Source organism: Pseudomonas sp. 6D_7.1_Bac1 (genome assembly GCF_025465945.1).
Classification (GTDB): domain Bacteria; phylum Pseudomonadota; class Gammaproteobacteria; order Pseudomonadales; family Pseudomonadaceae; genus Aquipseudomonas.
Genome location: NZ_JANLNW010000020.1, coordinates 55,393 through 170,735 on the forward strand (window position 1 = coordinate 55,393; position 115,343 = coordinate 170,735).

The window sequence follows — 115,343 nt, forward strand, 5'->3', positions numbered from 1 at the left end:
TCGGCTCTTCGGTGAACGGGTCGAGGACGGCAGTGGTGTCGTCCGGCATCAGGATCATGTCGGAGGCTTCGATGCCTTTCCAGCCAGCAATGGAGGAGCCGTCGAACATTTTGCCTTCTTCGAAGAAGGCGTCATCCAGCGCATCGCGAGCCGGCATGGTCACGTGGTGCTGAGTGCCTTTGGTGTCCGTGAAGCGCAGATCAATCCACTTGACGTCATGATCTTTGATGAGTTGAACCGACTTCGACATAGTGTCCTCCGGGTGGCTTCGGGCGGGTAGTGGAGTGCCCTTAGAATGTGGGTGATGCCGGCGCGAATACTCTGCCAAGGCAACCTGCCTCACAAGGGAGCAAATTGCATGCCAGTGCCCCGACTTGGGTTTTCTGCCCCAATATCACGCTTATAAAGGTGTAAACCGCTTTAAAGCGGAAAATCCCGCCCCTTAATGTAGCGCTCAATTCCACAAATGACCTGTTTTGGTGCATCGAAAACCTTCTGCACATTAACTGGTTAAACCTTGAACAATTTCCGCTATAATCCGCGCCCCCCTTTTTCGGCTGGCCCTGCGCGCGCTGTTTTCATGAAACTAATCGTAAAAGTCTTCCCCGAGATCACCATCAAGAGCCGCCCGGTACGGATGCGTTTCATCCGTCAATTGGCCAAAAACATCCGTGCCGTGCTCCGCGATCTGGACCCGGCCGTGGTGGTGAACGGCGTGTGGGACAACCTCGAGCTGGAAACGCACGTCACTGACCCCAAAGCCTTGAAGGACATGACCGAGCGCCTGAGCTGCATGCCGGGTATCGCGCATTTCCTGCAGGTCGACGAGTACCTGTTGGGCGACTTCGACGACATCGTCGTCAAGTGCAAGCAGCACTTCGGTGATTCGCTGGCCGGGAAGATTTTTTCGGTGCGCTGCAAGCGTGCCGGCAAGCACGAATTCAGCTCGATGGACGTAGAGAAATACGTCGGCAGCCAGCTGCGTCGTCAGTGCGGCGCCGCCGGTATTTCGCTCAAAAACCCGGAAATCGAAGTTCGCATCGAAATTCGCGACCAACGGTTGTTTGTGATCCACAGCCAGCACAACAGCATCGGCGGCTACCCCTTGGGCGCGCTGGAACAGACCCTGGTGCTGATGTCCGGCGGTTTCGATTCCACCGTCGCGGCTTACCAGATCATGCGCCGCGGGCTGATGGCCCACTTCTGCTTCTTCAATCTCGGCGGGCGTGCCCACGAATTGGGCGTGATGGAAGTTGCGCATTTCATCTGGAAGAAGTACGGCAGCTCCCAACGCGTGTTATTTGTCAGTGTGCCGTTCGAGGAAGTGCTGGGAGAAATTCTCGGCAAAGTCGATAACAGTCATATGGGCGTAGTATTGAAGCGTATGATGTTGCGCGCTGCGTCCCGGATCGCTGATCGGCTGGACATCGAGGCGCTGGTCACCGGCGAAGCGATTTCCCAGGTTTCCAGCCAGACACTGCCGAACCTGTCCGTGATCGACTGCGTGACCGACAAGCTGGTATTGCGCCCACTGATCGCCAGTCACAAGCAGGACATCATCGACCTGGCCAACGAAATCGGCACCGCCGATTTCGCCAAGCACATGCCGGAATACTGCGGGGTCATTTCGGTGAACCCCAAGACCCACGCCAAGCGTCCGCGCGTGGAGCATGAAGAGAAAGAATTCGATATGGCGGTGCTCGAGCGTGCGCTCGAGAACGCCAAACTGGTGCCGATCGATCGCGTGATCGACGAATTGGGCCAGGACTTGCAGATTGAAGAAGTCAGCGAAGCGCTGGCCGGTCAGATCGTCATCGACATCCGCCACCCGGATGCCGCTGAGGACGACCCGCTGACACTGGCTGGCATCGAGGTACAAACGATGCCGTTTTATGCTCTGAACGCTCGTTTCAAGGAACTGGACCCTACTCGCCAGTACCTGTTGTATTGCGACAAAGGCGTGATGAGTCGCCTGCATGCCCACCATTTGCTCAGTGAGGGGCATGCCAATGTGCGCGTTTATCGACCGAGCTAAGTGCCCGGGGCTGTTTGCCTGTGGCTTGCGTCACCGGCCCCCCGACGCCGCCGTCAAGCTGTAACGGCAAAGCCTGACTCTACTGTAAATCGCTGCCAAGACTTGTCAGCACACCGAATCCTCTGATCGAGATACACAAGTGATCGAAAATCTACGCAACATCGCCATCATTGCTCACGTTGACCATGGTAAGACCACCCTGGTAGACAAACTCTTGCGTCAATCCGGCACCCTGGAGCGCAACGAGCTCAACGACGAGCGCGTGATGGACTCCAACGACCAGGAGAAAGAGCGCGGTATTACCATTCTGGCGAAAAACACCGCCATCAACTGGAACGGCTACCACATCAACATCGTGGACACCCCGGGCCACGCCGACTTCGGCGGCGAAGTTGAACGCGTAATGTCGATGGTTGACTCCGTTCTGCTGCTGGTTGACGCTCAAGACGGCCCTATGCCGCAAACCCGTTTCGTGACCAAGAAGGCTTTCGAAGCCGGCCTGCGTCCAATCGTGGTCATCAACAAGGTTGACCGTCCAGGCGCGCGTCCGGACTGGGTTCTGGACCAGATCTTCGACCTGTTCGACAACCTGGGTGCTACCGAAGAACAGCTGGACTTCAAAGTCGTCTACGCCTCGGCCCTGAACGGCATTGCCGGTCTGGACCACACCGAAATGGCTGACGACATGACCCCGCTGTACCAGTCGATCGTCGACAACGTACCTGCGCCGAAAGTCGACCGTGACGGTCCGTTCCAGATGCAAATCTCCGCTCTGGACTACAACAGCTTCCTGGGTGTTATCGGTGTTGGCCGTATCGCTCGTGGTCGCATCAAGCCGAACACTCCGGTTGTGGCTATCGACGCTGACGGCAAGAAGCGTAACGGTCGTATCCTGAAGCTGATGGGTCACCACGGTCTGCACCGCATCGACGTTGAAGAAGCAGCTGCCGGCGACATCGTCTGCATCAGCGGCTTCGACCAGCTGTTCATCTCCGACACTCTGTGCGACCCACTGAACGTCGAAGCGATGAAGCCGCTGACCGTTGACGAACCAACCGTTTCCATGACCTTCCAGGTAAACGACTCGCCTTTCTGCGGTAAAGAAGGCAAGTTCGTGACCAGCCGTAACATCAAGGAACGTCTGGACAAAGAGCTGCTGTACAACGTTGCACTGCGCGTTGAAGAAGGCGACTCGGCTGACAAGTTCAAGGTTTCCGGCCGTGGTGAGCTGCACCTCTCGGTACTGATCGAAACCATGCGTCGCGAAGGCTTCGAAATGGGCGTTGGTCGTCCGGAAGTGATCATCCGTATGGTTGACGGCGTCAAGCACGAACCGTACGAAAACGTGACCATCGACCTGCCGGAAGAATCCCAGGGCTCGATCATGGAACAGATCGGTATCCGTAAAGGCGACCTGACCAACATGGTTCCGGATGGCAAGGGCCGTGTGCGCCTTGAGTACAACATCCCGGCTCGTGGCCTGATCGGTTTCCGTAACGAGTTCCTGACCCTGACCTCCGGTGCAGGCATCCTGACCTCGATCTTCGACCGTTACGACGTGATGAAGTCCGGCGACATGTCCGGCCGTCAGAACGGCGTGCTGGTTTCGGTTGCTACCGGTAAGGCTCTGACTTACTCGCTGGAAACCCTGCAAGCTCGCGGCAAACTGTTCCTGGGTCACGGTGAAGACGTGTACGAAGGTCAAATCGTCGGCATCAACAGCCGCGACAACGACCTGGGCGTCAACCCAACCAAAGGCAAGAAGCTCGACAACATGCGTGCTTCGGGTAAAGACGAAACCATCGCACTGGTTCCGCCTATCCGCTTCACCCTGGAGCAAGCTCTGGAGTTCGTACAAGAAGACGAACTGTGTGAAGTCACTCCTAAGTCCATCCGTCTTCGTAAGAAGATCCTGGGCGAAAGCGAGCGTACCCGCGCTGCCAAGAAAAGCGGCAACTGAGTTTCGACTTAGTTAGCGCTTAAAAAAACGCCCCCGACCGCAAGGTCGGGGGCGTTTTTGTTTGTCTGGGGTTTGTGCGGTGTTTGTTCTGGCCCCATCGCGAGCAGGCTCGCTCCCACAGTGATTTGTGGTGTTTGCAAAATCTGCGTTCAGCCCTGAACCTTGTGGGAGCGAGCCTGCTCGCGATGAGGCCCTGTCAGACAGCGAGATTCTTGATCAGAACTTGTCCAGCGTTCGCGGATTGGTCTCGCGCACGACTTCTTTAGGTTTGTACGCGCAATACCCCGGCCGCGGGCCGATCTTGGGGTGGTTGCGGCAAGTATCCGGGCGCTTTTCATAAATAGTGCACAAACGGCTCTTACGATCCAGATACAGGCAATCGTTGTTGCTCATGCGCTGGAGTGTGAAGATTTCCGACTTCTGGTTGTAGCGCTCGACGATCCCTTCCTTTTGCAGGCGCTTGGCGATGTTCTTTGGTGGTTCGCCGAGTTCGAATTCGTCGACGATGCCGATGCGGATCAGATCCTTGATCTTCACCTCGACCGGCAGCGTGCAGCAGCTGGACACGCATGAGCCGCACATCGGGGCAGAGTACTTGGCCCAGGTATCGAGGCGGTCGATCTCCGCGGCGGCGATCAGGTTCGGCTTCATCATGTGGAATTACCAGCGTGCATCAGGGCGCGCGATCATACCGGGACTGGTGATTTTTTGAACGACCATTTGCCGGTTTTTTATTGCAACGCTGCATTTTTTGAGCGATAGGCATGGCATCTGCATCTTTTCCAGGTGTATCGGCAAGGACAGAGGCTTGATTCAGGCGATTGCAAAAAACGCCGAACCCCGGCCTTTGCCTCGTGTCAGACCGACTAGGCTCAGTCAATTCCATGCTCGCTCGAGGTCCTATCGATGACTCAAGAACCACTTGTTCGCGAAGCTGAGGTGGCCGCATTTCGCGACGCCGTACTGACCAAGCTCACCTACGCCGTGGGCAAGGACCCGGATCACGCCTTTGACCATGACTGGTTTGAAGCCATAGCCCTGGCGGCACGTGATCACATGGTCGAGCACTGGATGGACCACACGCGGCAGATCTACCGCAAAGGCCAGAAGCGCGTTTACTACCTCTCGCTGGAATTTCTCATCGGCCGCCTGCTCTACGACAGTCTGAGCAATCTCGGCCTGCTCGACGTGGCCCGCGAAGCGCTGACCGAGTTGGGTGTAGACCTCGAACGCATTCGCTTGCTGGAACCAGACGCCGCACTCGGCAACGGTGGCCTTGGTCGCCTGGCGGCGTGCTTCATGGAAAGCATGTCGACCCTCGGCATCGCCGGTCACGGCTACGGCATTCGTTATGAGCACGGCTTGTTTCGCCAGGCGATTGTCGATGGCTGGCAGCAGGAGCAGACCGAGCACTGGCTGGATTTCGGCAACCCCTGGGAGTTCGAGCGCCCGGAAGTGATCTACCCGATCGGCTTCGGCGGTAGCGTCGAAACCGTGACCGATGACAGCGGCAAGAGCAAACAGGTCTGGTCGCCTTCGGAGACCGTTCGGGCGGTGGCCTATGACACGCCGGTGGTCGGCTGGCGCGGTGCTAGCGTTAACACCTTGCGCCTGTGGCGTGCGCGGGCCATGGAAGATTTGCACCTGGAGCGCTTCAACGCCGGTGACCACCTGGGCGCGGTGGCCGAAGTGGCCCGTGCGGAAAGCATCTCCCGCGTGCTCTACCCGGCCGACATCACCGAGGCCGGCCAGGAGTTGCGGCTACGCCAAGAGTATTTCTTCGTTGCTGCGTCCTTGCAGGATTTGCTGCGCCGCCACCGCAACATGCACACCTCGGTACTGACCCTGGGCGATCACGCAGCGATCCAGCTCAACGACACTCACCCCTCGATCGCCGTGGCCGAGTTGATGCGTCAACTGGTCGATGTGTACGACGTGGCGTGGGACGCGGCCTGGCAGATCACGGTCGATACGCTTTCCTACACCAATCACACGCTGTTGCCGGAAGCGCTGGAAACCTGGCCGGTGGGGCTGATGGAGCGGATGCTGCCGCGACACATGCAGATCATTTACCTGATCAACGCTCAGCACATCGATTCGCTGCGGGCCAAGGGTATTCACGACTTCGACGTACTGCGCGCGGTGTCGCTGATCGAAGAAGACAACGGTCGTCGGGTGCGCATGGGTAACCTGGCGTTTCTGGGTTCCCACAGCGTCAACGGCGTGTCTGGCTTGCACACTCAACTGATGCGCAGCACGGTGTTTTCCGAGCTGCACAAGTTGTACCCAGAGCGGATCAACAACAAGACCAACGGCATCACCTTCCGCCGTTGGCTCTATCAGGCCAACCCGGAACTGACCTCGTTGATGGTCGATGCGCTGGGCCCGGACGTGTTGGATAACCCGGAGCAACGGCTGATCGGCCTGGAGCCGTTTGCCGAGAAAGCGGCGTTCCGCAATAAGTTCGCCGAGCAACGCCTGCACAGTAAAAAGGCCTTGGCCTATCTGATTCATGAGCGGCTGGGGATAGCGGTCAACCCGGCGGCGATGTTCGACGTGCAGGTCAAGCGGATTCACGAGTACAAACGCCAGTTGCTCAACCTGATGCACACCGTGGCGCTGTATCAGGCGATCCGTGCCGAGCCGGAAATCGATTGGGTGCCGCGGGTGAAGATCTTCGCCGGCAAGGCGGCGGCCAGTTATCACCAGGCCAAGCTGATCATCAAACTGACCAACGACATCGCCCGCACGGTTAACAACGACCCGACCGTGCGCGGTTTGTTGAAAGTGGTGTTCTTGCCCAACTACAACGTCAGCCTGGCGGAGAGCATCATTCCGGCGGCCGACCTGTCGGAGCAGATCTCCACCGCCGGTTTCGAAGCGTCGGGCACCAGCAACATGAAATTCGGTCTCAACGGCGCGCTGACCATTGGCACGCTGGACGGTGCCAACGTGGAAATGTGTGAGCGCATTGGTGCCGAGCATATGTTCATCTTCGGTCTGAGCGCCCAACAGGTTGAGGCGCGCAAGCAGAATCATGAGTTCTACGCCGCGCCGGATATCGCCGCCTCTCGTCGACTGGGTGATGTGCTACAAGCGATTCGCGGCGGGGTGTTCTCACCGGATGAGCCGTCGCGTTATACCGGGATGATCGATTCGTTGATCGAATATGACCGGTTCCTGGTCTGCGCCGACTTCGATTCCTACTGGTATGCCCAGGCACGGGTTGAAGAGCATTGGCACGACTCGAAGGAATGGTGGCGCTCGGCGGTACTCAACAGTGCGCGGATGGGCTGGTTCTCGTCCGACCGGACCATTCGCGAGTACGCCACGGATATCTGGAAAGCGCTGGAGTAACTTTTAGCAATAATTGCGAGCAAGGCCCAACGGTTGTTGGGCCGGATCGATATACTAAGCAGCAGTTTTGCCGGATGTTTCAGTGTCAGCCAGAGTTTCTGACCTCTCCGGACTCGCCCGGCAATGGGCCGCTTAGGGATATTGACCATGCAATGGATTTTCATGCTGATTGGGCTGGTGCTGGGCTGGGTGCTCGATGAGTCTTTGAGTGAGGCGTTGATTGGCGCACTGATGGGGCTTGGTGCAGGCCAGGCGTTTGTGCTGAGGCGCCTGAATTCGCAAGCGACCGAGCAGCGTAGTCAGCTGGAGCGGGCGCAGGTTGCCCTCGGTGTGGTCGAGCAGCGGCTGGCGTTGCTGGAAACCCATGGCATCAATGCCGCGCCGGTTGCTGAGCCGGCGACTGCCAGTGAGCCAACACCTGCTGCTGAAATCATCGTTGACCAAGCGCCTGAGCCTGGCCCGGCACCGTTGCCTGCCGCGCAGGAACTGGTCTGGGAATTGCCGCCCGAATTCGAGCCGGTGCAGGCAAACATTGCGCCTGAGCCTGCCGATCTCTGGACTTCGCAACCCAGCGAACCGCAACAACCTGCCGCACCCCGTGGCCCGAATCTGATCGAACGCGGCATCGCCGCCGCGCGCAATTGGCTGTTCGGCGGCAACACCGTGCTGCGGGTTGGCGTGGTGCTGTTGTTCTTCGGTCTGGCGTTCCTGCTGCGTTACGCCACCGAAGGCATGGTGGTGCCGATTGAAGTGCGTTACGCCGGGGTCGCTGCGGCGGCGCTGGCCTTGCTGGGGCTGGGGTGGTGGCTGCGGCTGCGTAACACCAACTACGCGCTGATCCTTCAGGGCACCGGCATCGCCGTGCTGTACCTGACGGTGTTCGCCGCCATGCGCTTGCACCCGTTGCTCGATCCGACGGCGGCGTTGGGCCTGCTGGTGGTGGTGACGATCTTCTCGGCGATTCTGGCGATCACCCAGGACTCGCTGGCCCTGGCCTGCGCTGCGGCGTTGGGCGGGTTTGCCGCGCCGATCCTGACGTCCACTGGCGCCGGCAACCATGTCGCGCTGTTCAGCTATTTCGCCTTGCTCAATGCCGGTATTCTCGCCATTGCCTGGTTCAAGGCCTGGCGTCTGCTGAACCTGATCGGCTTTGCCGGCACCTTCGGTATCGGTTTCGCCTGGGGCCTGCGTTCTTACACGCCGGAACTGCTGTGGAGCACCGAGCCGTTTCTGATTGTGTTTTTCCTGATGTACCTGGCGATTGGCTTGTTGTTCGCTCGTCGCAAATTGCTCGAAATGAGCGATGCGCCAGAGGATGACAGCCGTGAGGCGTTGTTGCGCTGGTCGGCCCGCAAGGGGGACTACGTCGACGGCACCATGCTGTTCGGTCCGCCGCTGCTGGGCTTCGGTTTGCAGTTCGCGCTGATCCATCATCTGGAGTTTGCCGCTGCGTTCAGCGCGTTGGCGTTGGGCATCGTTTACATGGGTCTGGCGCGTTTTCTCAGCGGCGGTCGGGCCTTGCTGCTGGCGGAGACCTGCCTGGCGCTGGGGGTGATTTTCGCCAGCCTGGCGATTCCGTTGGGCCTGGATGCGCGCTGGACGGCGGCTGCCTGGGCGGTGGAGGGCGCTGGAATCTTCTGGCTCGGCCTGCGTCAGCATCGGCCGTTGGCGCGGGCATTTGCCCTGTTGTTGCAACTGGGCTCGGCGCTGGCGTTTCTCAGCAAATTGAGCCTGGGCGACAGCAGCCTGCTGGATGGCGCACTGCTTGGTGCGTTGATGCTCGGCGTGGCATTGCTGTTCAGTTTCTATCACTTGCGCAACGCTTCCCCTGAGCAAACCTCGGTCTGGGAACGCAAGGGCTTGCCGGTGTTGGCCTGTGCCGGACTGACATTCCTTTATCTGCTGGCGCCGCTGTTTTTCTTCACCCACGGCACCGCAATCAGCTGGGCGCTGGCCGGTTTGGCGACGTTGTTTGTCGGTTTGCGTCTGCAATCGCGGACCTTCCTGTTCACCGCGTTTGCCGTGCAACTGCTCGGCGGCGTGTTGTTCCTGCTGCGGCTGCAAGGCGCCAGCGGTGAGGAAGCGGCGGTGTTCAGCGCTGGCTGGAACGGTTTGCTCACCGCTTCGTTGATTGGCCTGGCGCTGATCGGCGGGATGCTGTTTGCCGCCCGCGACGACATGGTGCGCAGTGACGCGCGATTGCTGCGTGGGCTGTCGGTGGTGTTGCTGGCCGGTTTGGTGCTGATCAACCTGGCGGTGTTGTTCGTGTTGCCATGGCAAACGGCGAGCGCGGTGTGGGCGGCCAGCGGTCTGTTGATCATCTGGCTGAGCCTGTACTTGCAGCAGCGGGTGAGTTTTGTCTTTGGCTTGTTGTTGCAGGTGATCGGCGGCGCGGCGTTTTTGATCGCCGGACCCGAACTGCTCGGGCCGCTCGGCAGCGAAGGCCTGCGGCCACTGGGCCACAGCGGTTTCTGGACACCCATGGTGCTCGGGCTGGCAGCGATGGTTGGTGCCTGGCGCTTGCAGCTTGGCAATCACGCGAGCGCGTTTGATGCCTTGAGTTTGCGCCGCTTGTCCGAGTTGCTGTTGATGTGGGGCGCGGCCTGGTGGGCACTGGCGTTGATCAGCGAAGTGCTGCGTTTTGCGCCGCTGAACCTGCAAGCCACGCTGTTGCTGGGCATTGCGGCGCTGAGTGTCGCGTTGTGGACGTGGCTGGCCTTGCGGCTGAAATGGCCGACGATGGGCGTACTCTGCACCTTGTTGATGCCGGCAGCGGCGTTGGTGTTGGTCGCGGCCTGGCATTCGCGTTATCACCCAGCGGCCAATCTCGGTTGGCTGGCGTGGGCGGCGGTGTTCGTGGTGCATTTCATTTCGCTGCGACGTTTGGCTCCGATGCTTCCCGCGCAGGTATTGAGCGCCGCTCATGTGCTGGGTTGCTGGCTGTTGATCGGCGTGTTGGCGCTGGAGCTGCGTTACGGTTTGCTGGTGTTGTCCGAGCAGTACAACGCCTGGCGCTGGCTGGGTTGGGCGATTCTGCCGAGCCTGTACCTGGTGTTGATGGCTGCGCCGCGGGCCTGGCCATGGCCGATGTCGGCCCATGCCCGCGAATACCGGGTGTACGCCGCATTGCCGCTGGCGCTGCTGATGCTCGGCTGGTTCTGGTTGGCGAACATCGTCAGCGACGGCACCGCCGAACCGCTGCCTTACTTGCCGCTGCTTAACCCACTGGAAATCGGCCTGCTGTTTGCCTTGTTCGGCGTGTATGTCTGGTCGCGCAGTGCGGTCAGTCAATTAGCGATTCGCGCCGATTATGCCGAGCGTGCCACGCACGTGGTGGCCGGGGTTTCGCTGTTCGCTTTCTTCACCGCGCTGGTGATGCGCAGCGCTCACCATTGGGGCGGCGTGCCGTTTGAGCTGGATGCCATGCTGGAGTCGATGCTGGTGCAGGCCGGTCTGTCGATCGTCTGGACCCTGATCGCCCTGAGCCTGATGATCGGCGGGCATTTGCGCCATCGTCGGGAGGTCTGGCTGGTGGGGGCGGGGCTGATCGCGCTGGTGGTCGCCAAACTGATCTTTGTTGAATTGAGCAACCGCGGCGGGCTGGCGCGGATCGTGTCGTTTATCGGCGTGGGCGTGTTGCTGCTGGTGGTGGGCTATTTCGCGCCGTTGCCGCCCAAGCGCGCTGAAGCACCGGCTGAGCCTGAAAAGCCGACCAATGAATCTGAAGGAGTGTCATCTTGAATCTGAAGTTGTCGCTGGGCGCTGTTGGACTTTGTGCGGCACTGTCGGCCCATGCTCAGGAAACCCCGGCGGATTTCACCACGCAAGTGCCTCTGAGCCTGAGCGGCGAGGGGCCTTGGTATCGCCTCGAATTGCCGCTGGCGGTGCAATTGAATGCACGCCAGACCGATCTCAGCGACGTGCGAGTGTTCAACGCTGCCGGCGAGGCGCAGGCCTATTCGCTGGCGCGGGAGCAGGCGCAGAGTCGTGAAAATCGTGTGGTGAATGACGTTAAGTGGTTCCCGCTTTATGACTCGGCCGACTCCAGCGCAGCGGTGCCAAGCGTGCGAGTGCAGTCGAACGCCAACGGCACGCTGGTGCAAGTCCAGCCTTCAAGCCAGCTCGAAGCCGGCGAAGAAGTGCTGCGTGGCTGGTTGCTGGACGCCAGCGCGATCAAGGCGCCGTTGCAACAGTTGGTCCTTGACTGGACCAGCGAACGCGATGGCTTCCAGCGTTTCAGTATCGAGGCCAGTGACGACTTGCAGCATTGGCAACCCTGGGGTGATGGGCAGGTGGCGCGGCTGTCGTTCGCCGACGAACGGGTCGAGCAGCATGAAGTGAATTTGCCGGGGCAAAGTGCGCGTTATCTGCGCTTGCTGTGGAAAACCCCAGAGGCAGCGCCCATGCTGACCTCGGCGCAACTGCAAAGCGCCAGTTCCAGCTACCTGCCGCAACCGTTGGTCTGGTCCGAACCGTTGGCCGGCAGCAGCACGAAGGCCGGTGAATACACCTGGCAGTTGCCGATGGGTTTGAGTGTCGAGCGCTTGCAGGTCGAGTTGAGTCAGGCCAACAGCCTGGCGCCGGTCACCCTGTCGGGGCGTCGCGAAAGCAGCCTGCCGTGGCAAAACTTGAGCAGCGGCTTGCTCTATCGGTTGACGCAGAATGGCCAGGACGTGGTGCAGAACCAATTGCAGGTGCCTGGCCAGGTGGTGCAACAGTTGAAACTGACCGTCGATGAGCGCGGCGGTGGCTTGGGCGCACAAGCTCCAGCCGTGCGTTTTGCCGTACGCTCGACGCAGGTGGTGTTCCTCGCTCGCGGGGCGGGACCGTACACGCTGGCGCTGGGTAGCGCGACGGTGAAAGCGGCGAGTTTGCCCCTGTCGACGCTGATTCCCGATTACAGCCCCAAGCGGTTGGCGACCTTGGGGCAGGCCAAGGTCGATGGCGGGGCGGTGGTGACTTCGTCGCTTACGGCGGTGACACCGATTGCGACCGGCACGAATTGGAAGAAGATCGGCCTGTGGGCGGTGCTCTTGCTCGGTGTGGCAGGTTTGGCGGGAATGGCGTTCAGCCTGCTGCGCAAGCCGCCTGCTGAAAATTGAGCGTGGGTGCTTTGCACCCAATCGCGAGCAGGCTCGCTCCCACAAGGACACCGCTAACCTGTGGGAGCGAGCCTGCTCGCGAAGGCGGCCTGATTGCCGCCAAAAATCTTCAATCGGCCACTATTCTTCAAGCCACAACTATCTCGATTCGAACTACGCTCAACCCCGCGCATGAACTCTATCGAGTGAATCTCGTCTGATAGGAGGAATTGCGCCTCGACTCGCGTTAAACTGCGCGGGTTTTTAGTCCCCATTCCTCCGGAGCCTTCCATGTCCCGCGTTACCCTGAGTCGCTATTTGATTGAGCAGACCCGTAGCAACAACACGCCTGCCGATCTGCGCTTTCTGATCGAAGTCGTGGCGCGTGCTTGCAAGGAAATCAGCCACGCTGTCTCCAAAGGCGCCCTGGGTGGTGTTCTGGGCAGCATGGGCACTGAAAACGTGCAAGGCGAAGTCCAGAAGAAGCTCGACGTGATCTCCAACGAGATCCTGCTCGAAGCCAACGAATGGGGCGGTCACCTGGCCGGCATGGCGTCCGAAGAAATGGACAATGCCTACCAGATCCCGGGCAAATACCCGAAAGGCGCCTACCTGCTGGTATTCGACCCACTGGACGGTTCGTCGAACATCGATATCAACGCGCCGGTCGGTACTATCTTCTCAGTGCTGCGTTGCCCGAACGAATACCTGAGCCAGAACGAACCCTTGAACGAAAAGGCTTTCCTGCAGCCAGGCACCGAACAGGTAGCCGCCGGTTATGCCATCTACGGCCCGCAAACCATGTTGGTGCTGACCCTGGGTGATGGCGTGAAAGGCTTTACCCTGGACCGTGAAATGGGCAGCTTCGTGCTGACTCATGAAGACATCAAGATCCCGTCCTCCACTCAGGAATTCGCGATCAACATGTCCAACCAGCGTCACTGGGAAGCACCGGTACAACGCTACGTCGGCGAACTGCTGGCTGGTGAAGAAGGCCCGCTGAAAAAGAACTACAACATGCGCTGGGTCGCCGCGATGGTGGCCGACGTGCACCGCATCCTGACCCGTGGCGGCGTGTTCATGTACCCACGTGACAGCCGCGAGCCTTCCAAGCCGGGCAAGTTGCGTCTGATGTACGAAGCCAACCCGATGTCGTTCCTGGTTGAACAGGCCGGCGGCGCTTCCACCGACGGTCACCAGCGTATTCTCGACATCAAGCCGGAAGGCCTGCACCAGCGTGTAGCGGTGTTCCTGGGCTCGAAAGAAGAAGTTGAACGCGCCACGGCTTACCACAAGGAATAAACCATGACCGCGCCCTGGCAGCCGTTGCTTGATTGGTGGTTCGGTTCAGCCGACAAACCTGATGAAGTGGCGGCGCAAATGGGCAAGTTGTGGTTCGGTAAGCGTGACAGCCAGGACCTCGAAGCGCGTACGCGTTTCGGGGATCTGGTGGAACAGGCACTGGCCGGCGGATTGACCGAGTGGACGCAACGTCCCGAAGGTTGGCTGGCCCTGGTGTTGTTGCTCGACCAGTTACCGCGAATGATCTTTCGCGAAAGTCCAAAATCCTTTGCAGGCGACTTGAGGGCCCAGGCTCTGGTCGCGCAAGGCATTGCTGCGGATTTCGATCGGCAATTGCTGCCTATTCAGCGTGTGTTCATCTACCTGGTGTTCGAGCACTGCGAGCATCTGGCGGTGCAGAACGAAGCCATCTCGCGGTTTACAGAGCTGATGAATCAGCAACCCGAGGCTGATCGCGCGGTGTTTGCCGATAACCTCGATTACGCCGAACGGCATCAGAAAATCATCGCCCGGTTTGGGCGGTTTCCCCATCGCAATGCGGTGTTGGGAAGGGAGTCTACGGCTGAGGAACTGGAGTTTCTTGCAGGACCTGGATCACGGTTCTAGCTATTCGTTGTTGCTGATGCCGCCATCGTCGGAACGCCGCCCGGAGCCGGCTCGCTCCCACAGTGGATCTCTAGCGCGACAAAGATTCATGTGGGAGCGAGCCTGCTCGCGATGGGGCCTTCAAGGGCGCGTCAGATTCTGAAACTACCCACCAACTGCTTCAACCGCGCCGCTTGCTGCTCAAGATCGGCGCACGCGCGCAAGGTCGATTGCAGGTTCTCCACGCCTTCCTGGTTCAGGGTGTTGATTTCGGTGATGTCGACGTTGATCGACTCGACCACGGCGGTTTGCTCTTCGGTAGCGGTGGCCACCGATTGGTTCATGCCGTCGATTTCGCCGATGCGCTGGGTCACGCTGCCCAGGCGCTCGCCGGCCTGGTTGGCGATGCCGACGCTGCTTTCGCTCTGACGCTGGCTGTCGGTCATGATGGCGACGGCCTCACGGGCGCCGACTTGCAGCTCTTCAATCATCTTCTGCACTTGCTGCGCTGAATCCTGGGTGCGATGAGCGAGGTTGCGCACTTCGTCGGCAACCACCGCAAAACCGCGTCCGGCCTCACCCGCGCGAGCGGCTTCGATGGCGGCGTTGAGGGCTAGCAGGTTGGTCTGTTGCGAGATGCTGGTGATCACTTCGAGGATCTGCCCGATGTTCACCGTGTTGCTGTTCAGCGTTTCGATGTTGCCGCACGAGTCGCTGATTTTTACCGACAGTTGCTGCATCGCCGCGATGGTTTTATCCACGACTTGCTGGCCGTCTTCGGCCAGGCTGCGGGCGTCGCTGGAGTGCTGTGAGGCGAGGGCGGCGTTCTGGGCGATTTCCTGGGCGGCGGCGCCGAGCTGGTTGATTGCCGCGGCCACGCTGCTGGTACGCGAGGCTTGCTGGTCGGAATTGAACATCGACGAGTTGGAGGCGCTGACTACACGCAGGGCGACTTCGTTGACCTGGCCGGTGGCCGATGCCACTTCGCGGATCGAGGTGTGAATACGTTCGACGAAACGGTTGAACGAGGTGCCCAGTGCTCCGAATTCGTCCTGGCCGTGAATGGTCAGGCGTTTGGTCAGGTCGCCTTCACCTTCGGCGATGTCATGCATGGCGCGGCCCATGGTCAGCAGCGGTTGCATCAAGACCCGGATCAGCATGCCGAGCAGTGTGATGATGATCACCACGGCAATCACCATGGCGATGATCGCCGAGGTGCGGAACTCGCTGAGCATCGAGAACGCGGTGTCCTGATCGAGCACCAGTGCCACGTACCAGTCAGCCGACGGCACGCCGTTGACGTGAGTGAAGGAGATGAACTGGCTCTTGCCGTCCACTTCGACTTCCTTCATGCCGGGGCTGACCTTCGGCGCACCAGCGGGATAGGCCTCGGCGAGGCTTTTGAGCACCAGTTTGCTGTCTGGGTGAATCAGGATCTTGCCGTCGCTACTGACGATGAACGCGTGGCCGTGGCCGCCGAAATTCAGCGAGTTGATGATGGCGCTGACGCTGCTCAGGTCGATGTCTGCACCGGCCACACCAATCATTTGGTTCTGATGCTGTACCGGCGTTGCAACGGTGATCACCAGCTTGCCTGAAGAGGCGGCGATGTAGGGTTCGGTGACGATGGTCTGCTGCGCGCTGTTGGCGGCTTTGTACCAGCCACGGGCGCGTGGGTCGTAGTCTGCTGCGCGATTGCCGGCCGGTACCGAGAACATCACGCCGTCGGCACCGCCGAAGTAGCTCAACTGAAAGTTGCTGGTGTAGGCCGGCAGGCCGACGGCGCGTTTCAGGTTGTCCAGCGCAGGGCCGTCGACGGCCACTTGCTGGGCCAGCGATTGCAGCAACTGGATGCGACTTTCCAGCCAGGTCTGGATATTACTGGTGGTCAGGCTGCCGAGTTCCTGCATCGAGGATTCGGTGCTGCTGCGCAGGGTTTGGCGCTGGCGGTAGTCGTTGAACAGAATGAAACAGGCGAATGCTACTGCGACCACGAGGGCAGCGGCGAGCAGGATCTTGTGGCTGAATTTCATGTTTCTGGTCATTAGAGGCGCTACCGCGGAAGGGCTGATCAACGAGGAGCGTCAAATTGCCACAGGGGCAGGCTTGGCGCTGCTTCTATGTCGACAGGCCAGCGCCAAAGATTAGGCGGGTTTCACGAAAACCGACGAAATACCGGTCAATGTGAAAAAGTGCCTGATTTTGGGGCGAAATGCCGATTTCGCCCTTCAAGAAATACCCGGTGCCGGGGGGAACCAGAAGGAGGTTTTCTCTTCTAAGCTTCTGGTTGGCAGCCATGCCTTCCCCCTCTTTCCAGGAGTTACACCATGTCGCTGCGATCTATCGCCTTGCTGTCGTTTTGCGTGCTGTTGGTCGCGTGCAGCAAGATCAACCAGGAAAACTACTCGAAATTGTCGACGGGCATGCCCAAGGCCGAGGTCGAAACCTTGCTGGGTAAACCTGCCGATTGTTCTGGCGCGTTGGGCATGTCCAGCTGCACCTGGGGCGACAAGAACAGCTTTATCAGCGTGCAGTACGCCGGTGACAAAGTGCTGATGTTTTCCGGGCAAGGCCTGAAGTAAACCGGGGCCAAACGCCCACGGGAGAAAAATAATGATGCGGTTTGTAATAGTTCTTCTGGCCGGCCTGGTATTGGCCGGCTGCGCCACTTCTGGCGATGATTCACTGGCGCCGAAAACGGTCCATAGCGTCAACCTCAAGCGTTACCAGGGTAAATGGTACGAGTTGGCGCGCATGCCCATGTACTTCCAGCGTAACTGTGCGCAATCCGAAGCTCATTACACCCTGAAGAACGACGGTGACATGGAAGTGTTGAACCGCTGCCTGACGCCCGAGTGGAAATGGGAAGAAGCCAAGGGCACGGCGACGCCGCAGATTCCCGGCAAGGCTGACAAACTGTGGGTGAGCTTCGATAACTGGTTTACCCGGCTGTTGCCAGGCGTGACCAAGAGCAATTATTGGGTGCTGTATGTCAGTGATGATTACCAGACCGCGATTGTCGGCAGCCCCAATCGGCGTTACCTCTGGTTGCTGTCACGCAAGCCGGAAGTCAACGCGGATACCCGCGAGGAACTGCTGAGCAGGGCGCGTCAGCAGGGTTACGACACCACACGCCTGATCTGGCGGGTGTCGGACTCAAAAATGGCCCAGACCTCGAAATAAGCACGAGCGAATACCAAATGTGGGAGCGAGCCTGCTCGCGATGGGGTCATCAGTTTCAACAATGATGTTGGCTGATGGGCCGTCATCGCGAGCAGGCTCGCTCCCACATTGGTTTTTTGGTGTTAGCCGAGCAAGTCGCGCAGGACCTGGGTGAAGGCCCGGTTACTTTCTTCTTCGCCCGCGTGATGCCCGTCGCGCACCACCCACTTGCCGTTCACCAGTACGTCGCGCACCTGGCGGTCGCCACCGGCAAACAGCCAACGGTTCAGAATCCCGTCGCCACTGGCGGTTGCCAGGTAAGGGTCGTTGCCGTCGAGCACCAGCCAGTCGGCGCGTTTGCCGACTTCCAGCGCGCCAATCGGCTGGCCCAGCGCTTGTGCGCCACCGTCGAGCGCGGCGTCGTATAGCGTGCGACCGACCATCGGTTGATCGGCACCATACAAGCGATTGCGCCGCTGGTCGCGCAGGCGCTGGCCGTATTCCAGCCAGCGTAATTCTTCCACCACGCTCAGCGACACATGGCTGTCGGAGCCAATGCCCATGCGCCCGCCTTGAGCGAGGAAGTCCACGGCCGGGAAAATCCCGTCGCCCAGATTGGCCTCGGTAGTCAGGCACAAGCCGGCGATGGCGCGACTCTTGGCCATCAAGCTGACTTCTTCCGGGTTGGCGTGGGTCGCGTGGACCAGGCACCAGCGCTGATCGACGTCGGTATTTTCGTACAGCCATTGCAATGGACGGCGACCGCTCCAGCTCAGGCAGTCGTCGACTTCCTTTTGCTGTTCGGCGATGTGGATGTGTACCGGGCATTGCTTGTCGCTGGCCGCCAGCACTTCGCTGATTTGCTGCGGCGTGACTGCACGCAACGAGTGGAAGCACAGGCCCAGTTGTTGCGCCGGTTGCTGCGCCAGTATTGGCTGCAAGCGTGCTTGTAGTTTCAGGTAGTTTTCAGTGCTGTTGATGAAGCGTCGCTGGCCTTCATTAGGCGCCAGACCACCGAAACCGGAGTGGCTGTAGAGCACGGGCAGCAAGGTCAGGCCGATGCCAGAGGCGCTGGCCGCCTGGCTGATCTGCAACGACAACTCGGCCGGGTCCGCATAAGGGTGGCCGTTGTGGTCGTGGTGCACGTAATGAAATTCGGCGACCGAGGTGTAACCGGCCTTGAGCATTTCGATGTACAACTGACGGGCGATGATCCCGAGTTGTTCCGGGCTGATTTTTCCGACGAGGCGATACATCAGATCGCGCCAGGTCCAGAAACTGTCGTTCGGATTACCCGCCACTTCGGCCAATCCAGCCATCGCCCGCTGGAATGCGTGGGAGTGCAGATTCGGCATGCCCGGCAGCAGCGGACCGCTCAACCGTTCGGCGCCTTCGGCGCTCGCATCGGCCTGGATGTGGGTCAGCAGGCCATCGGCACTGACCTCGAGACGTACATTGTTGGCCCATCCACTAGGCAGTAGCGCGCGTTCGGCAAAGAAGGCGGACATGGTTCAGCACCCCATCGTGTGTTATTTGTATATACATATACAGACGTTTGCCTGCTCGGTAAACTCCGGCAAGCTAGTCACCTTCATTAACGAACAAGGATTTCCTGTGCCGACTCCGCCTGTAGAATCGAAGCTGAGTGCCAATCTGGGCGACAGTCCGGCGCCCTTGTACGCTCGCGTCAAACAGATGATCACCCAGCAAATCGACAGTGGAAACTGGCCGCCGCACTACCGTGTGCCGTCGGAAAGCGAGCTGGTCAGCCAGCTGGGTTTCAGCCGCATGACCATCAATCGCGCCCTGCGCGAGATGACGACTGACGGCCTGTTGGTGCGCATGCAGGGCGTCGGTACCTTCGTCGCCGAACCCAAGAGCCAGTCCGCGTTGTTCGAAGTGCATAACATTGCCGACGAAATCGCCTCTCGCGGCCATCGTCACACGTGCAAGGTCATCACTCTGGAAGAAGAGGCCGCCGGTTCCGAACGCGCCTTGGCGCTGGACATGCGTGAAGGCCAGAAGGTCTTCCACTCACTGATCGTGCATTTCGAGAACGATATTCCGGTGCAAATCGAAGACCGTTTCGTCAACGCCCTGGTGGCGCCGGACTACCTCAAGCAAGACTTCACCCTGCAAACGCCTTACGCCTATCTGAATCAGGTTGCTCCATTGACCGAAGGCGAGCACGTGGTCGAAGCGATTCTTGCCGAGCCTTCCGAATGCAAATTGCTGCAGATCGAAAAAGGCGAGCCGTGCCTGCTGATTCGCCGTCGGACCTGGTCCGGGCGTCAGCCAGTGACGGCCGCTCGTTTGATCCACCCCGGTTCCCGTCATCGTCTGGAAGGGCGGTTTCATAAATAATAAAGAGGCATAAATGAGTCAGTTGAAGGTCTTGCGCGCGGCTGATTATCCGCGCATGCCGTGGAAAAACGGCGGTGGCAGCACCGAAGAAATCACCCGCGATGCGGGGACGGGTCTGGATGGATTTGGCTGGCGCCTGTCGATTGCCGATATCGGTGAATCGGGCGGCTTCTCCACCTTTGCCGGTTATGAGCGGGTCATCACCGTGCTGCAGGGCGACGGCATGACCTTGACGGTCGACGGTCAGAACACACGGCCATTGTTACCGCTGGACCCGTTTGCGTTCAGCGGCGAGAGTCAGGTTTCCTGCACGCTGCTTGGCGGTGCGATTCGCGACTTCAACCTGATTTATGCACCGAATCGTTATCAGGCGCGGTTGCAGTGGGTAGCGGGTGAGCAACGGTTCTTCAGCTCGGCCGGCACCCTGCTGGTGTTCAGCGTGGCCGACGCACTCGACGTGCAGATCGATGGCAGCGGGGTCCATGTTCTGGGGCGTCATGATTGCCTGCAACTGAACGGTAACACCGGGCTGCTGGATGTTTCCGTCAGTGGCCAGTGCTGCGTGATTGAACTGACTGCACATAGTTAATTGTGGCGAGGGAGCTTGCTCCCGTCGGCCGGTCCGCGTTCGGGCGCAGCAGTCGTAAATCCGGCAAACACGTTTTATCTGTCACACCACTTGCTCTGGCTTTGGGTCTGCTTCGCAGACCAGCGGGAGCAAGCTCCCTCGCCACAAAAAACATCTCTCGCCGTTTCCCTGTGCACACTAATTTGTTACCGAACGCCCCAGCGTGGCGCAAAACCGCGCTCAGGTAACAATTGTCACTCTTCGAAAAATCCCGCCTCCAAAAAAAACGCTCCCCGCCAAACCCTTGCCCCAAGGGCTTTTCAGCCAGATTCAGCACTTTATTGCATGCCCATCCAGCAAGTTGGCCGCTTGATTGCATATGCTTGTATGTACAAGTAAAGACGTATGCGTATGAGTCACGAAGACTCGACCATCGTCCACTGATTCGCCGGTGTGCACCGTTTGCACATTGGCTTGCTCGCCCACAGCCTGGGCTGGTTTGGATTGATTGCTGAGGAGTTTTTTTCGTGACTGACAATACCCAGAAACCGACCCCCGTCACTTTTACTAAGTACCGTGACGTTGAAATCCGTGCTGCCCGCGGCAACAAGCTGACCGCCAAGAGCTGGCTGACCGAAGCGCCGCTGCGCATGTTGATGAACAACCTCGACCCGGAAGTGGCCGAGAACCCTAAAGAACTGGTGGTTTACGGTGGTATCGGTCGCGCGGCGCGTAACTGGGAATGCTACGACAAGATCGTCGAGAGCCTGACCAACCTGAATGACGACGAAACCCTGCTGGTGCAATCCGGCAAGCCGGTCGGCGTGTTCAAGACTCACAGCAACGCGCCACGCGTGCTGATCGCCAACTCCAACCTGGTGCCACACTGGGCGAGCTGGGAACACTTCAACGAACTGGACGCCAAGGGCCTGGCCATGTACGGCCAGATGACTGCCGGCAGCTGGATCTACATCGGCAGCCAGGGCATCGTCCAAGGCACCTACGAAACCTTCGTCGAAGCCGGTCGCCAACACTACAACGACAACCTCACCGGTCGCTGGGTCCTGACTGCCGGTCTGGGTGGCATGGGCGGCGCACAACCACTGGCCGCTACCCTGGCCGGTGCCTGCTCGCTGAACATCGAATGCCAGCAGGTCAGCATCGATTTCCGTTTGAACAGCCGTTATGTCGACGAGCAAGCCAAAGACCTCGACGACGCGCTGGCCCGCATTGCCAAATACACCAAGGAAGGCAAGGCGATTTCCATCGCTCTGCTGGGCAACGCGGCTGAAATTCTGCCGGAACTGGTCAAGCGCGGCGTGCGCCCGGATATGGTCACCGACCAGACCAGCGCCCACGATCCGCTCAACGGTTACCTGCCGGCCGGCTGGACCTGGGAAGAGTACCGCGCCCGCGCCAAGACCGAGCCAGCTGCCGTGGTCAAAGCCGCCAAGCAATCGATGGCCGTGCACGTTAAAGCGATGCTCGATTTCCAGAAAATGGGCATTCCGACCTTCGACTACGGCAACAACATCCGTCAGATGGCGCAAGAAGAAGGCGTCGAGAACGCATTCGACTTCCCAGGCTTCGTACCGGCCTACATCCGTCCACTGTTCTGCCGTGGTATTGGCCCGTTCCGTTGGGCTGCGCTGTCGGGCGATCCGCAAGACATCTACAAAACCGACGCCAAGGTCAAAGAACTGATCCCGGACGACGCCCACCTGCACAACTGGCTGGACATGGCGCGCGAGCGCATCAGCTTCCAGGGTCTGCCGGCACGTATCTGCTGGGTTGGCCTGGGTCTGCGCGCCAAGCTCGGTCTGGCGTTCAACGAAATGGTCCGCAGCGGCGAGCTGTCGGCACCGATCGTGATCGGCCGCGACCATCTGGACTCCGGTTCGGTGTCGAGCCCTAACCGCGAAACCGAATCCATGCAGGACGGTTCCGATGCCGTATCCGACTGGCCACTGCTCAACGCCCTGCTCAACACCGCGAGCGGCGCGACCTGGGTTTCCCTGCACCACGGCGGCGGCGTCGGCATGGGCTTCTCCCAGCACTCGGGCATGGTCATTGTCTGCGACGGTACTGACGAAGCGGCCGAGCGTATCGCTCGCGTTCTGCACAACGACCCGGCCACTGGCGTTATGCGTCACGCCGATGCCGGTTACCAGATCGCTATCGACTGTGCCAACGAGCAGGGCCTGAACCTGCCGATGATCACCGGTAAATAACGCAGTACTTGTAGGCGCAGGAGCTTTTGGTGGGAGCGAGCCTGCTCGCGATGAGGCCAGCACATTCAACATCTTTGTTGACTGACAAATCGCTATCGCGAGCAGGCTCGCTCCCACAAAAGCCAACACCAGGTATACCCAGAACAATCCACAGAGGTTGAACCATGGCTAATGATGATCGTGCACGCAGTAAACCGTTGATCGAGAAACGTTCGATCGACTACATCCCGGAAGCGGAAAGACACGGTCGTCTATTGAGTCAGTTCACCCTGTGGTTGGGTGCCAACCTGCAAATCACCGCGATTGTGACGGGTGCATTGGCGGTGGTACTGGGCGGGGATGTGTTCTGGTCGTTGATCGGTTTGCTGATCGGACAATTGCTCGGCGGTGGCGTCATGGCGCTGCACGCAGCCCAAGGCCCGCAACTCGGCTTGCCGCAAATGATCTCCAGCCGCGTGCAGTTTGGCGTGTATGGGGCAGTGATTCCGCTGGTGCTGGTGTGCCTGATGTACATCGGCTTCTCGGCCAGCGGTTCGTTGCTGGCGGGGCAGGCGGTCGCGCAGTTGTTGCACGTTGAAGACTGGGTCGGCATCGCGCTGTTCGCAGGCAGCATCATGGTCTTCACCATGTTCGGCTATCGGGTGATCCACGGCATCGGTCGTGTCGCCAGTGTGTTGGGCGTGGTGGCGTTCATCTACCTGTTCTACAAGCTGCTGGCCGGTAACGACATCAGTGCGCTGCTGGGCAACAAGCACTTCTCCCTGGCGAGTTTCCTGTTGGCGGTGTCGCTGTCGGCGTCCTGGCAGATCGCGTTTGGCCCTTATGTGGCGGACTACTCGCGTTACCTGCCGCGTAGCACCTCTGCGTCGAAAACCTTCTGGGCCGTTGGCCTGGGTTCGGTGATCGGTGCGCAGGCGTCGATGGTCTTCGGTGTGTTCGCCGCAGCCCTGGCCGGTTCGCAGTTCGCTCACCACGAGGTGTCGTTCATTGTCAGCCTGGGCGGTACCGGGATTGTCGCGGCGCTGCTGTACTTCGCCGTGGCCTTCGGCAAAGTCACCGTGACCACGTTGAACGCCTACGGCAGCTTCATGTCGATCGCAACGATCATCAGTGGCTTCCGTGGCAGCCGCCACATTGGAAGCGGCGTACGCCTGTTGTACATCTTCATCATGGTGTCGATCGCTGCGGCTCTGGCATTGCTCGGCAAGGATTCGTTCCTCAAGGAATTCTCCGCGTTCATCCTGTTCCTGCTGGCGTTTTTCACGCCGTGGAGCGCGATCAACCTGGTGGACTTCTACTGCATCACCAAAGAGCGCTATGACATTCCGGCACTGTCCAACCCTGAGGGTCGCTACGGTCGCTGGAACATCATGGGCATCAGCATTTACGTGTTCGGCGTGTTGATTCAAATGCCGTTCATTTCCACCCACTTCTACACCGGCCCTCTGGTCGCGAGCCTCGGTGATACCGACATCTCGTGGATCATCGGTCTAGTGGTACCGGCGGCGATGTACTACTTCGCGGCCAAGAAGTGGCATAGCGCAGTACCCGAGCGCCTGATACTGCCGGTCGAGCAGGGCGACGCTTCAGCAGCGAAAACAAGTGGGGCGGATGGCGTTGCAGCGATCTGATTGGACGAAACTGGCGAAGATCTTCATGAAGGAACATCCTGAGATCTGGCAGACGTGGGTCACGACCGACGCTGCCAGGAAAATCAACGCGGAACTGTAGGTCGAATACCTCCCGGCTAACCGAGAGGCTGGCCGGGACGTTCGCTACACCCACTTGATTGAGAGTCTCTTATGTTTCCCGAAAGCTTCACCTTTTCCATCGCCGACTGGGTCAACACTTGGGTTGATGCGCTGGTCGTCAACTACGGAGATGTGTTCCGCCACATCTCCGACACCTTGCTCTGGGCCATCGTCAACCTTGAAGGCCTGCTGCGCGCGGCGCCGTGGTGGTTGATGCTGGCGATCGTTGCCGGCATTGCCTGGCACGCCACCCGCAAGCGGGTGACGACGGCGGTGATTGTGGGGCTGCTGTTCCTGGTGGGCGCTGTCGGCCTCTGGGACAAGCTTATGCAAACGTTGGCACTGATGCTGGTGGCGACGATTATTTCGGTGCTGATCGGCATTCCGCTGGGCATTCTGTCGGCGCGCAGCAATCGCCTGCGTTCGGTGCTGATGCCGCTGCTCGACATCATGCAAACCATGCCCAGCTTCGTGTACCTGATCCCGGTGCTGATGCTGTTCGGCCTGGGCAAGGTCCCGGCGATTTTCGCCACCGTGATCTACGCCGTACCGCCGCTGATTCGCCTGACCGATCTGGGCATTCGCCAGGTCGATCGCGAAGTGATGGAAGCCATCAACGCCTTCGGTGCCAACCGCTGGCAGCAACTGTTCGGCGTGCAACTGCCGCTGGCCCTGCCGAGCATCATGGCGGGGATCAACCAGACCACCATGATGGCCCTGTCGATGGTGGTAATCGCCTCGATGATCGGTGCCCGTGGCCTGGGTGAAGACGTGCTGGTGGGTATCCAGACCCTCAACGTCGGACGTGGTCTTGAAGCCGGTCTGGCGATCGTGATTCTGGCAGTGGTCATCGACCGCATTACCCAGGCCTACGGTCGTCCACGGCATGAGGTGAGCCAATGACCGCGGCCAAGATCGAAGTCAAAAATGTCTTCAAGATTTTCGGTGACCGTTCGGCCGACGCGCTGAACATGATCCGAGAGAACAAGAGCAAGGATCAGGTGCTGGCCGAGACCGGCTGCGTGATCGGCGTGAATGATCTGTCGTTGAGCATCGCTACCGGCGAAATCTTCGTGATCATGGGCTTGTCGGGTTCCGGTAAGTCGACACTGGTGCGTCACTTAAACCGCCTGATCGACCCGACCAGCGGCGCGATCCTGGTGGACGGCGTGGACATCCTGCAATACGACATGGAAGCCCTGCGCGAATTTCGTCGGCACAAGATCAGCATGGTGTTCCAGAGCTTCGGCCTGCTGCCCCACAAGAGTGTGCTGGACAACGTCGCCTACGGTTTGAAAGTGCGTGGTGAAAGCAAGCAGGTGTGTGTCGAGCGCGCGCAGCACTGGATCAACACCGTGGGCCTCAAAGGCTACGAAAACAAATACCCGCATCAGCTCTCGGGCGGCATGCGTCAGCGTGTGGGTCTGGCCCGTGCCCTGGCGGCGGACACCGACATCATCCTGATGGACGAAGCCTTCAGTGCCCTCGATCCGTTGATCCGCGCCGAGATGCAGGACCAGTTGCTCGAACTGCAACAGACTCTGCACAAGACCATCGTGTTCATCACCCATGATCTCGATGAAGCGGTGCGCATCGGCAACCGCATTGCGATCCTCAAGGATGGGCGATTGATCCAGGTCGGTACGCCGAAAGAGATCCTTCACTCGCCGGCCGATGAATACGTCGACCGGTTTGTCCAGCGTCGCGCGGCGACGGTTTAAGGGAGCTGCCATGCCCAGGCTGAATTGATTTTGAAAGACCCGATACTGCTGCAAACCGCGTTACCAAAGCTGTACTGATTTCTACAAAAACCAGCGTGCCAAGGCGCCACCCCCCCTCAAAAAGCGGGCAGCGACGGACAACGGAATCATCCGGAGCGTCTGGTTAGTTAGTTAAATAAAACTCTCAAAAGGAGAATGAATGTGACTGCTCTGAACCTTATCCCTGGCCAACTGAGTCTTGCCCAACTGCGTGCTGTTTATCAGCAACCGGTCAAAATCAGCCTCGACGACAGCGCTTTCGCCCAAATCGAAGCCAGCGTCGCCTGCGTGGAACAGATCCTCGCGGAAAACCGTACAGCTTACGGGATCAACACCGGTTTCGGCCTGCTGGCTTCGACCCGTATTGCCAGCGAAGACCTGGAAAACCTTCAGCGCTCGCTGGTGTTGTCTCACGCTGCCGGCGTTGGCGAGCCGATCAGCGACGCCCTGGTGCGTCTGATCATGGTGCTCAAGGTCAACAGCCTGAGCCGTGGTTTCTCCGGCATTCGCCGGGTGGTGATCGACGCGCTGATCGCGCTGATCAACGCTGAGGTGTACCCGCACATTCCGTTGAAAGGTTCGGTTGGTGCTTCCGGTGACCTGGCGCCTCTGGCCCACATGTCGCTGGTACTGCTGGGCGAAGGCAAGGCCCGTTACAAAGGCGAATGGCTGGAAGCCACCGAAGCACTGAAAGTGGCTGGCCTGCAACCGCTGACGCTGGCGGCCAAAGAAGGTCTGGCGCTGCTCAACGGTACTCAGGTGTCCACCGCTTACGCGCTGCGTGGCCTGTTCGAAGGCGAAGACCTGTTCGCTGGCGCCCTGGCCCTTGGCGGTCTGACCGTTGAAGCCGTGCTGGGCTCGCGCTCGCCGTTCGATGCTCGTATTCATGCTGCTCGTGGTCAAAAAGGCCAGATCGACGCCGCTGCCGCTTACCGTGATCTGTTGGGTGAGCGCAGCCAAGTCTCCGATTCGCATGAGAACTGCGAAAAGGTGCAGGACCCGTACTCCCTGCGCTGCCAGCCACAAGTCATGGGCGCTTGCCTGACTCAGTTCCGTCAGGCCGCTGAAGTGCTGGCGATCGAAGCCAACGCCGTGTCGGACAACCCGTTGGTGTTCGCGGCTGAAGGTGACGTGATCTCCGGCGGTAACTTCCACGCCGAACCGGTTGCCATGGCCGCAGACAACATGGCTCTGGCCATCGCTGAAATCGGCTCCCTGAGCGAACGCCGCATCTCGCTGATGATGGACAAGCACATGTCGCAACTGCCGCCATTCCTGGTGGCCAACGGTGGCGTGAACTCCGGTTTCATGATCGCCCAGGTGACCGCGGCAGCTCTGGCCAGCGAGAACAAGGCACTGTCGCACCCGCACTCGGTGGACAGCCTGCCGACGTCCGCCAACCAGGAAGACCACGTTTCCATGGCACCTGCCGCTGGCAAGCGTCTGTGGGAAATGGCCGAAAACACCCGCGGCGTTCTGGCTGTCGAGTGGCTGGCTGCTTGCCAGGGCCTGGACCTGCGCGACGGTCTGAAGACTTCGTCGAAACTGGAGAAGGCACGCGGCATCCTGCGTGGCAAAGTACCGTTCTACGAGAAGGACCGTTTCTTTGCACCGGACATCAATGCCGCGAGCGAACTGTTGGCTTCGCGTTGCTTGAATGAACTGGTGATGGCGAAGTTGTTGCCTAGCCTGTAACGGCCCCATCGCGAGCAGGCTCGCTCCCGCGGGTTCAGCGTAATCCTTGTGGGAGCGGGCTTGTTCTCGATCTGATTTTGCGTCGACAAGAACAACTAAGGACGAGAAATGCAAAAGCCAGCAAACGGCTTGAAACGCGGGCTATCGGCCCGACATATTCGCTTCATGGCACTGGGGTCGGCGATCGGCACCGGGCTGTTTTACGGTTCGGCTTCGGCCATCCAGATGGCCGGCCCTGCGGTGCTGCTCGCCTACCTGATCGGTGGTGCGGCGGTGTTCATGGTCATGCGCGCCCTCGGTGAGATGGCGGTGCACAACCCGGTTGCAGGTTCCTTCGGTCAATACGCCAGCACCTACTTGGGACCGATGGCCGGTTTCATCCTGGGTTGGACCTACGCCTTTGAAATGGTCATCGTCGGTCTGGCCGACGTCACCGCGTTCGGCATTTACATGGGCTTCTGGTTCCCGGAAGTCGCGCGCTGGATCTGGGTACTCGGCATCGTTTCGGTGATTGGCGGCCTGAACCTGTGCAACGTCAAAGTCTTCGGTGAAATGGAGTTCTGGTTTTCGCTGCTCAAGGTGGCGGCCATCGTTGCGATGATTCTCGGCGGCTTCGGCATCATGCTGTTCGGCATCAGCAATGCGCCAGGCACCCAGGTCACCAGCATCACCAATCTCTGGACCCAGGGCGGCTTCATGCCGAATGGCTTTGGTGGCCTGATCGCCTCGTTCGCGGTAGTGATGTTTGCCTTCGGCGGCATCGAAATCATCGGCGTCACCGCTGGTGAAGCCAAAGACCCGCAGAGCGTATTGCCCAAGGCGATAAACGCCGTGCCGCTGCGCATTCTGCTGTTCTACGTGCTGACCCTGTTTGTGCTGATGTCGATCTTTCCATGGCAGCAGATCGGCAGCCAGGGCAGCCCGTTCGTGCAGATTTTCGACAACCTCGGTATCAGCTCGGCCGCCACCGTGCTCAACATCGTGGTGATCTCGGCAGCCGTTTCGGCAATCAACAGTGACATCTTTGGCGCCGGCCGCATGATGTACGGCCTGGCCGAACAAGGTCATGCGCCAAAGGCCTTTGCCCAGTTGTCGCGTCACGGTGTGCCGTGGCTGACCGTGGTGGTGATGAGCATTGCATTGCTGTTGGGCGTGTTGCTGAACTACCTGATTCCGGAAAACGTATTCCTGCTGATCGCCTCCATTGCGACCTTTGCGACCGTTTGGGTCTGGCTGATGATTCTGTTCACTCAGGTGGCGATGCGTCGCTCCATGACGGCCGAGCAAGTCGCGCAGCTGAAATTCCCGGTTCCGTTCTGGCCTTATGCGCCGATGGCGGCGATTGCGTTCATGCTGTTTGTCTTCGGCGTGCTGGGCTATTTCCCGGATACCCAAGCAGCGTTGATCGTCGGCGTGGTCTGGATCGTGTTGCTGGTGCTGGCCTACCTGACGTGGGTCAAACCGGCAGCAGGGCAGGCAGCCCTGGTCACGCGTGAACCTTCTTTTTCTCATCGATAACTAACGGAGGCCTCGGATGAAAACTCTCTGGCAACACTGTCACGTTGCAAGCATGGCGCAGGGCACTTACTCGATCATCGAGGATGCCGCCATCGTGACGTCAGGAGCGCACATTGAGTGGATCGGCCCACGTAGCGAGCTGCCGTCCGGCGAATACCCCGAGGTCCATGACCTCGCGGGGGCCTGGGTCACCCCGGGCCTGATCGACTGCCACACCCACACGGTGTTCGGCGGCAACCGCAGCGGCGAGTTCGAGCAGCGCCTGCAAGGCGTGAGTTACGCGGAGATCGCCGCCGCCGGCGGCGGCATTGCCAGCACCGTGCGCGCCACGCGTGCGGCGACCGAGGACGAACTGTTCGCCAGTGCGAAGAAACGTCTGAAAAGCCTGCTGCGTGACGGCGTAACCAGCATCGAGATGAAATCCGGTTATGGCCTCGACCTGGCCAGCGAACGGAAAATCCTGCGGGTGATCCGTCGTCTTGGTGCCGAACTGCCGGTCAGCGTGCGCAGCACCTGCCTGGCCGCTCACGCCTTGCCACCGGAGTACATCGACCGCGCCGACGACTACATCGACCATATCTGCAGCGAAATGCTGCCGGCGCTGGCTGCCGAAGGCCTGGTGGATGCGGTGGATGCGTTTTGCGAATACCTGGCGTTTTCGCCAGCGCAGGTCGAGCGGGTGTTCGTCGCCGCGCAGCAACTCGGTTTGCCGGTGAAGCTGCACGCCGAGCAGCTGTCGTCCCTGCACGGTTCCAGCCTGGCGGCGCGTTATCACGCGCTGTCGGCCGACCATCTGGAGTTCATGACCGAAGACGACGCCATCGCCATGGCCGCCTCCGGCACCGTTGCGGTGCTGCTGCCGGGAGCCTTCTACTTCCTGCGGGAAACCCAATTGCCGCCGATGGATGCCTTGCGCAAGCACGGGGTGAAAATCGCCATCGCCAGTGACCTCAACCCCGGCACCTCGCCGGCGCTGTCGGTTCGGTTGATGCTGAACATGGCCTGCACCTGTTTCCGCATGACCCCGGAAGAGGCCTTGGCTGGTGCGACTATTCATGCCGCCACGGCATTGGGCATGGAGCACACCCATGGTTCGCTCGAAGTCGGCAAAGTCGCTGACTTCGTGGCCTGGCAGATCGATCGTCCCGCCGACCTGTCGTACTGGTTGGGCGGTGACCTGGAAAAACGCGTCGTGCGTCACGGCGTTGAAGTCGAGTTATAGGAGAACAGTTGTGGATAAGGTTCTGAGCTTCAAACAAGGCCGGGTGCCGCTGCTGATCAGCATGCCTCACGCTGGCGTGCGTCTGATGCCTGCGGTTGAAGCTGGTTTGATCCCTGAGGCGCAAAGCCTGCCGGACACCGACTGGCATATTCCCACGCTCTACGAATTCGCCGCTGAGCTGGGTGCCAGCACCCTGGCCGCCGAGTATTCGCGGTTCGTCATCGACCTGAACCGTCCGTCCGACGACAAGCCGTTGTATGTCGGTGCGACGACCGGTCTGTACCCGGCAACGATGTTCGACGGCGTGCCGTTGTTCCGCGAAGGGCTGGAGCCATCGGCCGAGGAGCGTGCGACGTATCTGGAAAAGGTCTGGACGCCGTACCACAGCACCCTGCAGCAAGAACTGGCGCGGCTGAAGGCCGAGTTCGGTTATGCGCTGTTGTTCGATGCGCACTCGATCCGTTCGGTGGTCCCGCACCTGTTCGACGGCAAGCTGCCAGACTTCAACCTTGGCACCTTCAACGGCGCCAGTTGCGATCCACAGCTGGCCAGCCAGCTCGAAGCCATCTGCGCTCGGCACACTGATTACAGCCATGTGCTCAACGGGCGTTTCAAGGGCGGTCACATCACCCGTCATTACGGCAACCCGGCCGAAAACATCCACGCGGTGCAACTGGAGCTGGGGCAGTGCACCTACATGGAAGAGGTCGAACCGTTCCACTATCGGCCGGATCTCGCGGCACCGACGCAAGTGGTGCTCAAGGAATTGCTGCAAGGGTTGCTGGCGTGGGGGCAGAAACACTACTGCGCATGACCCTGTGGGAGCGAGCCTGCTCGCGATGAGGCCATTGCATTCAACATAGCTGTTGCCTGTCGGTCCGCCATCGCGAGCAGGCTCGCTCCCACAAGGTAACCTCCCTCGCCACAGGGTGGTGGGACAGTCGCCCCTGTGCAAAACACAGTCGCCACAGGGCGCTTTGGCTCAAGCTTCGCTGAGTAACGTTGTGGGCACGGTGCACGAAGACACCGGGCCCACAATAACCAGCTGCCGAGCGAGCCTTCCCGATGAAACGACTGTTCAACCGCTGTCTGTTAATCCTTACCGGCACTGCACTCCTGAGCGCCAACGCATTGGCCAACGAACCGGCGTCCTGCCAGTCCGTACGCATGGGCGTGGTCAACTGGACTGATGTGATCGCCACCAGTGGCATGGCCGATGTCTTGCTCAATGGGCTTGGCTACGAAAGCAAGCAAACCAGCGCCGTGCAGCAAATCATCTTTGCCGGTATCCGTGATAAACGCCTGGATATCTTCCTCGGCTACTGGAAGCCCGCGATGGACAAGAACATCGCGCCGTTCATCGCCGCCAATCAACTCAAAGTCATGGACAAGCCCAGCCTGTCTGACGCGCAGGCGACCCTCGCGGTGCCTGACTATGTCGCGGCGGCGGGTCTGAAAACCTTCGGCGATATCGCCAAATTCAAAGACCAGTTGGGCGCCAAAATCTACGGCATCGAACCGGGCAGCGGCGCTAACACCACGATCAAAACCATGATCGAGATCAATCACTTTGGCCTCAAGGACTTCAAACTGATCGAATCCGGTGAGGCCGGCATGCTCGCCGCCGTGCAGCGAGCGGTCAATCGCAAGGAGTTCGTGGTGTTCGTCGGCTGGACCCCGCACCCGATGAACATCAACATGAAGATCAACTACCTGACCGGCAGCGACGATGTGTACGGACCTAACGAAGGTGCGGCGACCGTCTCGACCGTGACCGCGCCGGATTACGCCCAGCGTTGTCCCAACGTGAACCGTCTGTTGGAAAACCTGACGTTCACCGCCGCTCAGGAAAGCCAGTTGATGGTACCGATCATGGAGCGCAAGACTGCGCAGGAAGTCGCCCGGAAATGGCTGCGTGAGCATCCCGAGGATCTGCAGCGCTGGCTGGCGGGTGTCAGCAGTTTCGATGGCAAGGACGGTGTGGCGTCGGTTCAAGCCAGCCTGAAGTAGACCTGAAAGCCAACGCAAGCACCTGTGGCGAGCGAGCTTGCTCGCCACAGGGTATGTGCAGACTCAGAGTCGTCTAAACCCGTTGCTGCCCAGGTCACTCCAGCATGTCCGATTACCCGCTTTCACCGCAGCTCTGGGCATTTGTCGAGAGAACCCTCAGCTTCAACAGCACTGACAGCAGCCTGAACGGGCTGCGTCAGGCCTACAGTCAAATGTGTCGGGCATTTACCCCCGCTCGGCCGGAGGGGCTGGAGGTCACCGATTTCAGGCTGGACGGTGTTGCCGTCCGATCCTACCAGCCGCCGGCTTCACCGCCGGGGGCGGGTTGGCCGTGCATTGTGTATCTGCACGGCGGTGGTTGGGTGGTGGGGGACCTGGACTCGCACGACTTCATTTGCGCCGAACTGGCAGCGGTTCTGGGGGCGTTGGTGATTGCCGTCGATTACCGACTGGCGCCGGAGCATCCATTTCCTGCGGCATTCGATGACTGCCTGAGCGTTTGGCGAGCGCTGCGCGCTGGGGCGAGCCCGTTTGCGCTGGACGCAGGAAGGATGCTGGTGGCCGGTGACAGTGCCGGCGGCAATCTTGCCGCGGCGTTGTGTCTGGCATTGCGCGACCGGGGCGAGCGCTTGCCCTGTGCACAAGTCTTGATTTACCCAGGACTGGGCGGTGACGCCCGACTCCCATCGCGCAGCGAATGTGCCGATGCACCGCTCCTCAGCAGCAGCGACCTGGACTGCTATCACGCGTTGTACTTGCGCGGTACGCGGCAACCGTCGGCCTACGCAATGCCATTGCTCGCCGAGGATTTCAGCGGTATGCCACCGACGATGATCGCCGTCGCGCAATTCGACCCGCTACGCGACGACGGCGTCAGTTATGCCCAGCGACTGGACGCCGCAGGAGGCGAGGTCAGCCTGTATCCGGGCAAAGGTCTGATTCACGGCTGTTTGCGGGGCCGGGGCCAGGTCGCGGAAGTGGATCTACTCTATGAAAGCCTGTTGGCGTATTTGCATCGGTTTCTTGTAAGCGAAGTCTGATTTTTCGCAGGCATGCTCATTCAGGTAATTCGGGTTTATGATGCCGGACGGCAGAATAATAGAAGTCCCCCCAGGGATGACCTCGACCCCTTACGGAGCGCGCAATGCAGACTTTGTACCCGCAGATCAAACCCCACGCCCGGCACGATCTGGCCGTCGATGAAACACATACGCTGTACGTCGACGAAAGTGGTTCACCGGAAGGTTTGCCGGTGGTGTTCATTCATGGCGGTCCGGGGGCTGGTTGTGATGCGCAGAGTCGGTGCTTCTTCGATCCGAACCTGTACCGCATTGTGACCTTCGATCAGCGCGGTTGCGGTCGCTCTACCCCGCACGCCAGCCTGGAAAACAACACCACCTGGGATCTGGTCGCCGACCTTGAGCGCATTCGCCAGCACTTGGGCATCGATAAATGGGTGCTGTTTGGCGGCTCGTGGGGTTCGACCCTGGCACTGGCCTACGCGCAAACCCACCCGGAGCGTGTGCACGGTCTGATCCTGCGCGGGATCTTTCTCTGCCGTGCGCAGGAAATCGAATGGTTCTACCAGGCCGGCGCCAGCCGTCTGTTCCCGGATTACTGGCAGGACTACATCGCGCCGATCCCGCTGGACGAGCGTGACGATCTGCTCAGTGCGTTCCACAAGCGTCTGACCGGCAACGACCAGATTGCCCAGATGCACGCGGCCAAGGCCTGGTCGACCTGGGAAGGTCGCACGGCCACCCTGCGTCCGAACCCGATGGTGGTCGAGCGCTTCTCCGAGCCGCAGCGCGCGCTGTCGATCGCCCGGATCGAATGCCATTACTTCACCAACAACGCCTTCCTTGAGCCGAACCAGCTGATTCGCGACATGGGCAAGATCGCCCATTTGCCGGGCGTCATCGTCCACGGCCGTTACGACGTGATCTGCCCGCTGGATAATGCCTGGGAACTGCATCAGGCCTGGCCGAACAGCGAACTGCAGGTGATCCGCGACGCCGGACATGCGGCGTCCGAGCCGGGCATTACCGATGCACTGGTGCGTGCGGCCAGCCAGATGGCCCGGCGTTTGCTTGATCTGCCGCCTGAAGAAGCATGAAGGGCCTGTTACAGCGTGTGCGAGGCGCACGCGTCGAAGTGGCGGGGGAAATTGTGGGGGCGGTAGACCAGGGGTTGCTGGTGTTGGTGGCGGTCGAACCGGAAGACACCCGGGCCAGTGCCGACAAACTTCTGCATAAGCTGCTTAACTATCGGGTATTCAGTGACGCCGAGGGCAAGATGAACCTGTCCTTGGCCGACGTCGGCGGTGGTTTGCTGCTGGTCTCGCAGTTCACTCTGGCCGCCGATACCAAAAATGGTTTGCGTCCGAGCTTTTCTACCGCTGCCCCACCGGCACTGGGAGAAGAGCTTTTTGGCTATTTATTAGCCAAAGCACAACAGTTACATGGCAAAGTGGCATCAGGTAGATTTGGTGCGGACATGCAGGTGCATTTGGTCAATGACGGCCCGGTAACCTTCCTGTTACAGACCTGAAAGCGCTTGAAACATGTTTTTAGGCGTGTTTCGGTCGAAAACAGGTGTTTTTCGCGATAAATACTTTGTTACCCCTGATGCGTTGTAACGCGGCCTACTAGATAATCCCGCGTTACGGGGATCAGCGTTCGTTGGCCCATTTTTGACTTAGGTAGAGACTTGTCCGCAACCGTTTGGGGAATCATTTAGCCCCATCGGAGTCGGAACAATGCTCGCCAACCTGGCACATAGTTAGCTAGCCGTTGGTTTTTTGATCTGTTTTCGGCGAGGGTTGCTCGTGATTGTTAGTCCCTGTAATGCACCAAAATTGTCTGCCAAACGGTTACGAAACGCACTGGTGACGGGCTCTGCTCTGCTTTGCCTGCTCAGCGCCGGCCAGCTTTGGGCATTCAATCTGGATGATGTGTCGGCCAAGGCAAAAGAGCTGGCCGGACAGAAATACGAAGCCCCGCGCAGCAATCTGCCGAACGAATTCCGCGACATGAAATTCGCGGACTATCAGAAAATTCGTTTCCTGACCGAAAAAGCCGAATGGGCCGATCAGAAAACCCCGTTCAAGCTGTCGTTCTATCACCAGGGCATGCACTTCGACACGCCGGTGAAGATCAACGAAATCACTGCCGACAGCGTTCAAGAGATCAAGTACGACCCGAGTCGTTTCGATTTCGGCGACGTGAAGTTCGATCCTAAAGCCACTGAACAGCTGGGCTATGCAGGCTTTCGTGTGCTGTACCCGATCAACAAGGCCGACAAGCAAGACGAAATCATGACCATGCTCGGCGCGAGCTACTTCCGCGTCGTCGGCAAAGGCCACACCTATGGCCTGTCCGCGCGTGGCCTGGCGATCGACACTGCGCTGCCGTCCGGTGAAGAGTTCCCGCGTTTCACCGAGTTCTGGATTGCGCAGCCGAAGCCGACCGACAAGCATTTGGTGATCTACGCCTTGCTGGACTCGCCGCGTGCCACCGGTGCCTATCGCCTGACCCTGCGTCCAGGCAGCGACACCATTGTCGACGTCAAGGCGCAGATGTTCCTGCGCGACAAGGTCAGCAAGCTGGGCATCGCTCCACTGACCAGCATGTTCCTGTTCGGCGCCAACCAGCCGTCGAAAGTCCTGAACTACCGTCGCGAATTGCACGACTCCAGCGGCCTGTCGATCCATGCCGGCAACGGCGAGTGGATCTGGCGCCCGTTGAACAACCCGAAACACCTGGCCGTGAGCAACTTCTCGGTCGAGAACCCGCGTGGTTTCGGTTTGCTGCAACGCGGTCGTGACTTCAGTCACTACGAAGACCTCGATGACCGCTACGACAAGCGCCCAAGCGCCTGGATCGAGCCAACAGGCGACTGGGGCAAAGGCACCGTCGACCTCGTAGAGATTCCGACCGCCGACGAAACCAACGACAACATCGTGGCATTCTGGAGCCCGGAAAAACTGCCTGAGCCAGGTCAGCCGCTGGACTTCGCCTATCGTCTGCACTGGACCATCGACGAAGCGGCCCTGCATTCGCCGGACAGCGCCTGGGTTCAACAGACCCTGCGCTCCACCGGTGACGTGAAACAGTCCAACCTGATTCGTCAGCCGGACGGCAGCGTTGCCTACCTGGTGGATTTCACAGGCCCGTCCCTCAAGGCGTTGCCGGAAGACGCGAAAGTTCGCAGCCAGGTCAGTGTTGGCGACAACGCCGAAGTGGTTGAGAACAGCGTGCGCTACAACCCTGAAACCCAGGGCTGGCGCCTGACCCTGCGCATGAAGATCAAGGACCCGAGCAAGTCCACCGAGATGCGTGCCGCGCTGGTCAAGGACATCGTAGTCCCTGAGCCGGCCAAGGCCTTGGTGGTAAACGCCAACTCTTCCGTTGCCAAGGCCGACAAAATCGCCGCCAGGCAACAAGAGAAGCTCGACAAGAAAGACAAAGACGCCAAGCAGCCTGTCGCTGTCGAAGCCGCCCCTGCCACACCTCCTGCCCCGGATGCAGCCACGACTGAACAAGTGCTGACCGAGACCTGGAGCTACCAGTTGCCAGCCGATGAGTAATTCCCAAGTACAGCCAGAAACTCTCGGCGAGTATCTGGCGCACCTGCCGATGACCGATGAGCAGCGCGCCGAGTTGGCGGGCTGCAAGTCTTTCAGCGAACTGCATGAACGCCTGTCGTCATCGACGTTTGACGCACCGGGCGAGGCTGCCCAAGCCTCGGTCGGCCGTCGGCTGACCCTCAACTCCGCCGAGGAGCTGGAGGAGACCGAGATGTTGGCGCTCGACGCCAGTGGCCGGGTGTGCCTCAAGGCAACCCCACCGATTCGTCGGACCAAGGTCGTTCCCGAGCCGTGGCGCACCAATATTCTGGTGCGTGGCTGGCGTCGGCTGACCGGTCGCACCAATCCTCCGGCTCCGCCCAAGGATGATCGCGTGTTGCCGGCGGCTCGCTGGCGCACCGTCGGTTCGATCCGTCGTTACATTCTGCTGGTGTTGATGCTGGGCCAGACCATTGTTGCGGGCTGGTACATGAAAGGCATCATGCCGTACCAGGGCTGGTCATTCGTCGATCTCAACGAAGTCCTGCACCAACCGCTGCTCCAGACCGCCACGCAAGTGCTGCCATATGCCTTGCAAACCAGCATTCTGATTCTGTTCGGGATTCTGTTCTGCTGGGTGTCGGCCGGTTTCTGGACCGCGCTGATGGGCTTCCTCGAGTTGCTCACCGGGCATGACAAATACCGTATTTCCGGCGCCAGCGCCGGTAACGAGCCGATCCCCAAGGATGCTCGCACTGCGTTGGTGATGCCGATCTGCAACGAAGACGTACCGCGAGTGTTCGCCGGTTTGCGCGCGACCTTCGAGTCGGTCGCCGCCACCGGTGACCTGGACCGTTTCGATTTCTTCGTTCTCAGTGACAGTAACGACACCGACATCTGCGTTGCCGAGCAGCAAGCCTGGCTGGACGTCTGTCGCGAAGCCAAGGGTTTCGGCAAGATCTTCTATCGCCGTCGTCGTCGTCGCGTAAAACGCAAAAGCGGCAACCTCGACGACTTCTGCCGTCGTTGGGGCGGTGACTACAAGTACATGGTCGTACTCGACGCCGACAGTGTGATGAGTGGCGAATGCCTGACCAGTCTGGTGCGCTTGATGGAAGCCACGCCGGACGCCGGGATCATTCAGACCGCGCCACGTGCCTCGGGCATGGACACGCTGTATGCACGCATGCAGCAGTTCGCCACCCGGGTATACGGTCCGCTGTTCACCGCCGGTCTGCACTTCTGGCAGTTGGGCGAATCCCACTACTGGGGCCACAACGCGATCATCCGCATGAAGCCGTTCATCGAGCACTGCGCCCTGGCGCCGTTGCCCGGTAAAGGCGCTTTTGCCGGTGCGATCCTTTCCCATGACTTCGTTGAAGCGGCGCTGATGCGCCGTGCCGGCTGGGGCGTGTGGATTGCTTACGATCTGCCGGGCAGCTACGAAGAATTGCCGCCGAACCTGCTCGACGAACTCAAGCGTGACCGTCGTTGGTGCCACGGCAACCTGATGAACTTCAGGCTGTTCCTGGTCAAGGGCATGCACCCGGTGCACCGTGCGGTGTTCCTTACCGGCGTGATGTCCTACCTGTCGGCACCGCTGTGGTTCTTCTTCCTGGTGCTGTCGACGGCGCTGCTGGCGGTCAACACGCTGATGGAACCGCAGTACTTCATGGAGCCACGACAGTTGTATCCGCTGTGGCCACAATGGCACCCGGACAAGGCCGTTGCGTTGTTCTCGACGACTATCGTGCTGCTGTTCCTGCCGAAGTTGCTGAGCATCATCCTGATCTGGGCCAAGGGCGCGAAAGAGTTCGGCGGCAAGTTCAAGGTGACCTTGTCGATGCTGCTGGAGATGCTGTTCTCCATGCTGCTGGCGCCGGTGCGGATGATCTTCCACACCCGTTTCGTACTCGCCGCGTTCCTCGGCTGGGCTGCGACCTGGAACTCGCCACAACGTGACGACGACTCCACGCCGTGGAGCGAAGCGGTGCGCCGCCATGGTCCGCAAACCCTGCTGGGCTTCTTCTGGGCCTTGCTGGTGATCTGGCTCAACCCGAGCTTCCTCTGGTGGCTGGTGCCGATCGTCGGTTCGTTGATGCTGTCGATCCCGGTGTCGGTGATCTCCAGCCGGGTGAAGCTGGGCCTGAAGTCCCGTGACGAGAGCCTGTTCCTGATCCCTGAGGAATACAATCCGCCTCAGGCCTTGCTGGCAACCGATCAGTACACCCACGAAAACCGTTGGCACGCGCTGAACGACGGTTTCATTCGTGCGGTGGTCGATCCGCAGCAGAATGCCCTGGCGTGCGCGCTGGCGACGTCGCGTCACGGTCACGCGGAACCGATCGAGTGGCTGCGTGTCGAGCGGGTTCGTCATGCGCTGAAAGCCGGCCCGGCGGCACTCAACAACAGCGAGCGTCTGGTGCTGTTAAGTGACCCGGTGGCGTTGGCTCGCTTGCATGAGCAGGTGTGGGGCGAGGGCCACGCACAGTGGCTGGACGCCTGGCGAGCGTCGGTGAAAGCCGATCCGCATGCGCCGCTGTTGCCGCTCAAGCCGGCAATGCCCCAGGCGCTACCGGCCTGATGAAAAAGCCCCGCTGACCAGCGGGGCTTTTTTTTTGATCGCGCTCTCCCGAAACAACAAATCCCCACCCACCCCCTTGTGCAAACGGATGAGTGCGTTAGCATCGCCACCCTCTTTGGTGTGTCGGACAACTTTTTGTTCGTATCTGTCGGTTTTCTAACGGAAATCTGCTTTTTGCACGCCTCACAACACGATGGGTTAGGGGACTTGGTGATGAAGAAGTATCTCTCGATGCTGCTGCTCGGCGTCGCGACACTGGTGGCAGTCAACGCGGCACACGCCGGCGCCATCGACGAGGCGGTCAAGCGCGGCACGCTGAAAGTCGGCATGGACCCGACCTACATGCCGTTCGAAATGACCAACAAGCGCGGCGAGATCATCGGCTTCGAAGTCGACATCCTCAAAGCCATGGCCAAGGCCATGGGCGTCAAATTGGAAATGGTGTCCACCGGTTACGACGGGATCATCCCGGCCCTGCTGACCGACAAGTTCGACATGATCGGCAGCGGCATGACCCTGACCCAGGAACGCAACCTGCGCCTGAACTTCAGTGAACCGTTCATCGTAGTTGGCCAGACGCTGCTGATCCGCAAGGACCTGGAAGGCACCATCACCTCCTATAAAGACTTGAACACTGCCGACTACCGCATCACTTCCAAGTTGGGTACCACCGGCGAAATGGTCGCTAAAAAGCTGATCTCCAAAGCCAAGTACCACGGTTACGACAACGAGCAGGAAGCCGTGCTCGACGTGGTCAACGGCAAGGCTGATGCCTTTATCTACGACGCGCCTTACAACGTCGTGGCGGTGAACAAGGTCGGCAACGGCAAACTGGTGTTCCTCGACAAGCCGTTCACCTACGAGCCGCTGGCCTTCGGTCTGAAGAAGGGTGACTACGACAGCATCAACTTCATCAACAACTTCCTGCACCAGATCCACGAAGACGGCACCTACGATCGCATCCATGACAAGTGGTTCAAAGACGCCGCCTGGCTCAAGGATATGGAGTAAGGCTGACAGGCGGCCGGTCGGATAGACCGAGTCGCCTCTATCGCGAGCAGGCTCGCTCCCACATAGACCGAGTCACTGACTAAGTACACGGTCAACTGTGGGAGCGAGCCTGCTCGCGATGGCGGCCTCCCCAGTGGCAAAAATTTCGGAATCTTCAGAGCAAATGAAACAGAAAAAAGCCCAATGGCCCTGGCACGTGTTGACCGTGCTGGTGTTGATCGGCATGGCGGGCGCCTTGTATTACGCCACCTCGCTGATGTCCTACGAATGGCGCTGGAACCGCGTACCGCAGTACTTCGCCTATCACGCCGAAGAGACTCAGCGTGCCGCAGACATTTCCATCGTCAGCGAACTGGTGCGCAAAGGCGATAAGGCCGAAGTGACCCTGCGCAACGATGCCGGGGTCGAACAGCACCTGAGTGTCGATGACAACAGCCTGCAAGTCGCCCGTGGCGACGATGTGGCGGAAGGCGACGTGGTTGGCGTGACCCGGCATTGGGCGGCAGGACCGCTGATGTGGGGCCTGTGGACAACGTTGTGGCTGTCGCTGGTGTCGGGCGTGCTCGGGCTGCTGATCGGTCTGGCAACCGGCCTGTGCCGACTGTCGAACAACCCGACCCTGCGCGACCTGTCGACGGTCTACGTCGAGTTGGTGCGCGGAACACCGCTGTTGGTGCAGATCTTCATCTTCTATTTCTTCATCGGCACGGTGCTCAACCTGTCCCGCGAGTTCGCCGGGATCGCTGCGCTGTCGCTGTTCACCGGTGCCTATGTAGCGGAAATCATTCGTTCTGGCGTGCAGTCGATTGCCCGTGGGCAGAACGAAGCCGCCCGCTCGCTGGGTTTGAGCGCAGGCCAGTCGATGCGCCACGTGGTGTTGCCGCAAGCGTTCAAACGCGTGCTGCCACCGTTGGCCGGGCAGTTCATCAGTCTGGTCAAGGACACCTCGCTGGTGTCAGTCATCGCCATCACCGAGCTGCTCAAAAGCGGCCGTGAAGTCATCACCACCTCGTTCTCGCCGTTCGAAATCCTGTTTTGCGTGGCGGGCCTGTACCTGTTGATCAACCTGCCGCTGTCGAAAATCGCCAGCCGGCTTGAGCGGAGGCTCGCGCAAAGTGATTGAAGTCCGCGATCTGGTAAAAGTCTTCGACACCCGCGGCCACGTGGTCCGCGCGGTGGACAACGTCACCACGCAAGTGGCCAAGGGTGAAGTGCTGGTGGTGATCGGCCCGTCGGGGTCAGGCAAGTCGACCTTTCTGCGCTGCCTGAATGGGCTGGAAGAATTCGACTCGGGCTCGGTGAGCATCGACGGTCTGCAACTGGCTGACCCGAAAACTGACGTGAATGCCTATCGCCGAGAAGTCGGCATGGTGTTCCAGCACTTCAACCTGTTCCCGCACATGACGGTGCTGGAGAACCTCTGCCTGGCGCAGAAAGTCGTGCGCAAGCGCGGCAAGCGGGAGCGTGAGGTCAAGGCCCTGGCGCTGCTGGAAAAGGTTGGCATTGCGCAGAAGGCCAACGAATTCCCGTCGCGGCTCTCGGGCGGTCAGCAACAGCGCGTAGCGATTGCCCGGGCGCTGGCGATGGAGCCGAAGGTCATGTTATTCGATGAGCCGACCTCGGCGCTTGACCCGGAAATGGTCGGCGAAGTGCTGGATGTGATGAAAGCCCTGGCCGTGGAAGGCATGACCATGGTCTGCGTGACGCACGAAATGGGCTTTGCGCGGGAAGTGGCGGATCGGGTGCTGTTCTTCGATCACGGCAAACTGCTGGAAGACGCCTCGCCGGCCGAGTTCTTCGATGCCCCGAAAGACCCGCGGGCGCAGGCGTTTTTACGCCAGGTTTTGTAATTCGAGCGCCTGTTAGACCGCTATCGCGAGCAGGCTCGCTCCCACATTGGACCGAGTCGTCAGTAAATACGCGGTCAATTGTGGGAGCGAGCCTGCTCGCGATTGGCATCACCTCGGTCGCAAGCTGACCGAGGCGGTTGAATCGCCTTAAACCCTGAACTTGCCCACCAGCATCTGCAAATGGGTGCCCAACCGTGCCAGCTCGACGCTGGAGGCGGCGGTCTCTTCGCTGGCGGCCGAGGTCTGGTCGGAGACGTCGCGCACGTTCAGCACGCTGCGGTTGATTTCTTCGGCCACGGCGCTTTGCTGCTCGGCGGCTGCGGCAATCTGCTGGTTCATCGCCTGAATCGCTGAGACAGTGCGGGTGATGTTTGACAGCGAGCCGCCAGCGCGACGGGTCAGTTCGACGCTGCTTTCGCTCAGGTTGCGGCTGTTGTCCAGGGTGGTGGCGACCTGCTGAGTGCCGCTTTGCAGACCGACAATCAGCTCTTCGATCTCTTCGGTGGACTTCTGGGTGCGTTGCGCCAGGCTGCGCACTTCGTCGGCAACCACGGCAAAACCGCGTCCGGCTTCACCGGCCCGCGCAGCCTCGATGGCGGCGTTGAGGGCCAGCAGGTTGGTTTGCTGTGCCACGGACTTGATCACATCGAGCACGCTGCCGATCTTGTCACTCTCGCGCTTGAGATGGCCCATGGCTTCAGTGGAATTGCCAACTTCGGTGGCCAGACGTTCGATTTGAGCGATGGCTTCGCCGACCACTTTGTCGCCTTCGCGGGCCTGTTGGTCGGCGGCGACGGCAGCTTCCGATGCTTCTTCGGCGTTGCGTGCGACTTCCTGCACGGTGGCCGCCATTTCGTTCATGGCCGTGGCCACCTGATCGGTTTCAACCTTCTGGTTGTTGACCCCGGCACTGGTCTGCTCGGTCACGGCGGAGAGCTCTTCGGCGGCACTGGCGATTTGTGTCACGCCTTCGCTGATGCCGCCGATCAGTTCGCGCAGGCCGACGGTCATGCTCTGCATGGCGCGTTGCAGCTGGCCGAGTTCATCGCGACGCTGGGAAGTGAGGTTGTGAGTCAGGTCCCCGGCAGCCACCCGTTCAGCGACTTTCAGGGTCTGGCTCAGCGGGATGACGATCTGTCGGGTGATGGCCCAGGCAGCGAGCAGACCGAACGCCAGCGCCAGCACGGTCGCCAGGAGCAGGGTGTTTTTGGCATCGGCGGCTTCGCTGTCACGCGTGGCCGTTTGCGAGGCGGTGAGTTTTTTGCTCAGGTCGAACAGCAGGTCACCTTGCTGGGCCATGCCTTTGAGGGCGGTGGCGCTGGCCACTTGGGCATCGCGGTATTGGCTGACGGCGGCGCGGTAACCGGTCAGTGAGTCGGTGGCTTGTTGCAGGTTGGCGAGGTGCTGTTCCGGTAGTTTTTCCGGCAGGGTCTTGAGGTACTTCAGGGCGTTGTCGATGGCGTCCAGCGCCGGTTGTTCGGCATCGGCTTTGCCGCTGTAGGTGTAACCTCGAACCTGAAAGCGCGCTTGCTGGATCAATTTGCTCAACTCGATGACGCTGTTGAACTGGGTGACGCTGTCACCTTGCAGCAGGGCTTTTTCGACTTCGGCCACGCGGGCCACGGCGTTGTCGGCGGTGGTGCCGAGCCGGGAGCGGGCCGCTTCGCGGTTGGCGGTGGCCTGGGTCATGTCGGCGAAGGCGTGCTTGTACTCGCTGACGGCTTCCAGTTGCTGGTTGAGCATCGCCACATTGGCAGGCTGTTCGATCATCTTGAGGGCGCTTTGCAGGCCGGTGTCGAGCTTGCCCAACAGGTCGCTGACCGCTGCGGGGCCTTGTTCGCCGCGGCGCATTTCGTAGTCCAGACGCGCAATGCGCAGGTCTTTGGTCAACTCATTGAGGCTGGAAATATAACCGAGCTTGTCACCGCGACTGATGATGCTGCTCATGCCCATCCAACCATTTACAGTGATCAGCAGGGTCAGTAGCAACACCAGGCCGAAGCCGATACCAAGCTTGCGATTGACGCTCAAATTTCCAAGGTTTTCGGCTAACCATCGGTACATTCTGCGGACTCCCTATGACCACTTATTGGATTTATAGAGAGAATATCGGCCGGCAACCGAAAATCTGTAGGGTCGCCGCAATGTCTGGGTGGGGAATGACTTGTGGCGAGGGAGCTTGCTCCCGCTCGGCTGCGAAGCAGTCGTAAACCGGTGGATGCGTTCTTTCTCGAAAAAAAGCAATGGCCGCTTCGCGCCCAAGCGGGAGCAAGCTCCCTCGCCACAGAAGCGGTGTTTGACGTTAGAACAGGCGCGAAAGCAGGGCTGTAACGGCAGTTTCAACCCGCAGGATACGGTCGCCGAGCTGTACCGGTTGCAGGCCGGCCTTGGTCAGCAGGTCGATTTCGTAGGGGATCCAGCCGCCTTCCGGGCCGATGGCCAGGGTCACCGGTTCGTCCAGCCCCCGGGGACAGGGCGGGTAATTGCCGGGGTGGCCGATCAGGCCAAGGGTGCCGTCGGCGATGGCCGGCAGGCGGTCTTCGACGAAGGGCTTGAAGCGTTTCTCGATGACGATCTCGGGCAGCACGCTGTCGCGGGCCTGTTCCAGGCCAAGAATCAGTTGCTCGCGAATCGCCTCGGGTTCGAGGAACGGCGTCTGCCAGAAGCTCTTCTCGACGCGATAGCTGTTCACCAGCACGATTCGCGGCACACCCATGGCGGCCACCGTCTGAAACACTCTGCGCAGCATCTTCGGGCGTGGCAGGGCCAGCAGCAGGGTCAGCGGCAGCTTGGCCGGTGGCGGCTGGTCGAGGGTGACGCGCAGTTCGGCTTCATCGGCGTCCAGGCGCAGCAACTCGGCCGAGCCCATCAAGCCGCCGATACGCCCGACCCGCAGACTGTCGCCGACCACCGCACGATGCACTTCCTGCATGTGGGTCAGCCGGCGATCACGCAGGATCACCCGGTCGGCCGCAATGAAGTCGGCCTCAATGAGCAGCAGCAGGTTCACGGCTGAGTGGCTGGCGGTTGGTCGTTGTGATCGTCAGCCGGCTGGTCGTCCGTGTGGTCGCTACGCTTGCTGACCAGGCTGCCAAACAGAATGCCGATTTCGAACAATAGCCACATCGGCACGGCCAGCAACGTCTGCGAGAAGATGTCCGGCGGGGTCAGAATCATGCCGACCACGAAGCAGCCGATGACCACGTACGGGCGGACCTTCTTCAGGTATTTGACGTCGACCACGCCGATCCACACCAGCAGCACCACGGCCACCGGGATCTCGAACGCCACGCCGAAGGCGAAGAACAGCGTCATGACGAAATCCAGGTAACTGGTGATGTCGGTCATCATTTCCACGCCCGCCGGGGTGGCCGAGGCGAAGAACTTGAAGATCAGCGGGAACACCAGGAAATAGGCGAAGGCCATGCCGGTGTAGAACAGCAGGATGCTGGAGACCAGCAGTGGCACCGCAATGCGCTTTTCATGCTTGTACAGGCCCGGGGCAATGAAGCCCCAGATCTGATGCAGGATCACCGGGATCGCCAGGAACAGCGAGACCATCATGGTCAGCTTCAACGGCGTCAGGAACGGCGAGGACACGTCGGTGGCGATCATCGTCGCGCCTGCCGGCAAGTACTGGCGCAGCGGTATCGAGACGAAGGTGTAGATCTGCTGGGTGAAGGCGAACAGCCCGGCGAAGATCAGGAAGATCGCCGCGACGCAGCGCAGCAGGCGAGTACGCAACTCGGTGAGGTGCGAAACCAGCGGCATGTGCTGGTCGGATTCCGGGATATCGCTCATGGGGCTCGCGGCGGCAGTGTTGGGTCGTGGGGCGCCGGCGCAGTTGGCACGGCGGCAGGCGCAACAGGTTCTACAGGCGTTGCAGGTGCGGCAACAAGGGGCGCAACGGCTTCAGCGGGTGAGACCGCCGCAGCGATAGGTGCAGGCTCGGCGGTTGCTGCAGGAGTCTCAACCGGCGTCGGCTGCTCCTGGGTCGGGTTGAGAATTTTGCGTGCCTCTTGCTCCAGCGACAGAATGTGCTCGTTGTGCAGTTGCCGGCGAATTTCGTCGGCACCGATTTCGCGTTCAACTTCCTGTTTGATCGCGTTGAAGCTGCGCTTCAGGCGCCCGATCCACAGACCGGCAGTGCGCGCAGCACCCGGCAGACGCTCGGGGCCCAGCACCAGCAGGGCAACGAGGCCGACGAGCAGCAGTTCAGAGAAGCTGATACCGAACATTAGTGTGTGCTCACGAGTCTTTGCGGGTCGGCTCTTCGACTTTATGGGCCTGCACGTCGATGGTGTGCGGCTCCTTCAGTGTCGAGGCCTGTGGCTGCACCGGCGATGTTGGCTGTGCGGCGGTCGGCGGAACTGTCGGCTCGGCAGGTTTTTCTTCGTCGTTCATGGCTTTGCGAAAGCCCTTGATCGTTTCGCCGACGTCAGTGCCGAGGTTTTTCAGTTTCTTGGTGCCGAAAACCAGTACCACGACAATCAGGATGACGATCCAGTGTTTCCAGTCAAAAATGCCCATGTTGCTGCTCCTCTCTAATAGTTATTCAGGCGGACGGACGCGAGGCTTTCTCGACGTGGCCGGACAGGCCGAAGCGGCGGTCCAGTTCATCGAGCACAGCCTGCGGATGCTGCCCCAATTGGGCGAGCATGACCATACTATGGAACCACAGGTCAGCGGTCTCGTAGATGACATCACTGCAATCTCCGCTGATGGCGGCGTCTTTGGCGGCAATGATGGTCTCGACCGATTCTTCGCCGACTTTTTCCAGAATCTTGTTCAAGCCCTTGTGGTAAAGGCTGGCGACATAAGAGCTGTCAGCGGCAGCGCCTTTACGCTCTTCCAGCACCTGGGCCAGGCGGGTCAGGGTGTCACTCATGTGTGTGTCCTGCATGATAGATAGCGTGCGGGTCCTTGAGCACCGGGTCGACGGTTTTCCAGTCGCCGTTCTCATAGACGCGGTAGAAGCAGCTTTGGCGGCCGGTATGGCAGGCGATGTCGCCGATCTGCTCGACCATCAGAATAATCACGTCGGCGTCACAGTCCAGACGCATCTCATGCAGGGTTTGCACGTGCCCGGACTCTTCGCCCTTGCGCCACAGCTTGCCGCGCGAGCGTGACCAGTAGATGGCGCGATTCTCGGCGGCGGTCAGTTCCAGCGCTTCGCGGTTCATCCAGGCCATCATCAGCACGCGCCCGGTCTTGTGATCCTGGGCAATCGCCGGCACCAGGCCATCTGCGTCCCATTTGATCTCGTCCAGCCAATCTTTCATCTTCGACTCCGACAGCGGGCTCGACACTTCAGTAGTGGAACCCTGGCGTTGAAACAGTGTGCCAGCGTGCGGCGCAACTGGCTATCGGCGAACGACCAGATACAAGCCCACGGCCACCATTATTGCGCCGGGCCAATGGCCCAGTCCGTCCAATGGTCCGCCGGCGAGCAGGATCGCGCCGCCCGCCAGATGCGCGGTACCGAGCAGGCGCAGGAACCAGTCGTCCGAACGGCGGTGCCAGGCCGGTGGCAGGTTTACGGCGTGGGGCTGCGACATGCGCTCGAGCAAGTCGCGGGTCATGTTGGCCAGGTGCGGCAGTTGCTCGACCTGATTGTGCAGGTTACCCAGCAGTGTTTTCGGGCTGACGCGCTCGCGCATCCAGCGTTCGAGGAATGGCTGGGCGGTGTTCCACAGGTCGAGGTCCGGGTACAGCTGACGGCCCAGGCCCTCAATGTTGAGCAGGGTTTTTTGCAGCAGCACCAACTGCGGCTGCACTTCCATGTTGAAGCGCCGCGCAGTCTGGAACAGGCGCATCAGCACCTGACCGAAGGAAATATCTTTCAACGGTTTTTCGAAGATCGGCTCGCACACGGTACGGATTGCCGCTTCGAACTCGTTGAGTTTGGTTTCTGCCGGCACCCAGCCCGAGTCGATGTGCAATTGGGCAACGCGGCGGTAATCGCGCTTGAAGAAGGCGAACAGGTTGCGCGCCAGATAGTCCTGGTCTTCGGGCGTCAGGCTGCCGACAATCCCGCAGTCGATCGCAATGTACTGCGGGCTCCACGGCTGCACGGTGCTGACGAAGATGTTGCCGGGGTGCATGTCGGCGTGGAAGAAGCTGTCGCGGAACACTTGGGTGAAGAAGATTTCCACGCCGCGTTCGGCGAGCATTTTCATGTCGGTGCGCTGGTCGGCGAGGGTCGCCAGATCGGTGACCTGAATCCCGTAGATGCGCTCCATCACCAACACTTTTGGCCGGCACCAGTCCCAGTAGACCTGGGGCACGTACAGCAGCGGCGAGCCGTCGAAGTTACGCCTCAGCTGGCTGGCGTTGGCGGCCTCGCGTAGCAGGTCGAGTTCGTCGAAGATGGTTTTTTCGTAGTCGCTGACCACCTCCACCGGGTGCAGCAGGCGCGCGTCGGCAGAGAACTTTTCTGCCGCGCGGGCGAGGATGAACAGCCAGGCCAGGTCTTGCGCAATGATCGGCTTGAGGCCCGGGCGGATGACCTTGACCACCACTTCTTCGCCGCTTTTCAACTGCGCAGCGTGGACTTGCGCCACCGAGGCCGAGGCCAGCGGCTCGATGTCGAATCGGCTGAACACATCGCTGATCTTCTTGCCCAGCTGTTCTTCGATCAGCTTGACCGCCACTTGCGAGTCAAACGGCGGCACCCGGTCCTGCAACAACATCAGCTCATCGGCGATGTCTTCGGGCAGCAGGTCTCGGCGGGTGGAAAGAATCTGCCCGAACTTGATGAAAATCGGCCCCAGGTCCTGCAAGGCCAGTCGCAAGCGCGCACCCCGGCTCAGGTCCAGGGTTTTACGTGGGAACCAGCGCCACGGCAGCGCATAACGCAGTGCCAGCAGGAACCACGGCAGTGGCAGGGCGAACAGCAGGTCATCGAGGCGGTAACGGATCACGACGCGCTGGATGCGCAACAAACGGCGGACGGCAAGCAGCTTCATGCGTTATCGCTTGAATCAAGGGATCGGGAAAGACGCTCGAAGCGCGCCTCAAGACGTTCCAGATCGAGTTTGATCTGGTCCAGCTCACTGAATCGTGCTTCGGCTTCGCACTGGCCAACGAGGGCGCGCGATTCTTCGGCGAGGTATTCGGCAAGATTCTGGTTCAGGCTGGCGAAACCTTGCTGATACCAGCGTGCGCGGCTGCGCAGGTGACCGCCCAGCAGTGGCGTGGCGACCGGGCCGAGCCAGCGCGAGAGTTCGTATTCCCAGTCCAGTTCCAGGTCCTGAAGGACTGACGCCAGCGCCAGCAGCACGCCGCTGTCGCCATCGAGTTCAACTTCAGGACCATGCAGGACCGACGTCTTGTCCTTGCTCAAGGCAAGCGCGAGCAGGCTCGCGGCCGGTGCACGCAAGGTGCAGTCGGCATCCGCGGCCCAGTGCGCCGCCAGCATCAGGCCTTCGTCGCTGGGCAGAATGAACATCTGCAACGCCGGGCTGCGGCAATCGACGGCAATCACCTTGCCGTTCAAATGCGCCAGACGCGGCAGTGCCGTGCTGTCGAGCCGCAGTACCCGGTTGAGGCCGAGTTCGACACTGGCGAGCAGGCCGGCAAGCAACATCAGGGCTTGATGCCGCGGTGCAGGGCGACGATGCCTGCGGTCATGTTGTGGTAGGTCACGCGGTCGAAGCCGGCTTCGACCATCATCGACTTCAGGGTTTCCTGGTTCGGGTGCATGCGGATCGATTCGGCCAGGTAGCGATAGCTTTCCGAGTCATTGGTGATCAGCTTGCCCATCAACGGCATGAAGGCGAACGAGTAGGCGTCGTAGGCCTTGGACATCAGCGCGTTGGTCGGTTTGGAGAACTCCAGCACCAACAGGCGGCCGCCCGGCTTGAGCACCCGCAGCATGGAACGCAGGGCGTCTTCCTTGTGGGTGACGTTGCGCAGGCCGAACGCGATGGTCACGCAGTCGAAGTGGTTGTCCGGGAACGGCAGCTTTTCAGCGTCGGCCTGAACGAATTCGACGTTGCCGGCCACACCCAGATCCAGCAGGCGGTCACGACCGACCTTGAGCATGGATTCGTTGATGTCGGCGAGCACCACCTGACCAGTCGGGCCTACCAGGTGCGAGAACTTTCTGGTCAGGTCGCCCGTGCCACCGGCGATGTCCAGCACGCGGTTGCCGGTGCGAACGCCGGACAGTTCGATCGCGAAACGCTTCCACAGACGGTGCATGCCGCCCGACAGGAGGTCGTTCATCAGGTCATATTTGGCGGCTACCGAGTGGAAAACCTCAGCGACTTTTTCCGCTTTCTGGCTTTCCGGAACGTTTTTGAAGCCGAAGTGAGTGGTGGGTTCGGCATCGCTGCCTTTGCGCTGATCAGTCATATCGCTGTCACCAAAAGAGAATGCGCGACATTCTAATCCCCAAGGCATGCTTTGTCTTGGCAAGGCTGAAGGTAAGATGGGCAAACGCCCGGACGTTTTGACGCAGCAGGGGTCAGAATATTTGAGGCAAGTCCCGATAAAGCAGGAGTCATTCAGTGGCCCATATTAGTGTTGAGCGTGCCCATGGCCTGGGTAAGGAAGCAGCCCGCGAGAAGGCTGACAAACTGGCAGAAAAACTGGCTGCCCAATATGGCCTGGTACCTCATTGGTCGGGCGACACCCTGAACCTCAAGCGTTCCGGGGTTAAAGGCGCGGTGCATGTAGGCGATACCTCAATCAGGATCGATGTCGAACTCGGTCTGTTGATGTCCGCGATGAGCGGCACCATCAAGTCGGAAATCGAAAGAGCCCTCGATAAAGCGTTGGTCTGAACTCCCATTCTTCCTGTGGAATGAGAACCCTGTGGGAGCGAGCCTGCTCGCGATGGCGGAGTGACAGACCGCGTCGATGGTGAATGATGAGCCGCTATCGCGAGCAGGCTCGTTCCCACAATAGAACGCTGTCATCCGCATTGTTTGTGTCAGTTGTTAGGGTGCCGTTTCTAATTTTTCTCACTACGTTGTGTCTGAGCCCGACGCTTGACGGGCAGTTCCTCAAACCTTCTGCGCGTGAGGTGCACCATGGCCAAAGTTACTGTGAAGAAAAAAACTGACGTTCAGCCGACGGCGTTGAACGAAGTGAAATCCTATGCCCGCAAGATCTGGCTGGCAGGCCTGGGTGCCTACACCAAGGTCGGTCAGGAAGGCAGCGAGTACTTTCAGGAGTTGGTCAAGGCTGGCCAAACTATTGAAAAGAAAGGCAAAAAGGTAGTTGCCGAGAAGCTTGAAGCGGCCAATGCCGAGATTGACGACGCCAAGAGCGAAGTCAGCACTTTCAAAGGCAAAGTCGAAGTTCAACTCGACAAAGTCGAGAAGGCGTTCGACACGCGCGTCGCGAGTGCCTTGAATCGTATCGGCATTCCGTCTAAACATGACGTTGAGACACTCTCTGCTAAGCTCGATGAGCTGACGGCATTGCTCGAACGTGTCGCGCGTAAACATTAAGGAGAACGGGATGGCTGGTAAAAAGAACACCGAGAAAGAAGGCAGCTCGTGGATTGGGAAAGTCGAAGACTACTCCCGCAAAATCTGGCTTGCTGGTTTAGGCGTGTACTCGAAGATCGACACTGACGGCAGCAAACTCTTCGATACATTGGTTAAAGATGGCGAGAAAGCCGAGAAGCTCACCAAGAGCGCTGTCGGCAAAACAGTCGACGCTGCCAAAGACTCCGCTCAATCGGCCAAGTCGCGTATCAGTGGTGTCAAAGATCGCGCGCTGGGCAAGTGGGACGAACTGGAAGGGGCTTTTGACAAGCGCCTGAACAGCGCCATTTCGCGTCTTGGCGTACCAAGCCGCAATGAAGTCAAAGCGCTGCACAGCAAGGTCGATACCCTGACCAAGCAAATCGAAAAACTCACCGGTGCCAAGGTTGCGCCTGTTGCAGCTAAAACCGCAGCAGCCAAACCTGCCGCTAAAACTGCTGCCAAACCCCTGGTCAAAGCTGCCGCTAAACCGGCTGCCAAGCCAGCAGCAAAAACCGCCGCAGCCAAACCTGCAGCGGCCAAGCCAGCAGCCAAACCGGTAGCCGCTAAAGCCGCCGCTAAGCCTGCCGCTGCGAAGAAGCCGGTAGCCAGGAAACCCGCAGCCCCGAAAGCTGCTGCACCGAAACCAGCAGTGGCCGCTGCCAAACCGGCAGCACCGGTCAGCTCGGCGAACTCCGCCGCGGCGCCAACCCCTGCCGTGACCCCGACTGCTACGCCAGCCCCATCGGCGCCAACCAGTCAGTCCTGATCAATCCAGGACACGCAAAAACGCCCGGCCTGCGAAGGTCGGGCGTTTTTGTTTCGGAGTACATTTTAGAAAACACTAAAGAACCAATGTGGGAGCGAGCCTGCTCGCGATGGGGTCATCACATTCAACACTGATGTCGACTGTTAGATCGCTATCGTCGGATCGCCGCCCGGAGCAAGCTCGCTCCCACACTGGATTTTCGTCGCATAAATATCGGGTTATTCGTGTTCTTCCAGATACTGCAACGCCAACTGCTCGGTCGCGTGTTTCGCCGGCGGCAGCAGGTGTGGCGCCACCAGCATCATGATCTGGTAGACCACCACACGCACTTCGCCTTCACGATCGAGAATCCGCTGATAGTCCAGGGAAAACAGCAGGGTCATGGTGATTTGTTCCACCAGTTGCCCGAGTGCCTGGGTATCGCTGACCAGTTGCCCCTGAGCCTTCAACTGCGCCAGTAACGAGGCCAGCGTGCGCTTGAGGGCATTGAGCAAATTGCGGATGCCTTTGGCCAGTTTCGGCAAGCGTCCGGCCAGGTTCGACAGGTCCTGGAACAGGAAGCGATAGTGCGCCAGGCGTTCGACGATGAGGTGCAGGAACAGCCAGTAATCTTCCGGTGCCAGTTGCACGTCCGATGGCGGATCGAGCAACGGTGTCAATTCGCTCTGAAAACGCTCGAACAGCCCAAGAATCAGCGGCTCCTTGCCGTGAAAATGGTAGTAAAGGTTGCCGGGGCTGATCCCCAACTCATTGGCAACTTCCATGGTGGAAACATTCGGCTCGCCCTTTTGGTTGAACAGCAGCAGGGCACATTCAAGAATCCGGTCGCGGGTTTTCATCCAGTCTTCTTAGTGATTCGTCAGGCCACGGCCGACACTGAGGGCCGTGGCACGGGGGGAGTTCAGCGTACGCGCACGTAGGTGCCTGGCGCCGCCTCCATCGGTGGATAGTTCTGGTTGCCGAGGGCCATCAGGGTTTCGTGTTGAGTGCCGGAGCGTTCCTGAATCCAGCCCAGCCATTGGGTCCACCAACTGCCATCGACGTGTTTGGCGTCGTAGTACCAGGCCCGTGGATCGCTGCTCAGTTTCAGGTTCTCGACGTAGTTGGCCTTGGGGTTGCTCGGTGGGTTGAGAATGCTCTGCACATGACCGCTGTTGGACAGCACGAAGCGCCGATCACCTCCCAGCAGCAGTGTCGAGCGGTACACCGCATCCCAGGGCGTAATGTGGTCGTTGATGCCGGCGACGCTGAAGCTGTCAACGTTGACTTTCTGCAAGTCAATCGGCGTGCCGCAGACCTCCAGTCCGCCAGGATGGGTCAACGGGTTGTGCTTGAAGAAGTCCAGCAGGTCACCGTGAAAAGCGGCCGGCAGGCGAGTGTTGTCGTTGTTCCAGTAGAGAATGTCGAACGCAGGCGGTTCTTTGCCCAGCAGGTAATTGTTGACCCAGTAGTTCCAGATCAGGTCGTTGGGGCGCATCCAGGCAAAGACCCTGGCCATGTCGCGGCCTTCGAGCACACCCTTTTGGTAGGAGCGACGCTTGGCCGCTTCCAGGGTCTGCTCGTCGGCGAACAGGGTTGCCGGGCTTTCCAGTTGACTGTCGAGCAGGCTGACCAGATAGGTCGCGCTGGCGACCCGTCGCAGTTGCCGCTTGGCTTGCAGATGTCCCTGCAAGGCGGCGATGGTCAGGCCACCGGCGCAGGCACCCATCAGGTTGACCTCGCGGCTGCCGGTGATTGCGCGGCAGACATTCAGCGCTTCTTCCGCCGCTTCGACGTAACTCGACAGGCCCCATTCGCGATGGCGGACATCCGGGTTACGCCAGCTGACCATGAACACCTGCAGACCGTTTTTCAGCGCGAACTGGACGAAACTGTTGTGCGGGCTCAAGTCGAAAATGTAGTACTTGTTGATCTGCGGCGGCACGATGAGCAGCGGCTTGGCGTACTGTTTTTCGCTCATCGGCTTGTACTGAATCAGTTCCAGCAGTTCGTTGCGAAACACCACGGAGCCGGTGGTGGTGGCAACCGTTTTGCCCACCTCGAAGGCGTGCTTGGTGACTTGGCTGGGCAGGCCATTGTTGTGCATCAAGTCGTCGAGCAGGTGGCTGAGGCCACGCACCAGACTCTGGCCGCCGGAGTTGAACAGCTCCTTGATCGCCAGCGGGTTGAGCAAGGTATTGGATGGCGAGACGGCGTCGTTGAGCAGGGTAAAGGCAAATTGCGCGCGTGCACGGTCATCCGCCGGCATGCCGCTTTCATCGATCCATTTTTTGATCTGCTTCTGCCAGCTCAAGTAGGCCTGAAGGCCGCGCCGGTAAAACGGATTGAGGGCCCAGCTCGGGTCGGCGAAGCGATTGTCCGCAGGGTTGGGCTGGTGCAAGGTCTCGCCCAGTAGCACTCGGCCCAGTTGCCCGCCCAGCGCCAGTGCGTGTTTGGCACTGTGCACCGGGTGGCGCAAGCCATGGGCGGCGACGCTGCGCAGAGTCGAAAACAGATCCCGGCCGCGCAGACCGGTGATCGCACTCTGAGCATTGATGAACGCGGCGGGTGGGGGAAAGGCGCCCGGCGCTTTTTTGTCTCGCATGAGTCAACACTCCTTCGTCAAGCCATCAACAAGTACATCAATCCCGAATAGACACCATAGTCGCTGCGGGTCTCTCTTGCGGCTCTCGACAACCTTGTCGACGTACGCAGTACGTTAAGTGCCGCCGAACGACGCCGGGTGCGGATGCATCACCGCCCGTTGGCGTTCTTCCTGGAGAAATTTCATGATGATCGGTGCGACGGCCTCAGCCCGGGTGATCAGGAATAAATGACCGTCGTCGATTATGTGTAGCTGGGCATTGGGAATACGCCAGGCCAGCAGGCGCATATTGATCAGCGGAATGAGTGGGTCGTCATCACCGGCCAGCACCAGGGTCGGTTGATTGATTTTGTGCAGCCAGTGAATGCTGGTCCAGCCCAGGCCCGCGAACAGCTGCCAGTAGTAGCCGAGTTTGCCCGCCGAACGCACTTTGCTCGCGTGCTCCGCCGCCAGGTTCGGATCACGGCGGAACGAACCGCCGTAGATCAGCGGCGCAATGCGAATCACGTGGGATGGTTGGATGTAGCGCCTTGGGCTTGCCATCATCCACAGCACTTTCGGCTTGCCCGGCACCATCACCATGCCCGCTGCCGTCGCTGCCAAAACGAGCTTCTTGCAGCGCTCGGGGTAATCGAAGGCGAACTGTTGGGCGAGTGCCCCGCCCCAGGAAACGCCGACCACATTGACTTGACCGTAGTCGAGGTAGTCGAGCATCCGTGCAGTCAGTTTGGCCAGGCCGGGAAAGCGATAGGGGTGGTTAGGCGTCGATGAGCCCCCGACACCGGGTACGTCGAAGGCGATCACTTCCAGGTCCGGGTCCAGTGCCTGGACGAACGGAAACACCAGCTCCAGGTTGGCGCCGATGCCGTTGAAAATCAGCAAGGGCGTCAAGTGAGGCTTGCCGGGGCGTACCGCGGTGCGGATGGTTTGGCCATCCAGGTCGACGGTACGAAATATGAACGGTTGCGGCATGCTTCAGGCCCTGTGGGTTGGGTCGTATCTCGTCCCTGTGGGAGCGAGCCTGCTCGCGATAGCGGTGTGTCAATCGGCACATAGGCCGAAGGTGGCGCCGTCATCGCGAGCAGGCTCGCTCCCACATCAGGATGAGGTGTGTCGATTAGCGTTCATGCACGTATGTCCCCGGTGAGGCTTCACCTGCCGCATGGGCCTTGTTGCCGAGAACGGTCGGGGCTTTTTTCAGTTTGCCCGAACGCTCGGCCTGCCAGGCCTGCCAGTGCAGCCACCAGGAGTCGGTGTGCTTGGTTGAATTCTCAAGCCAGTCGTTGGCATGGACCGGCATGTCGGTACTGGTCATGTAACGGGATTTCGGGTTGCCCGGCGGGTTCAGAATGCTCTGGATATGGCCGCTGCTGGACAGCACGAATTCGATCTTGCCACCGAACAGCTGCGCCGACTTGTAGCAGGACTTCCACGGTGTGATGTGGTCGTTGGTGCCAGCCAGGGAGTAGACGTCGGCCGTGACCTGCTTGAGGTCGATGGGCGTGCCGCACACTTCCAGTGCATCGGGGCGGATCAGTGGGTTGTTTTTGAACAATTCGATCAGGTCGCCGTGGAACGCGGCCGGCAAGCGCGTGGTGTCGTTGTTCCAGAACAGAATGTCGAAGACCGGCGGTTCGTTGCCCAACAGGTAGTTGTTGACCCAGTAGTTCCAGATCAGGTCGTTGGGGCGCATCCAGGCGAAGACCTTGGCCATGTCGCGACCTTCGAGCACGCCGGCCTGATAGGAGTGGCGCTTGGCGGCTTCCAGGGTTTGTTCGTCGACGAACAGCGCGACCTGGGAGTCCAGGGTGGTGTCGAGCACGCTGACCAGCAGGGTCAGGGCGTTGACCTTCTTCTCGCCGATCGCAGCGTAGTGGCCCAGCAGTGCGGTGCAGGTGATGCCGCCGGAGCAGGCGCCGAGCATGTTCACGTCTTTGCTGCCGGTGATCGCGGTGACCACGTCGACCGCTTCCTTGAGCGCTTCAATGTAGGTCGACAGACCCCATTCGCGTTGGGCCTTGGTCGGGTTGCGCCAGCTGACGATAAAGGTCTGCACGTTGTTGCGCAGGCAGAAGCGCGCCAGGCTTTTGTCCGGACTCAGGTCGAAAACGTAGAACTTGTTGATCTGCGGTGGTACCACCAGCAGTGGGCGTTCGTGCACTTGTTCAGTGATTGGCCGGTACTGGATCAGCTCCAGTACATCGTTACGGAAAACCACCGCGCCTTCGGTGGTGCCCAGGCTCTTGCCGACTTCGAAAGCACCCATGTTGACCTGGCTCGGCATGCCGCCGTTGTGCACCAGATCCTTGGCCAGGTGGGAGAGGCCATCGAGCAGGCTTTTGCCGCCGGTTTCGAAGAAGCGTTTGACGGCAGCAGGGTTGGCCGCGCTGTTGGTCGGGGCCATGGCCTCGGTCATCAGGGTGATCACGAAGTGGGCGCGGGCGATGTCCTGCTCGGACAGGTTGCTGTCGCCGATCCAGTCGTGGAGTTCCTTGCGCCACGCCAGGTAGGTTTGCAGATAACGTTTGTAGAGCGGGTTCTGACTCCACGCCGGATCGGAGAAGCGACGGTCATCGCCTTCCGGTTGCAGCTCGGATTTACCGAGCATCACGTTCTTGAGCTCAATGCCAAAGTGCGCGACATGCTTGACGCTGTGAATGGGTTGTTTGATGGCCTGGGTCAGCACCATGCGGGCAGAGGTAAGCAGATCCTTTCGACGCAAGCCGATGACAGGATTCAGGCCCAGGGTGTTTTCCGAGGCTTGACGTTTCAGGTCATCGTTATTCTTGTTACTCATCTACGACGCTCCATTGTCCTGAGACGAGTACCTGAGTTTTGCTGTGTAGTCACACAGCCAATGCCAGGTACTACTGCTCGGGTGACCGTTAATTGCGCATAGCTACAAATGCACGGAACTTGCCAGCTCCATTGGTTACCCGAGTTTAATTTTTTTCGCAAGCAGGCCGATCCTCGACACCGCAGCCCAGCATTCAAACAGATGAAATTAGAAAATGCCCTCTAAAGAGCGCGAGCCTTGAGCTAGAGCATCAGCTTGACGACAGACACGCTTGGATCGCGGGATTTTCCGGCGGCTTTGAGCTCGGCAAGATAGTCGTCCCAGAGTGCGTCATAACGTCGCGCCAGCTCGTACAGGTATTCCCAGGTGAACAGGCCGCTGTCGTGGCCGTCATCGAAGGTCAATTTCAGTGCGTACTGACCGGCCGGTTCTACCTTGTTCAGGCCTACGCCGATCTTGCCAAATTGCAGGATGGGTTTGCCGTGGCCCTGGACCTCGGCGGAAGGAGAGTGCACGCGCAAAAATTCTGCGCTCAGGTGATAGACCTCATCGGGCGCGTATTTCAGCTCCAGGGTTTTCGAGGCTTTGTGCAGTTTGATATCGGTGGGGAGTTTGGTCATGACTGCCATTCCGTTATGCGTCGAACCTTGTGGGAGCGAGCCTGCTCGCGATAGCAAGCGGACAGTCAACACACGGGTTGAATGTTCCGCCGTCATCGCGAGCAGGCTCGCTCCCACAGGTTCTCGATCGCTGTAAGTATGGCTTACAGGATATAACGGGACAGGTCTTCGTTCTGCGCCAATTCGCCGAGGTGGCTGTTGACGTATGCAGCGTCGATGCGGATCGGTTCCTCGCTGTGGGTGCTGGCCAGATCAGAGGCGCTGAACGACACTTCTTCGAGCAGGCGTTCGAGCAAGGTGTGCAGGCGACGGGCACCGATGTTTTCGGTCTTCTCGTTGACCTGCCAGGCGATCTCTGCCACACGTTTGATGCCGTCCGGCTGGAACTTGATGGTCACGCCTTCGGTTTTCAGCAGTGCGCAGTACTGTTCGGTGAGCGACGCGTGCGGCTCGCTGAGGATGCGTTCGAAGTCTTCCGGGGTCAGGGCCTTGAGTTCGACGCGGATCGGCAGACGGCCTTGCAGCTCGGGCACCAGGTCGCTCGGTTTGCTCAGGTGGAATGCGCCGGAGGCGATAAACAGGATGTGGTCGGTTTTGACCATGCCCAGTTTGGTGTTGACCGTGCAGCCTTCGATCAGCGGCAGCAAGTCGCGCTGTACGCCTTCGCGGGACACGTCGATACCGCCGGAATTGCCACGCTTGGCGACCTTGTCGATTTCGTCGATGAACACGATGCCATGCTGCTCGACCGCTTCCAGGGCCTTGGCCTTGAGCTCTTCGTCATTGACCAGGCGGCTGGCTTCTTCGTCGCGCACCAGCCGCAGCGCTTCCTTGACCTTGAGCTTGCGGCTCTTGGCCTTGCCCTTGCCCATGTTTGCAAACAGGCTCTGCAACTGGTTGGTCATTTCTTCCATGCCCGGTGGCGCGGAGATATCGACGCCGGATACTTCGGCGACTTCGATTTCGATCTCCTTGTCATCCAGCTGACCTTCGCGCAGGCGCTTGCGGAACAGTTGGCGGGTGTTGGAATCCTGGGCCGGCGCGGCGTCTTCGTTGCTGAAGCCCATGCGTGCCGGCGGCAGCAGTGCGTCGAGGATGCGCTCTTCGGCGGCGTCTTCGGCGCGGTGGCGAACCTTGATCATTTCCTGTTCGCGCAGCAGCTTGATCGCGGCATCGGCAAGGTCACGAATGATCGACTCGACGTCGCGGCCGACATAACCGACTTCGGTGAACTTGGTCGCTTCGACCTTGATGAACGGCGCGTTGGCAAGCTTGGCCAGGCGACGGGCGATTTCGGTTTTACCGACACCGGTCGGGCCGATCATCAGGATGTTCTTGGGGGTTACTTCAACGCGCAGCTCCTCAGGCAACTGCATCCGGCGCCAGCGGTTACGCAGGGCGATGGCGACGGCGCGCTTGGCATCGTCCTGGCCGATGATATGGCGACTGAGTTCATGGACGATTTCGCGGGGAGTCATTGGCATGGTAATGGGTGGTCCTCAAACAAGAATGAATGCCGTGGCGTGATGGCCGAAACAGGCTTATTCGCTGAGGTCCTGCTCCTCAATGGTGAAGGTGTGGTTGGTGAATACACAGATGTCGCCGGCGATGCCCAGGGCGGTTTCGACAATTTCCCGGGCCGACAGATCGGTTTTCTTCAGCAGGGCGCTGGCGGCGGCCTGAGCGTAACCGCCACCGGAGCCCATGGCGATCAGGCCTTCTTCGGGTTCAACCACATCGCCGTTGCCGGTGATGATCAGGGAGGCGTCTTTGTTGGCGACCGCGAGCATCGCTTCGAGGCGGCTGAGGGAGCGGTCGGTGCGCCATTCTTTGGCGAGCTCGACAGCGGCGCGAACCAGGTGGCCCTGGTGTTTCTCAAGCTGGCCTTCGAAACGTTCGAAGAGGGTAAAGGCGTCAGCGGTGGCGCCAGCAAAACCGGCGATGACCTGGCCGTGGTACAGGCGGCGAACTTTCTTCGCGTTGCCTTTCATCACGGTATTGCCGAGAGAAACCTGGCCGTCGCCGCCCATGACGACTTTGCCGTGGCGGCGAACTGAAACGATGGTGGTCAAGGGAAGAGTCTCCACGCAGCGGGGCGAAAATGCCTTATGCAAACTCATATGGGGGTGGTGAGGCGTATTTCAACTGCAGGACGTGGCGGGGGACGAGCGGTGCGAGCCAAATTAGAGATGTGGTGTTTATAAGGACGCCATCGCGAGCAGGCTCGCTCCCACAGGGGGGGGCATATTCTGTGGGAGCGAGCCTGCTCGCGATGAACGATGACGCGGCGTGACTGACAGGGTCAGCGGCTCTGGCGTTGTTGTAACAACAGGTTGCTGAAGCCGCTGCCGGCCAGTTGTTTTTGGGCGGTGGTCAGTTGTTCGCGGTTGCTGAACGGGCCGACCAACACGCGATACCAGGTCTCATCCTTCACCGTGCCGGACTCCACCGAAACCGCCTGGCCGAGCAGAATGATCTGCGCGCGGACCTTGTCGGCGTCGGCTTCCTTGCGGAACGAACCGGCTTGCAGGAAGAACTTGGTCACCGGCGCCGCTTTCGCCACCGGTGGCGCTGGCGGCGGGGTGACGCCGCTCAGCGCGGCCTGGGCGCGCGCGGTGTCGATCTTCGCCGCTTCTGCCGGGGTGACCGGCGCAACAGGCGCGGTCTGTGGCGTCGGCAGGGTTTTCTCCGGCACCGCATCCGGCGGCACGATGACCTCGGATTCCGGCAGCAAGGTGTAGAAGTCGTACTTCGGCTTCACCGGTTGCGTGGGGCTCGGCGGGGTCTTGTTGGCCTCGGCGATCTTGCTGGCTTTCTGTTGCTCCACCTTCTCGCGCTTGACGCTTTCGCTGCCCTTGCCCGGCTCCAGCTTCATCAGGAACACGATGAACGCGCCCACGGTCAGGCCGATGGCCATCCATAGCCATCCCGGAATCGGCTTTTTTGCAGGAGCTTGGTAACGGCTGGCGCCACGCTTTGGTGCTGGTTTTTTCTTGGCAGCCAACTTACATACGCTCCAGAGTTTCCAGGCCCAAGAGTTCCAGGCCTTGCTTGAGAGTGCGACCGGTCAATGCGGCGAGGCGCAAGCGGCTTTGCATCTGTGCCGGTGTTTCGGCGCTGAGGATCGGGCAGTTCTCGTAGAAGCTGGAGAACAGGCCGGCAACGTCGTACAGGTAGGTACAGAGCGTGTGCGGTGTACCTTTTTCGGCGACGTTGTTCAGCACTTCACCGAACTGCGCCAGCTTGGCGGCCAGTTCGTGTTCGTGTGCGGCTTCAAGAACGATCTGCCCCTCGACTTCGCTGAAGTCCTTGCCGAGTTTGCGGAATACGCCGGCCACACGGGTGTAGGCGTACAGCAGGTACGGCGCGGTGTTGCCTTCGAAGTTCAGCATCAGGTCGAAGTTGAAGCTGTAGTCGCTGGTGCGGTGCTTGGACAGGTCGGCGTATTTCACCGCGCCAATGCCCACCACCTTGGCGATGTTGCGCAGGTCGGCTTCGGCCAATTCCGGGTTCTTTTCCTTTACCAGCGTGTAGGCGCGCTCCTTGGCTTCGTTCAGCAGGTCGACCAGCTTCACGGTGCCGCCATCACGGGTCTTGAACGGGCGGCCATCGGCACCGTTCATGGTGCCAAAACCCATGTGCTCCATTTCCATCGGATGGGTCACGAACCCAGCCAGACGCGCCACTTCGAACACTTGCTGGAAGTGCAGGGCTTGACGCTGGTCGACGAAATACAGCGCGCGGTCGGCTTTCAGCACGCCGCTTCGATAACGCACGGCCGCCAGGTCAGTGGTGGCGTAGAGGTAGCCGCCGTCGGCCTTGACGATGATCACCGGCAGCGGGTCGCCGTCTGCGTTCTTGAACTCGTCGAGGAACACGCACTGGGCGCCGTTGCTCTCGACCAGCATGCCCTTGGCCTTGAGGTCGTTGACCACGTTGATCAGGTCGTCGTTGTAGGCACTTTCGCCCATCACATCGGCCATGGTCAGTTTGACGTTCAGCTGTTCGTAGATCTTCTGGCAGTGGGACAGCGAGATGTCCTTGAACTTGGTCCACAGCGCCAGGCATTCCGCGTCACCGGCCTGCAGCTTGACCACCAGGCCACGGGCGCGGTCGGCGAATTCTGCGGATTCGTCGAAGCGCTGTTTGGCGGCGCGGTAGAAGTTTTCCAGGTCTGACAGTTCATCGCTGGTGATCGGGTTTTCCTGCAGGTACGCCATCAGCATGCCGAACTGGGTGCCCCAGTCGCCCACGTGGTTCTGACGGATCACGGTGTCGCCGAGGAACTCCAGCACGCGCGCCACGCCGTCGCCGATGATGGTCGAACGCAAGTGACCCACGTGCATCTCTTTGGCCAGGTTCGGGGCCGACAGGTCGACCACGGTGCGCTGCACGGAGCCTGCCTTGCGTACGCCGATTTGGGCGTCGGCGAGGGCGGCGTCCAGGCGCGAGGCCAGGGCTTGGGTGTTCTGGAAAAAGTTGAGGAAACCTGGACCAGCGATTTCGGTTTTGCTGACGTTTTCGTCAGCCGGCAGCGCGGCAATGATTTTTTCCGCCAGATCGCGCGGTTTCATGCCGGCCGGTTTAGCCAGCATCATGGCGATGTTGCTGGCGAAGTCGCCGTGAGTCTTGTCACGGGAGTTCTCCACCTGAATCGCCGGCGTCAGGCCTTCAGGCAACACACCGTCGGTAACGAGTTGGGTGAGGGCTTGCTGGATCAACTGGCGAATGGTGTCTTTCATGGTCTTCTCTATCAACCGCAAAGCGGCGGCGCATCAATGCGCAGGTGGAAAAACTGGGCATTATCCGTTGCGAAGTCGGGCTTGCCAACCATAGCAGGCAGGTTATGGATATGTGGTGACAAATCCGCCGCCATCGCGAGCAAGCCCGCTCCCACAGGGAGTTGGTGGTGAACACAAAATGCATGAACACCCGAGATCCACTGTGGGAGCGAGCCTGCTCGCGATGGCGATCTTCAAATCAATACAAATCGACAGGATCAACATCCAGCGACCAGCGCACCTGCCGCCCGCTCGGCATCTGTTCCAGCGCCAGCAGCCAGGCGCTCAGCAAACGATGCAGCGGTGCCCGAGCCGTAGCTTGCAGCAACAATTGCGCACGATAACGCCCGGCCCGGCGTTCCATCGGCGCCGGCACCGGTCCCAGCAACTCGATCCCTGTCAGACTCTGCTCATCCAGCAATCGTTCAGCCTCGCTGCAGGCTTCATCGAGGAAGCTTTCGGCCTGCCCCGGTTTGTGCGCTTCGGCCCGCAACAGCGCCAGGTGCGCGAACGGTGGCAGCCCGGCGGAACGACGCTCGCTCAAGGCCTGTTCGGCAAAGGCGAAATAACCTTGTTCGGTGAGTTGCACCAACAGCGGATGGTCAGCCAAATGGGTCTGGATGATCACTTTGCCCGGCTCTTCGGCGCGGCCGGCACGACCCGCCACTTGCACGATCAACTGGGCCATGCGCTCGCTGGCGCGGAAGTCACCGGAGAACAACCCGCCGTCGGCATCGAGAATCGACACCAGTGTCACCCGTGGGAAGTGGTGCCCCTTGGCGAGCATCTGCGTGCCCACCAAAATGCACGGCTTACCTTTCTGAATGGTCGCGAAGAGCTGATTCATCGCGTCTTTGCGCGAGGTACTGTCGCGATCGACCCGCAACACCGGGTAGTCCGGGAACAGAATGCCCAAACGCTCTTCTGCGCGCTCGGTACCGGCGCCCACCGGTCGCAAATCGACTTTGCCGCAGGTTGGGCAATGCCGAGGGACGCGCTCGACGTAGCCGCAATGGTGGCAACGCAGCTCGCCGGAGCGCTGGTGCACGGTCATTCGCGCATCGCAGCGCTGGCATTCGGACATCCAGCCGCAATCGTGACAGAGCAGGGTGGGCGCAAAGCCGCGACGGTTGAGGAACACCAATACTTGCTGGCCGGCGGCGAGTGTCTGGCCGATCGCCTGTTGCATCGGGCCGGAAATGCCGCTGTCCAGCGGACGGCTTTTGACGTCCAGGCGCAGGAAGCGAGGTTGTTTCGCCCCGCCGGCGCGCTCGTTCAAGCGCAGGAGTCCGTAACGACCGGTGTAGGCGTTGTGCAGGCTTTCCAGTGATGGCGTCGCCGAGCCGAGGACAATCGGGATGTTTTCCTGCCGTGCTCGCACCAACGCCAGGTCACGGGCGTGATAGCGCAAACCTTCCTGCTGTTTATAAGAGCCATCGTGCTCTTCATCGATGATGATCAGTCCGGGGTTCTTCATTGGCGTGAACAGTGCCGAGCGGGTGCCGATAATAATGTCGGCCTCGCCATCCCGGGCGGCGAGCCAGGATTCCAGGCGTTCGCGGTCGTTGACGGCCGAATGCACCAGGGCGATACGCGCATTGAAGCGCTGCTCGAAGCGCGCCAGGGTCTGCGGCCCGAGGTTGATTTCGGGGATCAGCACCAGCGCTTGCTTGCCGGCCTCAAGGGTTTCGCGGATCAGTTGTAAATAGACTTCGGTCTTGCCGCTGCCGGTGACGCCGGCCAGCAGGAACGCGTGGAAACTGTCGAAACCTGCGCGGATCGCTTCATACGCGGCGCGTTGCTCCGGGTTCAGCGGCAGCTCCGGTTGCGCCAGCCAGTGTTCGTGGCGCTCGCTCGGCGCGTTTTTGCGGATATCCACCTTCACCAGTTCTTTGGCCAACAGCAGGTCGAGACTGTCCTTGCTCAGCATCAACTTGCTCAGCAACTGATGGGCAACGCCGTGAGGATGCTGGGCCAGGGTCGCCAGGGCTTCGCGCTGACGCGGAGCACGGGCGATGCGCGGGTCATCCAGTTTGGCGCCCGGAGTGATCGACCAGAAGCGTTCCTGGCGAGCTTCGGCCAGTTCACCCTGGCGCAACAGGACCGGCAGCGCCCAGCTCAAGGTGTCACCGAGGCTGTGCTGATAATACTGGGACGTCCACAGGCACAGCTTGAACAGCGCCGCCGGCAACGGTGGCGTGGCGTCGAGCAAAGCCAATGCCGGCTTGAGCTTGTCGGCCGGGACTTCGCTGTGACTGGTGACTTCCACCAGTATCCCGATCATCTCGCGGCGGCCGAACGGCACCCGCAGCCGCATGCCCGGATGCAGGTGCGCGCGCAGGACGCCGGCCGGGGCACGGTAGTCGAACAGGCGGCGCAGAGGCGAAGGCAAGGCGAGGCGCAAAATGGCGTCGGGCACGCGGGGGGATCTCATTGAACGGGCGGTAAAGAAGGGCCGGAGCCTAGCAGACGGTCGGAGTGAGGCATAGCTTGCGTGATTGCAAAGGTCTGGTAGAATCCGCGGCCTAATTACGTGCGGTATTCAACAATAGTGTTGAGTGGCGGCACGCTAGCCCGAGGAAGACACCATGAAAGCCGATATCCATCCAACATACGAAATCACCGCAGTTACCTGCAGCTGTGGCAACAAGTTCGAAACTCGTTCGAACCTGGCCAAGCCTCTGGCGATCGACGTATGCAACGAGTGCCACCCGTTCTACACCGGTAAGCAGAAGACTCTGGATACTGGCGGCCGTGTACAGAAGTTCGCCGATCGTTTCGGTGCTTTCGGCAAAAAAGCCTAAGGCTGATCTTTTTGGAGGGTCGTTTCGGCTTCTCCGGATTGATGAAAAAGGCGTCCCTCGCGGGCGCCTTTTTTATGTCTGCGGTTTGGCTCTCCAGTGCCCTGGCCCATTTCTACAGCGCCAACGGTGCCAATCTCCAAGCGCAGAGGCTCGCTGAAGGCCTCGGTTATGTTGCTTCTGACCCATCCGGCCATGCTTCAAACGGCGCCTCAAGAAAAAATTGTAGACATTTTTTAATATGATTGTGAACAGTTAAGCCCTTGTGTTCCGTGGCTCTTGGCCCAAAGTCGTAGGGTAGGGCTCTTGACAGGGGTGACTGGTCAGTCTTGTAGGGACTTTGCGACACGAGTATCCTCGGCGGTCCGTCTGTCCAACAGTAAAAGCGGAATGCCCACATGTCTGATTTGAAAACTGCCGCTCTCGAATATCACGCCCATCCTCGTCCAGGGAAGCTGAGTGTCGAGCTCACCAAGGCCACCGCTACCGCCCGCGATCTGTCGCTGGCCTACAGCCCCGGCGTAGCCGAACCAGTACGCGAAATCGCCCGCGACCCTGAACTGGCCTACAAATACACCGGCAAAGGCAACCTGGTTGCAGTCATTTCCGATGGCACCGCGATTCTCGGCCTGGGTAACCTGGGTCCATTGGCTTCCAAGCCGGTGATGGAAGGTAAAGGCGTGCTGTTCAAGCGCTTTGCCGGTATCGACGTGTTCGACATCGAAGTCGACTCCGAAAGCCCGCAAGCCTTCATCGACACCGTCAAGCGTATCTCCATCACCTTCGGTGGCATCAACCTGGAAGACATCAAGGCACCTGAGTGCTTTGAGATCGAACGTGCTCTGATCGAGCAGTGCGACATTCCGGTGTTCCACGATGACCAGCACGGTACCGCGATCGTGACCGCTGCCGGCATGATCAATGCCCTGGAAATCGCTGGCAAAACCCTGCCGGAAGCCAAGATCGTCTGCCTGGGTGCCGGTGCTGCCGCCATCTCCTGCATGAAGTTGCTGGTGAGCATGGGTGCCAACATCGAAAACATCTTCATGGTTGACCGTACCGGTGTGATCCACTCCGGCCGTGACGACCTGAACCAGTACAAGGCTGTCTTCGCTCACGCGACTGACAAGCGCACCCTGGCAGACGCCCTGACCGGCGCAGACGTGTTCGTCGGCCTGTCCGGTCCGAACCTGCTGAGCGCTGAAGGCCTGAAGTCCATGGCGGCCAACCCGATCGTGTTCGCGTGCTCGAACCCGGACCCGGAAATCTCCCCGGAACTGGCTCACGCTACCCGTGACGACGTGATCATGGCCACCGGTCGTTCGGACTACCCGAACCAGGTGAACAACGTACTGGGCTTCCCGTTCATCTTCCGTGGTGCCCTGGACGTTCGCGCCAAGCGCATCAACGAAGAAATGAAAGTGGCTGCGGCCAACGCCCTGCGTGAACTGGCCAAGCTGCCAGTGCCTCAGGAAGTGTGTGACGCTTACGGTGGCATCAAGCTGGAATTCGGTCGTGAGTACATCATCCCGAAACCAATGGATGCGCGTCTGATCACTGTGATCTCCGATGCTGTGGCCAAGGCTGCGATCGAGACCGGTGTGGCGACCCTGCCGTATCCGAAGAACTACCCGCTGAAAAGCGTGGATGATGTGTTCAACGGCTAAGTCGTTGTAACGCTTCAACAGAAAGCCCCGGCTCTTGTGAGTCGGGGTTTTTTTATGCCTGTCATTTGCTGATATACACCCATCAAAACTGTGGGAGTGAGCCTGACAGCCGACCCATCTCCTGAATATGTACACCAATCAAAACGGTGGGAGCGAGCCTGCTCGCGATGGCGGCCTGACAGCCGACCAATCTCTTGCAGGTGTACATATCCATTCCTGCGGTAACGGCCACTTACGGTTTCGCCCTTACGGCGAGTCCCTTTTGTCAAACGCCCGGAGTGCCGGCCCAGCCAAAAGGAACCAAAAAGTCTCGCCCCAAGCGTACGGCCCCTCGCCTAGGCTCGGCGTACCCTTGCTCCGGCATTCATCAGGGGGCATCGCCTCCGGTCGGCTTCGCTTCGACCTCCTCTCGATGTGTCCGGCTACGCCGTACGGCGCTGCGCGCCCACCCCCTGATGAACACCTCCACTCGGCCTCCCGAAGGGGCGGGTAGATCAAGATCAAAGGCGGCAGGCGAGCTAACGCTCGGCCTGTTGAGTGGTGGGGTTTGTGTAATTCCCGTAGGAAGAGGCTTGAACTCGATGACAGCATCGCGGGCAGCGTAGAAATCTCTGACAAGTCTTTAGGGTTGCCGCTCGGAAGGGCCGCGTCTAGCCTTTGAACGTCGCTGCCAATTCAGCGACAGGGTGTGAGAACCCGGGAAATTCAGTAGGCGCAAAGCGCTAGCTCTACCATAATCGTCGCCGACGTTTTTCGTCTGCACCATGTGTTATGGCGGCTGTGTGCGGGCAGACTTCGGTCTGGCCGGGTGCCTACTACCGGTATTCTCACCCCGTTCACAGCTGCCACCTCTTTGCCGAGTGAGACCGGCAAGTCGTGGCTCCCACTTCAGTAGGAGCAAAACATGGACAAGTTGATCCCCGATCCGCCAGAACACGACGACGTCTCCCCCTACGAATCCCTCGATTCAAAAAAGCTCCACGACGCCGCCCACCGCGCCCTCGATCACTACCTGAAACCCACGCTCGCCAAACTGCGCTTCAGCGATCTGCGCTCAGACCGTCTGTTTAGCGTTGCGCCCGACGTGGGTCTCGAAAGTCTGTTGGCCAATGCCTCGGAAGATCTGGCCTCAGTCAAGGTCATGGCCGCCGACCTGGCATTCGAGATCGAAGGTTCACGACGCAGTGTGGCGTTGGCGATTTGCCGAATGGTCGATGGCGCCTTGTTACTGGTGGACAGGGCGCTGGATGACTACAACCCGTCGGAGTCGGACCAGTTTTACGTCAAAGAGTAGAAGCGCGAAGTCCAGAGGCTAAAAAGCCCCGCCTTCAATCGAAGAGCGGGGCTTTTGGGTGGGGCTGTGTGATCAGAACAAATCGATCGGCGCCGCTTCATCCGCTGGCAGCGGGCTGCCCGGGGCATTGCCGTTGCCCAGTTCGTTGACCGATGGCGGTGTGTCTTCGGCCTTGAACAGCTCGAAGTAGGCGCCTGGCGTGCTTGGCGTTGCTGCACGGCCACTGACCGGGTCAACCCGCAGGCTGAGGATGCCTTCAGGCTCAGCCTGGGTATGTGGCGGCATGCCTTTGAGCGCGGCGCCCATGTAGTTCATCCAGATTGGCAGCGCCACGGTGCCACCGAACTCGCGCTTGCCAAGGCTTTCCGGTTGGTCGAAACCGGTCCAGACCGTGGTCACGTAATCGGCGTTGTAGCCCGAGAACCAGGCATCCTTGGATTCGTTGGTGGTCCCGGTCTTGCCCGCGATGTCGCTGCGGCCCAGTGCCAGGGCGCGACGCCCGGTACCGAGCTTGATCACATCTTCAAGCATGCTGTTGAGGATGAAGGTGGTGCGCCCGTCGATGATGCGTTCAGCCACGGCCGGCGCCTGCGCGGCGGCTTGTGTTGCTTGTGCGGCCGGGGCTTCGCCTGGCGTCGGGTTGACCGTAAAGGTGGCGTTGGCCGGCGCTGCAATCCCGCTGCTGGCGATATCGCCCTTCGGCACGCTTGGCGGGTTGGCGACGAACAGCGTGTCACCGTTGCGGCTTTCGATCTTGTCGATGATGTAGGGGCTGATCTTGTAGCCGCCGTTGGCAAAGGTGCTCCAGCCAGTGGCGATTTCCATCGGTGTCAGCGTTGCGGTACCCAAGGCCAGCGAGAGGTTGCGCGGCAGGTCCTGTTTGTTGAAACCGAACTTGCTGATGTAGTCGATGGTGCGATCGACGCCCATCGCCTGGAGCAGGCGGATCGACACCAGGTTGCGCGACTTGTAGAGCGCCTCACGCATGCGGATCGGGCCGAGGAAGGTGTTGGTGTCGTTCTTCGGACGCCAGACCTTGTCCAGGTACTCGTCGACGAACACGATCGGTGCGTCGTTTACCAGGCTCGCCGGGGTGTAGCCGTTGTCCAGCGCAGCGCTGTAGACGAATGGTTTGAAGCTCGAGCCCGGTTGGCGCTTGGCCTGCATTGCGCGGTTGTAGTTGCTCTGCTCGAAAGCGAAACCGCCGACCAGGGCGCGGATCGCGCCGTTCTGTGGGTCCAGCGAAACCAGCGCGCTTTGGGCGACCGGAATCTGGCTGAACTTCAGGGCGTTGTCCGGCTGGCGCTGAACGCGAATCAGGTCACCGACCTGGGCGACGTCCGATGGCTGCTTCGGTACCGGGCCCATGCTGTTGGTATTCAGGAACGGGCGCGCCCATTTCATGCTGTCCCAGCTGACATGTTCTTCACCGCTGCGGGTCAGGACCTGCACGCCATTCTTCTCGACCAGGGTGACGATGGCCGGTTCCAGGCCGCTGATGGTGCGCTGCTTGGTCAGTTCCGTGGCCCAGGCGTCGGGTGTCTTGCCCGGCAGACGGGATTCAGGGCCGCGGTAACCGTGACGTTGATCGTAGGTGATCAAGCCTTCATGAACGGCGGTGTTGGCCATCTCCTGAAGGTTGCTCGGCACGGTGGTAGTGACGCGGAAACCTTCGGTGTAAGCATCGGCGCCATAACGACCGACCATTTCGGCGCGGGCCATTTCAGCGATATACGGCGCGTTCACTTCCGGCGTCGGCACGTGATAGCTGGCGTTCAGCGGCTCGTTGATTGCGGTCTGATACGCCGCCTCGTCGATTTTCCCGAGCTTGTACATGCGCCCCAGGATCCAGTCGCGACGTTCCTTGCTGCGCGCGGGGTTGGCCAACGGGTTGAAGCGCGAAGGCGCTTTCGGCAGGCCGGCGATCATCGCCATCTGCGCCAGGCTGACGTCACGAATCGATTTGCCGTAATACACCTGCGCCGCCGCCTCGATGCCGTAGGCGCGGTTACCCAGATAGATCTTGTTCACGTAAAGCTCAAGGATCTCGTCCTTGGTCAGCTGACGCTCGATTTGCAGGGCCAGGAGGATTTCCGTGGTCTTGCGCGAAAAGCTGCGTTCGCTGGTGAGGAAGAAGTTCTTCGCCACCTGCATGGTGATGGTGCTACCGCCGGATTGAATGTGTCCGCTTTTGACCAATTGGGTCGCGGCACGCATCAGGCTGCTGGGGTCGACGCCGTAGTGGTTGGCGAAGTTGTCGTCTTCAGCACTTAGTAACGCATTGATGAAATTGGGGGGAATGTCGGCGAAACGGATCGGCGTGCGGCGCATTTCGCCAAACTCTGCGATCAACTTGCCGTCGCTGCTGTAGACCCGCAAGGGAATCTGCAACTGAATGCTTCTTAGTGCCTCCACGGACGGCAATCCGGGACTAAGGTAAAGAAAAGCGCCGCTCAGACCGAGGAGCAGTCCACAGAAAACGGCGACGATGGACCACCCGAAAAATTTCAGCAGACGAATCAAGGCTTTTGGACATCCAGGGTAAAGAATGAATTAGGCGTCAGGGCATTCAGAGTCAGCAAGGATCGACCCGCGCTTGGGAAAGCGGAGAAAAACGCAGGGCATTATAAGCATTTTTCCACCGAAAGCGCATTTGGCGCCTCTGTCAAGGCGCCGCTATTGAATGCAACGAACCATACAGAGTCCGTAACTCACGGATAGTCATAGGGAAATGCGAGTGTTGGGACTCTTCAATAAAAAAAACCGCACGCTTTTGGGGATCGACATCAGCTCCACGTCGGTGAAGCTTCTCGAGCTAAGTCGCGCAGGCACGCGATACCGGGTGGAAGCCTACGCGGTAGAGCCGCTGCCGGCCAACGCGGTGGTCGAGAAAAACATCGCCGAACTGGAAGGTGTCGGCCAAGCGTTGTCCCGGGTGTTGCTCAAGGCCAAAACCAGCGTCAGGAATGTCGCGGTGGCGGTTGCCGGATCAGCGGTCATTACCAAGACCATCGAAATGGACGCCGGGCTTGGCGCCGATGACATGGAAAGTCAGTTGAAGATCGAGGCTGACCAATACATCCCCTATCCCCTCGAAGAAGTCGCCATCGATTTTGAGGTGCAGGGTGCTTCCCATCGTCATCCCGAGCGGGTCGATGTGCTGCTGGCGGCGTGTCGCAAGGAAAACGTCGAAGTTCGCGAAGCCGCGCTGGCCCTTGCCGGCCTGACCGCACGGGTGGTTGATGTCGAAGCTTACGCGCTGGAGCGTTCAATTGGCTTGCTGTCGGCACAGTTGGCCGGCGTTCATGAGCGTCCGACGATGGCCGTGGTCGACATCGGCGCCACCATGACCACCTTGAGCGTGTTGTCCAAGGGCCGAATCATCTACACCCGTGAGCAGTTGTTCGGCGGTCGACAGTTGACGGAGGAAATCCAGCGCCGCTACGGCATGACCGTCGAGCAGGCGGGGTTGGCGAAAAAACAGGGTGGTTTGCCTGACGACTACGTCAGCGAAGTCCTGCAACCGTTTCGCGAGGCATTGGTGCAGCAGGTTTCGCGATCGTTGCAGTTCTTTTTCGCCTCGGGCCAGTACCACGCAGTCGATCATATCCTGCTGGCCGGTGGCACCGCGTCGGTCGCCGGGCTGGATCGGTTGATCGAGCAGCAGCTTGGGACGCCGACGCAGGTGGCCAATCCGTTTGCCGACATGACACTGAGCAGCAAGGTCAACGCCAGTGCTCTGGCCAGTGATGCGCCGGCGCTGATGATTGCCTGCGGCCTGGCGCTGAGGAGTTTCGACTGATGGCGCGGATCAATCTTCTCCCTTGGCGCGAAGAACTGCGCGAGGAACGTCGCAAGCGCTTCCTGTTGGCGCTGGCCGGGGTGTTGGTCGCGGCAGTCGGCGTGATTCTGCTGGGGGACCGCTACATCAGCAGTGCCATTGATCGACAAGTCGCGCGCAACGATTACGTGGCTAAACAAGTGGCCGTGCTCGATGACCGGATCAGGCAGATCAGCGATCTGAAAGCCCGGCGCCAGCAGCTCGTGGAGCGGATGCGGATCATCCAGGACTTGCAAGGCAACCGGCCGATCAGCGGGCGGATCTTCGATCAATTGGCGCGTACGCTGCCAGACGGGGTGTATTTCACCGACGTGAAAATGCTCGATAAAACGCTGTCCATCAGCGGTGCGGCAGAATCGAACAACCGTGTCTCGGACTTGTTGCGCAACCTTGATGCCTCCGATTGGTTTGATTCGCCGAGCCTGACCGAGGTGAAGGCGACCACCGCCGGGGCGCTGGATCAGGCCAATGTGTTCCAGTTGACCGTTCGCCAGACTCAGCCGGCCGCAGCGGAGGACGCGAAATGAGTCCGGCCGAATGGTTCGAGAGTCTGCGCAAGGTCGATATCAATGACCTGGACCTCAGCACCATGGGCTCCTGGCCTGCGGCGGTCAAAGGTCTGCTCGGCGGGTTGCTGATGGTTCTGGTGCTGGCGCTGGGTTACAGCTTTTACCTCAAGGATCTTGACGATCAGCTCGAAGCAGCCCGTGCCGGGGAAATCACCCTCAAGGAGCAGTTCGCGAGCAAAGCGCATCTGGCAGCCAATCTTGAGGCTTATATCGAGCAGATGAAGGAAATGGAAACCTCCTTCGGCGTGCTATTGCGACAGTTGCCCAGCGATACCGAAGTGCCCGGCCTGCTGGAAGACATCACCCGTACCGGATTGGGCAGCGGGCTGGAGTTCGAAGAGATCAAGCTGCTGCCGGAAGTCACCCAGCCGTTCTACATCGAGCTGCCGATCCAGGTCACTGTGACCGGCGCCTACCACGACCTGGCAACTTTCGTCAGTGGCGTCGCCAGCCTCCCACGGATCGTCACCCTGCACAACTTCAACATCGAGCCAGTGGCTGCGGGCAGTGGCTCGAAACTGCGTATGAACATCCTGGCCAAGACCTACCGCTACAACGACAAGGGGCTGCAGAAATGAATGCGGCCCGATGGTTTTCGCTGCTTCTGCTGCTGGGTGGTCTCGCCGGTTGTGGCAATGGTAACGACTTCAGTGATCTGGATGCCTACATGAGCGAGGTGCGCTTGCGCCCGCCCGGCAAGATTGAGCCTGTGCCGACGTTCAGGTCTTACGAAACCTTCACCTACAACGCTGCGTCTTTACGCAGCCCGTTTTCACCGCAGATCAGGACGGATCTGGCAGGTCGGAAACAGGGTTCGCGCAACGTCAAACCCGATCCGCACCGGATCAAACAATACCTCGAAGGTTTCAACATCGAGCAGTTTGAAATGGTCGGCACTATCTCCAATGCCTCAGGAGTCTTTGCGCTATTGCGCGGCGCCGGTGGGGTGCATCGGTTGAAGGTCGGTGACTACCTGGGGCGCAACGATGGCCGGATCGTGGCCATCAGCGACTCGCAAGTCGATGTGGTCGAAATCGTTCCCGATGGCGAGGGTGCCTGGCTGGAGCGACCGCGGACTATTCCTTTGAAAGAGCACTCATAGTGGAACTCGAATCATGAACAGGATCCTTTCAGCCCTCGGGATGTCGCTATGGATGGCGCTGCTTTCACCGATGGTACAGGCGGCCAATCTTAAAACGCTGGATGTCGCCGCGCTGCCGGGTGATCGCGTCGAGTTGAAACTGGCTTTCGATGGGCCACCGCCCGCGCCCCATGGCTACACCACCGATCAACCGGCGCGAATCGCTCTCGATTTACCGGGTGTGAGCAGTCAGCTGGCAAGCAAGACGCGTGACCTGGGAGGCGGCAACGCCCGCAGCGCGACGGTGGTCGAGGCCAAGGATCGTACTCGTTTGATCATCAACCTGACGCAGTTGACGCCTTACAGCACGCGCGTTGAGGGCAACACGCTGTATGTGGTGGTTGGGCAGGCCGCAGGCAGAGCTCAAAAAAAACGGCCCGCCGCACCGAGAGTGGCCAGTGCCACACCGGCGCCAGACAAGAGCTACGCCCCCGTCAGCAAGGCGATTCGCGGCGTGGACTTTCAGCGCGGTGAGCAGGGTGAAGGCAATGTCATCATTGATCTCTCGGACCCAGGCATTAGCCCGGACATCCAGGAACATGACGGCAAGATCATCCTCAACTTCGCCAAAACCCAGTTGCCTGAACGCTTGCGGGTTCGTCTCGATGTCAAGGATTTCGCCACACCGGTGCAATTCGTCAATGCCAGTGCGTCCTCCGATAAGACCAGCATCAGCATCGAGCCCAGCGGTGCATTCGACTATTCGACTTACCAGACCGACAACAAGCTGACTGTCAGCGTCCGCCCGATGACCGTCGATGATCTGCGCAAGCGCAACGCAGAGCGCTTTGCCTACAGCGGCGAGAAGCTGTCATTGAATTTTCAGGACATCGACGTGCGCTCGGTACTGCAGCTGATCGCCGACTTCACCAACCTCAATCTGGTGGCCAGTGACACGGTGCAGGGTGGCATCACCTTGCGCCTGCAAAACGTGCCGTGGGATCAGGCGCTGGACCTGGTGCTCAAGACCAAAGGCCTGGACAAGCGCAAGATTGGCAACGTCTTGCTGGTAGCGCCGGCCGATGAGATTGCTGCCCGCGAGCGCCAGGAACTGGAGTCGCGCAAGCAGATTGCCGAACTGGCGCCATTGCGCCGTGAGCTGTTGCAGGTCAACTATGCCAAGGCGGCGGATATCGCCAAGCTGTTCCAGTCGGTGACCAGCGCCGAGGCGAAAATCGATGAGCGCGGTTCGATCACCGTCGATGAGCGAACCAACAACATCATTGCCTACCAGACCCAGGATCGCCTGGATGAGCTACGGCGGATCGTCGCTCAGCTGGATATTCCCGTGCGTCAGGTGATGATCGAGGCGCGGATCGTCGAAGCCAACGTCGACTACGACAAAAGCCTCGGCGTTCGCTGGGGTGGTTCGGTGAGTAACAAGGGGAACTGGAACGCCTCCGGCGTCAGCAACGGGGCTAACGCCTCATCGACCATTGGTACACCGGGCAGCACCAGCACCAACTCACCGTTCGTCGACATGGGCACGGCGGGCAATACCTCGGGGATCGGCATCGCCTTCATCACCGACAACGTGTTGCTGGACCTTGAGCTGACCGCCATGGAGAAGACCGGTAACGGGGAAATCGTCTCTCAACCCAAAGTGGTCACCTCCGACAAGGAAACCGCGAAGATCCTCAAGGGTACGGAAATTCCCTATCAGGAAGCCAGCTCCAGCGGTGCGACATCGGTGTCATTCAAGGAGGCCTCGTTGTCGCTCGAAGTGACGCCACAGATCACCCCGGACAACCGCATCATCATGGAGGTCAAGGTCACCAAGGATGAGCCGGATTACCTGAACAAAGTGCAGGATGTACCGCCGATCAAGAAGAACGAGGTCAACGCCAAGGTACTGGTCAACGACGGCGAGACCATCGTCATCGGTGGAGTTTTCTCAAATACTCAGAGCAAGGTTGTAGATAAGGTGCCATTTCTCGGTGATGTGCCGTATCTTGGCCGCCTTTTCCGGCGTGACGTGGTGTCGGAGAAAAAATCCGAGCTGCTGGTATTTCTCACTCCGCGTATCATGAATAACCAGGCGATTGCTGTGAGTCATTGATTCTGTGCGAAATTTGATTCTTGTTGGGCCGATGGGTGCTGGAAAAAGCACCATCGGCCGCTTGTTGGCCAAAGAGCTACGCCTGCCGTTCAAGGATTCCGATAAGGAAATTGAATTGCGCACAGGCGCCAATATCCCGTGGATCTTCGATAAAGAAGGCGAGCCCGGCTTTCGTGATCGCGAGCAGGCGATGATCGCCGAGCTGTGCGCGCTCGATGGCGTGGTGCTGGCGACCGGTGGTGGCGCAGTGATGCGCGACGCCAATCGTCGAGCGCTGCACGCCGGCGGGCGAGTGGTGTATCTGCACGCGTCGGTCGAACAGCAGGTCGGGCGCACTGCGCGTGATCGCAATCGTCCGTTGTTGCGCACCGCCGATCCGGCAAAAACCCTCCGGGATTTGCTGGCGCTGCGCGATCCGCTGTATCGGGAAATCGCCGACCTGGTGGTGGAAACCGATGAACGGCCGCCGCGAATGGTGGTGCTGGATATCCTGGAACGCTTGCAGCAGCTACCTCCCCGTTAATGCGCAGAGCGAAATGCGCTATCCTCGGCTCCGGTCATAACCGTTCGAGGGTGTGGCGCGTGGCTGGTGGGCAACGTCACACAAGCAGATGTTGCCAGTCGATAATGTAAGGCAGGACGCCTGATTCCAACTTCACTGTGGGGACACATGCAGACACTTAAGGTCGATTTAGGCGAGCGTAGCTACCCGATCCATATTGGCGAAGGGTTGCTGGATCAGCCCGAACTGCTGGCGCCGCATATCGCCGGGCGGCAAGTCGCGATCATCTCCAACGAGACCGTTGCGCCGCTGTATCTAGAGCGTCTGACCCGCAGCCTTGCACAATTTTCGGTTATTTCCGTGGTTCTGCCCGACGGCGAAGCCTTCAAGAACTGGGAAACCCTGCAAACCATCTTTGACGGCCTGCTCACGGCCCGCCATGACCGCCGCACTACCGTGATCGCCCTGGGCGGCGGTGTGATTGGCGACATGGCCGGTTTTGCCGCCGCCTGTTATCAGCGTGGTGTCGATTTCATCCAGGTCCCGACCACCTTGCTGTCGCAAGTCGACTCCTCGGTGGGCGGCAAGACCGGCATCAACCACCCGCTGGGCAAAAACATGGTCGGCGCCTTCTATCAGCCGAACGTCGTGTTGATCGATACCGCCACGCTCAATACCTTGCCGGCTCGCGAGTTGTCTGCGGGCCTGGCCGAGGTCATCAAATACGGGCTGATCTGCGACGAGCCGTTCCTCACCTGGCTCGAAGATAACGTCGATCGCCTGCGGGCGCTGGATCAAACGGCCCTGACCTACGCTATCGAACGCTCCTGCGCGGCCAAGGCTGCTGTGGTCGGTGCCGACGAGCGTGAGTCCGGTGTTCGCGCCACGCTCAATCTGGGGCATACCTTCGGCCACGCCATCGAAACCCACATGGGCTATGGTGTCTGGCTACATGGTGAAGCGGTGGCTGCTGGCACTGTAATGGCCCTGGAAATGTCTTCGCGTCTGGGCTGGATCAGTGCCCAGGAGCGTGATCGTGGCATTCGCCTGTTCCAGCGTGCCGGGTTGCCGGTCATCCCGCCGCAAGAGATGACTGAAGCCGATTTTCTCGAACACATGGCAATTGACAAGAAAGTAATCGACGGTCGTTTGCGACTGGTGTTGTTGCGCCGCATGGGCGAAGCCGTAGTGACCGACGATTATCCGAAAGAGGTTTTACAGGCCACGCTGGGGGCGGATTACCGCGCCCTGGCTCAGCTTAAAGGTTAATAAGATCCCGATGACTAGTTTGCATGCCGACGAGGCGTTCCTCGGCCACTACCAGTTGAGTCACGACCCTTTTGCTCCACGGGTACCTGGCTTCAAATTCTTCCCGGCCCAGCGCAAACCCGTGCTGGGGCAACTGCATCACCTGGCGCGTTACAGCCAGTTGTTGCTGGTGGTCACCGGCCCGCAAGGCAGCGGCAAGACCCTGTTGCGTCAGGCGCTGGTAGCCAGCACCAACAAGCAATCGGTGCAGAGCGTGGTGGTTTCCGCCCGTGGCGCCGGCGACGCGGCAGGTGTGTTGCGTCAGGTGGCTCAGGCGCTGAACGTCGCCCAGGCTGAAGTCGGCGCGATCCTCAAGCAGGTGGTGCAGCTCGCACTGACTGGCCAGGAAGTTTACTTGCTGGTCGATGACGCCGAGCAACTCGACGAATCCGCCCTTGAAGCGCTGCTGGCGCTGGCGGCGGGTGCACCGGAAGGCCGTCCGCACGTGTTCCTGTTCGGCGAGTCGTCGTTGATCGCCGAGCTTGAGCAGTTGAGCACCGAGGAAGAGCGCTTCCACGTCATCGAGCTGCAACCTTACGCCGAAGAAGAAACCCGCGAATACCTGGCCCAGCGACTCGAAGGCGCCGGTCAGGGAATCGAACTTTTCTCCGCGAATCAGATCTCTGAGATTCACGAAAGCTCCGATGGATGGCCTGGCAACATCAATCAGGTCGCCCGCGATGCGATGATCGAAGCCATGATTGCTAGCCGCTCAGCGGTCAAGCGTCCAAGTATGGGGTTCAATATGCCGAAGAAACACGTATTGGCGATATCCGCCGTAGTCGTGGTCGCGGTGGCCGCCGCCTGGTTGATGCCAGGTCGCAGCAAGGCACCAACCACCGGCGCGCCAGCCAATGAGCAGGCTCAACTGCCGCTGGGTACACCGAAACCGAACGGCGGCGCTCCGGCGGTCGAGTTCGCCGGCAATACCCAGCCGATGCCGTTGCCGCTGGTCGGACAATCGCAGCCAGTGATGCGTGGCCCATTGGCAGAAGCCGCGGGTGGTATCACCGAAGGCGACGACGGCGTACCGGTCGAAGGTTCCAGCGCCAAACCGCCTACCGTGACCACCACCGCGCCTCCGGCAGGTATCCCGGCCGGTCCGACGCCAGCACCTGCGCCAGTTCCGGCGGCCAAGCCAACGCCTGCGCCGACTCAGGTCGCTACCACCAAGCCGGCCCCGGCACCTGCAGCCAAACCGGCTCCAGTGGCCAAGCCAACCCCGGTTGCCAAGCCGGTGGAGAAACCGGTCGAGAAGCCGGCCAACGTCGCCAAAGCTGCGACCGGCGGTACCTGGTATGCCGGTCAGGCGCCGGGCAACTACGTGGTGCAAATCCTCGGTACCAGCTCTGAAACCACGGCGCAAAACTTCGTCAAGGAACAGGGCGGCGAGTACCGCTATTTCAAGAAAGTCCTCAACGGCAAGCCGCTTTACGTCATCACCTACGGCAGCTTCGCCAACCGCGATGCAGCCGTTACCGCCATCAAGGCCTTGCCAGCGAAGGTTCAGGCTGGTAAACCTTGGCCTCGCTCTGTCGCCAGCGTCCAACAGGAACTGGCAACAACTCGCTGAAGATTCGGCGGCCTTACCCAGGCCGCCTCTCCCGGCACCTCAAAATTTCTACAAGCGCATGTGGCTGTCAAAGCCGCGTGCCTTGTGGTGTCTGCGTCACAGTAGTCTTTGAGTCGTTGCGGTCAACATTAAAAATGTTTTGACTAGCACAGCATATCGCTTTAAACCTTTCATAAATGCGACATAGATTTGCGATGTTTCGTCGTCAAATTTGTGAGCCTCTGTGTCGGTGTGTACAATGACCTCCCTTTTGCCCCCACAAAGCTGGCGTACGTTCGGCGTGGAAGGTAACTGGTTGAATTGAAAAGAAATTTGTCTCGATAAGAGGCAGCCTGGTGAGAAAGTGTCTATGAAAGCAGGTCTGTACCAACCAGATGAGTTCAAGGATAACTGCGGTTTCGGCCTGATAGCCCATATGCAGGGCGAACCCAGTCATACCCTGTTGCAAACGGCCATTGAGGCCCTGACCTGCATGACCCACCGCGGTGGGATCAACGCTGACGGCAAAACCGGCGACGGTTGCGGTCTGCTGATGCAAAAGCCCGACGTGTTCCTGCGCGCCATCGCCCAGGAAACGTTCGGTATTGAGTTGCCCAAGCAATACGCCGTGGGCATGGTGTTCTTCAATCAGGACCCGGTAAAAGCCGAAGCGGCTCGCGAGAACATGAATCGCGAGATCCTGGCGGCCGGCCTGCAACTGGTCGGTTGGCGCAAAGTGCCGATCGACACCAGCGTTCTTGGCCGCTTGGCGCTCGAGCGTCTGCCGCAGATCGAACAGGTGTTCATCGGCGGTGTTGGCCTGAGCGATCAGGACATGGCCGTCAAGCTGTTCACTTCCCGTCGTCGCTCGTCCGTGGCCAACGCCGCCGACCTCGACCACTACGTCTGCAGCTTTTCCCACAAGACCATCATTTACAAAGGCCTGATGATGCCGGCGGACCTGACCGCCTTCTATCCAGACCTCAGCGACCAGCGCCTGCAAACCGCAATCTGCGTGTTTCACCAGCGCTTCTCCACCAACACCCTGCCGAAATGGCCGTTGGCTCAACCGTTCCGCTTCCTGGCGCACAACGGCGAAATCAACACCATCACCGGCAACCGCAACTGGGCCGTGGCCCGTCGCACCAAGTTCACCAACGATCTGATGGATCTGGAAGAGCTTGGCCCGCTGGTCAACCGCGTGGGTTCCGACTCCTCGAGCATGGACAACATGCTGGAGTTGATGGTCACCGGCGGCATCGACCTGTTCCGTGGCGTGCGGATGATCATTCCGCCTGCGTGGCAGAACGTCGAAACCATGGACCCGGATCTGCGGGCCTTCTACGAATACAACTCGATGCACATGGAACCGTGGGATGGCCCGGCCGGCGTGGTAATGACCGACGGTCGTTACGCGGTGTGCCTGCTCGACCGTAACGGTCTGCGTCCGGCGCGTTGGGTGACCACCAAGAACGGCTTCATCACCCTGGCCTCGGAAATCGGTGTCTGGAACTACCAGCCTGAAGACGTGATCGCCAAGGGCCGTGTCGGGCCGGGTCAGATCTTTGCCGTGGACACCGAAACCGGTCAGATCCTCGACACCGATGCCATCGACAACCGCTTGAAGTCCCGTCATCCGTACAAGCAATGGCTGCGCAAGAATGCCCTGCGCATCCAGGCGACCATGGAAGACAACGACCACGGTTCGGCGTTCTACGATGTCGACCAGCTCAAGCAATACATGAAGATGTATCAGGTCACGTTCGAAGAGCGTGACCAGGTGCTGCGTCCACTGGGCGAGCAGGGCTACGAAGCGGTCGGCTCCATGGGCGACGACACGCCGATGGCCGTGCTGTCCCAGCGTGTGCGCACGCCGTACGACTATTTCCGCCAGCAGTTCGCGCAGGTCACCAACCCGCCGATCGACCCGCTGCGTGAAGCCATCGTCATGTCGCTGGAAGTCTGCCTCGGAGCCGAGCGCAACATCTTCCAGGAGTCGCCGGAACACGCTTCGCGCGTGATCCTTAGCTCGCCGGTCGTTTCCCCGGCCAAGTGGCGCTCGCTGATGAACCTCGATCGCCCAGGCTTCGAACGCCAGATCATCGACCTCAACTACGACGAGGCGCTGGGTCTTGAAGCCGCGGTGCGCAACATCGCCGATCAGGCCGAAGAAGCCGTGCGTTCCGGGCGTACCCAGATCGTGCTGAGCGACCGTCATATTGCCCCGGGCAAACTGCCGGTTCACGCTTCCCTGGCCACTGGCGCGGTGCACCATCGCCTGACCGAAAAAGGCTTGCGTTGCGACAGTAACATCCTGGTCGAGACCGCCACCGCACGCGATCCGCATCACTTTGCGGTGCTGATCGGCTTCGGAGCCTCGGCGGTTTATCCGTTCCTGGCCTACGAAGTGCTGGGCGACCTGATCCGCACCGGTGAAGTGCTGGGCGACCTCTACGAGGTGTTCAAGAACTACCGCAAAGGCATCACCAAAGGCCTGCTCAAGATCCTCTCGAAGATGGGCATCTCGACCGTCACGTCCTACCGTGGCGCACAGCTGTTCGAAGCCATCGGCCTGTCTCAGGAAGTCTGCGATCTGAGCTTCCGTGGTGTGCCAAGCCGTATCAAGGGTGCGCGATTCGTCGACATCGAAGCCGAACAGAAGGCCTTGGCTGCTGAAGCCTGGAGCCCGCGCAAGCCAATCCAGCAGGGTGGTTTGCTGAAGTTCGTCCACGGTGGCGAATATCACGCGTACAACCCGGACGTGGTCAGCACCCTGCAAGCCGCTGTGCAGCAGGGCGACTACAGCAAGTTCAAGGAATACACGGCGCTGGTGGACAACCGTCCGGTGTCGATGATCCGCGACCTGTTCAAGGTCAAAACCCTTGAGACACCGCTGGATATCAGCGAGATCGAACCGCTGGAGTCGGTGCTCAAGCGCTTCGACTCCGCCGGCATCTCGCTGGGCGCGCTGTCGCCCGAAGCCCACGAAGCCCTGGCCGAAGCCATGAACCGCCTCGGTGCGCGTTCCAACTCCGGCGAAGGCGGCGAAGATCCGGCGCGTTACGGCACCATCAAGAGCTCGAAAATCAAGCAAGTGGCCACTGGCCGTTTTGGTGTGACCCCGGAATACCTGGTCAACGCTGAAGTGCTGCAGATCAAGGTCGCGCAGGGCGCCAAGCCCGGTGAAGGCGGTCAGCTGCCAGGCGGCAAGGTCAACGGTCTGATCGCCAAGCTGCGCTACGCAGTGCCGGGCGTGACGTTGATTTCGCCACCGCCGCACCACGACATCTATTCGATCGAAGACTTGTCGCAGCTGATTTTCGACCTGAAACAAGTCAACCCGAAGGCGCTGGTCTCGGTGAAGCTGGTAGCAGAAGCCGGCGTTGGCACCATCGCCGCTGGCGTGGCCAAGGCCTATGCCGACCTGATCACCATTTCCGGCTACGACGGCGGCACCGGCGCTTCGCCGCTGACCTCGATCAAGTACGCAGGCGCACCGTGGGAGCTCGGCCTGGCCGAAACCCACCAGACCCTGCGCGGCAACGACTTGCGCGGCAAGGTTCGGGTGCAGACCGACGGTGGTCTGAAGACCGGCCTCGACGTGATCAAGGCCGCCATCCTCGGCGCTGAAAGCTTCGGCTTCGGCACTGCGCCAATGATCGCCCTGGGCTGCAAATACCTGCGTATCTGCCACCTGAACAACTGCGCCACTGGCGTTGCGACTCAGAACGAAAAACTGCGCAAGGACCACTACATCGGTACGGTCGACATGGTGGTGAACTTCTTCACCTACGTCGCTGAAGAAACCCGTGAGTGGCTGGCCAAGCTGGGTGTGCGTTCCCTCGAAGAGCTGATCGGTCGTACCGATCTGCTGGAAATCCTCGAAGGCCAGACCGCCAAGCAAAACCATCTGGACCTGACCCCGTTGCTGGGCAGCGATCACATCCCGGCAGACAAGCCGCAGTTCTGCCAGGTCGACCGTAACCCGCCGTTCGACAAAGGCCTGCTGGCCGAGAAGATGGTCGAGATGGCCACTTCGGCGATCAACGACCTGAGCGGCGCCGACTTCGCTCTGGACATCTGCAACTGCGACCGTTCCATCGGCGCGCGGATCTCCGGTGAAATCGCTCGCAAGCATGGCAACCAGGGCATGGCCAACGCGCCGATCACCTTCCGTTTCAAAGGGACGGCCGGTCAGAGCTTCGGTGTGTGGAATGCCGGCGGCCTGAACATGTACCTCGAAGGCGACGCCAACGACTACGTCGGCAAAGGCATGACCGGCGGCAAACTGGTCATCGTTCCGCCAAAAGGCAGCGCCTACAAGACTCAGGACAGCGCCATTATCGGCAACACCTGCCTGTATGGCGCCACCGGCGGCAAGCTGTTCGCCGCCGGTACTGCGGGCGAGCGTTTCGCGGTGCGTAACTCCGGTGCTCACACTGTGGTTGAGGGCACTGGCGATCACTGCTGCGAGTACATGACCGGTGGTTTCGTCTGCGTGCTGGGCAAGACCGGTTACAACTTCGGCTCAGGCATGACCGGCGGTTTCGCCTACGTGCTCGACCAGGACAACACCTTCGTTGACCGGGTCAACCACGAACTGGTGGAAATCCAGCGCATCAGCGGTGAGGCGATGGAAGCCTATCGCAGCCACCTGCAACGCGTGCTGAACGAATACGTCGAGGAAACCGACAGCGAGTGGGGTCGTAACCTCGCTGAGAACCTCGATGACTACTTGCGTCGGTTCTGGTTGGTCAAGCCTAAGGCTGCCAACTTGAAATCGTTGCTTTCCAGCACCCGTGCCAACCCGCAGTGATATGCGCCTGAAGAGTTTGATGAGGTTTTAACAATGGCTGAACGTCTGAATAATGACTTCCAGTTCATCGAGGTCGGGCGCAAGGATCCGAAGAAGAAACTGTTGCGTCAACGCAAGAAAGAGTTCGTGGAAATCTACGAACCCTTCAAACCCCAGCAGTCGGCCGACCAGGCCCACCGCTGCCTGGGTTGCGGTAACCCGTATTGCGAATGGAAGTGCCCGGTGCACAACTTCATTCCCAACTGGCTCAAGTTGGTGGCCGAGGGCAACATCCTCGCCGCCGCCGAGCTGTCGCACCAGACCAACACCCTGCCGGAAGTCTGCGGCCGCGTGTGCCCGCAGGACCGTCTGTGCGAGGGTGCGTGCACCCTTAACGACGGCTTCGGCGCAGTGACCATCGGATCGGTCGAGAAGTACATCACCGACACCGCGTTCGCCATGGGCTGGCGCCCGGACATGTCCAAGGTCAAGCCGACCGGCAAGCGTGTCGCGGTGATCGGCGCAGGCCCTGCGGGCCTGGGTTGTGCCGACGTGCTGGTACGCGGCGGCGTGACGCCGGTGGTGTTCGACAAGAACCCGGAAATTGGCGGTCTGCTGACGTTCGGCATCCCCGAGTTCAAGCTGGAAAAGACTGTGCTGAGCAATCGCCGCGAAGTTTTCACCGGCATGGGCATCGAGTTCCGCCTGAACACCGAAATCGGCAAGGACGTGACCATCGAGCAACTGCTCGAAGAATACGATGCCGTGTTCATGGGCATGGGCACCTACACCTACATGAAGGGCGGCTTTGCCGGTGAGGACCTGCCGGGCGTCTACGACGCGCTGGACTTCCTGATTGCCAACGTCAACCGCAACCTGGGCTTTGAAAAGTCGCCGGAAGATTTCGTCGACATGAAGGGCAAGAAGGTTGTGGTACTGGGCGGTGGTGACACGGCGATGGACTGCAACCGTACGTCGATTCGTCAGAGCGCCAAGTCGGTGACCTGTGCCTATCGTCGTGACGAAGCGAACATGCCTGGCTCGCGCAAAGAGGTGAAGAACGCCAAGGAAGAAGGCGTGAAATTCCTCTACAACCGCCAGCCGATCGCCATCGTTGGTGAAGATCGCGTCGAAGGCGTGAAGGTGGTCGAGACCCGTCTCGGCGAACCGGACGCCCGTGGCCGTCGCAGCCCCGAGCCGATCCCGGGTTCCGAAGAGATCATCCCGGCCGACGCCGTGGTCATCGCGTTCGGTTTCCGTCCTAGCCCGGCGTCGTGGTTCGAGACGTTCAACATCCAGACCGACAGCCAGGGCCGCGTTGTGGCCCCAGAACTTGGTCAGTACAAACACCAGACCAGCCACCCGAAAATCTTCGCCGGTGGCGACATGGTGCGTGGTTCTGACCTGGTGGTGACGGCGATCTTCGAAGGCCGTAATGCGGCTGAAGGGATCCTGGATTACCTGGGCGTCTGATCGAACGACACAAAACCCTGTGGGAGCGAGCCTGCTCGCGATAGCGGTGGATCAGTCAACAGAGATGTTGAGTGTGATGCCTTCATCGCGAGCAGGCTCGCTCCCACAGTTGTTTCGCGGTGTTGCTAAACACGGTATTCCACCGCGACAAATTGACCCGATAGACAAAAGGCGCGGCTCTTGCCGTGCCTTTTGCGTCGCGCTCTGAGAAAATGCCCTCACTTTTTTTCCGGATGCCGACATGACTGCCCTGAAGAACGACCGTTTCCTTCGTGCCCTGCTCAAGCAACCCGTAGACGTCACGCCTGTGTGGATGATGCGTCAGGCCGGTCGCTACCTGCCTGAATACCGCGCCAGTCGTGCCAAGGCCGGAGACTTCATGAGCCTGTGCATGAATCCTGCGTTCGCTTGCGAAGTCACGATGCAGCCGCTTGACCGTTATCCACAACTGGATGCGGCGATTCTCTTCTCCGATATCCTGACCATCCCCGATGCCATGGGCCAGGGCCTGTACTTTGAAACCGGCGAAGGTCCGCGCTTCAAGAAAGTCGTCAGCACTCTGGCCGACGTCGAAGCCCTGCCGATTCCAGATCCACACAAAGACCTCGGATACGTCATGGACGCGGTCAGCACCATCCGCCGCGAGCTGAATGGTCGTGTACCGCTGATCGGCTTCTCCGGCAGCCCATGGACCCTGGCCACCTACATGGTCGAAGGCGGCTCGTCGAAAGACTTCCGCAAGACCAAGGCCATGCTCTACGACAACCCGCAAGCCATGCACCTGCTGCTGGATAAACTCGCGCAGTCGGTCACCTCTTACCTCAACGGCCAGATCATGGCCGGTGCGCAAGCGGTGCAGATCTTCGACACCTGGGGCGGCAACCTGTCGGCGGCGGCTTATCAGGAATTCTCCCTGGCCTACATGCGCAAAATCGTCAGCGGCCTGATCCGCGAGCACGAAGGCCGCAAAGTGCCGGTCATCCTCTTCACCAAAAACGGCGGTCTGTGGCTGGAAAGCATTGCCGACGCCGGTGCTGATGCCCTGGGTCTGGACTGGACCTGCGATATCGGTGAAGCCCGCCAGCGTGTCGGCAGCAAAGTCGCCCTGCAAGGCAACATGGACCCAACCGTGCTCTACGCCAAGCCAGAAGCCATTCGCGCTGAAGTCGGGCGCATTCTCGCCAGCTATGGCAAAGGCAGCGGCCACGTATTCAACCTCGGCCACGGCATCACCCCGGAAGTCGACCCGGAACACGCCGGCGCCTTCCTGCGCGCGGTGCACGAGTTGTCGGCGCAGTATCACGAGTGATCGACACTCGATAAAAAACGCCCGGCCAATGCCGGGCGTTTTTGTTTCTAATGTGGGAGCGAGCCTGTTCGCTCCCACAGGGATTTGCGTCAGGCTTTGACTCCACCCAACGGCGGCAACTTCGCCAGCTTCAATGCCACCAGCAACGCAATCACCAGCAACCCGCCGATAAACAGGCCGATCCCGTTCCAGCCGCCCAGGTGCCAGAACACCCCGCCCGCCGTGCCGGCGATACTCGACCCGGCGTAGTAGCTGAACAGGTACAGCGACGAGGCCTGGCCCTTGGCTTTGATCGCACGGCGGCCGATCCAGCTGCTGGCCACCGAGTGCGCGCCGAAGAAGCCGAAAGTGAAGATCAGCATGCCGATGATCACCAGCGGTAACGGCATGAGCATGGTCAGTGCAAGCCCCGCAAGCATCAGCACGATGGTCGCCCACAACACTTTGCGGCGGCCGAGTTTGTCGGCCAACGCACCAATTTTTGCTGAGCTGTAGATGCCCGACAGATAGACCACCGAGAGCAAGCCAACGAAGGCCTGATCCATGTGGTACGGCTCGGCCAGCAGGCGATAACCGATGTAGTTGAATAGCGTGACGAACGCGCCCATCAGCACGAACGCTTCAAGGAACAACCACGGCAACCCGGCGTCGCGAAAGTGCATGGTGAAGCCGTCGAGCAAGCTGCGCGGGTGCAGCGAGCGGGAGCGGAAGTTGCGCGACTCGGGAAGGATTTTCCAGAACACCATCGCAGCGATCAGCGCCAGACCACCGATCACCAGCATCGCTGTGTGCCAGTTGACGAAGTCGATCAGCACGCCGACGATCAGCCGGCCGCACATCCCGCCAATCGCGTTGCCACCGATGTACAGCCCCATCGCCAGGCCGATGTGCTGTGGATGGATCTCTTCGCTCAGGTAAGTCATGGCCACCGCCGCCAGCCCGCTGAGGGACAGCCCGACCAGCGCACGCATCACCAGCACCCCCTGCCAGCTCGGCATCATCGCACTGGCAATAGTGCACAACGCCGCCGCGAACAGCGCCGTGACCATCACCGGTTTACGGCCGATGCGGTCGGAGATCGGACCGGTGATCAACAGGCCGATGGCGAGCATCCCAGTGGCTACCGACAGGATCAGGCTGCTCTGCGCTGCGTTGATCGAAAACTCGCGGGAGAACAGCGGCATCATCGGCTGCACGCAGTAGAGCAGGGCGAAGGTCGCGAAGCCGCCGGAGAACAGCGCCAGCACCGTGCGCATGAACATCGGCGTGCCTTTTTCGATGTACACGTCATTCAGTTGAGCGACCACATCGTCCAGCGCAGTCGGCGGCAATTCGTGGGCGAGCGGGGCGACAGCAGTTTTCACGGGGGACCTCGGGAGAGCACGGCCAGGCAGGCAATGAAAAAATCATATAGCTGGCTAATGTTTCTATCCAATATATTGTTCGACCTGTTTGATAGGTTTAACGACCTAATGGAGTTTTCATGGAATTGCGCCATCTGCGCTACTTCATCGCGGTCGCCGAAGAACTGCACTTCGGCCGCGCCGCACAGGTGCTGGGCATCTCTCAACCGCCCCTGAGCCAACAGATTCAGGTGCTGGAACAGGAAGTCGGCGCCCGCTTGTTCGAGCGTACCAATCGTCGGGTCGAACTCAGCGAAGCGGGTCGGCTGTTCCTCGAAGAGGCTCGGCTGGTGCTGGCCCAGGTCGACAAAGCCGCCGACGTCGCCCGTCGCGCCCAACTCGGCGAACTGGGGGAACTGAAGATCGGCTTCACCTCGTCGGCACCGTTCAACTCCACCATCCCGCAGGCGATCTTCTCGTTCCGCCAGCGTTTCCCGGCCGTGCATTTGAACCTGCAGGAGATGAGCAGCACCCAGGTCGCCGAGGCGCTGGTGGATGAGTCGATTCAGGTCGGCATCATGCGGCCATTGCCACTGCCGGGTTCGCTCGAGGTGGTCGAGCTGACCCGTGAGCCCTTGGTGGCGGTGCTCAGTTCCAAGGACCCGCTGGTGGTTGGCAGCGAAGACGGGCTGTTTCTATCCGCGTTGGCCCACGAGCCCTTTGTGTTCTTTCCGCGCAGCTACGGCAGTGGTCTATACGCGCAACTGCTGAGCCTGGCGCGCGACGCGGGATTCAGCCCGCACTTCACTCAGGAAGCGGGCGAGGCCATGACCATCATTGGTCTGGTGGCGGCAGGGCTCGGGGTGTCGGTGTTGCCGGCGTCCTATCAGAGGATGCGCATCGACGGCGTGGTCTATCGACCCTTGCTCGACCCGCTGGCGATGTCGGCTGTGTGGCTGGTGCAGCGCAAGGATCAGAAATCGCCGATGGCCAAGGCGTTTGTCGAGTTGCTGACGCGTAAGGCGGCACCTTAGCGGCAGTGGCATAACGTGCTGATGAAGTGACTTCCATTTTTTGATGATGGCCCATTGCCTTTTATCAGGTGCTGCCGATAACGGTTTGTTGGACTTAACAAAAAAATGGAGATACATGATGTTCAAACAGTTCACCTTCGCCGCTTTGATGGCAATGACCGCCCTTACCGCTGGCTGTGCTTCGGTAAATATGGCGTCCGACAACCAGGACGCTCAGGCCAAGACGTTTCAGGTCAGCCCCGATAAAGCCAACATCTACGTTTATCGCAATGAAAGCATGGGCGCCGGCGTGAAAATGCCCGTCGCGCTCAACGGCAAGCCAGTAGGGCAGACCGTCGCCAAGTCTTACCTGATGCTCTCTGTCCCGGCGGGTCATCAGACGTTGGTCTCTTCGGCAGAAAACGATTCCGAATTGAAACTTACGGCTGAAGCCGGCAAGAACTATTTTGTCTGGCAGGAAGTGAAAGTCGGTTTCATCAAGGCCCGCAACAACCTGCAAGTCGTCGACGACAAAACCGGCCGTGCCGGTGTCAGCGAAAGCAAGTTGATTCAAGCTCAGTAAGGTAGCTGTCGCTCCCGCGTGTAGCGCGGGAGCGATTCAATCAAGCGTCTATCGCGCCTCGCAGGTGTAGCTTGAAGGCTACGCGCAATCCATGTGGGAGCGAGCCTGCTCGCGATAGCGGTGGGTCAGTCAACGTTGATGTTGAATGTGGTGCCGTCATCGTCGGAACGCCGCCCGGAGCCGGCTCGCTCCCACAGGATTGTGCCTTAACTTACTGGCATTACGCTGAAACCTGCGCCTGTAATCGTCGCCCGACGACATCCATCAAATCGCAGCCATTGCGCAATGAAGTCACCAACACTCGCGCCAGCTCACTATGAATGCCCTGGCTGAACGCGAAACACTCCAGCAGTTGGGTCGCGGTGCGAATGCGGTAGGCCGCGGTGTCGTGCAACACGTCCAGCGGTGCCTCGGTGCCGATCACCAACATAAAAAACAGGGGGTGGATTGGCTGTTATCAATTCATTCCCCCCGCAATAGATTAGCTATTTTAATTTTAGCTTATCTTTTAGGCTGTTCATGATCTCTGCTTTGTTCTTCAGGAACTCATTCAGTCCTTTTGCGCGAAGATTACAAGCATCACAGTTGGCGCACCCACTTCCCTGTAGTCCGTTGTAGCAAGACAGTGTGTGGTAGCGAATGAAGTCCAGTTTGTTGTGGTAATCGGCCAAGGCCCAGGTCTCTGCCTTATTCAGCCACATAAGCGGGGTTTCAATACGCAACTTATAGTCCATGCCCAATTCGATGGCGTTATTCAAGGCCTTAACAAACTCATCCCGACAATCCGGATAGCCAGAGAAATCTGTTTCACAAACACCTGTGATTACAGTTTCAGCTTGCACTTGATAGGCATAAATAGAGGCCAAGGTTAAAAACAGAATATTTCTGCCAGGTACGAAAGTGTTCGGCACACCTTCCCCGGAGCTATTTGTACTTGGGACTGGAATGTTATCGCGGGTTAAGCTGCTGATGGCCAGTTCATTGAGCAATGAAGCATCCAGTACTTTGTGATTTATCACGCCAAGCTTTTTTGAGAGCTGTTGCGCCACTTCAATTTCCGCACGATGGCGCTGGCCATAGTCAAACGTAATACAGTGGATTTCATCGTAGAGCGGCAATGCATGGATTAAGCAGGTTGTGGAGTCTTGCCCGCCACTAAAAACGATAACTGCTTTTTTAGTCATGGTTCGTTCTTCCTTGGGATGCCCCCGACGTGGGGCATTGACCCTAGCGCGAAGCTCAAACTCTGGCTGTGGGACGCTTCCGAAATGACGTGCTCCAGTTTCCCTATATTTCATTTCGTGGCCGGGGCAAGCCCTAATGCCGGTGAGTTAAGCTGCTACAGGGAATGTGCCGAGCCTGAAATTTCTTACCGGTATTAGGGCAAGCCCCCTCGCCACATTGGTCGCGTCGGCAACTTAAGACCAACGCCGAAAAATCAGCGACGTATTAACCCCACCAAAGGCAAAGTTGTTGTTCATCACGTACTGGTTGCTCATCTGGCGGAACTCGCCGCGCAGGTAGTCCAGTTCGCCGCAGTGCGGGTCGACGTTGTCGAGGTTGAAGGTGTGCGCGTACTGGTCGCTGTTCATCATTTCGATGCTGAACCAGGACTCCAGTGCACCGCAGGCGCCCAGGGTGTGGCCGAGAAAACTCTTCTGCGAGCTGATGGGCATGTGGCTGCCGAACAGGCTGTTGGTGGCCAGGGTTTCTGCGATGTCGCCTTGCTCGGTGGCGGTGCCGTGACCGTTCACGTAGCCGATGGCCGAAGGTTCAATACCTGCGTCTTCCAGTGCCAGCTCCATGGCCCGACGCATGGTAGTTTGCTCTGGGCGGGTGGCGTGCTGGCCGTCTGCGTTACTGCCAAAACCAACGATTTCAGCATGAATGTGCGCACCACGGGCCAGCGCGTGTTCAAGCTCTTCAAGCACCAGCATGCCGCCGCCTTCACCGATCACCAAACCGTCGCGAGCACTGTCGTAAGGCCGTGGGCTGGTTTGCGGTGCGTCGTTTTTCAGGCTGGTGGCGTAGAGCGCGTCGAACACCATGGCTTCGGTCGGGCACAGTTCTTCGGCACCGCCGGCGAGCATCAGTGGCAGGCGGCCGAACTTGATCGCCTCGTAGGCATAGCCGATGCCCTGGCTGCCACTGGTGCAGGCGCTGGAAGTCGGGATCAGTCGCCCGGTGAGACCAAAGAAAATGCTGATATTGGCCGCCGTGGTATGCGGCATCATTCGCACGTAGGAGTTGGCGTTCAGGCCTTCCGCCACCGAATTGAGCAGCATCTTGCCGAAAGCCTTGATCTCTTCGGTGCTGCCGGTGGATGAGCCGCAGGACACGCCCATGCGGCCGTCCTTAATCGACTCGTCACCGAGCAGGCCGGCATCGGCCAGCGCCCGTTCTGCCGCGCCGACCGCCAGCCGGGAAACCCGGCCCATGCTGCGCAATTGCTTGCGGGTCCAGTGGCTCGGGACTTTGAAATCATCGATGGGCCCGGCCAGGCGCGTGTTCAGCTCGGTGAAACGATCCCACTCATCCATGCGCCGGATGCCACTGCGATTGGCCTTGAAGTTAGCGCAGATGGTCTCCCAGTCGCTGCCCAACGAGGTGATACCGGCCATGCCGGTGACGACGACACGCTTCATCAGCACAGGCCTCCGTTGACGGCCAGGACCTGCCGAGTGATATAGCCTGCCTCTGCGGACATCAGGAAATTCACGGCGCTGGCCACTTCTTCAGGGGTGCCCATGCGTTGTGCGGGGATCATTTTCAACAGTTCTTCCACGGGTACGTTTTCGTCAAGCATCGCGGTGTCGATCAGACCCGGAGCGACGCAGTTGACGGTGATTTTGCGTTTGCCCAGTTCGATCGCGAGGGCCTTGGCGGCGCCGATCAACCCAGCCTTGGACGCGCTGTAGTTGACCTGCCCACGGTTGCCGATCAACCCGGACACCGAGGTGATGCACACGATCCGTCCGGCGGCGCGCCGACGAATCATTGGCATCATGACCGGGTGCAACACGTTATAAAAACCGTCGAGGTTGGTGCGCATCACCACATCCCAGTCGTCCTCGCTCAGGGCCGGGAAGGCGCCGTCGCGCGTCAGGCCGGCGTTGAGCACCACACCGTAATAGGCGCCGTGGGTTTCCACGTCAGCCTCGAGAATTGCCTTGCAGCTGGCGCGATCCGATACGTCGAATTGCAGGATCCGCGCACGGCGTCCCAAGGCCTCGACTTCGGCCTGCACGGCTTCGGCATCGCTGCGGCCGCTGCGGCAATGCAGCACCAGGTCAAAGCCGGCCTGAGCCAGGCGTAGTGCGATGGCGCGGCCGATACCACGGCTGGAGCCGGTGACCAGTACGGATTCAGTCATGACTGGGCTCCAGAAGCATTTGAAGAGTGGGGTTCTTGAAGGTAGTGAGCCGCCTGAGGCGGGCAGAACACATTCAGACGGGCCAGGGCATGAATGCCGGGGCCCGTCAGGTGGCACTCGAAGACGCCCATGCCGTTGTCGTCTTCGAGCGAACGCAGGGCGTGGATCGTCAGTTCGCTGCCGACCGGGAAGTGCTCCACATTGCATTCGAACTTACGCGTACCGAGCAGGAAGCCGAGCTCAACCGCATTGCCTCGCTCACGTGCGCGACAGCCGGCGTACGCGGCCACGCTTTGCGCCATCAGCTCGATGCCGACCCAGGCCGGCAAACTGCCGTCGGGCTGGTTGAACAGGCCGTCGGGCTTGACGGTGAGGCGGGTGTGAATCTGTTCTTCGTCGAACGACAGCACCTGATCGATAAGGATCATGTCGCCCGCATGGGGCAGCAGTTCGGCGAGTGGCCAATCAATCATTCGGCGTCTCCGATAATCAGGCTGACGTTGTTGCCACCAAAGGCAAAGGAGTTGCTCATCAAGCAGCGCGTAGCGCTCTGTTCCAGCCGGTCAGCGGCGGCCACAAAGGTTAGCGCCGGCAGTTGCGGGTCGGGCTGGCCGTCCCAGATGTGGGGTGGCAGCGCGTGTTCGGTATTTTCGCTGCTCAGGCTCAGCCAGCAGAACGCCGCTTCCAGCGCTCCGGCCGCGCCGAGGGTGTGGCCGGTCATGGGTTTGGTCGACGAGCAGGGCACGCCTGCCGGGAACAGCGTGTTGACCGCCAGGCTTTCCATGGCGTCGTTGTGCTGGGTGGCGGTGCCGTGCAGGTTCAGGTAGTTGATCCGCTCAGGCGGTAATCCGGCACTGCGCAGGGCCTTGTTCATCGCTTGCAGGGCGCCGCGTCCGGAGGGTTCCGGGGCGGAAATATGGTGCGCATCGGAGCTGGCGCCACTGCCCAGCAGGGCAATCGGCTGGCTGCTGCCGAGGTGTTTGCTCATCAAGAAAAGTACCGCCGCTTCGCCTATGTTGATGCCGTTGCGATTGACCGAAAACGGGTTGCAGCGCTGTTCGGAAACCGCGTCCAGCGCCGAAAAACCGTTGAGGGTCAGTTTGCACAAACTGTCGACGCCACCACACAGCACGGCATCACACACGCCCAGGTCGAGCAATCGCCGGGCGCTCAGCAATGCGCGGGCGCTGGAGGTGCAGGCCGTGGAAATCACGTAGGCCGGACCGCTCAGTTGCAGCCAGTCGCAGAGGAAGTTCGCCGGGGCACCGAGTTCCTGTTGTTGGTAGTCGTACTCCGGCGGGAACTGATTCTCGCGGATGTAATGGGCAATCCCGCGACTGGCTTCGTCGATGCCCGAGGTACTCGTGCCCAGGACGATGCCGATGCGTCCACGGCCGTAGGTTTGAATGGCGTGGTCGATGTCTTCGCGGATTTGCAGCGCGGCTTCCATCAGCAATTGATTGTTGCGGGTGCGGTGCTGGCTCAGCCCGGCGGGGATCGCGACCAGTTCTCCGGGTACCGCCGCGACCGGCAGCGAACGCTCAGGCACCCAGCCGGCCTCGACACGCATCCCCGAGCAGTCGCCGGCAAACAGGTTGCGGGCGACTTCGTGTTTGTTGCGGCCCAGGCTGCAGATCAGCCCGAGGGCGTTCAGGTAGGCCGTCATGGCGCAGTCTCGGCGGTTAGCGGGGTGACGTGATAGTTCAACTGTTCGGGCAGTGTCAGCACGAAATCCGACGGCGTTCGATACAGCACCTGCCAGTGCGGCGTCAGCGAGCGTAAAGCGGCGTGGCGTCGGGCGGCAGGATAATTATCAAGCAATTGGGCCTCGGGTGTCAGGGCGAACAACAACGCCGCAAACAACTGGCGTGCTTCTGGATTGGGCGGCAGCAAACCATCGGCCTGCCACTGGTTGTCGACCAAGCGCTGGCGAGCCACAGGAATGCCCAGTGGGTCCATCAGCGACCAGCGTATGCCGGCACCTTCGCGCTGGATCACCAGCAACCAGTCCTGGCGCTGATCGGCCAATTGCCGCTCGACATGCAATTGCAGCGGCAAGGCCAGCGTCGGGTTGCGCTCGGGCAGCGGCAGCCGGCTGGCGCAAGCGCTCAGCAGCAGGGCACAGCACACGAGCAGGAGGCGAATCATCAACACTTACCTTCGAGCGGTTTACGGGCCACCACGTTGACCAGGGTTTCTTCCCGTTGACCAACCGGTTTTGGGCGGCGCAATCCAAAGCGTTCGAGTAGGCCGAAATCTTTCGCGCGACTCCACCATAGATAAGGGTAGGACACGTTTTGCGGGCCGAATTCAAAACCCTGCTCACGAATCATCTGCAAATAACCGTCGGCACTCTTTTGCACGTGCATCGGGTGGCGGAACAACCAGCGAATCACCCAGGTGTCGATGTAGGCTTGCGTGGATTCGGCAAACATCAAATAACCGCCCGGTTTGAGCACCCGATAGAACTCGGCGAGGGCCTGTTCCTGCTCCACCAGGTGGTGGAAGGTCTGGTGGCAGAACAGCACGTCAACGCTGGCGTCCGGCACCGCGAGGGTTGCGCAGTCGCTGCCGACCAGCTCGATATTGATGTTCTGGCGCCGCGCCTCTTCGCTGCTGAGCGTGAGGCTATGAGGGTCGGCGTCCAGGCCGATCAGGCGCTGCGGGGCAAACACCTGATGCAGGTACTGGAACGACTTGCCCTGACCGCAACCGGCATCCAGCAGTACCGGACGGCTCGGCAGCGCTTCGCTGAACAAGCTGCGCAGGTCGTTGATCGCCACTCGCAGTACGTGGTGCTGCCAGGTGTGACTGCGCAGGAACCAGAAACCGAAGCGGGTTTCCTCGACGTAACTGTCGCTGAGGTACTGCTGCTCGATGCCACTCACGTTGCATCACTCGCACAAATATCCGAAAGCATGCGCAACCGGCGCTTGGGTTCGCTGACGAACGGATTGCGTTCGTCCCAGGCGTAACCGGCAAGGATTGCGCTGATCATGCGACGGATTTCCGGTGTGCCACCCTGGTGGTAGATCACATCCTGGAAGGTCCCGGCGTACCAGCCTTCGACGTAACACCGGAAGGTGTCGACGCCGCGCTTTAGCGGCTCGGCAAACTCGCGCTGCCAGTCCACATGTTCGCCTTGCAGTTGGCGATGCAGAACGCCAGCGGCCATGCTCGCCGAACGCATGGCGATGGTTACGCCGGAGGAAAACACCGGGTCGAGGAATTCTGCGGCGTTGCCGAGCAACGCGAAGCCCGGGCCGTGCAAGGTTTTGACGTTGGCCGAGTAACCGCCGATGGTCCGCGCGGGCGTGTCCCAATGGGCGTTTTTCAGTACCTTGGCCAAGCTCGGGGTTTCGGCGATGAAGCCGCGTAGGCACGCGTAGAGATCGTCTGTGCGGCCTTCGAAGTGCTCGGCTGCGGCGACCACGCCCACCGAGCAGCGACCATTGCTGAACGGGATGGTCCAGAACCAGATATCACGCTGGGTCGGGTGAGTGGTGATGAGGATCTTTTCACGGTCGAAGTGCGGACCGTCGATGTGGTCTTCGACGTGGCTGAACACCGCCTGGCGCACCGGGAAATTCGACGGTGCTTCGAGGTCGAGCAGGCGCGGCAACACGCGGCCGTAGCCGCTGGCATCGAGCACGAAATCGGCTTCGATACGGTATTCGCCGCCGTCTTCACGGCGAGCGCTGAGCAAGGGCTTCGCCTGCGCAAAGTCGGCACTGATGATTGTCTCGCCGTAGCGGATTTCCACCCCTTGCAGCGCTGCCTGATCGGCCAGCAGCTTGTCGAAATCGGCGCGCTGGACCTGAAAGGTGGTCGGCTTGCCGTTGCTGAAGGTGTCGCCGAAATCGAACGTGCTGTAGCGCTCGCCCCAGGCGAACGCCGCGCCGTTTTTCAGTTGAAAACCGGCGGCATTTACCGCTTCAAGCATGCCGGCTTCTTCGACGAAATCCAGGCAGTGCGAGAGCAGGCTTTCGCCGATGGAAAACCGCGGAAAGTGCTGGCGTTCAATGATCAGCACATCATGGCCGTTACGCTTGAGCAGCGCGGCGGCGATAGCGCCCGATGGTCCGGCACCGATAACGATGACCTGGCGACGTTCCGTATCAACTGTTGGCACTGGAGCTCCTTGCCGGGACGGCGACCTGAGAGGGGAATCGGTGCAGACCGGCGAGTGCCGGCAGCAGCGTTGCGATCAAACCCATCAGCATCAGCGCAAAGTACAGCGCGGGGCTGATGAGCTGTTGTTGCAGCAGCAGGTTGAGAAAGACGATCTCGCTCAAACCGCGAATATTCAGCAGCAGGCTTTCGCGCCAGCGGCTGGCGCCGACAAACGACGCACTGGCCCAACCGAGGCCCAGCCAGTTACCCAGTAGCTTGCTGGCGATGGGAAACACCAGCAGCGCACCCAGTTGCACCCAACTGAGGCTGTCCATGGCGCTGTGCACGTTGATCTGCACAATACCGAAGGTCAGGATCAGCGGAATCGCGATGCCGTTCTGCAAACGGCTCATCCAGGCCGCCTGTAACGGTAGCACCAGCGGCAGCTTGAGGGCGGCCATGCACAACAGATAACCGATGCCGAAAATCAGCGCATTGAGCTTGTAGTGTTCCGCTACCACCAGCAGCGCAAAGAAACCCAGGCTGTGCAGCAGGGGCTGGCGCAACCCGAACACACGCAGCAGCAACGGCAGGCAGGCGCCAGCCAGCGGCAGCAACAGGCTGCTCAGGTGCAGGCTGCCTTGGGCGAAGGCGAACAGGCTCCAGCACGTCAGGTCGATGAGGATCGCGGTCTGCACCAGTCGGCGGGTCGCGGCCGGTGGATAGTTGATGTGCCGCAGGTACAGATACAACACCGGGATCGCCGTGATCGCGAACAACAGGCCGACCGCCAGCGAGCTCAACCATGGCTGATCCGGCAGTAACCACACGGCGGTTGCCAGGCCACAGACGAACGGAATGCTGAAACTCGGCAAGGCGATTTTCAGGCTCTGGCGGTCCAGTTTCAGGTCGATCACATCGCTGAGGATATGCCCCAGCAGCAGCGCGAAGCTCAGGCTGTAGAGGTTTTTCAGCCAACCCGGCGAGACCAGCTCGGCTCCGCTCAACTGCCAGTACGGTTCAATCCAGAAATACATCAACAACGGCAGGCCGAAGGTCGCCAGCAGCAACTGGCTGACAATCGGGATCAAACCAAAATGCCGCCCGACGCGAGTCGCCACCGCGAACAGCGCCAAGGCCAGCAGCCAAAACAGCACGATCATCATGCTGCAGGCTCCGTGACTGGATCTGTGTGCACCTGGGGCTTGGCCCATGGCGCGAGAATGAAGCTGAAGGCCAACCCGAGGCTTACCGAAAGGCCGAAGTTACTGACCGCTGGCGTGCTGGAAATCGCCAGCAGGCCAAATGACAGCCACGTGGTCGCTGCCGCCAGCAACGTGCCCAACAGGCTCACGGCGGCACCGCCGATCTGCTCGCGCATGAGGATCGCGTAATCGACACTGATCGCCGTCACCAGCAGCAGCCCGAATACGCTGAACAGCGTCAACGGCTGCCCCAGCCAACCGAGGCTGGCCAGGCTGCACAGTGCTGCCAGTAATGGCAATGCAACGAGCCGCAGCGCGCCGCCAAAGCCAAAGGGCAAAATCAGCAGCAACACGATCAATACGCAGGACATCAATTTCAGCTCGGCGGCGCTGATCTGGGTGGCGGCGAAGACGTGGTTCAAGTCGTCCAGGCGGTCTACCAACTGCACACCCGGCAGGTCCAGCGCTTGCACCCGCAGCAGCGTCGGATTATTCAAGCCTTGCAGGCTGACCATCGCGGCTACGCCGTCATCCGTGGTGCCCAGCCAAAGCGGGCGCCACGGCTCGGCCAGCGGTCCGACCAATGCCGCATCGATGTCTTCGACCGGTAGCGCTTGCAACTGCGCCAGCTCGGCTTGCAGCGCGGTGACCGGGATACCAAGGTCCAGCAGCGGCTGCCAGAAGGCCGGCAGTTTGTTCAGGGCATCGCGAACCTGTTGTTGCTCGGAAGGCAGACTGACCAGTTGGCTCAGTGCCAGGTAGCCTTTGAGTTTGTCCAGACTGACCAACTGATCCAGCCGTTCGCTGAGGGCTTTCTGGCGTTCGAACAGCTGCTGCTGATTGGCCGCCCGCACCAGGAAGAACTGGCTGGTGGGTTGATAGCCGGTGATCCGTGCAATGGTCTGTGCTTCGTTCATCAACTGCGGTGGCGCACTGACCCACTGACGGATGTCGTTTTTTGTGGTCAGGTGCCACAAGCCACCGGCACAAAAGGCCATGACCAACACCAGCAGGATCGAACTGCGCACGCGTTTGAGCAGCGCTTCACGCACGTTCACTAAAAACTCGGCAACCCGCAGCGGCCACTGCGCGGGCTGCAGGTCCGTACCCTTGAGCAGCGCCGGCAACAGGCAAACGGCCGACAGGTAAGCGCCGAGTAAACCGGCTGCAGAGAACACGGCAATCTGGGTCAACGCCGGGAACGGTGTCCAGGCCAGGGCCAGATAACCGATGCAGCTGGTGGCCAGGCTCAGGGTCAGCCCCGGCAAGGTCAGGCGCAGTGCAGGCCAGCTGCGCCAGGGTTTCAGGCTCCAGCTCTTGGACAGGTAATGCAGCGGGTAATCGACAGCAACGCCGATCAGGCTCGATCCCAGCACCAGGGTCATCACGTGCATATGGCCAAACAGCGCGACGCAGGCCACGGAGCCAAACAGCATGCCGACCAAAACGGGAACGAAGGCCAGCAACACCCGAAGCCTGCGGAATGCCAACAACAGCAGCAACAGGATGCCGACGGTTGCACCACCGCCAACCCAGGTGATCTCGCGAGTCGCTTGCTGTTGACCGTTGGCGGCGTACAGCAAGCCGCTGGCGGCCAGCAGTTGCACGTTGGCCTGGGCCGCTTCTTCACGGCTGTGCTTGAGCAGCTCGGCGACTTTCAGCGGCAGGTGCATGTCAAACGCGTTGCCGCTGGTGCGGGCCCGCAGCAATACCCAGCTTTTGCCGTCGGCGTCGGCGACCAATGCGCCGCTGCCAATGTCCAGTTGCACCGAACCGTGCTGCGGTTGGCTGTTCTGAATGCGTCCGGTCAGCCCTAGCCAGTCATCCTGGCTCGGGACCAGGCTGAAACCGGTAAAGGGGTCGAACAGTGCTTGTACGCGCTGCTGGATGAAGGCTTGCGGTTGTTCGATCAGCTGTTGCCGATCCGCCACCGAAAGCATTGCCAACCGACCTTGCAGCAGTTGCGTGCGGAGTGCGGGCAGGTCGGCTTGCAGGTCCCACTGGACCTTTTCGAACAAACCGCTGGCCTGCCATTGTTCGCCGAGTTTTTGCGTCATGGCGATGGCTTGCTGGCGGTCGGTGTGGCCGACCAGCACCAGCATTTCGCGATTCAGCGGCTCCTGCATGCGCTGTTCAGCCTTGAGCTCCAGCGCATCCGGCGCGGTGCCCGGTACCAGATCCATCAGGTTGGCCGACAGCGGTGCGCCGTCGTGCCATTGCCAGCCGGCGAGTGCGAGCACCGCCACCAGCAGGGTCAAGAACAGCCGTGGGAGCATCCGTTCACTCGGCAAAGTCATGTTGCTCCGCATCGCTCAGTGGGGTGGCGCTGGTGGTGTCCTGCATGCGCAAAACGGTGCTGTCACCCTGAGTTTCCAGCAGCTCGATGCGCTGCACCAGTTCGCCGCCGTCGATGTTGATCTGATTGAACACCTGCTTGAGCAGCATCGAACGCGGGGTCAGGGTGAGCTTCCAGTGCTGCGCTTCGCCGCTCAGCGACAGCTCGAAATCCCGTTGCAGCCCACTGCTGTCACCTTGCAGCACTGCGAGGAATATGCGGTTCTGCTCGGCACCGGCACTTTTGCCCGGCAGCATTTGCCAGCCGCTGCCGTCACGTCGCGCGATACCTTTGGCGCTGATTCGGTAGTCCTGTTGCAATGGTGTCTTGAGCAGCCAGAGCAAACCGTGATCCTTGGCCAGCACGAACGCGCCTTTGCTGGTCAGCGGTTGCGGCAGCGCACGCAGGTGTTTTTCTTGAATGAAGCTGCCGTGGATCACGCTCGGCTTGGCCAGTTGATCACTCAGTTGTTGCAGGTCGAAGGCGTTTGCCAGCGATGAAAAGCCGAGCAGCGCTACCAGCATCACCACCACCCCGTAGCAGCTGGCGAAGCCTGCGTTCGGCCGCGAAGCGGTCGTAATCCGGGCTACTCGGTTTTCCTGCAAGATCGCGGTTTCAGGTTTTACGACCGCTTCGCGGCCGAACGCAGCCTGACGGCAGCTGCTACGAAGGCGCCGCGTCAGCATCCAGAAGCTCATGGCAACATCCTCTCGACCGCTTCGGTAAACACCTTCGGCGACGCCAGTTGCATCTCGCGGCTGGCGACGTGCACGGCGACCTGCACGGAGCTTGCGCGGGTCAGGCGTTCACCGGTGGCGAGGTCGCTGATCAGGTAGCTGATCTTCAGGCGGTTCTCCCATTCCACCAGGCTGGCGCGAACGTTGAGCATCTGGCCGAACACCGCGCCGCGTACGTAACGCAGTTGCAGGTCGATCACCGGCCACGCGTAGCCGGACGCCTGCATGGCGGTGTAGTTGTGGCCGAGCATGTCGAGCAGGGCGCAGCGGGCGACTTCCAGGTACTTCACGTAATGGCCGTGCCAGACCACGTTCATGGAGTCGACGTCAAAAAACGGCACGAGAATTTGCGTATCGGCGTGAAGCACTCCCTTGCTACGCATGCAGCCTCCAGTGTTGTTCGGCAATGCGTTGCAGACACAGACGCAATTCACCTTCCAGGGCGCGGTCTTCAATGACCGGCGCGAAGTCCTTGGCGAGCTCTTCGTGCATCGCCGCCAACGCTGGCGGCAATGGTCGGGCGTCTTCTGCCTGGCTGCGCAGCCAGACACCCTGGTTGGCCGCCAGCAGGGTCGCGGCAGCGACTTGTTCGGTCAGCTCCAGCACGCGGATCGCATCGCGGGCGGCAATGGTGCCCATGCTCACTTTGTCCTGGTTGTGGCATTCGGTGGAGCGTGAGAACACGCTGGCCGGCATGGTGTTTTTCAGCGCTTCGGCGGTCCAGGCGCTGGTGCCGATTTGCACCGCTTTGAAGCCGTGGTTGAGCATTGCGCGCTCGGCGCTGGCGCCCGACAGGTTGCTCGGCAAACCGTGGTTGTAGCGTTCGTCCACCAGCAGTGCGAGTTGACGGTCAAGCAGGTCGGCGACGTTGGCCACGAGGTTTTTCAGGCTGTCCATGGCGAAGGCGATATGCCCACCGTAGAAGTGCCCGCCGTGCAGAACGCGTTCGGCTTCAGCGTCGATGATCGGGTTGTCGTTGGCGCTGTTGAGTTCGATCTCGATGAACGAACGCAGCCAGTTCAGGCTGTCGGCCAACACGCCGAGCACGTGCGGTGCGCAACGCAGCGAATAACGGTCTTGCAGGCGATGCAGCGGTGCGGTCGGGGCGTCGATCGCCAGATCCTTGCGCAACCACGCGGCCACCTGCATTTGGCCCGGGTGCGGTTTGGTGGCGAACAGGCGCTCGTCGAAATGCTCCGGGTTGCCTTGCAGGGCGACCACGTTCAACGCGGTAATGCGCGTGGCCAGTTGCAGCAGATAGTCGGCGCGGGCGAAGGCCAGGCAGGCGAGGCCGGTCATCACGGCTGTGCCGTTCATCAGCGCCAGGGCTTCCTTGGGCCGCAGTACCAGCGGCTCCCAGCCGAGTTCGCGGTGCACGTCGGCGGCCTGCCGGCGTTCGCCCTTGAACAGCACTTCGCGCTCGCCGGACAAGGTTGCGGCCACGTAAGACAACGGCGTCAGATCACCGCTGGCACCCACCGAGCCCTCTTCCGGGATCAGCGGCAGAATGTCGTGTTCGAGGAAGGCGTGCAGACGTTCGAGCAGTTCCACACGAACCCCGGACACGCCGTGGCACAGCGACTGCAAGCGCGCCGCGAGGACCGCGCGGGTGGCCTGGGCGTCGAGCAGTTTGCCCAAGCCGCAACCGTGGAAGGTGTACAGATGACGCGGCAGGGCCTCGACGTGATGCAGCGGCACCGCGACCACGCAGGAATCGCCGTAACCGGTGGTCACGCCGTAGATCACACCTTCCTTGTCCAGCAACGAATCGAGAAACCGCGCGCCTTTGGCGATGCGCTCACGGTATTCACTGTCGCTTTGCAGTTGCACGGGCGCCTGACGGTTGGCCAGGGCCAGCACGTCTTCGATGCGCAAAGGGAGTTCGCCGAAGGTTACCGGCTCAAGCAGATGCGTCGTCATCGGTCTTCCAGAATGGGTAAAAGTTGAACCATTGTTGGGGCGCCTCAAGGCAGCACTGGCCGAGGCGTTCGGCGTAGCGCGTGGCCCATTGGTGAATTACTTGCTCGCGGTTGCTGCGCTTCCACACCACCGCGTCGGTGAAGGGCTCGATGATCAGTCGATAGTCGCCCGTTTGTTTCTTCAGGCACAGCAGAAAATTGACCGGGCACTTCAACAGGCCTGCCAGCAACCAAGGGCCCTGGGGAAATGCGGCCGGATGACCGAGAAAATCCACCGTCACGCTGCGCCCACCGTGCAGCGGTACGCGGTCGCCGGCAATCGCCAGCCATTCGCCGCACTCCAGGCGCTGGTTCAGTTGCAGCATGATCACCGGGTCCAGTTCGCTGACCTGGATCAGCCGCAGATTGGTCGCGCCGGCTTCGCCCAGCAGACGATTGAAACGCTCGGCGTGCTTGGTGTGCACCAGCACGTTCATGGTGACCCTTTCACCGAGTTCGGCAAGGGCGCGGCAGACTTCGAGGTTGCCCAGGTGTGCGCCTACCAGCATCTGGCCGCGTTCGCCACGCAACTGATTGCGCAACAGCGCCGGGTCGATGATTTCGATCTGGTCGATGCTCAACTTGCCGTTCCATACGTCGAGCTTGTCGAGCATGGAATCGGCGAAGGCCATGAACTGACCAAACACCCGCCAATGGGTCGGGCGCAATTCGTTGCGGCCGCTCCAGTCGGCGAGACGCTGCTGGTATTGCCAGGCGCTATGGCGGGCGCTGCGACCGAACAGGAAAAAGTATAAAACAATGCCGTACAGCAGCGGGCTCAACAGCCGACGCCCCAGCACTTTGGCGCAGAACGCGGTGAATTTCATTAGCCAGAAACTGCCGCGTTCCTTGTGGTCGGCCCAGTGTTCGTTGTCTGCGTTGATGCTCATGCTCGCCACCGTCGCCAGAGGATCACCGGCGCCCGTAACAGCATGCCGAAGAACAAGCGGGTGTGCATGCTCGAAATCAGCACGTTGTCGCGGAACAGACGAAAATGCGAGACGCCATCCAGAGGGTAGCGAACCTTGGTGTGTACCCAGCGCATCGGCTGATTGCGCCAGGCCAGGCGCACAATGATGTCTGTGTCGAAGTCCATGCGTTGGCCGATCTTCACCGCGTTGATGAGCGTCAGGGTCGGGGGCAATGGATAGAGGCGAAAGCCGCACATGGAATCGCGAATCTGCAACGACAGGGTGTTGATCCAGACCATGACATGCGTCAGATAGCGGGCGTATAAACGGCCCTTCGGCACGCTGGCGTCGTAGAGCGGGTAGCCGCAGATCAACGCGTCAGGATGGGCGCGCGACTGCTCGATAAAGGTCTGGACGTCACCCAGATCATGCTGGCCGTCGGCGTCCACCTGCAAGGCGTGGCTGAAGCCCAGGCGCGAGGCTTCGCGAAACCCGCTCAGGACTGCACCACCCTTGCCCTGGTTGATGGCGAGCTTGATCAGGAAAACCTGGTCGCGCTGGGCCAGTTGCTCAAGCACCGCCGCACAGGCCGGGCTGCTGGCGTCATCCACCAAAATGCACGGCAGGCGGTTGGCAAGCAGCGCATCGACCACCGTGGTAATCGCTGTTTCGTGGTTGTAGACCGGGATCACTGCGCAGGGCTTATGCATGCACGGTCTCCAGCAAAATCCGCCCGCTGGAGCAGGTGGCCGTTTCATTGCGATAGGCGAAATACAATTTGCGGCGCACAGGGTCGAAGCGCAAGTGCAACTGGACCTCATCGCCGGGGCGCACCAGTTGCTGGAATTTCAGCACTTCCATACCGGCGAACTTTGTCGGCAGATCCATCAACTGCTGGCCCAGGTTCAGTGCCCACTCGACTTGCACCACACCCGGCAGCACCGGGGTTTGCGGGAAGTGGCCGCTGAAGTAGGCGAGGTCCGGCGGCACTGCCAGTTGCAGACTCCACTCGCCGCCGACTTCGACTTGTTCCAACACCTGCGGCGCCTTCGGGCGGGGCGCCATCAGCAACGCTTCAACCTCGGCCTGGGGCAGTTTACCTTGGGCGTTCAGCGGCAGTTGCCGCAGCAACCGCCAGCGGCGCGGCAGGGCCAGGGTTTCGCAATGTTGGCTCAGGTGCTGGCGCAGTTCCTGGGTCAGCGTGCGTCGCCCCTGATTGCGCAGCGCGTGCAGGCCTTGTTCGCTCAGCACCAGCAAGGCACCCAGCGACGCACGGTTTTCCTGAACCACACCAAGGCGCGCTTCGGCGACCCAGTCGTGGGCCACCAACGCCTGCTCCAGCATGGGCAGCGAGATACGTTTTTCTTCCAGTTTGACGATTCGGTCCAGCCGTCCCAGCAGTTCGAAACGGCCGTCGACGGCAATGCGTGCGGCGTCGGCGGTGTGTTCGATGTGGCCGGCCGGCAAGTACGGCGAGGCGATGAGCAGGGCCCCGTCGCTGTCCTGGCTCAGCGCTACATCAGCGAAGGGTTGCCAGAGATCAAAGCCCTGGCGCCAGGCAATGCCACCGGTTTCCGAGCTGCCGAGAATTTCCGTCGGCCATTGCTGCAGGCGTTCGTGCAAGCGCTGCGCGGCCTCGGCCGGCAGGGCGCCGCCGGAGGAAAACACCCGACGGACCGCGCTCAAGGCCGGCCAGTCGAGGTTATCGCCCATGCGCTTGAGCAGCGCCGGGCTGGAGACCCAGGAAAAGGCCGGGTGTTCGCGGCTGAAGCGTTGCAGGTCTTCCGGGAAGGCCAGTTGCAGGCGTACGAACGGGCGCCCGGCGCACAGCGGCCACAGTACCCGGAACAGCAATCCGTAGATGTGCTGGGTGCCGACGCTGCCGATGATGCAGGCGTGGCCCAGGTCCGCGCCCCACAATTGCTCCAGCGCCTGAACTTCATTGGCCAGTTGCCGCAGGGTTTTCTCGATGCGCTTGGGTTCGCCGCTGGAGCCGGAGGTGCACAAGCTCAGGTGGCAGTGATCGAGATCCAGTTCGGCGGCGGCCAGCGGCGCCTGCTGGAAGTCAGCCAGGTGTGCGTCGTCCGCCAGATCGGTCAGCCACAGATCGACCGCCGTCGACCAGCGCAGGCGGGTCTGGGGTTGCAGGTCGGCGGGCAGCAGTACGCTGACTCCGGCACGCCAGGCTCCGAGCAGGGCAATGGCCAGTTCAGCGGCGTCTTCCAGGTGCACGGCAATGCACGTTACACCTTGCGCTTGCAGGCCGGCGGCAAGGCGCAGGGCCTGCTCACACAGGTCGGCGTGAGTGAGCGCAGGATCCGCCGTGACGGCGCGCGCAGGTAGTGCCTTGAGCAACAGCTGCTCAAGTTTTATCCAATTCATGGGTGGCCTCGTACCCGTTGTCGTATGAGCCATTCAATGGCGAACAGCAGACCCATCAACCCATAGGAAATCAGGCCGGTGTACAACATCCACCAACTCAACGGCGCCCAGAGGGTCAGGGCGGCCGCGAGCAAACCGTTACACAGGAAAAACACACTCCAGGCGATCGTTACCTGGCGGGTATAAACAATCGCGTTGTCCGGCAGTTGCGGTTCGCGCAAACGCGCCAGACGCTCGATCATCGGCTGCCCGTACCTCAGGCTCAGGCCAAACAGGGCCAGCATGAAGCCGCTGATCAGCACCGGGTACCAACGCAGCAACAAAGGGCTATCGAACAGCGCCAGCAACAGGCAAAAAGCAATGGCAACCACCGCCATCCAGACACTGCCCGGGCGTCGCTCGCCCAGCAATGCGCGGGCCAGCCACAATCCGCCCAGCAACAGTCCAAACTGCCACGGGGCAAAGTGCTCCATGCCGAAATACACCGCAAAGGGGTACAGCAGGCCCGCGAGCAGCAGGCCGAGGCCGATCAGTCGGCTCATGCGGCCGGTTGAACCAGTCGGTAGACTGCCTCGACCACGTCGCTGACGGTACGCACCGACTTGAACTCTTCGGCGGCGATTTTCTTGCCGGTCTGGCGTTTGATGTGATCGATCAGATCGACCGCGTCGATGCTGTCGATTTCCAGGTCCTGATACAGGTTGGAGTCCAGGCTCACGCGTTCGGGTTCCAGCTCAAAGAGTTCGACCAGGGCATCACGCAGGGTGTTGAAAATGTCGTCACGAGTTTGCATGGTCCGGTCTCAAGCTGCCTTTGTTGCAGTGACGAACGCCGCAAGGCTCGCCACGTTGGTGAAGTGACCGCGGGTGTCATTGGCTTCGGCGTCAATCTTGATGCCGTACTTTTTCTGAATCGCCAGGCCGAGCTCCAGCGCGTCGACCGAGTCCAGGCCCAGGCCTTCGCCAAACAGCGTCTGCTCGTCGCCGATGTCGTCGACGCTGATGTCTTCGAGGCCCAGGGCGTCGATGATCAGCAGTTTTATCTCACGCTTCAGATCGCTCATCTTCGGCGAGCTCCTTAATAAAGTAATAGTGGAAATAATCGTTGAGTTTGCGCGAGGCCTTAGGGGGTGAGCCGAGCGCTGCGAAGGCTTGTGGGTCTATATCGGCCCCAACGCGGAAACTGAAGTGCACCCGGCGTTTAGGGATCCGGTACCAAGGCTCGGCCTTGGTCAGGGTCGTCGGGCTGACCTTGATGATTACCGGGGTGACAATTCTCGCACCGCGCAGGGCAATTGCCGCCGCGCCCCGATGAAAGGCCGGCGGTTGGCCGGGCTGGGTACGGGTACCTTCGGGAAAAATGATCAGGGTCTGGTCGCTTTTCAGCGCATCGGCAGCGGCATCGAGCATGTCCATGCTGCCGTCATTGCTGATGTACTCGGTGCGGCGTAGCGGACCGCGGGTGAAGGGATTTTCCCATAGGCTTTTCTTGACCACGCAGTTGGCGTGGGGCACCAGACCGATCAGGAACACGACATCGATCAACGATGGATGATTGGCGATGATCATCTGCCCTGGGCGGCCGAGTTTTTCCGCGCCCTGGATGTCGTAGGTCAGCACGCCTGTGCGGGCCATGAACCGGACAAAAGACCGGAACTTCCGGCTGACGGTCTGCCGCGCCCGTTGCCGATGGGTTTGGGCATCGCCCGGCAGCCAGCCGAGCACCGGGAAAATCACCAGTCGCAGCCACAGCCCGCCCCACCCGAACAGGGCGAAGCTTGCGGCGGTGGCCAGCAGGCGCCAGTAGTAGGCGTCGCGGTGTTTATCGGTTACAGGTTGCGTTGCCAGGTCCATACACGATTTTTCCAGGCATGTTGGCAGATGGTCTGCTGGCCGAGCAGTGCACGCAACAGGTTCAGTGCATGGGGCCAGTGGGCTTTGGACAACGCATCCGAGGTGCTGTTCAGAGACAGCTGCCACTGATTGCCCGGAGTGATCAGCAGTCCGACCGCGTAAGGAAACGGTACATCGTCGATCCAGGCGCAATAGGCTTGCGGCGGCTGTTCTTCGGTAATCACCAGCAGCACGGCGGGAGCGCCCTCTTCAAGCAGCGCCGCGGCCTCTAGCATGCCGTGTTCAAGCCCATCGCCCGCCGCGGCGAGGGCGGTCATTTCGCTGGTTTCGCCACGCATGATCGACCACAGGCCGATGACAGCGTTGTGCACCGACAGGCTGAACTGGGTCGGCGACAGCGGCTGATCAGTTGCCAGATCGTTGAGAATCTCGAAGGTGCGCGGGGTTTCGCCGTGACGAGAAATAAAGACCAACGGTAGCTGTTCGCGACCCTCGGCCAACGGCCAGCCGACACTGAAGGCCATCCGCGCCAGACGGCTGAGTCGCCGGCGCTGCATGGCCGGCAGAAACGACACGTCGGGGGCGGCATCGCTGCTCTCAAGCACAACCGGTTGTCGGCTCCAGGCTTGCCAATCGTCCACGCTTTCGAGCCCAGGGGCCCAGGCGCGCCATTGGGCGATGTTGAATGTGATCACTGAAATTCATCCCGCCCCTGCGGGCTTCCTTGACGCGGTGAGTCGATTGACCGGCGACTGACCCGACATGCGCTACGGCCGAGTGGCGCGCATTATCGCGGTGCGGCTGGCTTGTAGCAAATACTGGCTCCATTTTGTTCAGTGCGCCATGTCGTTTTTCAGCAAAAAAGCTGTCGTTTTGCCATTATCCAGTTTCTTACAGAGATATCTGCCAGCTGATTCATCGGCCAATGAGCGAAGCGGGTCGGTTTTTTGCTGGGATTGCAGCGAACGGCGTAGTCCGATTGCTGAGGAGGTAGCTAAGCAGCGGTGTCGGCTACTACACTCGGTCATTCTTTGATACACGGAGGTTTTGACATGCGGCGCGTGGTGTTCAATCAGAAAGGTGGCGTGGGCAAGTCCAGTATTGCCTGCAATCTGGCGGCGGTCAGCGCCAGCGAGGGCTATCGCACCTTGCTGGTGGATCTCGATGCCCAGGCCAACTCCACTCAGTACCTGACAGGTCTGACGGGCGACGATATCCCGATGGGCATCGCCGACTTCTTCAAGCAGACCCTGTCGTCCGGTCCGTTCTCGAAGAAAAACCAGGTTGATATCTACGAAACCCCGTTCGATAACCTGCACGTGGTCACTGCTACGGCCGAACTGGCCGACCTGCAGCCCAAGCTTGAGGCCAAACACAAGATCAACAAGCTGCGCAAACTGCTCGACGAACTGGCCGAAGACTATGACCGGATCTACCTCGACACCCCGCCAGCGTTGAACTTCTACGCGGTTTCGGCCTTGATTGCCGCCGATCGTGTGCTGATTCCCTTCGACTGCGACAGCTTCTCCCGGCAGGCGCTGTACGGCCTGCTGGCGGAAATCGAAGAATTGAAGGAAGACCACAACGAAGGTCTGCAAGTCGAGGGCATTGTGGTCAACCAGTTCCAGGCTCGCGCGAGCCTGCCGCAGCAGATGCTCGACGAACTGATCGCCGAGGGCCTGCCGGTGCTGCCGGTGTACCTGGGCAGCTCGGTGCGCATGCGCGAATCCCACCAGGCCAACATGCCGCTGATCCACCTCGATCCCCGGCACAAACTGACCCAGCAGTTCGTTGATCTGCACAACCTGCTGGAAAACGCCTGATTCCTGCAGACAACACAGCACTAATGTGGGAGCGAGCCTGCTCGCGATAGCGGCCTGACAGCCAACATCTACGTTCAATGTCACACCGTCATCGCGAGCAGGCGAACGTCGCCCGGCTCTTCCCACATTGGGTTCAGGGTGGCGTTGAGATCGTCGTCAGATCCCCTGACTGCGCAACCAGCTCATCAATTGCGGTAACGGGAAGGCTCCGCTCTGACGCGCCACTTCCCGGCCGTTCTTGAACAGTATCAAACTCGGAATCGAGCGAATCCCCAACTGCGCCGACAATTGCTGATTCGCCTCACTGTCGAGCTTGGCCAACCGACACGTGCCCGACAGTTGCCCTGCCGCCTGCTCGAACACCGGGGCAAACGACTTGCATGGCCCGCACCAATCCGCCCACACGTCCACCAGTAACGGCAGATCACCCTTGATCTGACTGGCGTAGTCACCTTGCTTCAATTCAAAGGGCTTGTTCAGCAGGACTTCGGCTTTGCAGCGGCCGCATTTGGGGTGATCGCCCAGGCGCTCGACGGGGATGCGGTTGAGGCCGTTGCAGTGGGGGCAGGGGATGAGCAGTGGGTCAGTCATGGAGGTGGTCCGGATTAAGAGGCGATACCCCTTATTTGGAGACGTCTGCTCACATTTTCAATCGGGCATTGTGGCTGCTCGAATCTAGGCTGAGGGAATGCCGGCTGCACCGCTGGTCTGCTCGGTGATATCGCAATTTGCGATATTCACGATCTATGTTTAACTCATCCATAGCAAAGTGCGATAAGGAGATTGCATGCATGTGCTCACCGAAAAGCGAATCTGGGAAGCCAAGGAAAAGTGGCCACGATCAGCGAGTTCGCTGGATCAATGGTATCGGTTGATCAAGCGCAACAACCCTGGTGACTTTGCAGAAATGAAATCGATGTTTCCTGCGCTCGATAAGGTAGGCCCGTTTCATGTGTTCGATATCGGCGGCAACAAGTTACGGTTGATAGCCGTTGTCCGGTATCGGCCTCAACGGCTGTACATCAAACATGTGTTGGACCATCACGAGTACGACAGGGGCAAATGGAAGGAGGAAAGAGGATGAGTGTTCTGATCAAGCAGGTTGCCGAGCACTGGCAATTCGTATCGCCGTTGCTGCGAAAACCAAAGACTGAAAACGACTATGACGTGTTGGCCCAGGCGCTCGACGAATTGCTGGAGCTGGTGGGCGAAGATGAGTCGCATCCGCTCATGAGCCTGGTGGACATCATCGGCGAGTGGATCGAGGCCTGGGACCATGAGCATCGTCCGATGCCCAAGGCCAGCGGCGTTGATGTACTTCGTTACATGATGCGCGAGCATGGTCTAAGCCAGAGCGACCTGCCGGGTGTGGGCGCGCAATCGGTAGTTTCGGAGGTGTTGAGCGGAAAGCGCCAGCTTAACGTGCGGCAGATCCGCTGGTTGGCCAAGCGCTTTGGCGTGTCGGTGGAAACCTTTATTTGACCGGCCTCACGAAGAACAGCTGATCTCCAGATGCTTGCCCCACTCGGGTGGGCGCTCTGCGTAGTGCTCCATGCCTGGCTGTTTTTCGAACGGTTTGCTCAGTACCGCATGCAGACGGCGGACCTCTGCATAGTCACCGCTCTCTGCCGCGTCGATGGCGTTCTGTGCCAGGTAATTGCGCAGGATGTACAGTGGATTGACGGCGTGCATGCGGGTGCGACGCTGGTCTTGATCGCGGTTGCCGTCGCGGGCGACGCGCGCGCAATAAAGCTCGGCCCAGGCATCGAAACCCTTGATGTCGACGAAGTCGTCACGCAAGCGGGCGACGGCGAGTTCGGCGGTTTCTTCACCCAGTCGACGGAAAAACAGGCTGTAATCGACGCTGCTGTTTTGCATCAGTTGCAGCAGTTTTTCGACCAGCTTCTGATCATCGTCTTCGCCAGTGGTCAAGCCGAGACGACGGCGCATCAGGTCCAGGTAGTGGGCCTGATACAGCGGGAAGTACAAGCCGAGGGTTTCGCGCAGGGCGTCGACGCTGATGAACGGTGTCAGGGCCTGGGCCAGCGCGCTGAGGTTCCACTGGCCGATGGGCACCTGATTGCTGAACGAGTAACGGCCCTGATCATCGGAATGGTTGCAGATGAAATGGGCGTCGAAGTCGTCGAGGAAGGCGAACGGGCCAAAGTCGAAGGTGATGCCCAGGATCGACATGTTGTCGGTGTTCATCACCCCGTGGCAGAAGCCGTAGGCCTGCCATTTGGCGATCAGTTCGGCATTGCGCTCGACGATTTCGCGGAACATCGCCAGGTACGGTGCAGGCGCTTCCAGGCACTCGGGGAAATGCATCGCCAATACGTGCTCGCCGAGCACTTTCTGCTGTTCGGGCCGCTTGGTGTAGTAGAAGTATTCAAAGTGCCCGAAGCGTACATGGCTCGGCGCCAGGCGCAGGACCATCGCCGCACGTTCCTGTTTCTCACGCCAGACCGGGGTGTCCGAACCGATCACGCACAGTGCGCGGGTGGTCGGGATACCCAGCGCGTGCAACGCTTCAGACACCAGAAACTCACGAATCGACGACCGCAGCACCGCGCGGCCATCGCCCATGCGCGAGTAGGGTGTTTGCCCGGCGCCCTTGAGGTGCAAGTCCCAGTGCTCGCCGGCCTCGTTGTAGACCTCGCCCAGCAGCAGGCCACGACCGTCGCCCAATTGCGGGTTATAGGAACCGAACTGGTGCCCGGAATAGACCATTGCCCGCGGCTCGGCTTCTGCCCATAGCTTGTGGCCACCGAACAGCTCGGCGAACACCGGCGTCTCGGCAACGCTCGGGTCAAGGTCCAGCAGCGCCATGGCCGCAGGGCTGGCAACTACCAGCCGTGGATCGCCGATAGGCTCGGGCAGCACATGGGTTGAGAGCGCGTCGCCCAGGCGGGCGAAGCGGTTGTCAAAGGTCAGTTCGTCGAGGGCTTTCAACGGCCATCTCCAGCAGAATGTCCGAGCATTCTGCTGGGGATTGGCGTGTGGCGTCCAGTCAGTCGAGGCGCGTCGAGGGTGGCTCGGGTGGAGTCTTGCCTGCATCGGGAGGCGTGGCGGGTTTGACAGCATCGGTGGCCAGCACTAGCTGTTCCTGACCTGTCAGGTTTTTCAGGTGCACATCCACCTGACGGAAAGCGATGCTGATGTTGTTCTTCTTGAACTCACTGTTGATGAACCGGTTGATTTCATCGAGTGCCGGGTTGCGGTCGCCGAGGTCACGGACATGAATACGCAGCTCGTGTTCCAGGGTGCTTTCACCGAAATTCAGGAAAAACACCGAGGGCAGAGGGTCTTTAAGCACGCGCGGGTTTTCCATGGCGGCTCTGAGCAGCAGGGTTCGCACCAGTTCCAGGTCCGAATCGTAGCCGACGCCCAGCTTGAGGGTCACCCGGGTCACGGTGTCGGTCAGCGACCAGTTGATCAGTTGCCCGGTGATGAACGTCTTGTTCGGGACAATGATGTCCTTGCGGTCGAAGTCGGTGATGGTGGTGGCGCGGATACGGATCTTGCTCACCGTGCCCGATAGGGTGCCGATGGTGATCGTGTCGCCGATTCGTACCGGGCGTTCGAACAGGATCATGATCCCGGAGATGAAGTTGGCGAAGATCTCCTGCATGCCGAAACCCAGACCGACCGAGAGCGCGGCCACCAGCCATTGCAGTTTGTCCCAGCTTACGCCGAGGGTCGACAGGGTTGAGACAAAACCCACGCCGGCAATCGCATAGGTCAGCAGGGTGGTCGTGGC

General features: G+C 60.2%; 102 protein-coding genes and 2 pseudogenes (2 of these 104 only partly in view). 50 read left to right on the top strand and 54 right to left on the bottom strand.

The window, feature by feature from the left end; all coding sequences use genetic code 11:
* On the bottom strand, positions 1–250 hold the beginning of the coding sequence (gene glnA / locus NTD87_RS05700) for a glutamate--ammonia ligase (protein WP_262112492.1). 1,157 nt of this gene lie to the left of the window's left edge; 250 of the gene's 1,407 nt are visible here — the first part of the coding sequence; its start codon is at positions 248–250; its stop codon lies beyond the left edge, outside the window.
* Between the two features lie 330 nt (positions 251–580).
* On the opposite strand from glnA, the gene thiI reads away from it, so the two are divergent.
* Positions 581–2,035 (top strand): tRNA uracil 4-sulfurtransferase ThiI, encoded by a 1,455-nt coding sequence (gene thiI, locus NTD87_RS05705; protein ID WP_262112493.1) that lies wholly within the window; start codon positions 581–583, stop codon positions 2,033–2,035.
* 139 nt (positions 2,036–2,174) lie between these two features.
* Positions 2,175–3,995, top strand: a complete 1,821-nt coding sequence (gene typA / locus NTD87_RS05710) for a translational GTPase TypA (protein ID WP_123423994.1) — start codon at positions 2,175–2,177, stop codon at positions 3,993–3,995.
* A gap of 216 nt (positions 3,996–4,211) precedes the next feature.
* Here typA and NTD87_RS05715 read toward each other — a convergent pair whose 3' ends face one another.
* Positions 4,212–4,649, bottom strand: a complete 438-nt coding sequence (locus NTD87_RS05715) for a YkgJ family cysteine cluster protein (protein ID WP_262112496.1) — start codon at positions 4,647–4,649, stop codon at positions 4,212–4,214.
* 252 nt (positions 4,650–4,901) lie between these two features.
* Here NTD87_RS05715 and NTD87_RS05720 point away from each other — a divergent pair, with 252 nt between their 5' ends.
* From NTD87_RS05720 to NTD87_RS05740, 5 genes are all read left to right on the top strand, one after another.
* Complete coding sequence (locus tag NTD87_RS05720; protein WP_262112497.1) at positions 4,902–7,352, top strand: glycogen/starch/alpha-glucan phosphorylase; 2,451 nt, start codon at positions 4,902–4,904, stop codon at positions 7,350–7,352.
* 147 nt (positions 7,353–7,499) lie between these two features.
* Positions 7,500–11,093, top strand: a complete 3,594-nt coding sequence (locus NTD87_RS05725) for a DUF2339 domain-containing protein (protein WP_262112499.1) — start codon at positions 7,500–7,502, stop codon at positions 11,091–11,093.
* Complete coding sequence (locus tag NTD87_RS05730; RefSeq protein WP_262112501.1) at positions 11,090–12,454, top strand: DUF3999 domain-containing protein; 1,365 nt, start codon at positions 11,090–11,092, stop codon at positions 12,452–12,454. The genes NTD87_RS05725 and NTD87_RS05730 overlap by 4 nt, the downstream gene beginning before the upstream one ends.
* Positions 12,455–12,724: 270 nt before the next feature.
* Positions 12,725–13,735, top strand: coding sequence for a class 1 fructose-bisphosphatase (locus tag NTD87_RS05735; protein ID WP_262112502.1), 1,011 nt, complete (start codon positions 12,725–12,727; stop codon positions 13,733–13,735).
* Positions 13,736–13,738: 3 nt separating this feature from the next.
* Positions 13,739–14,341 (top strand): DUF924 family protein, encoded by a 603-nt coding sequence (locus tag NTD87_RS05740; RefSeq protein WP_262112503.1) that lies wholly within the window; start codon positions 13,739–13,741, stop codon positions 14,339–14,341.
* A gap of 131 nt (positions 14,342–14,472) precedes the next feature.
* On the opposite strand, the gene NTD87_RS27995 is transcribed toward NTD87_RS05740, so the two are convergent.
* The 3 genes and pseudogenes from NTD87_RS27995 to NTD87_RS05750 form a co-directional block, all read right to left on the bottom strand.
* A complete protein-coding gene (locus tag NTD87_RS27995) occupies positions 14,473–15,237 on the bottom strand; it encodes a methyl-accepting chemotaxis protein (RefSeq protein ID WP_410017464.1) in 765 nt (254 codons plus the stop codon).
* A 93-nt stretch (positions 15,238–15,330) separates the two neighbouring features.
* A pseudogene (locus NTD87_RS28000) lies at positions 15,331–16,365 on the bottom strand (cache and HAMP domain-containing protein); the annotation flags it as partial.
* A gap of 73 nt (positions 16,366–16,438) precedes the next feature.
* Positions 16,439–16,618, bottom strand: a complete 180-nt coding sequence (locus tag NTD87_RS05750) for a hypothetical protein (protein WP_262112506.1) — start codon at positions 16,616–16,618, stop codon at positions 16,439–16,441.
* Between the two features lie 29 nt (positions 16,619–16,647).
* Between NTD87_RS05750 and NTD87_RS05755 the strand changes: the two genes are divergently transcribed.
* The gene (locus tag NTD87_RS05755; RefSeq protein ID WP_262112507.1) at positions 16,648–16,902 is read left to right on the top strand and encodes an outer membrane protein assembly factor BamE; all 255 of its coding nucleotides are present in this window, start codon (positions 16,648–16,650) and stop codon (positions 16,900–16,902) included.
* A gap of 31 nt (positions 16,903–16,933) precedes the next feature.
* Positions 16,934–17,503, top strand: a complete 570-nt coding sequence (locus NTD87_RS05760; RefSeq protein WP_262112509.1) for a lipocalin family protein — start codon at positions 16,934–16,936, stop codon at positions 17,501–17,503.
* A 122-nt stretch (positions 17,504–17,625) separates the two neighbouring features.
* On the opposite strand, the gene NTD87_RS05765 is transcribed toward NTD87_RS05760, so the two are convergent.
* The gene (locus tag NTD87_RS05765) at positions 17,626–18,990 is read right to left on the bottom strand and encodes a formimidoylglutamate deiminase (RefSeq protein WP_262112511.1); all 1,365 of its coding nucleotides are present in this window, start codon (positions 18,988–18,990) and stop codon (positions 17,626–17,628) included.
* Positions 18,991–19,177: 187 nt separating this feature from the next.
* On the opposite strand from NTD87_RS05765, the gene hutC reads away from it, so the two are divergent.
* From hutC to NTD87_RS05860, 19 genes are all read left to right on the top strand, one after another.
* Positions 19,178–19,846 carry a histidine utilization repressor gene (gene hutC / locus NTD87_RS05770; RefSeq protein ID WP_262112646.1) on the top strand — a complete coding sequence of 223 codons (669 nt, stop codon included), beginning with the start codon at positions 19,178–19,180 and terminating at the stop codon, positions 19,844–19,846.
* Positions 19,847–19,859: 13 nt separating this feature from the next.
* Positions 19,860–20,435 carry a HutD family protein gene (locus NTD87_RS05775; RefSeq protein WP_262112513.1) on the top strand — a complete coding sequence of 192 codons (576 nt, stop codon included), beginning with the start codon at positions 19,860–19,862 and terminating at the stop codon, positions 20,433–20,435.
* A 506-nt stretch (positions 20,436–20,941) separates the two neighbouring features.
* Positions 20,942–22,645, top strand: coding sequence for a urocanate hydratase (hutU, locus tag NTD87_RS05780; RefSeq protein WP_262112515.1), 1,704 nt, complete (start codon positions 20,942–20,944; stop codon positions 22,643–22,645).
* A gap of 164 nt (positions 22,646–22,809) precedes the next feature.
* Positions 22,810–24,276: a purine-cytosine permease family protein gene (locus NTD87_RS05785; protein WP_262112517.1), complete on the top strand. Its 1,467-nt coding sequence runs from the start codon at positions 22,810–22,812 to the stop codon at positions 24,274–24,276.
* Positions 24,277–24,447: 171 nt separating this feature from the next.
* The gene (locus tag NTD87_RS05790) at positions 24,448–25,299 is read left to right on the top strand and encodes an ABC transporter permease (RefSeq protein ID WP_262112518.1); all 852 of its coding nucleotides are present in this window, start codon (positions 24,448–24,450) and stop codon (positions 25,297–25,299) included.
* On the top strand, positions 25,296–26,117 hold the full coding sequence (locus NTD87_RS05795; protein ID WP_262112519.1) for a glycine betaine/L-proline ABC transporter ATP-binding protein: 822 nt from the start codon (positions 25,296–25,298) through the stop codon (positions 26,115–26,117). Before NTD87_RS05790 ends, NTD87_RS05795 begins: the two co-directional genes overlap by 4 nt.
* 195 nt (positions 26,118–26,312) lie before the next feature.
* The gene (gene hutH, locus NTD87_RS05800) at positions 26,313–27,851 is read left to right on the top strand and encodes a histidine ammonia-lyase (RefSeq protein ID WP_262112520.1); all 1,539 of its coding nucleotides are present in this window, start codon (positions 26,313–26,315) and stop codon (positions 27,849–27,851) included.
* Positions 27,852–27,959: 108 nt separating this feature from the next.
* Positions 27,960–29,369 (top strand): amino acid permease, encoded by a 1,410-nt coding sequence (locus NTD87_RS05805; RefSeq protein WP_262112522.1) that lies wholly within the window; start codon positions 27,960–27,962, stop codon positions 29,367–29,369.
* A 16-nt stretch (positions 29,370–29,385) separates the two neighbouring features.
* Entirely contained in the window at positions 29,386–30,591 is a 1,206-nt protein-coding gene (gene hutI, locus NTD87_RS05810; RefSeq protein WP_262112524.1) for an imidazolonepropionase, read from the top strand.
* Positions 30,592–30,601: 10 nt separating this feature from the next.
* On the top strand, positions 30,602–31,405 hold the full coding sequence (gene hutG, locus NTD87_RS05815; protein ID WP_262112526.1) for an N-formylglutamate deformylase: 804 nt from the start codon (positions 30,602–30,604) through the stop codon (positions 31,403–31,405).
* 251 nt (positions 31,406–31,656) lie between these two features.
* The gene (locus NTD87_RS05820) at positions 31,657–32,601 is read left to right on the top strand and encodes a choline ABC transporter substrate-binding protein (protein ID WP_262112528.1); all 945 of its coding nucleotides are present in this window, start codon (positions 31,657–31,659) and stop codon (positions 32,599–32,601) included.
* Positions 32,602–32,705: 104 nt separating this feature from the next.
* A complete protein-coding gene (locus NTD87_RS05825) occupies positions 32,706–33,641 on the top strand; it encodes an alpha/beta hydrolase (RefSeq protein ID WP_262112530.1) in 936 nt (311 codons plus the stop codon).
* Positions 33,642–33,745: 104 nt separating this feature from the next.
* A complete protein-coding gene (gene pip / locus NTD87_RS05830; protein WP_262112531.1) occupies positions 33,746–34,717 on the top strand; it encodes a prolyl aminopeptidase in 972 nt (323 codons plus the stop codon).
* Positions 34,714–35,151: a D-aminoacyl-tRNA deacylase gene (gene dtd / locus NTD87_RS05835; protein WP_262112533.1), complete on the top strand. Its 438-nt coding sequence runs from the start codon at positions 34,714–34,716 to the stop codon at positions 35,149–35,151. The genes pip and dtd overlap by 4 nt, the downstream gene beginning before the upstream one ends.
* Before the next feature lie 277 nt (positions 35,152–35,428).
* Positions 35,429–37,189: a glucan biosynthesis protein G gene (locus tag NTD87_RS05840; protein WP_315975281.1), complete on the top strand. Its 1,761-nt coding sequence runs from the start codon at positions 35,429–35,431 to the stop codon at positions 37,187–37,189.
* Positions 37,182–39,752: a glucans biosynthesis glucosyltransferase MdoH gene (mdoH, locus tag NTD87_RS05845; protein ID WP_262112536.1), complete on the top strand. Its 2,571-nt coding sequence runs from the start codon at positions 37,182–37,184 to the stop codon at positions 39,750–39,752. The genes NTD87_RS05840 and mdoH overlap by 8 nt, the downstream gene beginning before the upstream one ends.
* 213 nt (positions 39,753–39,965) lie before the next feature.
* Positions 39,966–40,763 (top strand): transporter substrate-binding domain-containing protein, encoded by a 798-nt coding sequence (locus NTD87_RS05850; protein WP_262112538.1) that lies wholly within the window; start codon positions 39,966–39,968, stop codon positions 40,761–40,763.
* A gap of 163 nt (positions 40,764–40,926) precedes the next feature.
* On the top strand, positions 40,927–41,886 hold the full coding sequence (locus tag NTD87_RS05855; protein WP_262112539.1) for an amino acid ABC transporter permease: 960 nt from the start codon (positions 40,927–40,929) through the stop codon (positions 41,884–41,886).
* Positions 41,879–42,613 (top strand): amino acid ABC transporter ATP-binding protein, encoded by a 735-nt coding sequence (locus tag NTD87_RS05860; protein WP_262112540.1) that lies wholly within the window; start codon positions 41,879–41,881, stop codon positions 42,611–42,613. Before NTD87_RS05855 ends, NTD87_RS05860 begins: the two co-directional genes overlap by 8 nt.
* Before the next feature lie 147 nt (positions 42,614–42,760).
* On the opposite strand, the gene NTD87_RS28005 is transcribed toward NTD87_RS05860, so the two are convergent.
* The 11 genes and pseudogenes from NTD87_RS28005 to ubiE all read right to left on the bottom strand — a co-directional run bounded on the left by NTD87_RS28005 (position 42,761) and on the right by ubiE (position 50,971).
* Complete coding sequence (locus tag NTD87_RS28005) at positions 42,761–43,633, bottom strand: methyl-accepting chemotaxis protein (RefSeq protein ID WP_410017465.1); 873 nt, start codon at positions 43,631–43,633, stop codon at positions 42,761–42,763.
* Positions 43,619–44,677 (bottom strand): annotated as a pseudogene (locus NTD87_RS28010) (methyl-accepting chemotaxis protein); the annotation flags it as partial. The pseudogene NTD87_RS28010 and the gene NTD87_RS28005, both read right to left, overlap by 15 nt.
* A gap of 238 nt (positions 44,678–44,915) precedes the next feature.
* Positions 44,916–45,623 (bottom strand): 16S rRNA (uracil(1498)-N(3))-methyltransferase, encoded by a 708-nt coding sequence (locus NTD87_RS05870; protein ID WP_262112542.1) that lies wholly within the window; start codon positions 45,621–45,623, stop codon positions 44,916–44,918.
* Positions 45,620–46,414, bottom strand: a complete 795-nt coding sequence (gene tatC, locus NTD87_RS05875) for a twin-arginine translocase subunit TatC (RefSeq protein WP_262112543.1) — start codon at positions 46,412–46,414, stop codon at positions 45,620–45,622. Before tatC ends, NTD87_RS05870 begins: the two co-directional genes overlap by 4 nt.
* Entirely contained in the window at positions 46,411–46,851 is a 441-nt protein-coding gene (gene tatB / locus NTD87_RS05880; RefSeq protein ID WP_262112544.1) for a Sec-independent protein translocase protein TatB, read from the bottom strand. Before tatB ends, tatC begins: the two co-directional genes overlap by 4 nt.
* Positions 46,852–46,861: 10 nt before the next feature.
* Positions 46,862–47,143: a twin-arginine translocase TatA/TatE family subunit gene (locus NTD87_RS05885; RefSeq protein WP_262112547.1), complete on the bottom strand. Its 282-nt coding sequence runs from the start codon at positions 47,141–47,143 to the stop codon at positions 46,862–46,864.
* Positions 47,144–47,168: 25 nt separating this feature from the next.
* Complete coding sequence (locus NTD87_RS05890) at positions 47,169–47,501, bottom strand: phosphoribosyl-ATP diphosphatase (RefSeq protein ID WP_003220849.1); 333 nt, start codon at positions 47,499–47,501, stop codon at positions 47,169–47,171.
* The gene (gene hisI, locus NTD87_RS05895; RefSeq protein ID WP_262112549.1) at positions 47,494–47,895 is read right to left on the bottom strand and encodes a phosphoribosyl-AMP cyclohydrolase; all 402 of its coding nucleotides are present in this window, start codon (positions 47,893–47,895) and stop codon (positions 47,494–47,496) included. The genes NTD87_RS05890 and hisI overlap by 8 nt, the downstream gene beginning before the upstream one ends.
* A gap of 81 nt (positions 47,896–47,976) precedes the next feature.
* Complete coding sequence (gene ubiB / locus NTD87_RS05900) at positions 47,977–49,581, bottom strand: ubiquinone biosynthesis regulatory protein kinase UbiB (RefSeq protein ID WP_262112551.1); 1,605 nt, start codon at positions 49,579–49,581, stop codon at positions 47,977–47,979.
* Complete coding sequence (locus NTD87_RS05905) at positions 49,578–50,201, bottom strand: SCP2 domain-containing protein (protein ID WP_262112553.1); 624 nt, start codon at positions 50,199–50,201, stop codon at positions 49,578–49,580. The genes ubiB and NTD87_RS05905 overlap by 4 nt, the downstream gene beginning before the upstream one ends.
* Positions 50,201–50,971 (bottom strand): bifunctional demethylmenaquinone methyltransferase/2-methoxy-6-polyprenyl-1,4-benzoquinol methylase UbiE, encoded by a 771-nt coding sequence (gene ubiE / locus NTD87_RS05910; RefSeq protein ID WP_007989286.1) that lies wholly within the window; start codon positions 50,969–50,971, stop codon positions 50,201–50,203. Before ubiE ends, NTD87_RS05905 begins: the two co-directional genes overlap by 1 nt.
* A gap of 155 nt (positions 50,972–51,126) precedes the next feature.
* Between ubiE and NTD87_RS05915 the strand changes: the two genes are divergently transcribed.
* The 3 genes from NTD87_RS05915 to NTD87_RS05925 all read left to right on the top strand — a co-directional run bounded on the left by NTD87_RS05915 (position 51,127) and on the right by NTD87_RS05925 (position 52,861).
* A complete protein-coding gene (locus NTD87_RS05915; RefSeq protein WP_262112556.1) occupies positions 51,127–51,402 on the top strand; it encodes a polyhydroxyalkanoic acid system family protein in 276 nt (91 codons plus the stop codon).
* Positions 51,403–51,651: 249 nt separating this feature from the next.
* The gene (locus tag NTD87_RS05920; RefSeq protein WP_262112557.1) at positions 51,652–52,074 is read left to right on the top strand and encodes a phasin family protein; all 423 of its coding nucleotides are present in this window, start codon (positions 51,652–51,654) and stop codon (positions 52,072–52,074) included.
* Positions 52,075–52,084: 10 nt separating this feature from the next.
* Positions 52,085–52,861: a phasin family protein gene (locus NTD87_RS05925; RefSeq protein ID WP_262112559.1), complete on the top strand. Its 777-nt coding sequence runs from the start codon at positions 52,085–52,087 to the stop codon at positions 52,859–52,861.
* A 218-nt stretch (positions 52,862–53,079) separates the two neighbouring features.
* On the opposite strand, the gene NTD87_RS05930 is transcribed toward NTD87_RS05925, so the two are convergent.
* From NTD87_RS05930 to NTD87_RS05975, 10 genes are all read right to left on the bottom strand, one after another.
* The gene (locus NTD87_RS05930) at positions 53,080–53,700 is read right to left on the bottom strand and encodes a TetR/AcrR family transcriptional regulator (RefSeq protein ID WP_262112561.1); all 621 of its coding nucleotides are present in this window, start codon (positions 53,698–53,700) and stop codon (positions 53,080–53,082) included.
* Between the two features lie 62 nt (positions 53,701–53,762).
* The gene (phaC, locus tag NTD87_RS05935) at positions 53,763–55,445 is read right to left on the bottom strand and encodes a class II poly(R)-hydroxyalkanoic acid synthase (protein WP_262112563.1); all 1,683 of its coding nucleotides are present in this window, start codon (positions 55,443–55,445) and stop codon (positions 53,763–53,765) included.
* 114 nt (positions 55,446–55,559) lie between these two features.
* Positions 55,560–56,417, bottom strand: a complete 858-nt coding sequence (gene phaZ / locus NTD87_RS05940; RefSeq protein WP_262112565.1) for a poly(3-hydroxyalkanoate) depolymerase — start codon at positions 56,415–56,417, stop codon at positions 55,560–55,562.
* 145 nt (positions 56,418–56,562) lie between these two features.
* Positions 56,563–58,242 (bottom strand): class II poly(R)-hydroxyalkanoic acid synthase, encoded by a 1,680-nt coding sequence (phaC, locus tag NTD87_RS05945; protein WP_262112567.1) that lies wholly within the window; start codon positions 58,240–58,242, stop codon positions 56,563–56,565.
* Between the two features lie 242 nt (positions 58,243–58,484).
* Positions 58,485–58,862: a DUF971 domain-containing protein gene (locus tag NTD87_RS05950; RefSeq protein ID WP_262112569.1), complete on the bottom strand. Its 378-nt coding sequence runs from the start codon at positions 58,860–58,862 to the stop codon at positions 58,485–58,487.
* Between the two features lie 143 nt (positions 58,863–59,005).
* Complete coding sequence (gene hslU, locus NTD87_RS05955; protein WP_262112570.1) at positions 59,006–60,346, bottom strand: ATP-dependent protease ATPase subunit HslU; 1,341 nt, start codon at positions 60,344–60,346, stop codon at positions 59,006–59,008.
* A gap of 57 nt (positions 60,347–60,403) precedes the next feature.
* Positions 60,404–60,934: an ATP-dependent protease subunit HslV gene (gene hslV, locus NTD87_RS05960; RefSeq protein WP_216742893.1), complete on the bottom strand. Its 531-nt coding sequence runs from the start codon at positions 60,932–60,934 to the stop codon at positions 60,404–60,406.
* 230 nt (positions 60,935–61,164) lie between these two features.
* Positions 61,165–61,866, bottom strand: a complete 702-nt coding sequence (locus NTD87_RS05965) for an SPOR domain-containing protein (protein WP_054595220.1) — start codon at positions 61,864–61,866, stop codon at positions 61,165–61,167.
* A 1-nt stretch (position 61,867) separates the two neighbouring features.
* Entirely contained in the window at positions 61,868–63,604 is a 1,737-nt protein-coding gene (argS, locus tag NTD87_RS05970) for an arginine--tRNA ligase (RefSeq protein ID WP_262112575.1), read from the bottom strand.
* 238 nt (positions 63,605–63,842) lie between these two features.
* Positions 63,843–66,062, bottom strand: coding sequence for a primosomal protein N' (locus NTD87_RS05975; protein ID WP_262112576.1), 2,220 nt, complete (start codon positions 66,060–66,062; stop codon positions 63,843–63,845).
* A 169-nt stretch (positions 66,063–66,231) separates the two neighbouring features.
* Here NTD87_RS05975 and rpmE point away from each other — a divergent pair, with 169 nt between their 5' ends.
* The 3 genes from rpmE to NTD87_RS05990 all read left to right on the top strand — a co-directional run bounded on the left by rpmE (position 66,232) and on the right by NTD87_RS05990 (position 69,405).
* On the top strand, positions 66,232–66,447 hold the full coding sequence (gene rpmE / locus NTD87_RS05980; RefSeq protein ID WP_054595223.1) for a 50S ribosomal protein L31: 216 nt from the start codon (positions 66,232–66,234) through the stop codon (positions 66,445–66,447).
* A 395-nt stretch (positions 66,448–66,842) separates the two neighbouring features.
* Entirely contained in the window at positions 66,843–68,111 is a 1,269-nt protein-coding gene (locus NTD87_RS05985; protein WP_262112578.1) for a malic enzyme-like NAD(P)-binding protein, read from the top strand.
* A gap of 904 nt (positions 68,112–69,015) precedes the next feature.
* Positions 69,016–69,405: a DUF6124 family protein gene (locus NTD87_RS05990; protein WP_262112580.1), complete on the top strand. Its 390-nt coding sequence runs from the start codon at positions 69,016–69,018 to the stop codon at positions 69,403–69,405.
* Positions 69,406–69,477: 72 nt separating this feature from the next.
* Here the strand turns inward: NTD87_RS05990 and NTD87_RS05995 are convergent, their stop codons facing one another.
* On the bottom strand, positions 69,478–71,925 hold the full coding sequence (locus NTD87_RS05995) for a penicillin-binding protein 1A (protein WP_410017466.1): 2,448 nt from the start codon (positions 71,923–71,925) through the stop codon (positions 69,478–69,480).
* Positions 71,926–72,142: 217 nt separating this feature from the next.
* Between NTD87_RS05995 and NTD87_RS06000 the strand changes: the two genes are divergently transcribed.
* From NTD87_RS06000 to hemE, 11 genes are all read left to right on the top strand, one after another.
* On the top strand, positions 72,143–73,207 hold the full coding sequence (locus tag NTD87_RS06000; RefSeq protein ID WP_262112582.1) for a pilus assembly protein PilM: 1,065 nt from the start codon (positions 72,143–72,145) through the stop codon (positions 73,205–73,207).
* Positions 73,207–73,773: a PilN domain-containing protein gene (locus tag NTD87_RS06005; protein ID WP_262112583.1), complete on the top strand. Its 567-nt coding sequence runs from the start codon at positions 73,207–73,209 to the stop codon at positions 73,771–73,773. Before NTD87_RS06000 ends, NTD87_RS06005 begins: the two co-directional genes overlap by 1 nt.
* On the top strand, positions 73,770–74,393 hold the full coding sequence (gene pilO / locus NTD87_RS06010) for a type 4a pilus biogenesis protein PilO (RefSeq protein ID WP_262112585.1): 624 nt from the start codon (positions 73,770–73,772) through the stop codon (positions 74,391–74,393). Before NTD87_RS06005 ends, pilO begins: the two co-directional genes overlap by 4 nt.
* Positions 74,390–74,917, top strand: a complete 528-nt coding sequence (locus tag NTD87_RS06015) for a pilus assembly protein PilP (protein WP_262112586.1) — start codon at positions 74,390–74,392, stop codon at positions 74,915–74,917. Before pilO ends, NTD87_RS06015 begins: the two co-directional genes overlap by 4 nt.
* 13 nt (positions 74,918–74,930) lie before the next feature.
* Complete coding sequence (gene pilQ / locus NTD87_RS06020) at positions 74,931–77,015, top strand: type IV pilus secretin PilQ (RefSeq protein WP_262112587.1); 2,085 nt, start codon at positions 74,931–74,933, stop codon at positions 77,013–77,015.
* Between the two features lie 4 nt (positions 77,016–77,019).
* Positions 77,020–77,538 (top strand): shikimate kinase AroK, encoded by a 519-nt coding sequence (gene aroK / locus NTD87_RS06025; protein WP_262112588.1) that lies wholly within the window; start codon positions 77,020–77,022, stop codon positions 77,536–77,538.
* Between the two features lie 147 nt (positions 77,539–77,685).
* On the top strand, positions 77,686–78,786 hold the full coding sequence (aroB, locus tag NTD87_RS06030; RefSeq protein ID WP_262112589.1) for a 3-dehydroquinate synthase: 1,101 nt from the start codon (positions 77,686–77,688) through the stop codon (positions 78,784–78,786).
* Between the two features lie 10 nt (positions 78,787–78,796).
* Positions 78,797–80,398 (top strand): AAA family ATPase, encoded by a 1,602-nt coding sequence (locus NTD87_RS06035; protein WP_262112590.1) that lies wholly within the window; start codon positions 78,797–78,799, stop codon positions 80,396–80,398.
* Between the two features lie 349 nt (positions 80,399–80,747).
* Positions 80,748–85,193 carry a glutamate synthase large subunit gene (gene gltB, locus NTD87_RS06040; protein ID WP_262112592.1) on the top strand — a complete coding sequence of 1,482 codons (4,446 nt, stop codon included), beginning with the start codon at positions 80,748–80,750 and terminating at the stop codon, positions 85,191–85,193.
* 33 nt (positions 85,194–85,226) lie between these two features.
* Positions 85,227–86,645 (top strand): FAD-dependent oxidoreductase, encoded by a 1,419-nt coding sequence (locus NTD87_RS06045; protein ID WP_262112594.1) that lies wholly within the window; start codon positions 85,227–85,229, stop codon positions 86,643–86,645.
* 241 nt (positions 86,646–86,886) lie between these two features.
* The gene (hemE, locus tag NTD87_RS06050; RefSeq protein WP_262112595.1) at positions 86,887–87,954 is read left to right on the top strand and encodes a uroporphyrinogen decarboxylase; all 1,068 of its coding nucleotides are present in this window, start codon (positions 86,887–86,889) and stop codon (positions 87,952–87,954) included.
* Positions 87,955–88,043: 89 nt separating this feature from the next.
* On the opposite strand, the gene NTD87_RS06055 is transcribed toward hemE, so the two are convergent.
* Positions 88,044–89,285, bottom strand: coding sequence for an MFS transporter (locus NTD87_RS06055; protein WP_410017467.1), 1,242 nt, complete (start codon positions 89,283–89,285; stop codon positions 88,044–88,046).
* A gap of 152 nt (positions 89,286–89,437) precedes the next feature.
* Between NTD87_RS06055 and NTD87_RS06060 the strand changes: the two genes are divergently transcribed.
* The gene (locus NTD87_RS06060; protein ID WP_262112599.1) at positions 89,438–90,331 is read left to right on the top strand and encodes a LysR family transcriptional regulator; all 894 of its coding nucleotides are present in this window, start codon (positions 89,438–89,440) and stop codon (positions 90,329–90,331) included.
* Between the two features lie 118 nt (positions 90,332–90,449).
* On the top strand, positions 90,450–90,893 hold the full coding sequence (locus tag NTD87_RS06065) for a DUF2846 domain-containing protein (protein ID WP_262112601.1): 444 nt from the start codon (positions 90,450–90,452) through the stop codon (positions 90,891–90,893).
* 220 nt (positions 90,894–91,113) lie between these two features.
* Here the strand turns inward: NTD87_RS06065 and NTD87_RS06070 are convergent, their stop codons facing one another.
* The 22 genes from NTD87_RS06070 to NTD87_RS06175 all read right to left on the bottom strand — a co-directional run bounded on the left by NTD87_RS06070 (position 91,114) and on the right by NTD87_RS06175 (position 110,461).
* Positions 91,114–91,323 (bottom strand): hypothetical protein, encoded by a 210-nt coding sequence (locus NTD87_RS06070; protein ID WP_262112602.1) that lies wholly within the window; start codon positions 91,321–91,323, stop codon positions 91,114–91,116.
* 55 nt (positions 91,324–91,378) lie between these two features.
* Positions 91,379–92,077 (bottom strand): 7-cyano-7-deazaguanine synthase QueC, encoded by a 699-nt coding sequence (queC, locus tag NTD87_RS06075; RefSeq protein WP_262112603.1) that lies wholly within the window; start codon positions 92,075–92,077, stop codon positions 91,379–91,381.
* Positions 92,078–92,311: 234 nt separating this feature from the next.
* A complete protein-coding gene (locus NTD87_RS06080) occupies positions 92,312–93,538 on the bottom strand; it encodes a beta-ketoacyl-ACP synthase (protein ID WP_262112604.1) in 1,227 nt (408 codons plus the stop codon).
* Entirely contained in the window at positions 93,538–94,266 is a 729-nt protein-coding gene (fabG, locus tag NTD87_RS06085; RefSeq protein WP_262112605.1) for a 3-oxoacyl-ACP reductase FabG, read from the bottom strand. Before fabG ends, NTD87_RS06080 begins: the two co-directional genes overlap by 1 nt.
* Complete coding sequence (locus NTD87_RS06090; protein WP_262112606.1) at positions 94,263–94,739, bottom strand: hotdog family protein; 477 nt, start codon at positions 94,737–94,739, stop codon at positions 94,263–94,265. Before NTD87_RS06090 ends, fabG begins: the two co-directional genes overlap by 4 nt.
* Positions 94,736–95,932 carry a beta-ketoacyl-[acyl-carrier-protein] synthase family protein gene (locus tag NTD87_RS06095; protein ID WP_262112607.1) on the bottom strand — a complete coding sequence of 399 codons (1,197 nt, stop codon included), beginning with the start codon at positions 95,930–95,932 and terminating at the stop codon, positions 94,736–94,738. Before NTD87_RS06095 ends, NTD87_RS06090 begins: the two co-directional genes overlap by 4 nt.
* Positions 95,929–96,414, bottom strand: coding sequence for a DUF3261 domain-containing protein (locus NTD87_RS06100; protein WP_262112608.1), 486 nt, complete (start codon positions 96,412–96,414; stop codon positions 95,929–95,931). The genes NTD87_RS06095 and NTD87_RS06100 overlap by 4 nt, the downstream gene beginning before the upstream one ends.
* Positions 96,414–97,154 (bottom strand): class I SAM-dependent methyltransferase, encoded by a 741-nt coding sequence (locus NTD87_RS06105; protein WP_262112610.1) that lies wholly within the window; start codon positions 97,152–97,154, stop codon positions 96,414–96,416. The genes NTD87_RS06100 and NTD87_RS06105 overlap by 1 nt, the downstream gene beginning before the upstream one ends.
* A complete protein-coding gene (locus NTD87_RS06110) occupies positions 97,151–98,398 on the bottom strand; it encodes an NAD(P)/FAD-dependent oxidoreductase (protein WP_262112611.1) in 1,248 nt (415 codons plus the stop codon). Before NTD87_RS06110 ends, NTD87_RS06105 begins: the two co-directional genes overlap by 4 nt.
* Positions 98,385–99,545, bottom strand: coding sequence for a sodium:proton antiporter (locus NTD87_RS06115; RefSeq protein WP_262112612.1), 1,161 nt, complete (start codon positions 99,543–99,545; stop codon positions 98,385–98,387). The genes NTD87_RS06110 and NTD87_RS06115 overlap by 14 nt, the downstream gene beginning before the upstream one ends.
* The gene (locus NTD87_RS06120) at positions 99,542–101,881 is read right to left on the bottom strand and encodes an MMPL family transporter (protein ID WP_262112613.1); all 2,340 of its coding nucleotides are present in this window, start codon (positions 101,879–101,881) and stop codon (positions 99,542–99,544) included. The genes NTD87_RS06115 and NTD87_RS06120 overlap by 4 nt, the downstream gene beginning before the upstream one ends.
* Positions 101,865–102,443, bottom strand: coding sequence for an outer membrane lipoprotein carrier protein LolA (locus tag NTD87_RS06125; RefSeq protein ID WP_262112648.1), 579 nt, complete (start codon positions 102,441–102,443; stop codon positions 101,865–101,867). Before NTD87_RS06125 ends, NTD87_RS06120 begins: the two co-directional genes overlap by 17 nt.
* Before the next feature lie 170 nt (positions 102,444–102,613).
* On the bottom strand, positions 102,614–103,039 hold the full coding sequence (locus NTD87_RS06130) for an acyl-CoA thioesterase (RefSeq protein ID WP_262112614.1): 426 nt from the start codon (positions 103,037–103,039) through the stop codon (positions 102,614–102,616).
* Positions 103,032–104,576 (bottom strand): histidine ammonia-lyase, encoded by a 1,545-nt coding sequence (gene hutH / locus NTD87_RS06135; RefSeq protein ID WP_262112615.1) that lies wholly within the window; start codon positions 104,574–104,576, stop codon positions 103,032–103,034. Before hutH (NTD87_RS06135) ends, NTD87_RS06130 begins: the two co-directional genes overlap by 8 nt.
* Positions 104,557–105,504: a glycosyl transferase gene (locus NTD87_RS06140; protein ID WP_262112616.1), complete on the bottom strand. Its 948-nt coding sequence runs from the start codon at positions 105,502–105,504 to the stop codon at positions 104,557–104,559. The genes hutH (NTD87_RS06135) and NTD87_RS06140 overlap by 20 nt, the downstream gene beginning before the upstream one ends.
* Entirely contained in the window at positions 105,501–106,235 is a 735-nt protein-coding gene (locus NTD87_RS06145) for a glycosyltransferase family 2 protein (protein WP_262112617.1), read from the bottom strand. The genes NTD87_RS06140 and NTD87_RS06145 overlap by 4 nt, the downstream gene beginning before the upstream one ends.
* A complete protein-coding gene (locus tag NTD87_RS06150; protein ID WP_262112619.1) occupies positions 106,228–107,907 on the bottom strand; it encodes an acyl-CoA synthetase family protein in 1,680 nt (559 codons plus the stop codon). The genes NTD87_RS06145 and NTD87_RS06150 overlap by 8 nt, the downstream gene beginning before the upstream one ends.
* Entirely contained in the window at positions 107,904–108,449 is a 546-nt protein-coding gene (locus NTD87_RS06155) for a hypothetical protein (protein ID WP_262112620.1), read from the bottom strand. Before NTD87_RS06155 ends, NTD87_RS06150 begins: the two co-directional genes overlap by 4 nt.
* Complete coding sequence (locus NTD87_RS06160) at positions 108,446–108,700, bottom strand: acyl carrier protein (RefSeq protein ID WP_262112622.1); 255 nt, start codon at positions 108,698–108,700, stop codon at positions 108,446–108,448. The genes NTD87_RS06155 and NTD87_RS06160 overlap by 4 nt, the downstream gene beginning before the upstream one ends.
* 9 nt (positions 108,701–108,709) lie before the next feature.
* On the bottom strand, positions 108,710–108,970 hold the full coding sequence (locus NTD87_RS06165) for a phosphopantetheine-binding protein (protein WP_262112623.1): 261 nt from the start codon (positions 108,968–108,970) through the stop codon (positions 108,710–108,712).
* Positions 108,951–109,760, bottom strand: a complete 810-nt coding sequence (locus NTD87_RS06170; protein ID WP_262112625.1) for a lysophospholipid acyltransferase family protein — start codon at positions 109,758–109,760, stop codon at positions 108,951–108,953. Before NTD87_RS06170 ends, NTD87_RS06165 begins: the two co-directional genes overlap by 20 nt.
* On the bottom strand, positions 109,736–110,461 hold the full coding sequence (locus tag NTD87_RS06175) for a beta-ketoacyl synthase chain length factor (RefSeq protein ID WP_262112649.1): 726 nt from the start codon (positions 110,459–110,461) through the stop codon (positions 109,736–109,738). Before NTD87_RS06175 ends, NTD87_RS06170 begins: the two co-directional genes overlap by 25 nt.
* A 351-nt stretch (positions 110,462–110,812) precedes the next feature.
* Here NTD87_RS06175 and NTD87_RS06180 point away from each other — a divergent pair, with 351 nt between their 5' ends.
* Positions 110,813–111,583 carry a ParA family protein gene (locus NTD87_RS06180; RefSeq protein ID WP_262112626.1) on the top strand — a complete coding sequence of 257 codons (771 nt, stop codon included), beginning with the start codon at positions 110,813–110,815 and terminating at the stop codon, positions 111,581–111,583.
* Positions 111,584–111,739: 156 nt separating this feature from the next.
* Here the strand turns inward: NTD87_RS06180 and trxC are convergent, their stop codons facing one another.
* Entirely contained in the window at positions 111,740–112,174 is a 435-nt protein-coding gene (gene trxC, locus NTD87_RS06185; RefSeq protein ID WP_262112627.1) for a thioredoxin TrxC, read from the bottom strand.
* Between the two features lie 196 nt (positions 112,175–112,370).
* Here trxC and NTD87_RS06190 point away from each other — a divergent pair, with 196 nt between their 5' ends.
* Both NTD87_RS06190 and NTD87_RS06195 read left to right on the top strand, forming a co-directional pair.
* Positions 112,371–112,667: a type II toxin-antitoxin system HigB family toxin gene (locus tag NTD87_RS06190; RefSeq protein ID WP_262112629.1), complete on the top strand. Its 297-nt coding sequence runs from the start codon at positions 112,371–112,373 to the stop codon at positions 112,665–112,667.
* Positions 112,664–113,065: a type II toxin-antitoxin system HigA family antitoxin gene (locus tag NTD87_RS06195; protein WP_262112630.1), complete on the top strand. Its 402-nt coding sequence runs from the start codon at positions 112,664–112,666 to the stop codon at positions 113,063–113,065. The genes NTD87_RS06190 and NTD87_RS06195 overlap by 4 nt, the downstream gene beginning before the upstream one ends.
* A 6-nt stretch (positions 113,066–113,071) precedes the next feature.
* Here the strand turns inward: NTD87_RS06195 and selO are convergent, their stop codons facing one another.
* Together selO and mscK are read right to left on the bottom strand one after the other, a co-directional pair.
* Positions 113,072–114,535 carry a protein adenylyltransferase SelO gene (selO, locus tag NTD87_RS06200; protein ID WP_262112632.1) on the bottom strand — a complete coding sequence of 488 codons (1,464 nt, stop codon included), beginning with the start codon at positions 114,533–114,535 and terminating at the stop codon, positions 113,072–113,074.
* 58 nt (positions 114,536–114,593) lie between these two features.
* Positions 114,594–115,343: the final stretch of a mechanosensitive channel MscK gene (gene mscK / locus NTD87_RS06205; protein ID WP_262112634.1), read on the bottom strand. Its footprint extends 2,598 nt past the window's final position; 750 of the gene's 3,348 nt are visible here — the last part of the coding sequence; its start codon lies off the right edge, out of view; it ends in the stop codon at positions 114,594–114,596.

What these genes read in the sequence shown, in the direction of transcription:
- thiI (WP_262112493.1), top strand. Translation starts at nt 581, where the DNA reads ATGAAACTAATCGTAAAAGTCTTCCCCGAGATCACCATCAAGAGCCGC.
- NTD87_RS05715 (WP_262112496.1), bottom strand. Translation starts at nt 4,649, where the DNA reads ATGATGAAGCCGAACCTGATCGCCGCCGCGGAGATCGACCGCCTCGAT.
- NTD87_RS05720 (WP_262112497.1), top strand. Translation starts at nt 4,902, where the DNA reads ATGACTCAAGAACCACTTGTTCGCGAAGCTGAGGTGGCCGCATTTCGC.
- NTD87_RS05725 (WP_262112499.1), top strand. Translation starts at nt 7,500, where the DNA reads ATGCAATGGATTTTCATGCTGATTGGGCTGGTGCTGGGCTGGGTGCTC.
- NTD87_RS05735 (WP_262112502.1), top strand. Translation starts at nt 12,725, where the DNA reads ATGTCCCGCGTTACCCTGAGTCGCTATTTGATTGAGCAGACCCGTAGC.
- NTD87_RS05740 (WP_262112503.1), top strand. Translation starts at nt 13,739, where the DNA reads ATGACCGCGCCCTGGCAGCCGTTGCTTGATTGGTGGTTCGGTTCAGCC.
- NTD87_RS27995 (WP_410017464.1), bottom strand. Translation starts at nt 15,237, where the DNA reads ATGTTCAATTCCGACCAGCAAGCCTCGCGTACCAGCAGCGTGGCCGCG.
- NTD87_RS05750 (WP_262112506.1), bottom strand. Translation starts at nt 16,618, where the DNA reads ATGGCTGCCAACCAGAAGCTTAGAAGAGAAAACCTCCTTCTGGTTCCC.
- NTD87_RS05755 (WP_262112507.1), top strand. Translation starts at nt 16,648, where the DNA reads ATGTCGCTGCGATCTATCGCCTTGCTGTCGTTTTGCGTGCTGTTGGTC.
- NTD87_RS05760 (WP_262112509.1), top strand. Translation starts at nt 16,934, where the DNA reads ATGATGCGGTTTGTAATAGTTCTTCTGGCCGGCCTGGTATTGGCCGGC.
- NTD87_RS05765 (WP_262112511.1), bottom strand. Translation starts at nt 18,990, where the DNA reads ATGTCCGCCTTCTTTGCCGAACGCGCGCTACTGCCTAGTGGATGGGCC.
- hutC (WP_262112646.1), top strand. Translation starts at nt 19,178, where the DNA reads ATGATCACCCAGCAAATCGACAGTGGAAACTGGCCGCCGCACTACCGT.
- NTD87_RS05775 (WP_262112513.1), top strand. Translation starts at nt 19,860, where the DNA reads ATGAGTCAGTTGAAGGTCTTGCGCGCGGCTGATTATCCGCGCATGCCG.
- NTD87_RS05785 (WP_262112517.1), top strand. Translation starts at nt 22,810, where the DNA reads ATGGCTAATGATGATCGTGCACGCAGTAAACCGTTGATCGAGAAACGT.
- NTD87_RS05790 (WP_262112518.1), top strand. Translation starts at nt 24,448, where the DNA reads ATGTTTCCCGAAAGCTTCACCTTTTCCATCGCCGACTGGGTCAACACT.
- NTD87_RS05795 (WP_262112519.1), top strand. Translation starts at nt 25,296, where the DNA reads ATGACCGCGGCCAAGATCGAAGTCAAAAATGTCTTCAAGATTTTCGGT.
- hutH (WP_262112520.1), top strand. Translation starts at nt 26,313, where the DNA reads ATGAATGTGACTGCTCTGAACCTTATCCCTGGCCAACTGAGTCTTGCC.
- NTD87_RS05805 (WP_262112522.1), top strand. Translation starts at nt 27,960, where the DNA reads ATGCAAAAGCCAGCAAACGGCTTGAAACGCGGGCTATCGGCCCGACAT.
- hutI (WP_262112524.1), top strand. Translation starts at nt 29,386, where the DNA reads ATGAAAACTCTCTGGCAACACTGTCACGTTGCAAGCATGGCGCAGGGC.
- NTD87_RS05820 (WP_262112528.1), top strand. Translation starts at nt 31,657, where the DNA reads ATGAAACGACTGTTCAACCGCTGTCTGTTAATCCTTACCGGCACTGCA.
- NTD87_RS05825 (WP_262112530.1), top strand. Translation starts at nt 32,706, where the DNA reads ATGTCCGATTACCCGCTTTCACCGCAGCTCTGGGCATTTGTCGAGAGA.
- pip (WP_262112531.1), top strand. Translation starts at nt 33,746, where the DNA reads ATGCAGACTTTGTACCCGCAGATCAAACCCCACGCCCGGCACGATCTG.
- dtd (WP_262112533.1), top strand. Translation starts at nt 34,714, where the DNA reads ATGAAGGGCCTGTTACAGCGTGTGCGAGGCGCACGCGTCGAAGTGGCG.
- mdoH (WP_262112536.1), top strand. Translation starts at nt 37,182, where the DNA reads ATGAGTAATTCCCAAGTACAGCCAGAAACTCTCGGCGAGTATCTGGCG.
- NTD87_RS05850 (WP_262112538.1), top strand. Translation starts at nt 39,966, where the DNA reads ATGAAGAAGTATCTCTCGATGCTGCTGCTCGGCGTCGCGACACTGGTG.
- NTD87_RS05855 (WP_262112539.1), top strand. Translation starts at nt 40,927, where the DNA reads ATGAAACAGAAAAAAGCCCAATGGCCCTGGCACGTGTTGACCGTGCTG.
- NTD87_RS28005 (WP_410017465.1), bottom strand. Translation starts at nt 43,633, where the DNA reads ATGCAGAGCATGACCGTCGGCCTGCGCGAACTGATCGGCGGCATCAGC.
- tatC (WP_262112543.1), bottom strand. Translation starts at nt 46,414, where the DNA reads ATGAGCGATATCCCGGAATCCGACCAGCACATGCCGCTGGTTTCGCAC.
- tatB (WP_262112544.1), bottom strand. Translation starts at nt 46,851, where the DNA reads ATGTTCGGTATCAGCTTCTCTGAACTGCTGCTCGTCGGCCTCGTTGCC.
- NTD87_RS05885 (WP_262112547.1), bottom strand. Translation starts at nt 47,143, where the DNA reads ATGGGCATTTTTGACTGGAAACACTGGATCGTCATCCTGATTGTCGTG.
- NTD87_RS05890 (WP_003220849.1), bottom strand. Translation starts at nt 47,501, where the DNA reads ATGAGTGACACCCTGACCCGCCTGGCCCAGGTGCTGGAAGAGCGTAAA.
- hisI (WP_262112549.1), bottom strand. Translation starts at nt 47,895, where the DNA reads ATGAAAGATTGGCTGGACGAGATCAAATGGGACGCAGATGGCCTGGTG.
- ubiB (WP_262112551.1), bottom strand. Translation starts at nt 49,581, where the DNA reads ATGAAGCTGCTTGCCGTCCGCCGTTTGTTGCGCATCCAGCGCGTCGTG.
- NTD87_RS05905 (WP_262112553.1), bottom strand. Translation starts at nt 50,201, where the DNA reads ATGTTGCTTGCCGGCCTGCTCGCCAGTGTCGAACTCGGCCTCAACCGG.
- ubiE (WP_007989286.1), bottom strand. Translation starts at nt 50,971, where the DNA reads ATGACTGATCAGCGCAAAGGCAGCGATGCCGAACCCACCACTCACTTC.
- NTD87_RS05920 (WP_262112557.1), top strand. Translation starts at nt 51,652, where the DNA reads ATGGCCAAAGTTACTGTGAAGAAAAAAACTGACGTTCAGCCGACGGCG.
- NTD87_RS05925 (WP_262112559.1), top strand. Translation starts at nt 52,085, where the DNA reads ATGGCTGGTAAAAAGAACACCGAGAAAGAAGGCAGCTCGTGGATTGGG.
- NTD87_RS05930 (WP_262112561.1), bottom strand. Translation starts at nt 53,700, where the DNA reads ATGAAAACCCGCGACCGGATTCTTGAATGTGCCCTGCTGCTGTTCAAC.
- phaC (WP_262112563.1), bottom strand. Translation starts at nt 55,445, where the DNA reads ATGCGAGACAAAAAAGCGCCGGGCGCCTTTCCCCCACCCGCCGCGTTC.
- phaZ (WP_262112565.1), bottom strand. Translation starts at nt 56,417, where the DNA reads ATGCCGCAACCGTTCATATTTCGTACCGTCGACCTGGATGGCCAAACC.
- phaC (WP_262112567.1), bottom strand. Translation starts at nt 58,242, where the DNA reads ATGAGTAACAAGAATAACGATGACCTGAAACGTCAAGCCTCGGAAAAC.
- NTD87_RS05950 (WP_262112569.1), bottom strand. Translation starts at nt 58,862, where the DNA reads ATGACCAAACTCCCCACCGATATCAAACTGCACAAAGCCTCGAAAACC.
- hslU (WP_262112570.1), bottom strand. Translation starts at nt 60,346, where the DNA reads ATGCCAATGACTCCCCGCGAAATCGTCCATGAACTCAGTCGCCATATC.
- argS (WP_262112575.1), bottom strand. Translation starts at nt 63,604, where the DNA reads ATGAAAGACACCATTCGCCAGTTGATCCAGCAAGCCCTCACCCAACTC.
- rpmE (WP_054595223.1), top strand. Translation starts at nt 66,232, where the DNA reads ATGAAAGCCGATATCCATCCAACATACGAAATCACCGCAGTTACCTGC.
- NTD87_RS05985 (WP_262112578.1), top strand. Translation starts at nt 66,843, where the DNA reads ATGTCTGATTTGAAAACTGCCGCTCTCGAATATCACGCCCATCCTCGT.
- NTD87_RS05990 (WP_262112580.1), top strand. Translation starts at nt 69,016, where the DNA reads ATGGACAAGTTGATCCCCGATCCGCCAGAACACGACGACGTCTCCCCC.
- NTD87_RS06005 (WP_262112583.1), top strand. Translation starts at nt 73,207, where the DNA reads ATGGCGCGGATCAATCTTCTCCCTTGGCGCGAAGAACTGCGCGAGGAA.
- pilO (WP_262112585.1), top strand. Translation starts at nt 73,770, where the DNA reads ATGAGTCCGGCCGAATGGTTCGAGAGTCTGCGCAAGGTCGATATCAAT.
- NTD87_RS06015 (WP_262112586.1), top strand. Translation starts at nt 74,390, where the DNA reads ATGAATGCGGCCCGATGGTTTTCGCTGCTTCTGCTGCTGGGTGGTCTC.
- pilQ (WP_262112587.1), top strand. Translation starts at nt 74,931, where the DNA reads ATGAACAGGATCCTTTCAGCCCTCGGGATGTCGCTATGGATGGCGCTG.
- aroB (WP_262112589.1), top strand. Translation starts at nt 77,686, where the DNA reads ATGCAGACACTTAAGGTCGATTTAGGCGAGCGTAGCTACCCGATCCAT.
- NTD87_RS06035 (WP_262112590.1), top strand. Translation starts at nt 78,797, where the DNA reads ATGACTAGTTTGCATGCCGACGAGGCGTTCCTCGGCCACTACCAGTTG.
- gltB (WP_262112592.1), top strand. Translation starts at nt 80,748, where the DNA reads ATGAAAGCAGGTCTGTACCAACCAGATGAGTTCAAGGATAACTGCGGT.
- NTD87_RS06045 (WP_262112594.1), top strand. Translation starts at nt 85,227, where the DNA reads ATGGCTGAACGTCTGAATAATGACTTCCAGTTCATCGAGGTCGGGCGC.
- hemE (WP_262112595.1), top strand. Translation starts at nt 86,887, where the DNA reads ATGACTGCCCTGAAGAACGACCGTTTCCTTCGTGCCCTGCTCAAGCAA.
- NTD87_RS06060 (WP_262112599.1), top strand. Translation starts at nt 89,438, where the DNA reads ATGGAATTGCGCCATCTGCGCTACTTCATCGCGGTCGCCGAAGAACTG.
- NTD87_RS06065 (WP_262112601.1), top strand. Translation starts at nt 90,450, where the DNA reads ATGTTCAAACAGTTCACCTTCGCCGCTTTGATGGCAATGACCGCCCTT.
- NTD87_RS06070 (WP_262112602.1), bottom strand. Translation starts at nt 91,323, where the DNA reads ATGTTGGTGATCGGCACCGAGGCACCGCTGGACGTGTTGCACGACACC.
- queC (WP_262112603.1), bottom strand. Translation starts at nt 92,077, where the DNA reads ATGACTAAAAAAGCAGTTATCGTTTTTAGTGGCGGGCAAGACTCCACA.
- NTD87_RS06080 (WP_262112604.1), bottom strand. Translation starts at nt 93,538, where the DNA reads ATGAAGCGTGTCGTCGTCACCGGCATGGCCGGTATCACCTCGTTGGGC.
- fabG (WP_262112605.1), bottom strand. Translation starts at nt 94,266, where the DNA reads ATGACTGAATCCGTACTGGTCACCGGCTCCAGCCGTGGTATCGGCCGC.
- NTD87_RS06090 (WP_262112606.1), bottom strand. Translation starts at nt 94,739, where the DNA reads ATGATTGATTGGCCACTCGCCGAACTGCTGCCCCATGCGGGCGACATG.
- NTD87_RS06095 (WP_262112607.1), bottom strand. Translation starts at nt 95,932, where the DNA reads ATGACGGCCTACCTGAACGCCCTCGGGCTGATCTGCAGCCTGGGCCGC.
- NTD87_RS06100 (WP_262112608.1), bottom strand. Translation starts at nt 96,414, where the DNA reads ATGATTCGCCTCCTGCTCGTGTGCTGTGCCCTGCTGCTGAGCGCTTGC.
- NTD87_RS06115 (WP_262112612.1), bottom strand. Translation starts at nt 99,545, where the DNA reads ATGATGATCGTGCTGTTTTGGCTGCTGGCCTTGGCGCTGTTCGCGGTG.
- NTD87_RS06120 (WP_262112613.1), bottom strand. Translation starts at nt 101,881, where the DNA reads ATGACTTTGCCGAGTGAACGGATGCTCCCACGGCTGTTCTTGACCCTG.
- NTD87_RS06125 (WP_262112648.1), bottom strand. Translation starts at nt 102,443, where the DNA reads ATGCTGGTAGCGCTGCTCGGCTTTTCATCGCTGGCAAACGCCTTCGAC.
- NTD87_RS06130 (WP_262112614.1), bottom strand. Translation starts at nt 103,039, where the DNA reads ATGCGTAGCAAGGGAGTGCTTCACGCCGATACGCAAATTCTCGTGCCG.
- hutH (WP_262112615.1), bottom strand. Translation starts at nt 104,576, where the DNA reads ATGACGACGCATCTGCTTGAGCCGGTAACCTTCGGCGAACTCCCTTTG.
- NTD87_RS06140 (WP_262112616.1), bottom strand. Translation starts at nt 105,504, where the DNA reads ATGAGCATCAACGCAGACAACGAACACTGGGCCGACCACAAGGAACGC.
- NTD87_RS06145 (WP_262112617.1), bottom strand. Translation starts at nt 106,235, where the DNA reads ATGCATAAGCCCTGCGCAGTGATCCCGGTCTACAACCACGAAACAGCG.
- NTD87_RS06150 (WP_262112619.1), bottom strand. Translation starts at nt 107,907, where the DNA reads ATGAATTGGATAAAACTTGAGCAGCTGTTGCTCAAGGCACTACCTGCG.
- NTD87_RS06155 (WP_262112620.1), bottom strand. Translation starts at nt 108,449, where the DNA reads ATGAGCCGACTGATCGGCCTCGGCCTGCTGCTCGCGGGCCTGCTGTAC.
- NTD87_RS06160 (WP_262112622.1), bottom strand. Translation starts at nt 108,700, where the DNA reads ATGCAAACTCGTGACGACATTTTCAACACCCTGCGTGATGCCCTGGTC.
- NTD87_RS06165 (WP_262112623.1), bottom strand. Translation starts at nt 108,970, where the DNA reads ATGAGCGATCTGAAGCGTGAGATAAAACTGCTGATCATCGACGCCCTG.
- NTD87_RS06170 (WP_262112625.1), bottom strand. Translation starts at nt 109,760, where the DNA reads ATGGACCTGGCAACGCAACCTGTAACCGATAAACACCGCGACGCCTAC.
- NTD87_RS06180 (WP_262112626.1), top strand. Translation starts at nt 110,813, where the DNA reads ATGCGGCGCGTGGTGTTCAATCAGAAAGGTGGCGTGGGCAAGTCCAGT.
- trxC (WP_262112627.1), bottom strand. Translation starts at nt 112,174, where the DNA reads ATGACTGACCCACTGCTCATCCCCTGCCCCCACTGCAACGGCCTCAAC.
- NTD87_RS06190 (WP_262112629.1), top strand. Translation starts at nt 112,371, where the DNA reads ATGCATGTGCTCACCGAAAAGCGAATCTGGGAAGCCAAGGAAAAGTGG.
- NTD87_RS06195 (WP_262112630.1), top strand. Translation starts at nt 112,664, where the DNA reads ATGAGTGTTCTGATCAAGCAGGTTGCCGAGCACTGGCAATTCGTATCG.